This is a genomic window from Legionella worsleiensis (genome assembly GCF_001467535.1).
Lineage (GTDB): Bacteria > Pseudomonadota > Gammaproteobacteria > Legionellales > Legionellaceae > Legionella > Legionella worsleiensis.
In genome coordinates this window covers 140546-255888 of sequence record NZ_LNZC01000012.1, presented here as the reverse complement: position 1 = coordinate 255888, position 115343 = coordinate 140546, and the positions used below count along the sequence as shown (strand labels likewise).

Genomic DNA, 115343 nt, shown 5'->3' with positions numbered 1-115343 from the left:
GACAATAGCGCCAAACAATTTATACTCGACTTTAGCCATTTTTAATGTTTTTATCCCCGAGCTCCGTTCGCCCCGAGGAGGCGCAACCACTGATCTTAATCATTAAACGCTGAAGTTCAGTGCGCCGTCTCGAGGGGCTGGGTAAAGCGTTTTTTTTCAACTCAAAGCCATTTTTTTCTTTCGTTTAGCATGAAGAGATAATTCATTCCAATCACCTTTAATCAAAGCCTCTTTCTTTTTGCGACTCCATCCCTGGATTTGTTTTTCGGCACGCAATGCTTCTATTCTGCTGGGAAATGGGGCTGAGTACAAAAGCTCAAAAGGTAATCTTGTCGCAGTATAACAACTCGGAAAAATTCTATTATGGTGCTGTTGCAGACGTATCTCTAGGTTATCAGTATGGCCAGTATAATAGCTGTTATCATTACATCGAAGAATGTATACCCAAAACATGTGGACTTGTTCCTTTGATTCCATTACAAAGCAGTTGCCAATGCTGGGAAACAGCGTATCTTTAGGTTCGCAAAAATCTAAGGTACAAGGATATACCAGCATGACGACAGAGATTATAACAACAGTAGCTGCATTTGCATCTGAATTTTCACGACCAACTCTAAAAAACATTCAAACTCTTTTAATTGGAGCAACACTTTGTAGCGGTGTAAGGCGTGTCAGCAGTGTGCTGCGCATTATGGGTCTTGCATCGATACGTAATTTCTCTAAGTATCATTGCGTACTAAACCGAGCAGAGTGGAATGGTTTAGCATTGGCTAAAATTTTGCTTGGATTGTTAATCAAACTTGTCAGTGTAGAAATAGCCTCTTGGTACGATAAAAAAGGTGAACTAACTTTTTCGGATATCTTATTAATCGCTCGGCGTTCCATTGGGTCAGAAAAGTATTTTTCGAAGTCTGACCTTAAACCTGATTTAGATAAATGCATTGATGAAAAAACTCTCGCTTTGATCTATCAGCTGTCTTCGGCGGCCTAATTCAGGAATAACCCCTCGAGACGGCGCACTGAGCTTCAGTGTTTAATGATTAAGATCAGTGGTTGCGCCTCCTCGGGGCGAACGGAGCTCGGGGGTAAAAACATTAAAAATGGCTAAAGTCGAGTTATAACGAATTGCTGCGCTGATGAGTCGGAGATCGTCCAATAGACTCATTGTCATGGCGTGCCGTTGAAATTGTTGTTATCTTTGCATCAGAAGGTATCTCTTTAAAAAACCTGGTTTGTACACGTTGATGATCAGATGAGCCTTGTACTATTATTTGACTGGATGACGAGGTACTTGAAGCAGGCTCACTTGAACATTCCGCCTGGCTAAAAAATCCAATTTCTAACGGCTTACGACCTTGAGGTACATCAGGTAAAAAGTCAAAAATAATACGCTCTGATTTGGGATATTTATTGGCGTAATAAAACACGTCACAACCAAAATCATCCTTTTCCTTTAAATGGTTATGGATTAATTCTGGAGGGCATGAATTCAATATGATTTTTAATGACCTGGGATTTGAAGTGGCAATATGAAATGCGGTTTGACCAAATGCATTTTTTATTTCTAACAGTTTTTGACAAGAAGCAGGATCCTGAATCGCTCTTAAAATAAAAGCTAAAGATTTAGGATGGGGAATTAACCGATGAAAAATAATATCAAGAGCGAATTCCCGTTTGATGATAGAAAATGATCTTAATTTTTTTAAAAGATCTGTTAATTTTTTTTCTTCTGGGTACAAGTCCCAGATAACGGCCAAGGCCTTGGCATTTGCACATGCCCGACCAAACAAATTATCACCATCTTGAGCTACTTGCATCACGGCAATAACACCATCCGGTTTTGACAGTAAGGCAAGAAGGTCACAAAAATACCTACTCCTAGCCATATGGAGAATCAAGTTACTTTTATTATAGGAACAACTGGTAGTTAACATGGCATTAAGTCGTTGCTCCTGGGGAGTCAACTGCAAAATGTATAGAACTGCAGCATCCAATAAATTGCCCAGAGCATAGCTCAATGCCGTTCTACCTGAATTATCTTGTTCATATAAAATTTCCAACCCTGTTTTTTTAGAGAAATGTCCCAAAAGAAACTTTAATGATTCAAGACACCTTCCCGCAGCAAAATGAAAGATGGTTGTTCCATCAGCATATTTTCGTCTTAACACAACAACGGGGTCAGATTCAGGATGTTTGTGCAAAACCAAACGCAGATTTTCATAATTATATGCGACATGACATAACAAATCATGCCCGTTACTGTCTTCCTTGGTGATGGCTGTATGGCACTCATAAGGTGACAATAATTCAAAAATGGAGCTTAAAGATACGTCTGCTTCCCATGCAGCTCTATGCAACACGAACCAATGACTATCTGAGGCTGTGAATAAAGCTTGCAGCCTGTTTTGCGGCAATGTCAGTTGTAATATACGTCGCATCGATGGTGCATACCGTGCTGCAATGTGATAAGTGTTAAAACCAAATCTTTCTTCTGCAACCAGCAAAGCCGAAAACCTGTCTTCTGTTGGTAAGGTGTCGAGAAGCATTTCAATTAAATCAGGATTACAGTAGGCTGCAAACGCCAATAAAGTATGTATACCGCCCAATCGTTCACTATTAGCCACTACAGCCGTATTAAAAGCATGCAGCCTTTCTGGATTAAATATCTCGTGACGTATCATCTCTGCAAGCGCTACTTCATGAGAAAAGATTGTTAAATTAATGTGTGCATACTGCAACAATGTGGAATAAGAACTTAAGGGACTCGACAGTAATAGAGTTAACAAATCACGTGCTTTTAAAATATTTAAACGAGATAAAGCCCTAATACTAAAAAAATAAACAGGCAAGGGTAAACTAGTCTTCTCTCTGCACGAAGACAGCGGGGTATGCTGGTCATACTGTGAATTGAGCATGCGCAAGTATCGTTGGGAGCACGATGGTAACTGAGTTAAAAGATCCTGATTAGCCGGCGTTGCTATCACGTCTTCCAATAAGGCACAGCCAAGACTAGTCCATTTTTTACCTTCCAAATAATCAACAATAATCGAAGACAATGTATAACGAGATCCGTAGTATGTTAAAGCCAATAGCTTATTTTTCTGTTCATCCTCGATAACGGTGTCCAGGTAAAATAGCAAATCAGTATAAACAGGTTTTTTTTGTGTGTCGGGAGATAAATTTATATTTTTGAAAAGGTCCTGTTTGACGTATTCGAGGTTGCATTTTTTTATAACCATTAACGGCGTATCCCCTTTACCATTTACCCTTAGGATATGCTCTTCCAGTTTACTCAGATCACTATTATGTTGTTGGTAGATTTTAATAGCCAGATCGGGATAATCCAATGTTAGCTCGTGGTGCAGACGTTGATGTAATGAGAATGAAAACTCGCTGAGGCACCGAACATCAAACAGATAAGGCCCTGCCACAGCGAAATACATTAACTCAGTTGTGGTAGGGGCTTGGGTGAGGGTTTGAACCGAGTGCTTCATCAACTGAATGTGCTCACCTGTTGGGTGCTCATCAAGAGAGGTAGCCGTAGCATAGCGCACAGGAGTGATTAATGTTGTAATGCCTGGCTCCAGATAATGAAGTAGTGCTGCCAAAGTTTGGGGCTGAAACAGAATCTCAACGAGATTGATGTACAATTGATTGCATTCACCCTCGGGATCTGCAAATAGACTGAAACAACTGTCTGCATTTCGAATTGATCGCATTTTGCAGCGCTGTATAAAATAATCAGGAAAGGTATCCGCCCCCTGATTTAGCGCATCTATGAGTGCGTTTATTTCTTCATCAATTTCCTGATTGATCGCACATTTTTTTAAATCGTCATAACTGAATGAATTGGCAGACTGCGATGAAATCACCACGCCTTTTTTCTCCAAACCAGAAGACTGCGAAAAACGCATGGTGCGTTTACTAAGCAGAAGGCTTTCCAGCGTATATAGTATTTCAGGTTTCATATCTTACTCCGAGTTACGTACTGTGTGTTCCACAAGATAAAAATGATACAACCGCCGCACCTAAATAGCATTCAGCCCTTGCATATACACACCAGAAATTTGAAGTAGCCTGGTAACAAGACTGTGTTTTACTTCCATGCTTGTCGGATAACCTGGAGATATGCTCGAATATGATGTGTGGGGAAAAATAAATTAGGTAGGGTATTCTGTTGATTGTTCGGCAAGAACATAATCAACAAAAGGAACTACGCCATGCAGGATTGTAATCTGAAAGAGGCCATTATACCAGTTGAAAAAATCTGATGCCTGGATTTCAATTTTGAACGTGAAGAAAAATAGGCGCATCTTTATTCTAAGGAGCTGTGTTTCTGATGGAGCAAAAGAGCAAGATGAGCGTCGGGTTGGATGAAAAATACGCCAAAGATCAAGTCAGCATGTTTTTTAAACCAGCCAAATGCGATTTGGCGATGTGTTTCGATTTTTCTTCACAGCGTTCGCCGCTTTTCCCAAACCACTCCAGATTATCTTGCGGCAACTCATCCAGAAAGCGACTGGGAATGCAGTCTTGCAGCTCACCAGCTCGACGCCTTTGTTTCGCCAGAGTAAAACAAAGACCCTTTTGTGCCCTGGTGATCCCCACGTAAGCCAAACGCCGCTCTTCTTCTATCTGATCATCGTCTATGCTGACTCTATGCGGTAATAATTCTTCTTCCATACCGACCAGATAAACATAGGGAAATTCCAAACCTTTGGACGCATGGAGAGTCATTAATTGCAGCGTATCGCTGTCTTGTTCATCGGATTGCTCCAGAATATCAATTAAGATCAATTTATTTACGACATCAGCAAGAGTCTGTCCCGGATCTTTGGTTAATAATCGGTCTACCCATTCCAGCAACTCCCATACATTATCCATTCGTTTTTGTGCTTTTGCTGGCGTATCACATTGCTCATAAACATGAGCCTCATAACCACTGTCCTCAACCATTTGTCTCAAATGCTCAAGAATGGAGCCAGAAGACAGCCTTCCCTTAATCTGCTCCATCCAGCCTTTAAACGTCTGTAGCGCAGCCCTTGGTTTTTCTGCAAGAAATTCACTTAATGCCAGATGATCTGCGCCAGCGTATAAACTTAAACCTCGTGATTGAGCATAACGACCCAAAGCATCAAGAGTCGTATCACCTATACCTCGCTTGGGCGTATTAATCACTCGTACAAATGCCGCATCATCCGCTTCATTACACAACAGTTTTAAGTAAGCAAATACATCTTTTACCTCTGCCTTGGCAAACCAGGATTGTCCGCCACTAATGTGATATGGAATTCCATAATGTCTTAACACTTTTTCAAAGATTCGTGATTGATGGTTGCCTCTATACAAGATGGCATAATCACCATAATTCGTTCGTAAACGCATTTTATGGCTTATCAAATCGGTAACTACATGCTCTGCTTCATCCTGTTCATCGCGACAGCTGATCACCCGAAGTAATTCCCCATGCCCCAGCTCGCTCCACAATTTCTTTTCGAACAGATGTTGATTATGGGCAATCAAGTGGTTTGCGGTATGCAAAATACGACTGGTAGAACGATAATTTTGCTCCAGTTTAATGATTTTAAGCTGCGGGTAATCGTGTTGTAATTGCGCCAGATTTTCAGGCTTGGCGCCACGCCAGGCATAGATAGACTGATCGTCATCACCAACCACAGTAAAATGAGCCCTGACACCAACAAGTTTTTTAACCAGTAAATATTGGCTGGTATTTGAATCCTGATACTCATCCACGAGTAAGTGGCGAATTTTATTTTGCCAGTATTCCAATACTTCCGGATGATCGCTTAACAGGCCAACCGGTAATCGAATCAAATCATCAAAATCCACAGCGTTATACGATTTTAATGCCTGCTGATAACGTGGATAAATTAAAGACGCTTCTGCTTGAATGGGGTTGTGCAGATGTTGCTTTAATACAGTTTCAGGACTTAATAAATCATTTTTCCAACGGGAAATTTGTTGTTGAATCTGCAAAATGTAATCGCGTTCGTTGGCTTTGTTAACCGTCAAAAAATGCCGTAAAACCTGCAAACAATCTTCACTGTCAAAAATAGAAAATCCTTTTTTTAAGTCACACAACTGCGCATGGCGTTTGATAATGCTTAACCCCAGGGTATGAAAGGTAGCTACTTTTAACCCACGCCTGTTTGCAGCTGGAAGAACCGTAGCCACTCGAGCACGCATTTCGTTAGCCGCTTTGTTAGTAAATGTTACAGCGCATACCGATTTAGCAGAGTAACCACAGGTATTAATCAGATACCCAATTTTTTGGGTTATAACTCGTGTTTTACCACTTCCAGCCCCAGCAAGAACCAACAATGGCCCATCAATATAGTGTACCGCAGCCATTTGTTGGCTATTCAACATACATTAATCTCGATCAAAAAGAGGGCATTATCACCTACCCTGTCTTTCGTAATCAACCTTTAATTCATGGAACGCACTACATCAAACTCTTCGTCATTATCCGATTCAATGAATTCATCCTTTTTTTCGATTTCATTGATCTCGGAAATACCAAACAGTATTTTATCCAGTGTTCTGTATAACGGCATGAGTATGCTGTTCGTGTTCATAATAACTCCTTGAGTTCATTTAAGGGATGATACAAGAATAGAACAAGATGGCTAAAATTCCAGGAAATAATCAAAAAAAATGTAACCCCCCATCCCGTGCGCAGCGAGGGATGGGGGGTTACAATAAAATTAATGACGCAGTTTTCCTTTGCCACCAGCAAAAGTGTGTTTCTCCATTGGTTTAAAGCGCCCTCATCCGCCTGTGGGCATGAGTCATTTCTATTCTATGGTGCAAGACTCAAGTGTGAGTTCTATGCTCATATTGTGATATACTGGGCAAAATTGTGAAACGAGCTTTTTGAATGAAAGAATCAGATACACTGCAACGATTTATTTTCGAACACGCGAATATTCGTGGTGAAATTGTCCATATTGAAAAAACCTTTCAAACACTAATGAATCAACGCAGCTACCCGCCAATGGTTAAAAATTTATTGGGGGAAGCGATTGTTTCCTGCCTGCTATTAGCCAGCAGTATTAAATTTGAAGGCAGTTTAAATTTACAGTTTCAAGGCGACAGACGATTGCCTTTATTACTTGTGCAATGCGATCATGACTTGAATATCAGAGCTTTTGCCAAATACGCTGAAGATCTGGAAATCATCGACTACGCAACCGCATTCCTGCAAGGTCAAATGGTATTGACTATTTCGCAACACAATCAAACACAGGTTTATCAAAGTGTCGTCCCACTGCAATCAACATCCATGAGTGAAAATTTGATGGGCTATTTTGCTCATTCAGAACAAATAGCAACCCGAGTCTGGTTGGCCGTTAATCATGAAATGGCAGCCGGAATGATCCTGCAGCTGATGCCAGGACAAGACAGCCTGCAAAAAGAACAATTTTGGGAATATGCTGTACAACTGGGTGAAACAGTTAGCGAAGAAGAATTATTAACACTGGACAATCAAACCCTGCTCTACCGACTTTATAACGAAACGGAACTGCGATTATTTGAACCTCGTGCCACTCGCTTTCAATGCCGATGTTCTCATGAAAAAATGAAACAGGTCATTACCACCTTGGGCAAAGATGATGCTGAGGCCTTATTAAAAGAACAAGGTGTTATCGAAATAGGCTGCGATTTCTGTAATCAGAAATACACTTTCGATTCTATAGACGTTACCATGTTGTTTCATCGCTAGATGAAACAACACCCTGACCAGATAAATACTTCGCTCAAAAAAGAGATACAACAGCGCAGAGTTGGTTTTATTGCCCCTACTGCAGTGTTAAATCTTGGGCGGATAAGATGCCCTTATCTATCAAGCTTAACTGCACGTACTCTCCCCTCATTGCCTGCAGAATTTGCTGCAGTGTCATAAATTGCGCACTTAACTGGAAATACAAATCAGCAGATTCACGATCGTGCAACTCACCAGCCGTTAAATATGCTGCTTGACCCATATCAGAAAAATAGCTGAGACTAACATGGCGTTTTTTAGCAATTCCCGGAAAAAGACCACAAAATAATAAACTTTTATCGCCTACGTCGCGTAATAACTCCAGTTGCAACTGACGAGGTTTACGCATGGACTCGAGAAAGTCCAAAGCCACAATAGACTCAATCAATTTAGGCCCCTGGGAGAAACGCATCAATAAGAAAACAAGATAACTTTCAGTATTTTCATTTAAAATTAAACGAGTAGCGGCCTGTGCCTCATTCACTAAAGCATGCCATTGACTGATGTCGGTGGGATGTAAAATTAGTTGTTTCATAAACGCCCCCTTTTTTTACTTCCTATGTTTAGTTTAGCAAAGCTCATACCAAAAGATCAGATAAATCATAGAATTTAATCAGAAAAGTACCGATGATAAGGTGAAAAAAAAGTGGCGCAGCGTAAAATCGATGAGAAAAGATAAGACGCAACAACTAATGTGCAAGCCGGTAGGCCTAGGTAACCGAGCAATGCTGAAAAAATGACACTAACCGCCTCGATTTTGACGAGACATACGGCGAAGTGAATAACCTCATTCGCCATATGAAAGAAATGCTCATTTAATACGACGAGGTTAAGGCTGTCCACTCAGTCCAGGTTCCAGAGTAACCCAACAAAGACTGACGAGAAAACTCATAAAATCGCTTCAGAAATGCGATTCTCTCCAAATAATAAGGAGTAAGCTCTGGGTCGCTGCGCTCCATAGTTAACAAGTTATAATAGGGCGAAATAGATGCCTGACGTTCAATTATTTCGTCAAAACTGACCTTATCGGCATTATGCAACATATCAAACATGGCCAGAATGGTTGACGTTCGCCCCTTACCACCTCGGCAATGAACATGAAACCATGTCTTTTTTGGTTTACTGCGAATCAAACTCAAAAAGGCATCTACCTCAGAATCACGAGGCGCACGATGATCGGTAATGAACAGACGATGATATTCAAAACCCCATTTGGTAACGTAATATTCTTCATTTCTAACAGTACCCACAGCTATTGATTTACCGTTTACGTATTCTTTTTGTCTGTATTGAGGTACTGTTAAAATTCCAGGAATGGATTTTCTTAAACGCAGTGTCGCCAACCAATTTTCTTGATCCTGCAGGCTTTGATCGTTGGTCTTGCCAAGATTTAACCAGTTATGATCACTGACCAGAGTAATCGCTTTTCCGTTCAGATAGCCATGGCTTTCCTGTCTCAAGTCCAAAACCACCACAGGACTTCCACTTTTAGGTCGGTGCGAGAAAATATATTCAGCAATACTGCGCCATCCTTTTTCACTGGGCTCTTCACTTCCTGATAGATACAAATCGTGAATGCCCGAAACATTACCAGCATACGCATCAGCAATTGCAGCGACATCACGCATCCATTCCACAGGCGAATGCTGACTTTTACTGTCTTGAACGATGCAAGGATTTTCTATAGTGGAGTCACAAACAGCAGGCAATGAGGCAGAAAAAACAGATCCGTGCATTAGCGCAAACATCATCAGTACAACTTTAGATCCCTTAAAGTTATTCATGTTAAAACCTTAAAAAAACAACACACCATTCTCCAGAAAAAACCCATTCAAACACGGATAACACTGCCCCAAACAAAAACGAATTGTTTCGAACGAGCGTTTTAGGGTGTTTAAAATGGCGGACTTCTCCTGGATACAGGGTGATTACGTCCTGAGTAAGCCTTCATTCTATTTAAATGTTTTTATCTCTTCAACATAAATTTATAAACCAGAAAGACACTGCTCCTGATACAATTAACCCTTGGTCTCGGATAGGATTTAATCAGTAATTCGTGTATAATGTTGAAACTATGAACAAATGCCTTGCATTGACCATACACATTAATTCCAGCTATTCCCAACTAAAGGTTATTTATGATTGAACAGATTCGCAACATCGCCATTATCGCTCACGTTGACCATGGCAAAACCACTCTTGTAGACAAACTGCTCCAGCAAACAGGAACATTAAACGAAAGAGCACCCAAGGTAGAACGAGTAATGGACTCCAATGCGCTTGAAAAAGAACGAGGCATTACCATTCTTGCTAAAAATACCTGTGTTTACTGGAACGGATATCAAATCAATATTGTCGATACCCCGGGACATGCGGATTTTGGTGGTGAAGTAGAGCGTATTCTGTCTATGGTTGACTGTGTACTTTTGCTTGTTGATGCAGTTGACGGGCCTATGCCTCAAACCCGATTCGTAACTCAGAAAGCCTTTGCCAGAGGTTTAAATCCCATAGTTGTTATTAATAAAATTGACAGACCAGGAGCAAGACCTGATTGGGTAATGGATCAAGTGTTCGATTTATTCGATAATCTTGGAGCCAATGATACGCAACTGGATTTTCCTGTAGTTTACGCATCTGCTCTTAACGGCTTTGCTAAACTTAATCTGGAAGATGAAGCTACCGATATGACGGCTTTACTGCAAACGATCGTAGACAAAGTTGCGCCACCAGATGTTGATCCTAATGGCCCATTTCAAATGCAAATCAGTTCACTGGCCTATTCTACCTACGTCGGAACCATAGGCATAGGACGAATTACCCGAGGACAAATTAAAGCGAAATCCCCGGTCAAAATCATTGATAAAGACGGCAATATGCGCAGTGGCCGTTTGTTACAGTTACTTGGCTTTAAAGGCCTGGAACGGGTTGAAATTGAAGAGGCAGGAGCCGGAAACATCATTGCGATCACCGGAATAGAGAGCCTAAACATCTCTGATACAATATGTGATCCGAATACAGTTGAGGCATTGCCTGCCCTCATGGTCGATGAACCAACAATCAGCATGACTTTTCAGGTTAATGACTCACCTTTTGCTGGTCAGGAAGGTAAATTCGTTACTTCGCGAAAAATTCGTGAACGACTGGATACTGAATTATTACACAATGTGGCATTACGTGTTGAAGACTGTGAAGATCCCGACAAATTCAGGGTTTCTGGTCGAGGCGAGTTGCATTTATCCATTTTAATCGAAAACATGCGCCGTGAAGGATATGAGCTAGCCATCAGTAAGCCGGAAGTTATTATTCGGGAAATTGACGGTGAGTTACAAGAACCTTATGAGCGCTTGACAGTAGACGTCGAAGAAGGCCACCAGGGCACCATTATGGAAAAATTGGGTGAACGTCGAGGCGATATGCAAAATATGGTTCCCGATGGCAAGGGACGAGTTCGACTTGACTACGTGATTCCTACTCGTGGATTAATAGGATTCCACAATGAATTTTTATCGTGCACCTCAGGTACGGGATTAATGTATCACGTCTACGATCATTACGGCCCTGCCATTAAAGGTCGCATAGGAAAACGTACCAATGGGGTTCTGATTGCCAATTGCCAGGGAACTGCCCGGGGCTTTGCCTTATTCAACCTGCAAGAACGTGGCCGTTTGTTTATAGACCCTCAGGCGACATGTTATGAAGGAATGATTGTAGGAATTCATGCCAGAGATAATGATTTGGTGGTCAATGTAACCAAAGAAAAGCAACTAACCAACATGCGTGCTTCAGGAAGTGATGAGAACATCATTTTGACTCCGCCAATCAAGCTAACCCTTGAGCAGGCATTGGAGTTCATTGATGATGATGAACTGGTTGAAGTTACCCCTGTTTCTATTCGTTTGCGTAAAAAATCATTAAAAGAGCACGATAGAAAAAAGGCATCTCGCACAGCCAATAGTGAAGAATAAAAACCAAATGAAACAAAAATTTAAACGAGCGATTCTCTATGCTCGTCAACACAGAGCCAATCAGGGTGTAAACGAAAGTTTACACCGCCTGGTTGATTTTTTAACAAATCAACAGATAGAAATTTATCAGGATCAGGACACAACCACTGGTTTTATGATGAATATACCCGTACTTGCCAGAGAAGATATGGGAAAAAAAAACGATCTGATTATTGTTGTAGGTGGTGATGGCAGCCTGCTTTCAGCAGCCCGAATGGCCATACAGGTCAACACCCCCGTAATTGGAATCAATAGAGGTCGTCTTGGCTTTTTGACCGATATTCTGCCTCAGGATATAGAAACGCAACTGGGTGCGGTATTGCACGGTGAATATACAGAAGAACGAAGATTTTTACTGCATACCCGGATTTATGATCAAAATAAAACCTATTTTTCAGGCGATGCGTTAAACGATGTTGTTTTGGGAAGAGGTAATGAAACCCATCTGATCGAATTTGATGTTTATGTAAATGACCAACTGGTCAGTCATTATCGTTCTGATGGCATGATTTTATCGACTCCTACTGGCTCCACTGCTTATGCTTTATCTGCTGGTGGCCCCATCATGCACCCTCAGCTCAATGCCATTGTTCTGGTTCCCATGTTTTCCCATAGCTTAAGTTCCCGGCCACTTGTGGTTGATGGGGAAGCAAAAATTGAACTCCACATCTCCGAGTTTAATGAAACGGAATTACGCATCAGTTGCGATGGTCATGAATCCAGAATGGTAAAGCCAGGCCAAAAGGTGTCCATCCACAAAAACAACAACCAGTTACGCTTGTTACATCCACTTGATTACCATTATTATGATACATTACGCAGTAAACTTGGGTGGGAATCAAAACATCAGGGATAAATCATGCTCACAACCTTGCGCATTGAACATTTCGCTATTGTTAAACAACTGGAACTGGATTTTTCTCAGGGCATGACCGCCTTCACCGGTGAAACTGGAGCCGGTAAATCCATCATGATAGACGCCTTGATGTTGGCTTTAGGTGGACGAGGCGATTCTTCAGTAATACGGCCTGGTGAGGAAAAATGCGACATTACCGCTGGTTTTATTTTTGATAAATTATCTGAACCTGCGCAATGGATGATGGAACATGACATTTCCTGTGATGAAGGAGAGATCCTGCTCAGGCGGGTTATTTATGCAGAAGGACGCTCAAAATCCTATATTAATGGCCAGCCATTTCCTTTACAAAAAGTAAAAGAACTAAGCGACAAACTGGTTCATATTCATGGACAGCATCAAAACCAAACGCTCATGCAGCATCCAACGCACCGACAGCAGTTGGACAGATATGCGAATCATCCGCATTTACTGGATGAAGTATCCCGCTTGCATAAAGAATGTCTGCACATACAGCAACAAATAGATCATTTGCGCAATCAAGAACAACAAGCCGACAAAATTAAGCTGTTACAATTTCAAATAGAAGAACTGGCCGCTTTGAACTTGCACGACGGCGAGATAGAAGCATTACATCAAGAACATCAGATGCTGCATCACGCCCGGGAATATCTGGAACACAGTCACTACATCAATACTTTATTAAATGGTGATGATCAAACCAATATCTGCTCTGGACTTAATCAGGTTCTGCAATTAATTAATCAACTTCCTCAAGAGCAAATCCAAGTAAAAAACGCATTTGAACTGGTGAACGGCGCACTGATTCAATGCGAAGAAGCGCTCGATGAAATGCAGCAGTTCAGTGAGCGTGTTCAACTCGATCCCCAACGTCTGCAAGAGGTCGAGGAAAGAATGAGCGCCATCCATCATCTGGCCCGCAAATATCATATAGACAGTCACGCTATTAGAGAACAGATCAGCATCATGCAAACTGAATTGGATGCGTTACACAATGCAGAATCGCAACTGACTCAACTAAACATCCAACTACAGCAATTAACTAAAGCATATGATGCTGCGGCGCTCAAACTCACTGAATCCAGACAGAAACACGCAAAAAAATTAGCCCAGGAAATCACCGCAAGTATTCAACAACTGGGTATGCCAAAAGGCTGGATTCAAATAGACATATCCCCCTTGGATAAAATGCAAGCTCATGGCCGAGATAAGGTGGAATACAAAGTGTGCACCAATCCGGGAATGCAACCTGATGTACTGAGCAAAGTTGCCTCTGGTGGCGAGCTGTCTCGTATTGGCCTGGCGATTCAAATGATCACCGCACAAAGAGGCTCAACGCCAACACTGCTATTTGATGAAGTTGACGTAGGAATTGGTGGTGCAACTGCGGCATTGGTCGGAAAAATGTTGCGTAAATTAGGAGAGCGGTTGCAAGTTTTTTGTGTAACTCACCAACCTCAAGTTGCTGCCTCTGCTCATAATCACTTTATGGTAGAGAAACAAAGTGACAACAAACAAACACTCACCCACATTATGCTTTTACAGTCTGATGATAAAATCGACGAAATTGCACGTATGCTGGGTGGATTAACCATCACCGAACAAACTCGATCGCACGCTAAAGAGCTCATAGTCCAAAGTTGGGACTAAAATTTACTACAAAATTAGCTCAATATTGACAATTAATGAACAATTAAGTTTAAATTTTAAAAATATTAAAAAAAAATCATAAAAAAACGGCACAAGTAATAAAATAATGCTACAATGGAGGGGTAACAATTTAGGAAAATAACATGTCAGATAAAATTCGCGGTACAGTAAAATGGTTTAATGAGTCCAAAGGTTTCGGTTTCTTAGAAAGTGGCGGTAAAGATTATTTTGTGCATTTCAGCGCAATCCAAAGCAGTGGTTTCAAAACACTTGCTGAAGGTGCAACTGTTATGTTCAAAGCTAGCAACGGACAAAAAGGTCCTCAAGCTGAAGAAGTTGAAGTAGTCTAATTCATTTTATTTTTCGCCTTGCTCGTTTGCAGATATTCTTATCTATAAATGAACAAGGCGTTTTTTTTGCCCAAGTAAAACATATCTAAAACCTCGTACACCTCTCTTGCCAATAAAAAATGGATATTAATTCAATAAAACTACAGCTCACAAACAGTGCATGAAGTGTCTTTTTATTTTATATTATACGGTTAAGATTCTTCCCAATTACTATTCAAAGACATCACTACATTAAAGGATTTAATATGCACACGCCATGCTCAACGGTTTTAATGGTACCGCCTCAGGGCTTTCAATTTAATACCGAAACAGCGGCCAGCAACAGATTTCAATCCCAAAAGCATTCTGTCAGTACAAAGAATAACGCCATGGTTGAATTTAATACCATGGTACTGCATTTAAGAGAACTAGGAATTCACGTATTAATCTTAAACCAAAATCACGAGTTACCAGATGCTGTTTTTCCTAATAACTGGTTTTCTACCCATACAGATGCTGCGGGACGTAATCTTCTTATCGTTTATCCCATGCTGACTCCAAATCGTCAGGCGGAGGTTAATATAGACGGCTTGTGTCACGTATTGGATGAAGCTCACTTCACAGTAAATAAACTGATTGATTTAAGAAATAAAGAATCGCTTGTTCTGGAGGGGACGGGAAGTTTGGTTTTAGACCGTGCCAATCAATTAATTTATGCAGCATTATCCCCCAGAACATCGCCGGTGATGGTTCATCGATTAGCAGAAATACTCCATTATAAGCCCATTATTTTTAACAGTATTGATGCACATGGTCATCCTGTTTATCATACTAACGTCATATTAAGCATTACGGAACATTACGCTATTATCTGTCTGGATTCGGTAAAAGATCCCCTAGAAAAATCCGCCCTGCTGTACAGTTTTACAATAACTGGGAAACAAATAATCGATATAACCTATGAGCAAACCCAACATATGTGCGCTAATGTGTTAGAACTATTTAATAAAAAGGGAAGGAGCATCCTCGTCATGTCTGCGCAAGCTAAAAATCACTTTACCGAAAGCCAGTTAGAACTCATCCAGAACTTTTCCCAATTAGCTATTATGGATATAAAAACCATTGAACACGTTGGTGGTGGCAGTGTACGATGCATGATGGCCGAAATTGTATACCAAAGATAAACATCCCAGGTTATCCCGACCTCGAGCGCAGTGAGGCTGCAGAATGGGGACACCAGTGTCAACTCTTTATTTTTTAGAACTCAACTGATAATATCACCGCCATATTGCTCCCTTAATTCGAGATATATAATTTTGACTCGTGATTTGAATAAATTCGTTACCACTCATTTAGAGCAACAGCACCAAGCAACACCTGAAAAAGTCATTATCATTATTCCTACATATAATGAAGCCGCTGTTATTGAGGAAACGATAACTCAGGTATTTGATTCCGTAGCGTCTCAAAAAAATTATGACATCCACATATTGGTTTTTGACAGTGCGTCTAGGGATAATACTCAATATCTGGTTAAAAATTTACAAAAAAAATACCCCAATCTTCATTTACATGGTGAACCCCAAAAATCAGGTTTAGGGTCTGCCTATTTACAAGCAATAAATTATGCTTTATCTACTCTGGATGCGGATATAGTATTTGAGTTTGATGCTGATTTGTCGCACCAACCCAAATACATTAATGGCATGTTGGAGAGAATTAAAAAATGTGACTGCGTTGTAGGCAGCCGTTATATTAAAGGGGGAAGTATTCCTGCAAACTGGGCTTTCCATCGAAAACTGTTCTCTGTGTTTGGCAACTACATCACTCGCTTGGTACTCACCCCTAAATATAAAGATTTCACCAGCGGTTTTCGTGCTACAAGACGGCATATTCTCCAAAAAATATTACCCAAAAAGTTTCTTTCAAATCATTATGCTTATAAAGTTCAGCTTCTTTGGTTATTACATAAAAACCACGCCAGGATAAGTGAATATCCTATAGATTTTATAGACAGAGAAAAAGGCGTTAGTAAATTACCCAAAAACTGCATCAGCGATACACTCAAAGTTATTTTTACGCTGCGCTATTATGAGTTAAAACAGTTTTTTAGTATGTGTCTTGTTGGTTCTATGGGCATGCTTGTCCAGTTTTTTGTATATAATCTGCTACGTGACTATTTAACGCCATACAACGCATCACAAATTGCAGTAATAACAGCAATTATCAACAATTTTATCCTAAACAACCGCTTTACTTTTCGAAGTAAATCATTAGTTGGGCGAGCGTTCAAAATGAAAAAACTTGCCGGTTTTATTCTCTACTCTCTGGTCATGATTTATGTTCAAAGTTTTTGGGTTAAACTGGGGGTCAATTATCTTGGCAGCGGAGCTTTGCAGGAAAATATTTTATTAGCCACAGGAATTGGGCTTGGTTCATTATTAAACTATTTTACTTACACACGCCATATATGGACTGAGCGAATAACACATCATAACCAGTTAAAACATTAGAGCTCAGTTACCCAAGTGTAAAATAGTGATGGAAGCATGTGGCAGCTCAAATTATTGGTTGCATAAATAATCAAGTGGGGAGTGTTCATCTAACTGTGTCACCTCAATGACTATCTAAGTCTCAGGTTCATACGGTCTTCAAAATAATTAACGCAGAGGCTGAATTAACTACCAGGATGTGCGTAAATAACTGAAACAAGATCTAAATTAACATACTGCTTGGCCTTCCATAATTCAAAATTTGATTGCATCTGCATCCAACTTTCAGGGGTTCTTCCGAAAGCTTTACTTAATCTTAATGCCATTTGAGGCGAAATATCGGCCTCTCCTTTAACAAGCCTCGAAAAAGTTGAAGGACTTACATTTAACTTAAATGCAGCAGTTCTCAAACTTATATTCAGTGGTTCAAGGTAAGTTTCTTTAATAAACTCCCCTGGATGTGGTGGGTTATTCATAGTCATTAGTGATAATCCTCATAATTAACGATATAAGCATCGCCATTTTCAAATTCAAAAGTTATACGCCAATTACCATTAACGACTATTGACCAACAATCCTTTCTTTGCCCTTTTAACTGATGTAAGTTGTATCCTGGTAAATCCATATCTTCAATAACTGTTGCAGTATCTAGCGCTGCTAATTGTAGTCTTATTTTCTTTTCATGTTTCGATTGAATACCAGAGCAATCCCCTTTTTCGAAGAATTTTTTAAGACCTTTATGTTTAAATGATTTAATCATAACTAAATATAGCGCGTTGCGCATCAAACATCAAGTTAAATAATACATAAGTAAAGATAACAGGGGTTTTGTTAACCACCCAGCCCTACTCTCATGCCTAATGAATAATCAAGCCAAAACAGGTTAATAAATCTCGTCAATATTTCATATAGACGTAAAATACGTTCATTTATTCTTCCTTGTTATCGAGTTTTGGGTCACTTGAATCACATTATTCAAATTGAGCTGAGGACATAGGAAGCCAAATAGATAAACATGCTATTGCCAACATTTGAACTGATGATAAATTGAATTTCAGCATCCAAATTCTGCTAGTAGGTCTCGCCAAGGGCAACCAGCTCGCATCCGGTATAACATCGCTTCAACGATTAAACGAAGAGTAGGCTTGTCATAAATCCTATGTTGTAGCATGATACCCTTTAGCTTAGCCCAAAGCGCATCATTGAGCATAAATCTAGCCATTGCAAACTCGTTTTATACTTGGTGTTAGAGCCGTTATATTAAGAGTTCGCTCCTTTTAATCAACGGATTAATGCGTTTAATTTAGCTGTATTTTTAATTTGAGCATCTCTTGAATGCCTCGGACAAGCCAAGGCACGTAGGCAGGGGGGGCAAATGTCAACCCGCCCTAATGCTTTTTCATTTGGTATTTTTGATAAAACACTGGAAAAACACCAAATTACCATACATACACATAAGTACTGCACGTACATTAAGGATGGGTTGTGATCAATAAAAACAGTATTTTGTTCTCTGCATATTGTGCATTATTACTCGTTACCGCTCCCTTTAATTTGGCTTCTTTTGATACCTATTATTATTGGGATTGGAGTCGTCATTTGGATTTATCCTATTATGACGGTTCGCCTATGATAGCCTATCTCATTAAATTATCCACTTTGCTTTTTGGTAATACTTTATTTTCACTTACCTTGGTTGGTATATGCGTTACTGCAGCCACCAGCTGGATTATTTATCGTACAGCACGCCAGTTTATTTCAATAAAAGCCAGTTACATTGCCATGTTTCTCTGGCTCTTTTCACCTTTGGTTACTGTAGATTTATTGCAGCAAACAACTTATGACACTCCCTTATGTTTATTTTGGGCGCTAAGTGTTTATTATGTTGTTCGCTACATCAAGACTCAGGAAACTCGAATTTTATACTGCATTAGCCTCAGTATTGGCTTGATGTTATTGTCTAAATATTCAGGCATTGTTTTGGTTTTATCTTTATTTATTTTTCTGATATCAACCCAATACCGCAATTTATTTAAGTCCTTTCATTTTTATTTGGCTGTATTGCTTGCGATACTTTGTTTTAGCCCCGTTATTATTTGGAACTACCAACATGAGTGGCAATCATTTCTTTATCAATTAACCGTTCATCAACACACCAAAGATATTCATCCCTTATCCAGCATGGCTTATGCTTTTTTTGGAACCTTGCTGCCATTATTAAACTTTATGCTTGTTCCTTCCTTACTGTGTAAAATGCACATAACAGCAGTAACACCCTCTCGTTTTTTACAAAATACAAAGCACCAGATTGTTACTTTATGTTGGGTAATCAGCGCAACCTTTTTCTTTTTTTATTTACTAACGGCGGCTAAGGCAGAACTAAGAGGCGGCTGGCTGACACCATACCTGATTACTGCCGCATTATTAGGCGGATATTGTTATCAATACTTGCACTACAGAAAATCCGCTATAGGATTAATTGCGGTTTATGCCGTCATCAGTGTCTTAATCGTTCTCAATAACGGCTACCAACATACCTTGATTCCTGCCAAGAAAAAAATCTATTATCGTTTAATGCAACAGGTAAATAATCAACTAACAGATATTCCAGACAAGGTATTTACCTCAGGATGGTTTGAGGCACGAATGCTATTCTTTTTAAAAAACAAGCCGTTGATCTACACGCTGGATTGCGGTTCTTTACAAAATCAATACGCCCTGTGGAGTGAGAACATCAACAAACAAATTACTCATAAAACAGAACGAGAGATTCTCTATATCGATTTGATAAACAGGAGTCAATGTTTAAGCAACTATTTTGATAAGTGTGTGCAATTAACTGTGCAAACAATCACGACGCCCAAAGACGTCTATTCGGTATATGCCTACAGATGTGTTAATGATGCGCCCCTGAATCATCATTCCTGACTTAGGTGCGTTCGTCTGTCTTGCATGGTTTCTACGCTGTTAATGACCGTTTGATGACAAATTTCTCTCATTACCGGTATGTCTTTAAGCGGCCTTCCCTCATGTATGGTGTAAGCTATCAAAAAACTATCTTGCCATATTTTTTCATTTTTTCGGGATTTGGCTTTAACCCACAAAGCAATCCAGAGAAAATGAAATTGCCATTTTTCGCGATGCAGTTCCATTTCTTCAACAAAAACAGCGTCCATAGCATCGGCTAACCGACAAACTTTAACACCATCTACAAAACTACTGTTATGATTTACAATTTTATCGATTAATGGATTTTCTATATACCATGACTCTGTAAATTGTTTACTTTTAAGCCAAGATTTAGAGCGCTGCAAGGACTCCTCTATCACTTCTTCGGTAAAGGGAGTAATTTGCACACTAAGCTTATCAAAAAGATAGGTTAAATCTAATTTATTGGGTCTTAAACGAAGACCGGATAATTCTTGAATTTCCAGAAAATGCAAATATGGAATTTCGCCCTTTTCAATCGTTATGGCAAGAAAATGTTCAACCATTTGTTGTAAATAGGACGTATCGACCTCACGCAGGGTCACATTTTCTGCAAAAGCCTGTTTATAGTAATCGGTTACTTCTTGAGAAGGAATAAACGGAGTAATCCAGGAGTCTTTAATACCCATCTCGTATTTTAATAACAAACCACAAAGCCTATTTTTTCTGTTTTTACGGATATGCACAAAAATGCCCTGTGAACCAGTTCCATCAACTTCGGTTGCTTTGATTACCATCTGTACTGGTTCAGGTTCTGCTGCAAATACTACCCCCTTTTTTCGTTGAATCTTTATCCAACGATCAAAAAATGTGTGATAACGATCGGGATACCAATATTTAATGACCTGTAAGCGAGATAATGATTCGGAGGTCAAAGTCACTTGATCCATCAACTGATCCAAAGTTAAAACAGCAATCTCGCGTACGTCGGCCTTAGGGTGGAGTAGCGTTAACAGAGCAATGTCATGTCCTTCATCAATGTTGTATAAATCAATGATTAAATCTGCAAAAAAGTCGGCAGGCATCGCATAACTTTGGGCAAAAAAATTCTCTGCAATATCAAAAATGGAAAGATCGGATAATTCATGGATTAAATCACGGATAGAATCCAGATGAGAGACAGGATCGCTATCATAATCCTGGTCGTCTTCCTGACTGGCTAAATCAAAATAGGCGTCTTTTAACTTCTGGGTAAGCTCGACATGCACTTCGTAGAACGCATTTAAAACCGGTAACCAAAAACTTAAACTGTGCTTTTGAGTTTGAATCACATCTGCAAGATGGTTCATCAATTGATTCAAAGGTTTTGATGTCGCTTTATTATGTGCATCTAAGGCAGCCTGCAATTGAGCCACGCAAATATCCAAAGCAAACACACATGCAGAATAGACCGAAGGGCCTTGATGAACATGTTCCTCATCCAGATTATTTAATAAATCAATCAGATCAAGAGCATATTCAGGATGTTGAAAAAACAAGGCATATAATTGCGGATCCGGATCATCATCACGCTCGATTAATGTTGCCATCTCTGCGATCAGGCGATGCAAAAGTTCGGGTTGCTTTGTCATGTATGCTTTGGCACCTGTCTTGGTTTACCGTGCTCATCAATTGCAACGAAAACAAAAGTACCCTCGGTTACTTGATATCTTTCATTCTGATCTGCAGAAAGCGCCCATACCTCAACAGCTATAGTCATTGAAGTCGTTCCCTGTTTTAGCAGTTCAACATGACAACTGACCACATCACCTACATGAACCGGTCGCAAAAAAGACATGGAATTAATGGCTACGGTCGCAACCCGCCCGTGCGCCATTTTTTTTGCCAGTACTCCTGCAGCCAAATCCATCTGAGAAACTATCCATCCGCCAAATATATCGCCATTGGCATTGGTACTCATAGGCATAGCCAGAGTCTGGATAGTCAGCTCACCTTTAGGTAATCGAGTCATTATTCACCGCCACGTTTTAATTTTGCTAAAGCATCTGCCATAGCCGTATTAAAGACTGTTTTCTTGACCGGCTCAGCTTTTTTCACCGCTTCCGGTTTTTTCTTATGATCTACTTTTTTCAATTCCGGATGTTTTTTAGGCGGCGGGGTTTTAACCGACTTTTTGGTTACAGCAGCAGTCTCTTCGCCTAATTTCATGCTTAAACCAATACGTCTACGTTCTTTATCTACCTCAACCACTTTAACGGTGACTATATCACCGGCTTTTACCACCGCTCGTGGATCGGTAATAAACTTATTGGTCATGGCAGAAATATGAACCAATCCATCCTGATGTACGCCTATGTCAACGAACGCACCAAAATTGGTTACATTACTGACTACACCTTCAAGAATCATTCCCTCGTGCAAGTGATTAATGTCTTCAACGCCCTCTTTAAACTGAGCGGTTTTAAATTCCGGTCGGGGATCACGTCCTGGCTTTTCCAACTCGCGTAAAACGTCTCTGATCGTGGGTAAGCCATAAGTGTCATCAACGTATTTTTCGGCATTCACACTGAGCAATACGTCCCTATTACCAATAAGTTGTGGGATATCCAGATGTTGATCAGCAATAATACGCTCAACCAGTGGATAGGCTTCTGGATGAACACAAGAGGCATCAAGTGGATTGTCACCGTTCATAATACGCAAAAAACCAGCCGCTTGCTGGAATGCTTTATCCCCCATGCGGCTGATATTTTTTAATTGCTCTCTATTTACAAATGCTCCGTGTGCATCACGGTATTGCACGATATTCTTTGCCAAAGTATCGTTTAGTCCTGAGACGTGAGCGAGCAGTGCAGCAGAAGCTGTATTAACATCAACACCTACAGCATTCACGCAATCCTCAACCACCCCATCAAGACAACGAGCAAGCCTTGCTTGATTGACGTCATGTTGATACTGCCCAACACCTATGGATTTCGCCTCTATCTTAACCAGTTCTGCCAAAGGATCCTGAACACGTCGGGCTATTGAAACAGCACCTCTTAACGTGACATCCAGATCTGGAAATTCCTGAGCGGCTAATTCTGAAGCAGAATACACCGATGCACCTGCTTCACTGACGATAATTTTCGTCAGTTTTAGATCGGGGTACATTTTTATCAAATCAGCAACCAGACGCTCGGTTTCTCTTGAGCCAGTTCCATTACCAATACTGATTAAATTGACGTGATGTTTTGCTGCTAATTTTGCCAAATCGGCTATGGATTGATGCCATTCATTTTGAGGGGCAAAGGGAAAAATGACTGAGTAATCGAGTAATTTACCAGTGGCATCTACCACAACTACTTTTACACCGGTACGAATACCAGGATCCAAACCTATAGTTATTTGTGGTCCTGCAGGAGCAGCAAGTAATAAATCACGCAAATTTCTGGCAAATACCTTGATTGCTTCCTCATCAGCAAGTTCACGCAGACGAGTTAATAACTCCAGTTCCAATTTAGTAAATAATTTGACCTTCCAGGTCATGCGCACTGTTTCTAAAAGCCAGGCATCTGCATTTCTGTGCTGATCTGCAATGTTGAAGCGAGCTGCAACACGATTTTCTCCATAGTTCTGCTCTTGTTCTGGTAAAGTCAAACTTACCTGCAATACACTCTCCCGTCTGCCTCGAAATAAAGCCAGAGCTCGATGCGAGGGAATTTTCTTAATAGGTTCCGCATAGTCAAAATAATCAGAAAATTTATTTACTGTTTCTTTTTTCTTGGAACTGCCTACTGATTTAACGATTCCATGTTGCCATAAATACTCACGCAACTCGTTGATCAAATCGGCATCTTCAGCGAAGTGCTCCATTAAAATATGACGAGCACCTTCAAGCGCTGCGTTCACATCGTCAACACCTGTTTCGGAGTTAATGTATTGAACCGCTTGTTCTTGGGGATTAAGAGTGGGATCCGTCCACAAGGAACGGGCTAAAGGTTCTAAACCAGCCTCAACGGCAATCTGAGCCTTAGTGCGTCTTTTAGGCCTGAAGGGCAAATACAAATCTTCCAGTCGCGTTTTAGTATCTGCTGCAAGAATACTCTGCTCCAATTCAGGAGTTAATTTGTCTTGTTCTTTTATTGATTGCAAGACTACCGCACGACGCTCATTCAATTCACGCAAGTAGAACAATCGCTCTTCTAAAAAACGCAATTGCGTGTCATCAAGTCCTTCAGTCGCTTCTTTTCTGTAGCGAGCTATGAAAGGAACGGTTGCTCCCTCATCCAGCAAGCGAATAGCAGTTTCAACCTGCGATACTTTTACTTTAAGTTCTTGCGCTATAATCGCAGCTGACGCCAACATCTCTTGAGCCATTCATATCCCCGTAAAACATGATAAAAAATCGACACATTATATACTCAACAGGTTCTGTTGCGATATAAAAACCATCCAATAATCATCTCAAAATCCACTCTCGCCCTCTGGCCATAACCAGGTTGCGAGAGTGCCATCCCCAAATCACTCTACAGTCACCGATTTCGCAAGATTTCGGGGTTGATCCACATCGGTACCCTTTGCAACCGCCACATGATATGCCAGTAACTGTAAGGGTAAAGTATAGGCTATGGGCGCAGTCCAGGAGCCGCATGCAGGAACTTTGATCAACCGTGCGCCATTTCCTTTCCAGTCTTGAGAAGCATCTACAAAAACAAACAATTGCCCTCCCCGGGCGCTAACTTCATGCAAGTTGGATTTTAATTTATCCAATAGCTCATCATTTGGTGCTACGGCAACTACAGGCATATCGTTATCGACCAATGCCAAAGGACCGTGTTTTAATTCACCGGCTGGATATGCCTCAGCATGAATGTATGAAATTTCTTTGAGTTTCAAAGCCCCCTCCAATGCAACCGGATACTGAACCCCACGCCCCAGGAATAACGCATGCGCTTTATTAACAAACAAAGAAGACAATGCCTCAATTTCTTCATTCATTTGCAAAATGCGCTCACAGCACACGGGCAGTTCCTGCAACTGGTTTAAAACGTCTTGTGACCTGCTGTCATGACACAGTGCAGCAGCTAACATCAAAAATGCAGCCAACTGCGTTGTAAATGCTTTAGTAGAAGCAACACCAATTTCAATTCCAGCACGAGTTAAAAAGATGCAATCAGCCTCACGCACCATGGTACTGGTAGCTACATTACAAATGGCCAAACTGGCTAAATAATCCATTTTTTTAGCTTTGTTCAAGGCAGCCAAAGTATCCGCAGTTTCACCCGATTGAGATACCGTGATAAACAAAGTATTTTCTGGAACAACGACGTCCCTATAGCGAAATTCACTGGCAATTTCTACTTGAGTTGGAATTGCAGCCAGAGACTCCAACCAGTATTTGGCAATTAAACCGGCATGATAGCTCGTACCACAGGCAACAATATGAATTTGTTTTACTTTTGGAAAGATATGAGACGCACGTTCGCCAAAGCTTGCTCTCAGCACTTCTATACTGCTAATACGGCCTTCAATGGTATCAGCAAGTACTTTTGTCTGTTCAAATATCTCCTTCAGCATAAAATGCCTGTAAGGGCCTTTACTGGCTATTTCTGCATCACTGGTAAGAGGGTGGGCTGTTCGCTCAACCAACTCTCTTGCGAGATTATAAATCTGCACCTGATGAGCAGTGACGCATGCGCTGTCCCCTTCTTCCAGATAGAGAACCGATTGTGCAAAAGACCTTAAGGCCAAAGCATCTGATGCAATAAAATTCTCACCAATTCCAAGACCAACAACCAACGGGCTACCCTTACGAATAGCGACTAATTCGAGTGGCCTTTGCTGATGAATTACACCCAGAGCGAAAGCCCCATGCATTTCTGCTGCGGCAGTTTGGACGGCCAATAATAAATTTTCATGTTGTGCGTAATAAAAATGAATTAAATGTGCAGCAACTTCAGTATCAGTTTCGGAAGTAAATTGATATCCCTCAGTAATAAGCCGTTGTCTTAACTCATCGTGATTTTCAATAATCCCGTTATGAACCAAGGCAATTTGACCATGAGACAAGTGTGGGTGCGCATTTTGCTCGGAGGGTTTGCCGTGAGTAGCCCAACGAGTATGTGCAATGCCCGTATTACCAGAAATTGCCGTCTCTTGCATGGCATCTGCCAAATTCTGTACTTTACCTTTTATTCTGACTCGTTTTAATCGCGAGTTATTGTCTATTACTGCGATACCTGCAGAGTCGTATCCTCTGTACTCCAGACGTCGCAATCCTTCCAGCAAAACCTTACTGATGTCCCTTTCTGAAACAACTCCCATAATCCCACACATAACCCGCTCCTCGTTTCCGAAACCGCTTTTATAGATGCTCTATACAACTGATTAACAGTACCTAAATATAATTGATGATTCATGTTCAGTGACACGTCATAACTCAATTTAGATTGCGAAAAAAACTCATCCTTGAAGATGAGCTCTTTTAATTAAAAAGAGGAATTATGCCATAAAGATAAGAAAATCACTAAATCAATTGCCTGAACAATACCGCAATTTTTGTTCAGGCACTCTGTTAATCATACTTGAGGGATGTGTTACTTCTTACAAGTTACAGCATAGCCATGATCTTTCATCGCGGCACACACTTCAAAAGCCAAATGACGATGAGCTTTAGTACTCGGATGAATCTCATCCCAGAACAAGTAGCCTTCGGGTTTATCGCACATATGATAATTCGTCTCGCCTGGAGCAAAACTCTTATCAACGTACTGCAGCGTCTGCGCATATCTTAGAACAAAGTTTTTAGCAAAAACGGAATGCTCAAGCCCCTGGAACATAGGGAATTTAACGTCTATGCAGGCATCATTCACATTAGCAAATCCATAATCATCAGGATTAGTTACCGCTCGCTCCATGTACTCCTGAGTATTGATAAAAAGAAAATCGGCATCAGGATATTGCTCTTTCCATTCATCTACTCGAGCCGCCAGCCGCTCATTGTGTACCTCTGAGGCATAGTTCAACAAATCCCGGTCGGCTGAGTTAACAAATTTGGGCGTATCGCCAATATGGGGCACCCCTAAAACAACGACCCGTCTGGCTCCAGCCTGGGTCAGTTTAAGCACAGAGTAACTGACTCCATCCACAATGTTGTCTATATAGGCGCTCATCACATCAGGATCGTATTTATCCTCATACTGCAACGCATTAATATAATCATTACCACCAGAAAAAACAAAATAAACGGTTTGATTACTTAATTTTTGATGCTCCAGCAAATAAGCGTGAACAGTTAATCCGAGGCTTGGGGGTACCAATTTTCCAACGATTAACGTTTTAATAATGCCTAAAGGATGGCGTATCATATTCCATACGGTTAATTGAGTATCGTAAGTTGCAGCCCAACTTCCACCAAACGCTCTGTTCAAATAAGACTCTTCATCGTCTTTTTGAATGGACAACATTTCTGCCAGATATTCATTCCAGACACGACCATTTGAAAATCGTGCATTCCAATAGGGCTTACCTGGCAATACAGGTACCAATTTAATCTGTGCAATCAAATTGACTATATAAGGTGCCAAATCGTTATCAAAAAAATCAGTTACGGTGTAGATACCCGCATCAAGAATGACTTGAGGAACGTAATAATCATTAGCGAATTCAATCATCTTGTTGATAACAAAATTTTTGAAAGGGGCAACAATATAAGCAGGATTTTCTTCATTCCGCAGACTTTTTAGCAGATGAGTAGTATTGCCTGTATCAGATAAACTGTCGCCAAAGACAACCATAGATTTAACAGGAATGGATGCGACGCTAAAAAATGGGAAAAAAAACAGCACAACAAACAGCCAGCGACACATTCTATTGTGTTTCAACATACAAATCTCCTTATAAGAGCCAGCAAACTCAATTTAACCCTATTGCTCCGTCACCATGAACCAGATGAGTTCCGGTCTGTATTGCATTCCGATTTACGGTAAAATCACACCAAGATGAATGCAAAGTATTCCAGCAAACTCGCTCATTCATTTTTAAAGGAACAGTGGTTCCATACTAAGGGTACAATCGGTATGAAATTTTTGTCAACGCATTAGGAATTTTTACGCTATACGAGAATAAAAAAACAGCCATGTCCAGAAAAATTTTTAGACCTATTGTGTTCAAATAATGCATTGAATTCATCCCTATTGATTAAATTGTGAGTAAATGTTAATTTTTACCATATTTTTTTGTTATTTTTAGGTAATACTGTGAAAGAAATTGTCATTGCTTCGTTTTATAAATTTATTTCTCTGCCCGATTTTGAAACGCTAAGAGAGCCAATGTTGGCTAAAATGCATGAACTGGGCATCAAAGGAACCATTATCCTTGCTCATGAAGGCATTAATGGTGGATTTGCAGGCAACAGGGAGCAAATGGATAATTTTTACCACTACATGCGTAGCGACCCTCGTTTTTCTGCCCTGAACTTTAAAGAAACATTTGACCAAGCCAATCCTTTTGAAAAAGCCAAAGTCAAACTTCGCAAAGAAATCGTTACTATGGGCGTCCAAAATGTTAATCCGGAGCAAAACGCAGGAACCTATTTAAGCCCGGAACAATGGCATGAACTCATTCAAGATCCCGAGGTCATTTTATTAGATACTCGTAATGATTATGAATATGAGCTGGGAGCATTCAAAAATGCGATAAATCCAGATATTGAAAATTTCCGGGAATTTCCAGAATACGTTGCCCAACATCTAAGCGACAAAAAAGATAAAAAAATAGCAATGTACTGTACCGGTGGAATTCGTTGTGAAAAAACAACGGCGTTCATGAAAGAACAAGGATTTCAGCAGGTATACCAACTGCATGACGGCATACTCAATTACATAGAAAAAATTCCCGAAGCGAATTCTTTATGGGAAGGCAAATGTTTTGTTTTTGATGACCGAGTCGCTGTAGATCAAAAATTGGAGCGAGTATATCCTCAGCTGCCTCAAGATTACAAAGAAGAAAGATACCCTAAATAAACGGAAGCGATATCGTTTGTCCCGAATGAATGGAGGGGTTTTGTTCTGTTCCTGCCAAGACCCAATGAACAAAACCTCCATTTGCAGCGTTTTTTTCTTAAAACTCTATAAAGTGTGCCACACTAAAGATTGGTTAAGACGCAGCATGAACACAGCGTGCATGTTACTCATTATCTCTTTCGGTTATACTATCTTTTTTTTATTGTTCAGGCGTTTTATGACTACCAAAAAACCATTCGATTCCAGCATAGCACTGAATAGAAAAGCCGGTTTTGACTACTTTATTGAAGATCAATATGAAGCGGGTCTTGTTCTTGAGGGTTGGGAAGTAAAAAGTCTCAGAGCAGGAAAAATCAATCTCTCGGATGCACATGTTATTGTTAAGTATGGCGAAGCCTATTTGTTAGGTGCTCAGATTCAACCCCTGAAAACGGTATCAACCCACTTTATACCCGATCCTATACGCACACGAAAATTATTATTGAACCGTAAAGAGTTAAATCACTTAATTGGTAGTGTTGAACGTCAAGGATACACCATAGTTCCGCTGTCCTTATATTGGAAAAAAAATAAAATCAAAATTAAAATAGCGTTGGCTAAAGGTAAAAAAGAACACGACAAAAGAGATACGATTAAAAATAGAGAGTGGCAACGTGATAAATCCCGCCTCATGAAAAAAAATAAATAAGGAGAAATGCAATGCGCATAGGTGAGGAAATACCCAATTTTGAATTTCATGCAACAAATCAGATTCATGCTCGTCTTCATGATTACAAAGGGCAAACGGTCGTTCTTTATTTTTACCCAAAAGATGCAACACCCGGGTGTACAAATGAAGGTCAGGATTTTAGCAACGCCTATTCACAATTTCAGGCGTTGAATACGATCGTATTGGGTGTTTCTCGAGACAGCCTGAAATCACATGAGAATTTTAAAAGCAAATACAATTTTCCTTTTGAATTAATCAGTGATAAAGACGAAGAGTTATGTCTCTTGTTTGATGTCATTAAAATGAAATCCATGTATGGCAAACAAGTCCGTGGTATTGAGCGCAGTACGTTCATCATTGACAAGGACAGCGCATTACGCCACGAATGGCGCAAAGTTTCAGTCAAGGGACATGTTGAAGAGGTCTTGAATTATCTAAAATCATGCTGATTCGAAGATATCAACTGCTTATCGTTATTGCTGCATCAATACTTACCTTGATAGCGACTGATATTCTGTTGCCCAGTCTGCCTCAAATTGCCGACACTTTTGCCGTATCATCACACAAGGTAAAAATGCTTCTTTCCATTTTTATGGCAGGGGAGCTATCTACCGTTCTTATTTGGGGCGTCATTGCAGATTTGCTTGGCAGAAGGCAAACCTTATTCCTTGGTATGCTAATTTTTTGTATAGGCTCCATAATGAGTCTTTATGCTGATTCAATCAATTTACTTTTGGTTTGTCGTTTCCTGCAAGGTGCGGGCTCTGTTGTTGTTCCAGTTGCAGGATGGGCTCTGATTCAGGATCTTTATCCCAAAGACGAAGGGGCTCGAATGATGTCCTTTGTTGGCACGCTGGTAGCGGTTCTTCCTCTTTTTGCACCGGCAATAGGTGGGAAAATAGACGTACTTTACGGTTGGCATATGAATTTATATGGCATTGCGTTCTACGCTGCGATTTTGTGTCTAGCCATGCTTTTGTTACCACAAACATTAAGTATGAAAAATACCAGAGTGAGTATCCCTGATTTGAATAAAAGGTTGCGTATTTACGGTACCATCCTAAAAAACAAAACCTTTATTTCCTATATTGCTCTTTTTGGTTTGTTGAACTGCGGTCAGTGGTGTTTCCTTACCGTAGCGCCATTTTATTACGCACATGCTCATATTTCACCAGATAAAATGGGACTTTTACTGATGATTACATCTATGGGATTTCTTTTAGGTGCCATGACGGCATCAAGATTATTCAAAAAATTTGGCGTGGACAATACTATGGCACTTGGGATACTCATTGCGCTCGTCAGTAGTTTATTACTCTTGGCAAGCAGTTATAACGGTCGGAGTAATCAACCAATTTTCAGCGCACTGGTCATTAGCTTGTATGTATTTAGTTCTGCGCTGCTATGGGGTGCCAGTACGTCCAGAGCCTTACAGTGTTTTGATGATTTTCGTGGCTCTGCCTCGGCCGTTCGCAGTTTGATTCTCATCGGCTTTTCTGCACTGGGAACCTTTGCAGGAAAATTACTGCACCATGAGAGTTTATTTGCTACCGGAATAATTCTCTTTGCCTTGGCTTTGACTGCATTATGGGTATTTAACACTAAGGGACTTAGGGCAGAACGAATGACTGCCGAAGTCGCATATTAATTATAGAACATGATTCTTAACTCATTGTTCCCAAACAAAAAAAATATAGTTCTTGACTGAACTGTCACCTATACGGACAATAAAGATAGGGCCAAACGTTCAAGTTCCATACGCCGTAAAGGGGCACTCAGGCGACATGGTGCAACTTGAACTAAAAGCCATACTACTTTTAGCTGAAAGGGTGAACCTATGGATACTATCAAAAATGGATTAAAGCTATTCGTGCTGGATACCAATATACTAATGCACGATCCCACGGCTATTTATCAATTTGACGAACACGATATTTATCTGCCTATGGTCGTTCTCGAGGAACTGGACAGTCACAAAACAGGAACTTCAGAACTGGCTCGAAATGTTCGACAAACAAACCGTATGCTGGTTGAGTTAATGAGTAACGCATCTCATGAACAAATTGTATCAGGACTGCCTATACCCAGCTTTATTCGTTCTAATAAAAAAAATGGCAGCGGTAAATTATTTTTTCAAACCGATGAATTTGATCAGGTCGTTCCCTCCACTCTACCTGGCCATAAAGTAGACAATACCATCCTGGCTACCGCTTTGGGCTTACAAAAAAAATACGCAGGTAAAAAACAGGTCATTATTATTTCCAAAGACATTAATTTACGAATTAAAGCAGGAATACTGGGAATACCTGCGGAAGACTACTACAACGATCAGGTACTCGATGATGTTAATCTTCTGCATACAGGATTACATATTTTAGATAATAACTTTTGGGATACTCATGCCAAAGATATGAGCTCCTGGCAAGAAAGCGGGAAAACATTTTATCAGGTTAGCGGCCCCTTGATTACTGAATGGAATCCTAATGACTGCATCAGTACAGAAGATAATGAATTCCAGGGTCTGGTAAAAAAAATAGACGGTAAACAGGCTATTGTTCAGTTGGTGCGTGATTACACACAGGCTAAAAACTCTGTTTGGGGAATTACCGCCCGTAACCGAGAGCAAAATTTTTCCTTAAACTTACTGCTCGATCCCGACATCGATTTCGTCACTTTGCAAGGTTCTGCAGGCACTGGTAAAACATTACTCACTATTGCGGCTGGACTCACCCAAGTTATGGATCTCAACAGGTATAGTGAAATTTTAATGACTCGGGTTACCATTCCCGTTGGTGAAGACATAGGCTTTTTACCCGGAACCGAAGAAGAGAAAATGACACCCTGGATGGGTGCGTTAATGGATAACCTTGAAGTACTTCACGGTTCTCAGGTGGGCGGCAGCTTTGGTCGGGGAGCAACCCAGGATTTATTACAAAATAAAATCAAAATTCGTTCCTTAAACTTCATGCGTGGACGCACTTTTTTAAACCGATACATCATCATAGATGAAGCGCAAAACCTGACTTCAAAACAAATTAAAACACTGGTCACTCGTGCAGGACCTGGAAGCAAGATCATCTGTTTAGGCGATATCAAACAGATAGATACGCCCTATTTAACTGAAACTACATCAGGACTGACGTTTGCAGTAGATCGCTTCAAACATTGGGAACACAGCGCACATATGACCCTAACCCGAGGCGAGCGTTCAAGACTTGCATTTTATGCTGCCGAACATTTATAGTACCTGTTTAAACGAGGATTAACCATGACCGATCAGGCCATCACTTTTGATGATGTATTACTTGTTCCTTCATACAACCACCACGAATCCAGGCGGGTAGTTGAAACCACGAACACCGATCGCCTGGGTAAACTCTCCTTAAACCTTCCAGTAATCAGTTCAAACATGGATACAATTACTGAAAGTACTATGGCTAATTTCATGCACAGTAAAGGTGCTATGGGCGCACTGCATCGTTTTATGTCCATAGAAGAAAATATTCAGGACTTCAAAAAATGTCAGGGCGCTGTTTTTGTCTCCATAGGCTGTAATGATGCCGAACTGCAAAGAGCCGAAGCGCTACGTGATGCAGGTGCTGAGTATTTTTGTGTGGATGTCGCTCATGCACATGCCAAATACGTCGGTAAAACGCTCAAAAGTTTACGTAAATTACTGGGTGATCGCTGCATCATGGCAGGGAATGTTGCCACTTATGCAGGTGCGGACTACCTGGCTTCCTGTGGTGCCGATATTATCAAAGCAGGAATTGGTGGCGGCTCAGTATGCAGTACCCGAATCAAAACAGGCTTTGGTGTTCCCATGCTTACGTGCATCCAGGATTGCTCACGTGCAGACCGCTCTATAGTCGCAGATGGGGGAATTAAAACCTCTGGGGATATAGTCAAGGCTTTAGCCTTTGGAGCCGATTTTGTCATGATAGGCGGGATGCTGGCAGGATCTACCCCTACTCCCGGTGATATCATTCAGAAAGAAGACGGTTCAAAATTCAAACGCTATAGAGGCATGGCTTCAAGAGAAGCACAGGAGGCATTTCTTGGACAAATGCACGAATGGAAAACCGCTGAAGGAGTGGCAACAGAAGTGCCTTTAAAAGAAGATCCTGATGCAATCATCGCTGATATAGTTGGCGGCTTACGCTCAGGGCTAACTTATGCGGGTGCCGATACCATTAGCGAATTACAACGCAAATTAAATTATGTACTGGTTACTCAGGCAGGCAGAATAGAAAGCTTACCCCACAAGCTTTTAGAGCGTTAAATTATAACCTTGTAAAACACTGCCCCTAACTTTGTTATATAATACACTTTAGGGGCGTAATTCATCGTGCAGAGAGAGTACTCACTTTAATGCTCTCGCTACTAACCCTTCATCGCATTATTCATACCATTATCATAATCGATATTAGCGTCTGTACCCGAGGGTTGTGGCGGCTTACTTTGCGTCTTGGTGTCATAACTCGCCGTGTTTGACTCCTTCAAAGAGTCTTCGGGACTTTTTTTAGTATCAGGCACAGGCTCCATTTTCCCAGAAAAACCTGGACTTACCTCAGCCTTAACCTGGTTAGATGTTTTGGCATCGGCATTTTGTTTAAGCGATGCATTATCCTCTGAATTTTTGACCTGAGATTCTTGATTTTCAGGCTCTTCGTCAGATGATAAGGCACTTTTAATTTTATCAACGCCTTTTTGTGCCAGATTTCCAGCAATATTTCTCACCGGATCGAATATTGCACCATTTAATTCAAAAATGGATTTTAACAGCTCATTATATAGCTGTATTAAGGGATTCTCATCTTTACTGGATTGTTGTTCTTCTTCAATTTGTTTTCGTTTTTTCTCATTTTCAGCAAATTGGTCAGGCGAGGCTTGAGCGAGCTTGCTTATACCTTCTTTGGCTTTAGAGGCCATTGCAACACCCTTTTTGGCCAAATCAGCCGCTTTATTTAAAAAACCTGGACCAGAGGAACCCGGCTCAGGTGATGGTGTAGGATTAGATTCAGCGTTTTGAGAGATTTCTTCTGCCATGTTAAATTACCTGTTAGAACTAACTAATAGATATATTATAGTCATTTGGTATTATTTTGCACTTTTAAAGGACATTTTGGAAACATACAAAAATAATATAAAGAAAAATCATCATGTTGAAATACGTTCTATAATAAATTGAGGGACTTAAAAAGCTGTAGTACATTTTTCACAACAGGTAGATTATGAATAATAATGACTTTCGCTACATGCGCCGAGGTAAACAGCTCTCGGGATTAACCCCAAATGAGCTTAAACTGCTTGAACCTGTAAATCAGCGTGGTTTAGGTCGAGAACGTGCGTTATTGGTCTTGCATGGTTTTTCTTCCTCACCAGCGGTCTATCGCAACATTATTCCTCAATTAACCCACTACGATGCCATTGTTTGCCCGGCTCTTGCGGGTCATGCACAGAGTATAGAAGCATTTTCTCAGTCCACAGCAGCTGAATGGTTATCAACAGCACAACATGCCTGTGACCAGTTAAGTAAAGAATACACGAAACTCGATGTGTTGGGTTTATCACTGGGAGGATTATTGGCTTGCGAACTCAGTCAACATTTTAACCTGAATCACCTTTTTCTACTGGCTCCAGCGCTCAAACTGCACATGAACGTAAACTCCATGCTTAAATTAGCGCAACTGCTTCACTATTTTGGATTTAGGCAGTTACGTAATGCTGCAGGGAATCTTAAAACCAACGAACATGCTGAAATTGCCTACAGAACACTTCCCATTACAGCAATCATAGAGATGCTGACCCTTGCCCAACAATATGAATGGGTTCCGCCAACCTGTCCTGTAGATTTATTTTTAGGTGCCTATGACGAAGTTGTTGCTTCCCAGGAAGTAGAGCGATTATTCCTTCCTTTGCCTAATGTGACCATACACTGGCTTAAAAATTCTGCGCATGTATTGCCTTTAGATAACGATTTTCAAGAAATAATCCAATGCATTAATCAGGCACCATGAAGCAAACCTTGATGCATTGCAGCGTCATTTTAGGAGATCACCGTCTTCTGTCGGCTGCAAACCGGCTAACTGACCAAGAACAAAGCTCATCCCATCTTTGTTCAATGACATTTATGGCTTTGGGGTGCTTGTTGCAAAAACATACATTCACTTGCCCAAGCTGCGATAGCAAATTGTTCTCTACTTACCATTAAAAAATCAGGTCACCATTTTGAGTCGGCTGGCAGGGGAATACTGGTGGCAGCTTGGGATGTTGCTTCTGTATTGAACTGCCCCGCAATGGAACAAACAAGATTCACAATGGTCATTTAATTGACAAAAACCACGGTTATTCATACAATAATTACCAAAACAGGTTTTATCCATAAGGTCATTATGTCTTCGTCTGAAATAAACATAGCCCAAGAAATTCTCATCACAAAACTGATGAAATTTTTTAAATTGGTACACGATCAGCGCAAAGATGGATTTGTTGCGCCATTACAAAACCTGGAAGGGCATTGCAGCGCCTTTACGTCTCTAGCGCTTCTTGGAATGGAACTGGCAGAAGAACCGCATCGCCTGGATGAACACGGCAAACCACACCCTAGAGATGATTGGCAGTGGCTCGAGCAAACCTATATAAAAATATCCCTATGGAATGAGGATCTAAATTCTTTATCAGCGGAAGATACAGCAGACATCGAACGTTTATATTCTCATTTGGAATACTTTCAAAATCCGTTCAAATACAACCCTATTAGTCAAGGTGATCTGCATTTGCTGGCTCACTACGATGATCCAAAAAAAATTGAACTGAAGTATTCACTTGCGGGTCTTTTTACTGCCAATGATTTTACCAAACCCATACACATTGATGATAGAAGCACAACGCTGTTTCACGAGCTTTTCAAAGAGGATACTGATGTAATATTAGGCTCCCATAATCATGCGATGGGGTTACGAATTCGCAATGATCGCTATTATTTTTATGATTCAAATCATCAAAAGCACTGGAGATCTTATGAGCCACACCAAAAAAATCAATTAATAGATGATATTTTTACCGCATCCATCACTTACCTGCCCGATCAACCATCGCCATTTGAGTTTCGTGTATTTACTATCAACAAATCTGTTCATGCATCCTATACCGAACAGGCAACCCTTTTGGCTGCTGTTAACAGTGCATTTGTACCCTTATTATCAGACTATGCAGATAATACCACTGCTCTTCATATGGCGGCCGATATTGGCTGTGAAAAATCTCTTGCCTATTATATAGAAAAAAAATCTGATCTTAATCTTGTTACCTCAGATGGTTCAACACCTCTTTACAAAGCCGCTCACAACGGGCGCATCAACGCCGTCAGACTCCTTCTGGCAGCTGGTGCTGCAATTAACGGTGATGAGAGAAAAGGGACGACGCCTTTATTTATTGCAGCGCAATTTGGGTATAGAAAAATTGTCAGTTTACTTGCAGACGCTGGTGCTGACTTATATAAAAAAAACAACTGGGGTCTGGGAATTTCACCTTTAAGCATTGCTGCTGACCGGGAGCATATCAAGACCGTTAAGTTATTAATAGAAAAACTAAAAGAGTCATCCAGTTTTAACCCATCAATTTTTCAAAACTCAATCAAAGAAACACTGGCACACACCATCTTAAAAAACAGCTCTATTCAACTTATTGAACTACTTTTAGATCAGTGTGATGAGAGTATTGATGACATCATATTCACCCGATTTGATAAAGTAACGCTGCTGCAGTTTGCGATACAAGTTGCCAATCTCAAATTAATTAATTATTTCATTAGCCGAGGGGCAAATGTGAATTATTCATTAACTAATGAAACACCTCTTCATGCTGCCATTTTACGGGGTGAATTAGCACTGGTTGATGTCCTTGTTAAAAATGGGGCTTTGATTAATGCAAGAAACCCTAATAATCCTACATCAGGCCAACCACCGATTGCCTATGCAATTTACAGAGAAAATCTCGAAATTATCAAATTATTAGTCAATAACGGCGCAGACATCGAAAGTAATTTTATAAATTATTATGGCAATGTTACAACACCACTAAATTTGGCTGCACAAAGAGCCATGATCCCTGCTCTTGTTATCATGTTTGAAAAAAATAATAACCTGAATATGACGCATTTACTGAGCGTTTTAACGACATTGCATAGCGCAGCTGGAATCGACGTGTGTCATGATTTTCTTGGCAATTTATCAACCTCTTGTTTGCATAATCTGTACATCAAAGATCAGGTGTTACAAATGGATTGTCTTGACGATTATGCCAGCAGCAAAGACTGTGAAAATGTGTTATCCAAAATGCTGCTAATATCTGCGATTAAAGCCTGGTGCCATCATGAATTAAAAAACCGCCAGGGTTCTGTCTCATTTTTTTTACGAAAAGACTTACCGAGCATAGCTGCCGCACTTGACCTGATTGGAGTTATTCAAGAACAGCTTGATATAAACGAATTTCGGCAACTGCATGCAGAAGAATTAAAAAATGAGCCACTTGCAACACTTTTTAAACACGTGGAACAGATTAACCGATATGATAGCGAAGGGCCTGTTGCGGATTCTCACATCAGGCCTTGAGTAGTTATGCATCTCAATACGCTTCATTGGTATATTTGCAATCAAAATACACTTGAAACAAGCTGAATTGAACAATGAAAGAAAATGCTCTACTGCTTTTGAAGCTACATACCTGTCCCTGGAATTGAACCCGTTGAGCTTTACGTTGATTTAGCTAACCGTTGTTCAAATATCACTTTTTTAGCGTCTTTTAAAAGGAGTAATAATTGATTCTCCCTTATTGGAGAAGGTTCAAATCCAAATCGTTTATAAAAAGTTTCGGCTTTTTTATCTATAGCATGAACTAATAAAGCTCTTACGCCGCCTTGTTCTGCAATGTGCAAGGTTTTTAATATTGCATCTTTAAGCATTGCCCTTCCAATGCCTTTTCCTTGATATGTATCAAGAACAGCTAATCTTGCTAATATGACAACAGGAATAGGATATTTGCCCATTCCCTTTTTTATGCGTTCAGATGCCTCATCAGCGTCCACCTGCCCAACCGTAAGACTGTAATAACCAACCACCAGATTATCATCAGCAACTATGAAAGTAGTAGCGGAACCGGACATTTTTGCTTGAAAAGCATGTTTTTTTAACCATTCATCTAATTCTGGGTAATTACTATTAAAATCTGTTACATTATGATCTTTATTTAAAGGTTCAGGTTTTTTTAACGTCATTTAAATCCCATGGAGATGATGAAGAAAATAAATCCTTTAGCCCTTCATTATCTTGCTCTGGGCGGTCTAGAATTTCAGAAAATTGATTAAAGATATCGCCAGAAACCATAAATAATCTCTGGTCTAAAATAATTTTTTCAGCAGCTTGATACGCACTATCCGTTATAAATTCAGTCAATGACTTATGACTTATATCAGAGGCCATTCGGATTACTTTAACTTGCGATTCAGATGCACGAAAACCCAGTCTGGAAGTTTTAGCACGCACAGTCTTTGATTGCGGTCCTGTCACCTTTCTTGGATCTTTAGCCTTAGGTGTTTTTCTATTGTCCACCTTGCTTGCATTTGTCATGATATTTCTCAAAACAATCTCTATTAATTAAATGTTAGTACAATTGACGCACATTATCAATGCGGAATGAACAAGAAATCCATTAATAAATGCAGTTGATACTTCCAAGGAACCATCATTCGAAGAGTCATTTCTTCACCAATCTAATCCACAGATCATTTTATTCTCTATACAAAACCAAGGGCAAAGAAGATGATATTTGAGGCTTATCGGTTTAATACTAAACTAAAAATGGCTGTCACTGCCATGTTTGGGCTGGATATGCGAGAAAACCGTTAATCCCTGAAAAAAATCAGTTCACAGAACCTATGGAAACTGTTTGTTATACTGATTATAGTCTTTCCAATCAGACTCACTCCATGGGCGCATATCAAGTACTGAACCGTTAAATGCCATAAAATCAGCTCGAGTTGTCGGTAGATTAAAATAATAAATGTCGCTGGCGTCTTTGGCCAAATCACTTTGATGACGTACCGCAGAAATTTCAGCCATGGCTTTATCGTGTGTCTTTACAAAACTGCGTTGCGCTCTTAAATATCGGCCTTTAAACTGTGCAACACCCCATAACTCAACATCCAGTTTATTGACTATGCCGGCCAGTTGTATTTTTGCGCCGTGTTTTGCTCTGATAGTTAAGTCTTTGCTTTTTATCCAATACATACTCAACCACGCATCGCCATCAATATTCAGTTTGGCCAGGTTGGCAAATCCAGTTAATTGAACCTTGGGGTTACCTTTTAAATCAATCTGCAGGTTGCGGCTGGAGATCCCATCAATTTGAGTAGAGCCACTGCCTGTTACCTCTAATCGTTGTAACCCTATAGAGCCAGCCAATCGGGTCGTTCCAGGGTTTTCTATAGATGCGTTTAAATAACTGGTGTGCAGCCGACTCCCTCGCACAGATCCTGCGCCTTTATAGCGGATGCTGTTTAAAAATTTGCTGCGTATATCCGCCTGAACTGCACCAAAACGAGGAAATCCCTTGCCTAATGCCACAAACAGTGTTCCCTGTGATACAGTGACGCTCACTTGCGCCAAATCTCTGGGATCTCCGATTAATACTACCGCTGGTTTTTTGTATCCGGTGTGCAAATTAACGTTTATTTGCCCTTGAACGTCAACCTGATTAAATGCGGAAACCGGTCTGTTCTGCGTGACTTTGCTGCTTGGTTGATGCGTCATTGGCACCGATGGCTTTTGTTGATTATGAGCGCAACCAGCTACAAAAAAGACAAGTAGAATCAATGAATAACATCGCTTAAGCATAATCTTCATTCCTGTTTCACAATTCTCTCTACATTAGAGCAAGTTATTGTAATGTGCAAGGTAGTATACCCATTAGTCATTCGCCTGATAAACATTCAGGCACCCTCAACCTAAAACCACGAGTCTTTATTAAAATCTGAAACAGTTACATCAACAGAGCAGGAATCATGGTACTGATTATCAGGAGCTTTATTAATTAACGAGACTAAAGACTCGTTAAAGGAAATCAAGGCCGGTAATTGAATAAAAACATCCACCAGGTAACCGTCTTTGCATCCCAAATAAATTTTACCGGCGTTATTTGCTCCAAAAGATTGATCAATGATGGCACGTAAAACCGATTTTTTCACTGTTCTGCCCTTATGCTCTGTTAAAAACAGCCCAAAATCAGATTCATTGACTTCACGAGCCAACTTCATCGCCAGGGAGAAATAATCATCGGGATTCAGTGCCTGACAGCTGCCGTGCTTATTCCATTCGTGTCGCTCCAGGCAACTGCCGTACCGATAACTGGGCATTAGCGTTTTAAGATGCTCACCAACTGCAGACGATAAATTCAAGGGCTCATAATCACAATGATTGGCTCGTGGTTTAACCGTACAAAAACCATAGCGTAGCCCACAATTGTCCTGGTTTGGCCATAAACCGTGCAAAGTGAGATGATTAGCCTGAAAAGAATTCTGGGTCAGTTTCCTGCATTCAGGCTTGCCTGCCTCATAGCCGTAGGTTTCACAAAATCCAGCTTGAGAACTAAGCGCCAGAACGTGAGAATCAGCCATACCTGGTCGCAAATCACATCGTTCCGTATTACGCTCGGCATATTCAGCAAGCCCACAATCTGCGCTTACCCAGCGCAGCGAATTACGCTGTTCTGGAATAACAATACGCAGCCAGTCGGGTGGATTTTTATTAATTTCTTTTATTACATACTGCTGGTGAATGCGCACCATTAAATTATCAGGATTTGTTTTGTTATTTTTGGAAACATATGCAGGACATACTTTCGTTGCTTCGAAAGTACCATTAACAGCACCTAAGGCATTTACGTTAACAGATAAAGCAAGGAATAACAGCGTGATGAAGGGAATCATTAGGCATCCTGACCATGGTGAGATGAGCACATTATACCCGAGTCCTTTTTGAAAGCCAGCTTTTGACTTTTTTAAGAATCAACCAAATACAGTAATTTTAATGTTATCGCTTCAGACGCATCTGACAAAATACCTCTCTCCTGCAAGAGCACTTATACTCGAAGCAGGAGTGAGATAATTTTAGAATAAGCGCTTTTATAAAGCTGTTACTTCTTCAGCTTGCAGTCCTTTAGCGCCTTTAGTAACCAGGAACTCAACTCGTTGTCCTTCTACTAAAGTTTTACGTCCTGCACCACTGATAATGGATCTGAAGTGAACAAATACATCATCTTGGCCATTATCACGACTAATGAAGCCATAACCTTTATCATCATTAAACCACTTAACGTGACCAGTTTCTTTCACAGACATTTCGAATTTCCAAATAAAATTAAACAAGAACCCGTGATGGAATTTTTGGATAACTTCTGATAAGAACTCAAGATGCAATCATGTGAACACAGAAAATCAACCAAAAATTATTCATCTACAAGCAATTAAATTATAATATGATAAAAAACAAATTGCGAGAAACAGGTACAAATTCTGTAACTCCCATGGTATTGAATCAATCTCACTGCGTGCAACCGGTTTTAGAGTGTTACCAGTCTTTACGGTTTATGCCTAAGATCACCCTTTCCCATAAACCCTCTCCCCCTCGCTACGCTCCCACTAAAAAGGATTTATGGGTGGTAAAGCGTTTGTATTCCTCTTTTTCGCAGTACTCGATCGTTTAAAAGCCATCACGGCACGCAATAACTCATCGCCTCGCCATAAGGTGCGTTCACTACTTTGATACAATACCTGGGATAATAGATGGATTTGTTTTTTTAAATGGGGATCACTGATCAGTTTCGTCAAATCAGAGAGATTTAACATTGGTGCATCAGGCCATTGCAAACGGCCCCATTTCAATAAAGCATCGCGGGCTTTTTTGGGATTACATTCCACGCAGGCTTTATCCAATTGAGTTAAGGCATGCTTCATATGCTTTTTAGTGGAAAATGGGTAATTTTTTTGCCATAGCCATAATCCTAAAGTAACCATCCAGGCGCATGCGAAAAGTGCGGCAATGCCCCATGCCCAGTTTATTGAAGAGGATAAATTGGAATCCGGGACTGGTTGAGTCAAAGGCTTAACCTGCTTTACCTCGTTATTTCGGGGTGGTGTTTTTTCGGTGCTGGTAGATAAGGAAGGAGTTATTTCCAGGCTTCGAGGGGCCAAGACCGCCACCTCATCTTTTTTAGTTGTGGTGTTAAACCAGTGAAGACGTAATTCAGGAATGGTAGTTTTACCTGCTTTATTAAATAAATATGTTACCTTAAATTCCGTACTGCCTACTAACTCGCCTTGTTTGACCTGATTTTTATCAGCACCCTTCTCAGGGTAAACACTAAATTCATCCGTTTCTTTAAAATCAAGGGTAGGAAGTAACTGAGCGGGTATGGCCACACCCTCAAGTCTCACAGTTCGGGTTAATGTACTGCCTTGCTCCAGGATCTGGCTGGTATTTTCATAGTCTTCGGTTAATTTAACCTGTTTTGCGGGCAGCCATAATTTCCCTTTGTACTGTGCAGGAACTGGCTGCACATTTAATTCAATTGGCTTATCGCGAACCTTCACTCGCTGAGAATTGAAATCGTAAACCAGGGCGGTAAAGGTTGGTGAAGAAATTTTTAAAGTACCGCTTTTTTGCGGAAAGACAGCGTAATTCTGTTCTTCTACCACATAATTAATAGTGTTTTGTATGGTCTGGTATCTTTTTGCGTCACCAAGGGGAATTAACAAAGCATTATCCACTTGCGGCCCTTGATATTGGGCATCTAATAATCTTTTACTGTTGTATAACTTAACCGTGTAGGTAATTTGCTGGTTAACAAAAGGGGTCTTTTCATTAACATCCGCAGTCAATACAACATCTTGTTGCTGTCCTGTATTCTGAGGGAAGTCCTGGTTGGATTGATTATCGTCTACGTTAATGGTTATGGGATTGCTTTTGTTCATGCCAAGCTTAATTGCCGGAATCGTCAGTATCCCAGGTTTTAGCGGCTTTAACGAAATAATCCACTGACTTGCTGTTTGAGCCTGACCATTAATCAGCGTGTAATTTACATGCCGTTCTGTGCCGTAGATACTGAACTCTTTTTGTAATGCCGTTAAATCAGGAACACCCCCATTTTGCGGATTATCATCAGTAATAATTAATTTAAAAACGTCCCCCATGGCAACCTGCGACGGTTGTACCTCAACCTGAATTTCAGCACATGAAATCAGTGCATAAGACCATAATATGAGTAATGTTATTATTTTTTTCATTGATACCACCCACGTGCTCTCCGCAAATGATCGCGTAAAAATTTTTCTCTCATCAAGCCACCCGGGTCATCCGGAATTAAGCGTAACCATTGCTGTTTTGCTTGTTGTTTTTCCTGCTCTGCTTCAGACTGAGCGTCATTTTCCTGTAGTTGATTGTCTTTCCCTTTATTCTGTTTGTTTTTTTGCTGCTCTTTACTCTGTTGATCTTTGTTTTGTTGATCTTTGTTTTGCTGATCTTTGTTTTGCTGATCTTTGTTCTGCTGATCTTTGTTCTGCTGATCTTTGTTCTGCTGATCTTTGTTCTGCTGATCTTTGTTTTGCTGATCTTTGTTTTGCTGATCTTTGTTCTGTTGATCTTTGTTCTGTTGATCTTTGTTCTGTTGATCTTTGTTTTGCTGATCTTTGTTTTGTTTTTGTTCTTTATCTTTTTTAAGCAGTTCTTCAATCAATTTTCGATTGTGTAACGCATCCTGATTATCAGGATTTAGGCTTAAGGCTTTGTTATAAGCCTCTACAGCCTGTTCGTATTGTCCCATATGAGCTAATGCATTTCCTTGATTATAATAACCCTGTTCATTATTTAGCTCTTTAAATAATTCAGCCGCACGTTCGTAATCTCCGGAGCGATATGCAGCTGATGCAATCCAGTCATTACGTGCGAACGTTTCTTTTGCCTTCTTGAACTGCCCCCTATCCATCAAATGCTGTGCTTTTTGATCTGGTGTATACCACAGATCAGTCCAATCAAAAGCGTGTGCTTGTGAGGCAGTAAAGACCAAAGCCATCACTATCAAACTACGGTTCATAAAGCCATCCTCTGCAACCAGCCTCTTCGAAACACAGGTAACAATAAAAGCAAAGCAGGAATTAAAAACCATCGCCCCTCATCTCGCCAAAGAGGGATATCATCATCCTGACTTAAAACATATTCTTCTGTTCCAGACCGACTCAACCAATCATTCAAATCCTGTGAATTAGAGGAATACTTGAGTAACTGACCATTACCGGCATTAGCAAAATTTTGAAATAATGGATTGATTTTTTGATCAGCTCGAACCGGTAAAATGGATGAACTAATACCTGACTGAGCCAGTTTTTTTGCTTCATCAATATCAATAGTCGCAGGTGTATCAGCAGTTAATACTAAAATCTCTCCACGTTGATATCCTGCCTGATGAATTAATTTGCCTGCCTCATTCAAGGCTGTTGCAAGATTACGCCCGCCTACAGGCATAACGTCCTGGGTTAAGGTAGACAACAATGAAGAAATAGTTTGTCCATCATCGGTCAAAGGAGAGACCACGAAAGATTCGCCAGTAAAAACAATCAAGCCAAACTGACCAACATCCTTACGAGAAAAAAGATCATGCAATTTAAATTTAGCCCTGCTCAGTCTATTCGGTGTTAAATCATCTGCCATCATGTTATCGGACATATCCAAAAGAATGACTCTGGGTTCCACAGGTTTAAAGACAGGCAGAGGTAATTTAAACCAACTCGGCCCTGCACTACTGATGATCATGAACAAAACACTTGCTAATAAAGAAAGCAAAGACAAGATTCGCCTTCCTTGTCGTTTAGTCTGAATCAAATGATTAAGTAAATGGCTATCGCATACCTCACCCCATGCATGGAGTTGAGGGGTTTGCCGCCATAAAATGGCCGCTAAACCAATTAAGGGAATGATTAATAAAAGCCACCATGGCCTTAAAAAATGAAAATCAGCCATCATGAATTCAATTGCTCCGTGAATTGTTCTTTAATTTTCATCTTGAAATTTGCACCGGCTTTTCTGCTCAGCCAATAAAAAGCAAATAACAATGCCAATCCGACAAACCAAGGATAATAGTCTTTTTGCGGACGAACAGAAGTCATGTCGTGTTTTACGGTTTCAAGTTGATTAATGGTTTGATAGATGGACTGTAAGGACTCCGTATCAGTTGCTCTGAAGTATTGCCCACCAGTCATATCGGCCATTTTCTTCAAGGTATCTTCATCTAAATCAGCAGTGATATTCTGATTAAAAAAGTCCATATTCAATGCCCGTGGATCTGCCTCAGCACCTAAGCCTATGGTGTAAATCTTGATTCCGTCATCATGAGCCAGTTCTGCAGCTTTTAATGGCGCAAGAACTCCTGAATTATTCGCACCATCGGTTAAAAGAATAATAACCCTGCCTTCTTTAGGCACATCATCCAGGCGTTTCACTGCCAGCCCTACAGCATCCCCTATTGATGTTGTTTTTCCAGCTAACCCGGCTGTAGCATCATCTATACGCATTAATACACTGTGTTTGTCATAGGTAAGGGGCGTTTGCAGATAGGCACGAGTACCAAACAAAATCAAGCCTATCCTGTCCCCCATTCGGTCTTGAACAAATTGTTTTGCTGCCTTTTTGACTACTAATAAACGACTAACCGGACGACCATGTAACATCATGTCATTGATTTCCATACTGGCCGATAAATCAAGAACCATCATAATATTGTAACCTTCTCTGGTTATGGGTTTAGGTTCACCAACCCATCGAGGACCGGACAAAGCCAAAACGAGTAATAACCAAATCAAAGAAGGAATAATCAATGTTTTTTGAGCGGTAACAGAGCGTTTTTCTTGTTCGACTATTCCTGCTATTGCCTCAAAGAACGGAATTTTTAACGCACTGGGTAAGGTAGCTTTAGTTCTGGGTACAAGATACCAAATTAAAAAAGGCAGTGGTAATGCAACGAACACCCATGGATTGACTATTTCAAACATGGCGCTCCCCTTTGCTTAATCCATTGTTCCGCACAAATAAATAAAGGCTCCAGATTAACTGACTCTGCCGTTTTAAATGGTGCATCAAGAAGCATGGCCTTAACCGGTTGAAAATCGATTTTTTTACTGGTTTTATTTAAAAAATTTATCCAGTCATTACCATGAATGCTGGCAACCTCCATGCGAGGATAGTAGACCAAAGCAACTCTTTTTAATAATTCTGATATTCGAGCACTGGCTACTTGAGCATTTTTATCTTTTAGATAGTGTTCTTTATAAACAGCTAATAAACCCAGAGCTTTACGTTTTGCCAAGCCGTTAACATGGCGTTGATGCATCCAATAAACCATGCAGCTAAGCAACAAAACCATTATTACCATAACCGCATACCAACCTGGAGCCAAAGGCCACCACCCTACAGGATCTGGTAAGTGTATGTCTTTTAATTGAGCCAAAGGATCGGTCTTAGCCACGTGTCCTCCTTGGAAACGTCTGCCTTACCAGTTGGGTCAGATCAGTCTCAGAGGTAGCTTGCACGTATTGAATGTGCAAGCGTTTAAACTGCTCACTTAATTGTTCTATTCTTTGTCGGCAGTAGTCCTCATAAGCAGTGCTCACGGCTGATAAACGAGTATCAAGAACCAGTTCATGCTGTCCATTGGTTATTGCATACTGTTCTGGTTTGGGTGGCGTCAATTCAATGCGATCACAGATATGATAGGCCAATACATCATTATGGCCTCGCAAGCGATTCAAATGCTTTTCACATTCTGCATCCATAGTGTAAAAATCACTAATCAGCACGACAATACTGCCAGGCCTTACAACCCGACGCAATCGTGTCAGCGCATCACTGAGCATTCTCGATTTTTCTTGTTTTTGCGCCTCGGTCTGCATGGTGTATTGACTCAGTGATGCCAATAAGGGAAGAACACCTGAATCACGACTGCGAGGAATAAACTCACTGTGTTCGGTAGCCGAAAAAAAGAAGCCCCCGACCCGGTCTCCTTGTTTCATCACAGTCCATGCCAATAACGCTGCAAGCCGAGCTGCAATTACCGATTTAAACGCAACTCGGGTACCAAAAATCATGGTTGGATTAAAATCAGCAAGAATGACAACAGGCCGTTCACGCTCTTCCTGATAAATTTTTACATGAGGTCTACCGGTTCGGGCAGTTACTCGCCACTCCATATGTCGGATTTCATCTCCGGCCTGATAATTGCGCACCTCCGCAAAATCCATTCCCCGGCCTCGCACTTTAGATAAATGAGCACCCGAGCGAAGTGCTCTGCCTTCGGGTTGATAAGAAACGGTCTGGGCATATCGCCTCAACTCGATTAATTCATTCAGCTCAGCAACAACACCTTTTGCCATAGACAACCTCTAGGGAACAGCAACCATACGCAATAAAGAATCAATAAAATCATCGCTGCTTACGCCTTCAGCTTCTGCTTCATAACTCAACAGTATTCTGTGGCGCAAAACATCATGAGCGATAACATGAATATCATCAGGAATTACATAATCTCGTCCAGCAAGCCAGGCATGCGCTTTGGAACATCTATCCAGAGCTATAGTGGCACGAGGACTTGCGCCATAACGCAACCAGCGCCCCAATTCTTCGCTGTACACACCAGGATTACGAGTGGCGATTACTAACTGCACCAAATAATTTTCCAAAGCGTCACTGGTATGAACTTTTAATACTTGCTTTCGTGCTTCAAAGAGGGTGCTTTGTTGCAATTTTGGAAATTGATTCGGCTGCACACGCCCCATGCCTAGCGCCTCTTTGCGAGTAAGGGCAAGAATATCGTGCTCGACCTGAGCATCTGGATAACCTATCTTGACGTACATTAAAAATCTATCCAACTGAGCCTCAGGAAGAGGATAGGTACCTTCTTGCTCTATGGGATTTTGGGTTGCCATGACTAAAAACAATTCGGGCAGAGGATAAGTTTTTCCACCAATGGTCACTTGCCGCTCAGCCATAGCCTCAAGCAATGCAGATTGTACTTTGGCAGGAGCTCGGTTAATTTCATCAGCCAAAATAAGATGATGAAATATTGGACCGGGTTGAAAGACAAAAGAACCATTTTGCGGATGATAGACGTCCGTACCGGTTAAGTCGCCCGGCAACAGATCGGGAGTAAACTGAATGCGATGAAAATCACCCTCAACCCCATCAGAGAGTTCTTTTACCGCTCGTGTTTTAGCAAGACCCGGTGCACCTTCAACCAATAAATGCCCATCGGCCAGCAAAGCGATCATCAGCCTGGAGATTAACCCCTTTTGGCCTAAAATTCGTGAGTTGAGATGATCACTTAACTGCAATATCTGATTCTGCACCGTATTTATACGTTTATCGTCCAGTTGCTCCATGATAATCACCTTACGAAAAAAATCCTATCCTAACGTGATTCAAGCCAGATGCCAAGAGCAGAATAGCACGAACAGCAGGATCTGCATTAAGGCAGGCAGGTCATTGAAATCAAACGCTTGTTTACGACTCACTAAAAGATATTATGAAGGGCTTAACTACTGGTAATCACTATGCAGCTCCAACGGCATCATTTCTTGAAGTCGCTCATAAAGCGAGAGTATTTTTTCGCAAAAAACATGAAGCTGTTGCTGGTTATCCCACAAATCGTAATCAATGCCTTTATTGAACACCTGCTGTCTTGCTAACGTTTTTAACAAGATAATTTCTTGTGAAGAAAAGCCCAGATGAATATTGAGCTCAACCAGTTCCATCAAATTTTTATATTCCTTGACTGGTCTGTGCTCATGGGAACAATACGCTTTAAGCGTTAATTGAAAAGCCTGATACATAAGAGACGTTATCGGTGCAAAAGAACTGAGGGACTCTCCATTTCGGATAATTCCCTGTGCCATCTGTTCCAATAAATAATCGGCGCAATAAGCATGTTGGGTTGCAATGCTGAGTAATTCCAAAGGCGATAAATAACGCTTGTCCATCTGGAGTTTCTCCTGTTTCATAAGACAGGGAGTTATTAAATCCCCGTGATGTTGATGACAACTACTGTAACATGCCGGATCTGTGGTAAAATTCATTGGAATTATACCCTTTTAAACCAGTGCATGCACCCTATTATTACTCGTCCATTCAAAATCGGCAGTCTGGAACTGCCACATCGGCTCATTCAAGGGCCTTTAGCTGGCTACAGTTGCGCACCGTTCAGAACCTTATTTCATCGCTACGTTAAACCCGCTTACTGTGTCACCGAAATGTGTTCTGCCGTTGATGTATTACACAAACATTCACCACACTCTCGCTATCTGTTTCGCTCCCCTGCAGAAAAAATACTCGCTTATCAAATTTCAGGAACTGATCCTGAGATCATGGCTCAGGCGGCTGTAAAACTTCAAGGTTTAGGTGCCGATTTGATTGACATTAATTGTGGATGTCCCAAAACCAAGATACGTAAAAAAGGGGCAGGCAGCGCCTTACTCGATACCCCTGAGTTGCTGGTTAAAATCATTCAAAAAATACGTGACGTGCTGTCCATACCACTGACAGTAAAAATTCGCATTCAAGGTAACGAACACGATGTGATGTTGGCTCAACAAATTGAACAAGCAGGTGCTGATGCGCTCATAGTCCACGGGAGGCGCTGGGTCGATGACTACGATATTGCCTGCAATATGAATCAAATTGCACAAATAAAACAAAACATCAAAATTCCAGTTATAGCCAATGGCGACATCAGCTCGCCAGACAGCGTGGAGCACGCATTGACTGTTAGTGGCTGTGACGGCTTGATGATTGCCCGTGCCGGTACCGGGCGTCCCTGGTTGTTTAAGGAACTTCTTGAACAATGCGATTTAGTGATTGATTTTGCTGAACGCCTGGAGATTTTTATGGAACACGTGCACGGCTTAAAAACTCTGGAGGATGAATTCAAAGCCGTTTTACAAAGTAAATCCTTAATACGCTATTACTTTAAGGATAGGCTGACCCCCTCGCTGCTCAATCAATTTTATCAGTTAAATTCGCTGGAAAAAATTAATGATTTTTTAGTTCGCACCGAACAGAAGTGCATTTAAGTGTTCAGACTTCGCCCCCCATCAACATTGACGATCTGCCCCGTGATAAACGGGTTATCCGCCAAGGCTAACACAGCCTGTGCTATGAATTCAGGATCTCCATGACACCGCAGAGGCGTTTTATCGATAATCTTTTGTTGTTGTTCGACACTTAAACTGTTTAATTCTTCTGGCCAGGCAATTGCTCCTGGAGCTACGGCATTGACTCTGATTAACGGAGCAAATTCACGAGCCAGACTTCGTGTTTGCATTTCCAGAGCAGCTTTACTCTGACAATAGACAGAATATCCCTTCAGAGGTCTTTGTGCATGAATATCTGTAATGTTAATAATTGCACCGGAATGCTGACTCAGTAAAGGCTGAGCCGCCAGGCTCAATAAAAAAGGCGCTTTAACATGGATATCAAACAAGGTTTGCCAGTCCGCTTCGTTGAATGAATCTGCATCATTGCGAATAAAAACGGACGCATTATTCACCAATAAATCCAGGCGCCCGCTCCATTGGGTTATGGCATTAACGAGCTCAGCAGCTGCGTTATGTTCAGTCAATTCTCTTTGCAAAACAAAAGCACTATTCGCACGTTTATTATTTAAATCAACAGCTAATGCATGCGCCTCGCTTAAAGAAAAACGGCAATGGATGACAACCTTATATTCTGCTGCGTGCAATATTCTAACTATGGCTGCGCCAATGCGCCTTGCACCCCCAGTAACCAATGCGACCTTTGCTTCTTGTTTGTTGTTCTGATTCACGGTATGGTTCCCTTTTTTTTAGCTAGTGTAATCGATTATGAGCTTAATACATACATTACGTACTCAACTTGAAGAGCAAAAAGAACTGCCATTTATGGAGTTCATGCAACTGGCTTTATATGCTCCAGGAGAAGGATACTACAGTTCTGGATTACCCAAACTGGGACAACAGGGTGACTTTATTACGGCGCCAGAACTAACGCCCCTTTTTGGCCAAACGCTGGCTAATCAATGCCAGCAAATTCTGGCGTCCCTGGAACAACCCGTATTATTTGAATTTGGTGCAGGCACTGGAGCTCTGTGTGTCGCACTTTTAGAACAACTGGAACATCTAAACTGTTTACCCCAAACCTATTATATTTTGGAAGTAAGCTCAGACTTAAGAGGCCGCCAGCAGGATTTAATTCAGCAAAAAATTCCTCACCTGGCAGACCGGATTTCCTGGCTGGATCGTTGGCCTGAGATTCCGTTTAACGGTGTCGTCATTGCTAATGAAGTACTGGATGCCATGCCCGTCAACCGATTCATGATCAAAGATCAGGAAGTACTCGAAAGTTATGTTGTTTTGCTACCTGATGGGAATTTATCAGAACAATTTAAACCGTGTCAAAACCAAAGATTGTGCGCTTACGTTAAAAACAACCTGCCTCACTTGGCAACGGATTACGTCTCTGAAGTGAATTTGTTTATTGACGATTGGCTGGCCAATATTTATAAAATGTTAAATCATGGTGCCGTATTTTTAATCGATTATGGCTTCCCAAGGCACGAATATTATCACCCCGATCGCAGTCAAGGCACCATCATGTGTCACTACCAGCATCGGACTCATCCCAACCCCTTGCTGCATCCCGGAGAACAAGACATCACGGCGCATGTGGATTTCACCCACGTTGCCGAAGCCGGACAGCAGGCCGGATTTCATATTGCAGGTTACACCAATCAAGCCTCTTTTTTGCTGGCTAATGGTCTGTTAAGCTTGATTCAGTCTGTGGATGATGAAAAAGAGCTTTTTCGTGCCAAACAAGCAATAAAACAATTAACCGATCCAAGCGAGATGGGCGAGTTATTTAAAGTTATAGCCTTAACCAAAAATCTCGATATTGATTTGGCAGGTTTTCTATTGATCGACAAGCGAGTGAGTTTATAAAAATGAAAAAATACCTGACAACTGTAGAATTACAAAAAGAATCCATGAAATTTTCTGCAGGTCATACCACGATTTTCTCTGCAACCGAAAGAGAACCTCTGCATGGACACATGTATGGCGTTTATCTGGCCTTATCCACCTGGGTTGAAGAAAACGGGATGACTTTTGATTACCGTTACTATAAAGAACGTATTCATAAATTATGCCGCCAGTTGAACCAAACCTTTCTTATGCCCCAATTCTCACCATTTTTACAGTATGCTGAGGATGAGGAATATTATTATTTCACCTTCAACGGAAAAAAAATTCCCTTCCTGAAAGAGGACGTAACGCTCATGCCTCTTACCAACATTACGGTTGAAGAGCTGTCTCGCTGGTTTGTTAATGAATTAATCAAGGAACACGAAGAACTGGATAAACATCGTATTGATAAAGTTGTGGTCAAAGTCTTCTCGGCTCCTGGACAATCAGCCAGCCATGAATGGCATAGAGATTAGATGAAGGTTGTTTATCAGGTATGCATCCCTCATACCAGCCGTGATTTTTTTGACTACACTGGCGATGATGTTACACCCTGCGTAGGCTCAAGAGTTTGGGTTCCATTTCGTAACCAAACCAAATTAGGAATCGTTGTTGGCATCAACACGATAGAACAGGCTGCAACATCCTTAAAAAGCATTACCGAAGTGATAGACGAGCATCCTGTAATAGATCAGGAACTACTAAGTCTGTGCTTGTGGATGGCTGGCTATTATCAATCGCCTCTTTCCGAAGTTTTGCCTTTGGCTTTACCAAAAAAATACAGATTAGGACAGGCCTGCAGTCTGCCTACCGGGGATTTTTACCAATTAGCGGTACCTGTTGAAATAGCACGCAGCACTATTTCAACTCGCTCTCGGAAACAACTGGAATTAATTGAGTTACTCAGCGCACATCACAAACCCGTCGCAAAACACGATTTAACCCGTAAAGGCTTCAATTCCAGTCAACTCTTGGCTTTGGCCACTGCAAAAATTATTACTCTGTCGCAACAGGTGCTTCTACCCCAAAACGATGCGGATAGGTGTTCCCCACCACTGAATCTCAATCCCGAACAAGCCGTTGCTGTGTCTGTGTTGTCAGAACATCTGCATTATTTTCACTGTTTTTTATTACAGGGGATCACCGGAAGCGGCAAAACCGAAGTCTATTTACACGTCATAGAAAAAGTTCTGGCACAAGACAAACAGGTTCTTATTCTGGTTCCTGAAATCGGTTTGACGCCTCAACTATTAGCCCGATTTAGTGCCCGATTTAGAGAGCCCATGGCGGTAATTCATTCCAATTTGAATGAAACAGAACGCCAAATTGCCTGGCAATTGGCCAAAGAAAATCAGGTAAAAATAATTATTGGCACAAGAGCCGCAGTATTTACTCCTATGCCCAAACTTGGATTAATCGTTATCGATGAAGAACACGACAGCTCTTTGAAACAAATGGAAGGTGTGCGTTATTCGGCACGGGATACCGCATTGATGCGCGCTCACCTGGCCAATGTTCCTATTATTCTCGGTTCTGCCACTCCCAGCCTGGAAAGCGTGCATAATTGCAAGCAAAACAAATACACCTTATTGCGGTTAAATCATAAAGCCTTGTCAACCACTCCTCTTCACTATCAACTCATCGATATGCGTTCCCAGCCCCTCCAGCATGGCTTGGCAGCGCCTACACTAAAAATCATTGCTGAACATTTAAATAAAAACAACCAGGTGTTGGTATTTATCAATCGCCGAGGATTTGCTCCTGTATTATTGTGTCATGAATGTGGGTGGATGGCCGATTGCAAAGCCTGTGACAGTCATTTGACTTTGCATAAACACTCAGGGCAATTGCTCTGTCATCATTGCGGATTAGCACAAAGGATGCCTGTTGCGTGTAAAAAATGTCGCAGTAAGGAATTAATCCCTGTTGGCGCAGGCACTCAAAGAGTTCATGAATTTTTAAGTGCGCACTTTCCGCAGGTAAATACCCTGCGCATAGACCGAGACGCCATTCGCAAAAAAAATGCACTGAACGAGCATCTGGATAAAATTTCCAAAGGCGAGGTGCAACTAATTGTTGGCACCCAGATGCTTGCCAAAGGTCATCACTTTCCAAGATTATCACTAGTAGTCATTCTTGATGCCGATGCAGGATTGTATAATCAGGATTTCAGAGCTATGGAACATTTGGGACAATTATTGACCCAGGTTTCTGGGCGGGCAGGACGGGCTGAGCACCCAGGCCAGGTAGTGATTCAAACTCATGTACCCAATCATCCTTTGCTTAATTTACTCATCAAACAAGGGTACAATGAGTTTGCTGATGCGTTGTTGACCTCTCGTAAAGAAGCAGAATTACCGCCTTTTCATTATTTGGCGGTCATTAGAGCGCAGAGTAAAACCATCAGCAACGTATTAACCTTTTTGCATACTGCTAAAGAGCAGATTCAGCTTAACCCAGTGACGGTCATGGGTCCAGCTCCGGCCCCGCTTCCTCGTAAAGCCAATCAGTATCGCATGCAATTACTCATCAAATCCTCTTCAAGAAAAGCGCTGAAAAGTTCATTGACGCAACTTCGCAACTGGTTAACAATAAATAAACCAAGCAATGGTGTTCGCTGGAATGTGGACGTTGATCCTATGGACTTATCATGACCAACACAAAAATTACTGTGCATAAAAAAACGTTTAATATAGCCTGGGGAGATATGGATGCATTAGGGCATGTCAATAATGCACGTTATTTTGACTATTTTCAGGAAGCACGCATTGAATGGCTAAGCGAGCTGAACATTACCATGACAGAACAAACTGGCCCAGTAGTCATTCATGTAGCCTGTACCTTTTTAAAACCGGTGATATATCCTGCTGCAGTGACTATTATCAGCGCCATACACAGCCTCGGCAATTCCAGTATGATCATGGATCACGATCTGTATCAAAACGAGGTTCTCATGGCTCAAGGTGTCAGTAAAATTGTCTGGGTTGATTATACCCAAAACAAATCCATACCCTTACCAGAGCGCTTGCGCACTCTGTTTTCATAATGACGTGCCCAGTCGCTTTAATCCCAATTTAAGTCAACAAAATAATAAAACGCCTAAACCGCAATAGGCGCTTTAATTGCCGGATGACATTGATAATTTACAAAATCAAAATCATCAAAATGGTAATCAAATAAAGACGCCGGAGTTCTTTTGATATTTAATGATGGAAGAGGAAATGGCTCGCGAGCCAGCTGCGTCTTTGCTTGCTCCAAATGATTGAGATATAAATGACAATCTCCGCCTGTCCACACAAAATCACCGACTTCAAGACGACATTGTTGCGCAATCATATGCGTTAATAAGGCATAAGAGGCGATATTAAAAGGAACCCCCAAAAACACATCGGCGGAACGCTGATACAACTGGCAAGATAATTTATTATCGGCGACATAAAACTGAAATAGAGCATGACAAGGCATTAATGCCATTTTATCCAGTTCGCCAACATTCCAGGCACTAACCAGTAGACGACGAGAATCAGGATTGGTTTTTATTTGGTGCACCACATCACTTAACTGATCGATGGTCCGCCCATCAGCAGTTGGCCAACTTCGCCATTGTCTCCCATACACAGGCCCTAAATCTCCATGTGCATCAGCCCATTCATCCCAGATGGTCACACCGTTCTGATTTAAATAAGCAATATTTGTATCACCCTGTAAAAACCATAATAATTCATGCACTATGCTGCGCATATGCAGTTTTTTTGTAGTGACCAACGGAAAGCCTTGTTGCAAATCAAAACGCATTTGATAACCAAAAACCGACAGAGTACCCGTACCTGTTCTGTCCATTTTTTCATGACCATGCTGTAAAATATGCTCCAGCAATTGTAAATAAGTTTTCATCGTTTAGCCCACCACCATAACCAAAACCCTAATAATAGCATGGGAATAGATAAAATCTGCCCCATAGTTAACCAACCAAAAGCGACAAAACCCAATTGAGGATCGGGTTGGCGAAATGATTCCGCTATCAGCCGGCATCCTGCATAACCGATTAAAAACAAAGCGGATACCCGACCAGTTGGTCGTGGTTTGGACGCATAGCACCAGATCAAGATAAAAAGCGCCACGCCTTCCAGACCAAACTCATAGAGCTGCGAAGGATGGCGTGGCTGATTATCCACATGACTAAACACTACAGCCCAGGGAACCTCTGTTGTGCGCCCCCACAGCTCCCCATTGATAAAATTACCTATTCGTCCAGCAGCTAATCCTACTGGAACCAAAGGCGCAACAAAATCGCCAACCGCCAAAAAAGTCTTGTTTGACTTTCGAGCAAATACCCAAACAGCGATCAATACGCCAAGCAAGCCCCCGTGAAAAGACATGCCTCCTTCCCAAATTTTAAATAACATCCAAGGTTGATGCAGCAGTTCCTGAATGTTATAAAAAAGCATATAACCAATACGTCCCCCAAGAATAACCCCAAGAGCAGCATAAAAAATTAAATCACCAAGCTGTTCCGGGGTCCAATCCAGAGAATAGTGTTTTATGCGCCAACTACCCAGTAACCAGGCGCTAACAAAACCTATCAAATACATCAAACCATACCAATGCACTTTTACAGCACCCAAAGAAAAAGCAACAGGATCAATATTTGGAAAGATGAACATGGTTTATAAAATTCCTAATGACACAACATTTTAGTTGCCGTTAAAATTAAAATAACGATGAATGCGTATCTTAATTGATTCACTGGCAGAATATAATTTAATTTAGCACCAAAAGGAGCAATCAGGCTACTGCTTAGACCTACTAAAAAAACAGCCGGCCAATAAATATAGCCCGTTGTATAAGGTACAGCGGCCATTTCATTATATCCGGTAAACACGGATATCAGTGATCCTATCACACCAACAACAAGGGTACATAAATTGGAAACCGGTGATATTTTACGAATAACGACCCCACAATACTCCAGATAAGGAACAATTAAAACGCCGCCGCCAACGCCCAAAAGCCCGGAAATAATGCCTATAACGTAGGTAATACAGCCGTGTATCCAAAAACCTGGAAATCGATCTGAACTTGTCAAATACTTGATAAAAAGCATCCGCATCGCAACCAAAAGTAAAAAAATACCAAACACCGTTTTTAATCCGCTGGTTGAAACAAAATCGGAAGTAATGACCCCACTAATAACGCCCATAACCAGCCAGGGCCAAAGGGTATGAAACAAGGGCCAAAGGATGTCACCCATTTTAGAATGCACCCGGAGTGAAGATAAAGAACTGAAAATCATCACAGCCATGGAACAACTGGCGGCAACACGCATAATACTGTCTGCGGGCAGCAAATGATTGTACTGAAAAACAAAAACAAGTCCTGGAACGACAATTATTCCACCACCTATGCCTAAGGCCCCCGACATTAAACCGGCAAAAGCGCCAATTAAAAGATAAACCGCTTGTTCTATGAGGAGATGCGACACCATCATGACTTTCCTGCCCGGATCAAACCACCCAAGCCCTCTTCTTCCAGAGCTTTCTGCAAATGCAAACGTATTTCAGCCGGGTGCTCAAACTCCAAAACTTCGGCAAGGATCTTACGGGCATTGGCAATTGCAAAATTCCTGATCACCCATTTCACTCGAGGTAAACTTGCAGAATTCATACTTAACGTATCAAAACCCATGGCAATCAATAAAATTACGGCCAATGGATCGCTGGCCATTTCGCCACAAATGCTGACCTCAACTCCGGCAGCATGACCACCTTCAACAACCTTGAGCAAGACACGCAACATAGCAGGATGTAGTGCGTCATAAAGACCTGCGACTCGGGCATTATTTCTGTCCACTGCCAATAAATATTGGGTCAGATCATTACTGCCAACCGAAATGAAATCAACTCGTTTGGCCATTTCTCTGGCAAGATAAGCAGCTGCAGGAACCTCTATCATTACCCCCAGTTTCGGTTTTTCTATAACGCAACCTTCTTCCAGCAACTCCTCAAACGCCTGTTCGATTAAATAGGTCGCTTCTTCAACCTCACTTAAATTGGTAACCATAGGCAGCATAATGCGCAGATTATTCAACTCTTCACTGGCGCGCATCATGGCACGAACCTGAACAAGAAAAACATCAGGGTGATCCAGGGTAATGCGAATACCACGCCAGCCAAGGTAAGGGTTTTCCTCTTCAACAGGAAAATAAGGAAGCACCTTATCGCCCCCTATATCCAGGGTGCGCATGGTTACAGAACGAGGGGCAAAAGCCTTGAGTGTTTGGCGGTAAATGATGGTTTGCTCATCTTCTGATGGAAAACGATCCCGACTCATAAAAGGAACTTCTGAGCGATATAGCCCAACCCCCTCTGCGCCAACGCTCATGGATAAACCGGCATCCATAGCCAACCCTGTATTGACTTGCAGAGAAACACGATAGCTGTCTGTAGTTTCTGCTGGCTTGTCTCGCAAACTGATAAGACTTTGATTTAATTCCTGCTCTTCCTGAGCTAACTGCTTAAATTCAGCCAAAGTTGCTTTAGAAGGAGAAACATACACATGGCCATAATAACCATCAACGATTAAAGCTCGACGAGAAACCAGTTCAACCTTTAACCCACGAAGCCCCATTACGGTCGGCACACCTAAGGCTCTGGCAAGAATTGCGACGTGTGAATTGTTTGAACCTTTTGCAGAAACAACCCCGGCAAGCTGCCCCTCAGGGACCTCGGCAAGTGCTGCTGCAGTGACTTCTTCACCAATCAGAATAGTGCGTTTAGGATAGACGATTTCCTCTCTTTGCGACCATTGTAATGCCGCCAGTACTCTTCTGCCCAAATCACGAAAATCGCTGGCACGTTCACGCAGATAATCATCTTCCATGCTTTCAAACTGGGATACGTGTTTTTTAATTACCGTAGCCAATGCCGCCTGAGCGCTGATTTTTTCCTCACGAATAACATGTTCCACTTCAGCGCCAAGACTGTCATTATCCAAAATACGCAAATAAACATCGAATAAGGCATGTTCTTCTTCAGCTACTGTAGCCTTCATGCGCTTGCTTAAACGACGCATATCGTCTCTGGCAGATTCCAGAGCTTGATAAAAAGAACGTACTTCATCATCCAGTTCTTCAACAGGATTTCGAGGTACCGCATCAATATCCGCCTGCGGGTAAACAACTACAGCAGTACCAATACCTATTCCGGGGACACTGCCAATTCCCGTGAGCGCAGTCTGGGTGACCTCAACCTTGCTTACGGCCCCCAAAGGCTTGGGCTGAGTCAACTCAGCTAATTCACCAGTTGCTTCAGCATGGGCTATAATGCCGCCTAGCTGAGCTGCCAGGGTAATTAAAAAGGATTCTTCAGCATCATCAAAACAGCGTTGTTCCACTTGCTGTACAATTAAAACACCATAAAGTTTGCGATGCTGAATAATTGGAACGCCAAGAAAGGCATTCAAATGCTCTTCACCCAATAAGGGGTTATGATAAAAATCGGGATGCGTGGGCGCATCTTTCATGTTAATTGGCTCTTCGCGGCGACCAATCTGACCAATTAGTCCGCTATCAAGAGCGATACGTACCCGAAATTCAGCCTCTTTGTTTAATCCTTCGGTGGCAATTAAAACGTATTCAGCGTTTTTATTATCAATAAGGTAAACGGAGACGGCCTCTGCATTAATGGCTTTATGTATATGTTGCACCAATATACCGAGAGCCTCGGTTAAATGATCGGCGGTGGTGACGTCCTGAACTATCCGTTTAAGTACTTTTAGCATCTATGGCCTATGATTACCTCTTTTCCGTTTCATACCGTAGGGTGTACGGCGAATTTTTAATAAGGGTTCCAATTCCTTTAAAGCCTGTACATACACTTGTCTTTTAAAAAAAATCACCTGTTGCTCTGGCTCATGAAAATCTATCCAGCGCCAGCTATCAAACTCGGGTGAATCACTTAAATCCAATCGCACCTTTTGCTCACTGGAAACAAGCTTTAATAAATACCATTTTTGCTTTTGACCAATCACCAAAGGTTCACTGCCATGCCGCAAATATTGCTTGGGAAGCCGATATTTAAGCCAACGTTTGGTAGAACCCAAAACCTCCACGTCATGCTTGTCCAAGCCCACTTCTTCATGCAACTCTCGAAACATCGCCTGGAGCGACGTTTCGCCCGCAGCCAATCCACCTTGTGGAAATTGCCAGGCATCATGCCCACTGCGTCTACCCCAAAATACTCTATTCGAACTGTTGACGAGGATAATTCCCACATTCAACCTGTAACCGGCACGATCAATCACCATGATGTCACTGCTTAGACTAAACCGTTAATATCCTGATTTTTTCACAAAGTACAAGACCTTGGCAATTAATTCTGAAAATATTATTGAAATCCATGGTCAGAGCATACATATTGCACCGCAGAGTACCTTCTTTGTGCATCCTGACCAACTGAGGCGGAGTAAAATAAATGCATATTGTGGCCAGCATAAACACCCTCTTGTGCTTTAGGAGCCAAATCGATTTGAAACAAAGCCGCTTGACCTTGAATGTGTCGAATCAAGTCACCTAACTCAATATCAGCATCGTCTAACAGAGCAAGCTTCAAATGCTCCATCTGATCTTGCATAGTGAGCGAAAAATTGGACAATTCAGAAGATAAAACGACGCAATACTCAAGATTCAAAGACAATTCTCCGCCAATCACATAAGAATAACTGTAATAACGGTTAACCAGTACACTGAGCAACCCCGTTACCAAAGAACGCCAACCATCACCAAGCCATGTTTTATCGGGGAAAGCCGTTCGTGCTGCAATTAATTTTGAACCAGTACTTTTAATCGCCTGACAAATTGAGGCTAAAGCGCGTTGCAATTGTTCTGCAAAAGATTCTTTCCATGCATTCACTTTGATGTGCTGCTCATTCAATCGGGACTGAATGAACAAAGCCTGCTGATAATGGGATCTTAAATAACTTTTGTCAGCAAAACCTGATGATAATCCGGCATAATATTTTTGCTTTAATTCTTTAGCCTCATCGCCAAAATGTTGGTATTCATCGGTTTTAAGATGAGGGCTGTTGAGGATGGTGGCATAAATTTGCTCTATACCAATACAAACTCGACATGCGCTCAGGACTATTGCCATTTTATTCATTAATTCAACCGCATCAGGGTTTAAGCCCTCTGAATGCCTGAATTCAAAAAAATCACTGTCTTGGTCTATTTCCAGGCCTAGCCCTGATTCCAGGATGGTTTGCGTAAAATCGTCCAGACTGGCAAATCGCTTTTGTAAAAAACCTTGGTTAACCGGCGCCTTATCTGGGTTATTCGCCACAAATTGCGTCACTTCCAGGATTTTGTCTTTATTCATTTCGTTGAAAAAATGACTGATTACACTGGTTAACATTGTTGTCGTAGCACTTTTATAATGCTCATGTCTGGTCAAAAGCGGATCGGCAACCGCTTTTATCCGTTGTTGCAACTCGACCACACGTGTTGAATCCCATTTACTCAGCATCATCATCTCCCTGACATCCATCCTGGCTTTAATTTCTACATGAGCCCTTCCATAACTGTCAAGTAGTATCAGGGGAAAAAAGCGGATTGATTCCAGGCAAACCCGATAAAGATGCTTCTTTCGCTATACCGGAAAAAGCAGGATATAATAAACAAAAATAACTTTAATAGATTTTCATGAACAAACGCATATTAATTATTAATACCGGTGGAACCATCAGTAGTATCAAAACACCGCATGGCTATGAACCCTCTGCGCATTACGTCGCTCAAGCCATGGCGCAAATCCCTGCGTTAAGACATCAGGACATGCCTGAATACGTGATTAAGGAATATTGCCCGCTGCTGGATTCCTCCAATATGACCGTTCATGAGTGGAATCGCATCGCAAGTGACATTGCCAACGAGTATGATCATTTCGATGGGTTTGTTGTTTTTCATGGCACCGACACCATGGCGTATACGGCTTCTGCTTTATCTTTTATGTTGGAACACTTGGGCAAGCCCGTAATCGTCACCGGATCGCAAATTCCATTATCTGAAGTGCGTAACGATGCCCTGGATAACGTCATCACCTCTCTCTGGTTATGCGCCCATCAACCCATTAACGAAGTGTGTATTTATTTCAATCAACGCTTATTACGTGGCAATCGCTCCCAAAAAATCAGTGCGCAACGATTTAATGCCTTTGACTCTCCGAATTTTCCTCATCTGGCAACCGTGGGGATAGACATTGAACTGCATCAGCATTTATTACAAAAACCACCGCAAAAGCCATTTCATTTGCAAACCATAACGCCGCAATTTATCGCTAATTTTCGCTTATTCCCTGGTTTTGCAACCGACGTTTTAGCCTATATCCTCAACCAACCCCTAAAAGGATTAATCCTGGAAACATACGGTGCCGGAAATGCTCAGAATAACGATCCTCGTTTTTTACAACTCCTTACTGATGCCTGCAAGAGAGGGGTCATCATTGTAAACTGCACCCAATGCCAACAAGGCCATGTTGAAATGAGTCACTATGCAACAGGACATACGCTAAAAGAGGCTGGCCTAATCAGCGGCCACGATATGACCCCTGAGGCAGCTCATTGTAAACTCTTGTATTTATTAAGCAAAAACACAGACATCTCCCAAATTAAGGTATTAATGGATACCGATTTGTGTGGGGAATTGCATCACTCCCTGACTCCATAAATAAAATGTACTTTTTGCGAAAATGGATCGTTTTACGCAAGCGTCACAATAACGGGACATTGTGACGTTTGGTAATGAAACAACATCATACCATCTTAATAAGGGTTCAACACCCCATACTCATAATCAACTAAAACTCTATAGTCTTTGTTCACAACGACCGGATATGATGCCGAGTTACCCATACGGGTAATGCTTATAGCGTTGACGAAGCCGCAACGTTATCTTCATGCACCTCAGGCTGAAAATTACTTTCTGTCATGTGCATTACCTCGATTTTAGCCAAACCAAACACTCTCGCCAAACGCCCCTCACCGGGATCAAAAAATGTAGTTGGTACTCGAATTTTTATCAAAGAGGCGATGTCAAAAAATGGAATCCCTATGCTGGAAGTTGATTTTGGAGTGACGATATCATGATTGTCTCTCAATAAATCATTAAGCTCTTTTAAAACCTGTTCTTTCCTGGCCTCCAAGCTAAACTGTGATTGAATTTTGAGACTGATAGATTGAATTCGATCAATTACAGCTTTTTCTTTGAGATCTCGAATATCGGGTTTAGCCCAATCATGGGGCTGAAAAATTTCTTCCCCTAGATATATTGCAGCATAATAATAAACAATATGTTCTGGTGTTTGGCGGTAGGGATGATTAATTAATTGCAATCTCGCCGGGCATGCCGAACTTGCAGCATTTGATTCAGTCGCATGGTTGCAGGTGTCTATTTTTTCAAAAAAACGGCGAATTTGAAATGCCAAATCAGCAATCAATTTTAGAGTATCACCATCGCTAGATTTAGAATGTTTTACTTGCGCTGCCAAGATGTGTTGGTGACTCTCATTTACCCAATCAATGATAGTCTTATAATCATTCTGATCATGACCAGTTCCAGTAAAATCTAATAGTTTCTTATCTAAAACAGCAACAATGCTCTTTTTCTCTAAAGATAATGTCATATTATACAATCCAGGATGACTTGCTTGATAATCCAGTCTAGCCGACAGAGCATTTAATTTATCTCTGATCAGTTGAATTAACGCTTTTAGAAATATTGTCATTGCCCTACTCCTTTAACTGCAACTTGTTTATTATACTTGTCTTTAAGTCAGTAACTTTGAACCAGACTGCTTATTTTCAACGCCCGTTTATGTAACCTAACCAAGGAAATCACAAATCTTATGAATTTACAAATTATTATTTTAGCGGCAGGCCAAGGAAAAAGAATGTATTCCAATACACCTAAGGTTCTGCATCAGCTGGCTGGTAAAACAATGCTTACCCGTGTAGTAGAAACTGCGTTACAACTCAACCCCGATGTAATCCATGTTATTTATGGCCATGGTGGTGAACTAATAAAAAAATCCCTCCCTGATTTACCAGTTCACTGGGTTCATCAAGCAGAGCAACTGGGCACCGGTCATGCTGTAATGCAGGCTTTGCCCCATATTCCACCTGATGCACAGGTTATTGTATTGTCTGCTGACGTGCCACTCATTCAGACGAATACCCTCCAAGCACTGCTTGAATGCAGCAAATCAGCCCAGGCACATCAATCCGTTCTTGCGCTTTTGGTTGCCCACCTAGAAGACCCTAGTGGTCTAGGACGTATTATCAGAAACAACAAGGGTGAAATCGAGGCCATTGTAGAAGAAAAAGATGCTAACGAGCAAGAAAAGAAAATAAAAGAAATTTACACTGGCATCTGTTGCGCAAAAGCTGCTGATTTGGCTCTATGGCTGCCCAAATTAGGCAACAACAATGCTCAGGGTGAATACTACCTAACCGAGATTATTGCTCTGGCAGTAGAAAATCAAACACCCATTACCTCATTAACTACCCACAATCATTATGAAATCCAGGGAGTTAATAACCGCCTGCAATTGCAGCAGCTTGAAAGGATATGGCAACAACGTATGGCCGAGCAATTTTTGGAACAAGGCGTGGGATTGGCAGATGCCAGTCGCTTTGATCTGCGTGGAGATCTTGTCTGTGGTAAAGACGTATTCATAGACGTTAACTGCGTCTTTTCCGGCACTGTAGTGTTAGGGGATGGCTGCAATATAGGTCCTAACTGCTGCTTAAAAGATGTCACTTTGGGGGCTGGATGTACTGTCTACGCAAACAGCGTACTGGAAGGATGTCAGATAGGCAATCATTGCGACATTGGCCCCTTTGCCCGACTCAGAACAGGTACACAACTGGCTGCTGAATGTAAAATTGGTAATTTTGTTGAAACCAAAAAAGCGGTCTTTGATGCAGGCAGTAAAGCCAGTCATTTAAGTTATTTGGGTGATGTCACCATAGGCAAAAAAGTGAATATTGGTGCCGGTACGATTACCTGTAATTACGATGGCGTCAATAAGCATCAAACGGTTATTGAAGATGGGGTTTTTGTTGGTTCGGATACGCAATTGGTTGCGCCAGTAACCCTAGGAAAAAACGCCACTATAGGAGCAGGAAGCACCATCCGCAAAAATGTTCCGCCCGAAGAACTGACCTTAACCGAATCAAGACAAAAAACCCTTTACGGATGGAAAAGACCGGAAAAACAAGAAAAATAACACGAACCTATCGCTGGCAGAGCTGTACGACTGAGCCACATACTGCTCGTCTTACAACTCTGCGTAGTACTGAGGAGTGACTTTATCTTATCAGCAGCCAGTGTTTTTAAATACTTCAGCGCCCTCGCATCGGTTCTTGTTTGTGGTATTTTGGACTGCTCTTTTTTTGTTGCAGGTCAATGAATCTGATTTTGTAATGCACAATAAACTGGCGCACTATTTTTTCTTAGCCTGTGACATAACCAAAGAATAAAAGGTAAAGAAATAACGGTCATCAACAGCTTATATTGCCAGACATTAATGACCAAAATCATGATGTGCTCGTAAGAATAAATGCCACCGAACAGCACGCTGTAATCAACAAGACATAAAAGAGAATTGGCAAAAATATTAGCAATCAGGATACGTACAGCAGTGCTTGGCTGCCATCTCAAACGCTTTAAATAATGCAGCAACATGGCATTACTTAAAAAAGTAACAAATAAAGACAAAGAAGCAGCCGGTACTCTTCGGGGTAAAATATAATTGTAAAAAGGATTCAAATCATAAAAATTGGGAGAGGGAAGAGCAACTATCCCCATAAGCAAGACATCAAAAACCAACTGTGCCGCAATCAAGGTCAGAGCCAATCTTAAATGGGCTTTATAGCCCCACAACTCACCAATTACCGTACTCACGGTCATGGTAATTGGAAAAAAAATACAACTGGCTGCAAGAACACAATTTTTGGTCAAAGACACAATGCGATATTCGCAAGCCAGGCACATAAACAAGACCGCAAGTGCACAACACAGCAGATAGTGATAAAGAGGCAGAGGCTCATTTGAATGCCCATTCATCTGTTTTGAGACGGGTTGTTTTTTATGCCAGGTAAAGGATAAATAGCTCACGCCAATAATCAATAATACGGCAGAGGCTATCATGAATGAATCTATAAAAATCTGTTTAAAACTATGAGCATGAGGGTTAGAGAAGAGTAAATAAAAATCAATCGTAAAAAAACAAACCCCACCTAAAATCGCTAAAGTCACACTTTGTTGCGGCGCAGACAATAATGTACCTTTTGTGGTACACCAAAATAAATGGGGCAAATAAAAACTTAATAAAAAAGAAAGAGTCGTTGCAAAAAATTTTTTAGGAATGTCTTCAAATACAATTTCATACACTGGATTATCGTGCATGAATTCAGCAGCAGGTAAATTCACCAAAACATAAACCCCAATGCAATAAATATATAATGCCATCAAGGAAATATTCAGAATGTGACGCTGTTCTCTTAAGGTACAATGTCTGAGTATGAATAAATATATTCCTGCAATTAAAGGACAAAGCAAAGAACTTATGGAGCAGACCAACCCCTGAACAATTATTATTTTAAACGATACATTGATTAATAAAAGCAAGCAGGTAATAACGCTAATCGCCAAAAACAAGAACCCTGAAGTGTGATGTACTGGCAAGGATTGCTTCATTCTCAGAGTTTGTTCCATTAAATAACTCACGACCCTATCTTAACGATCTTGGTTCGCCAGACTGCATTTGCTCAACACAAAGCGATGGTGCTGTCGTGTTCTCTAAAATAAATGCGCTTTATTAGGCTAGTAAGATTGCAAATATAACATCATAGTCTTTGATGAAGCAAGTAGAGCAAATTAAGCGATTTTTAACGCCTGCATAATCTGGTCGACTGCACCCTAAAAATCCTGCTAAGCTAATCATTAATTACATAAAACCAGAGTAAGCCAAGGATTTTTGTTACTTTGTATACCGGGTAGGCTATTTAATTTCAGACACCCTATCCAGTTGGAATATCCTTTGAATTTACCCAACCGGGATTATTATATGAGTCATCACAAAAAACATGCGTCTTCAAAAACAGGATTATTACCAGGAACTGCTGTTTACGTTGGCGAAAATCCACCTAAACCTACTCATATTTATGTTCACATTTACGATACCCAGAGCTATAAAATGCTTAATACGTTTCATATTGAGGCAATTAATGCGGCTCTGCGAGAAGGAAAACACATCTGGATTGATGTTGCAGGGCTTGAAGACAGCAACAAAATTACCCACATATGTAATGAGTACGCAATTCACCCCCTGGTAATTGAAGATTTGCTCAATACCAGGCAAAGACCGAAGATCGATATCATTGAAGATTATTTGTTCATTGTTTTTAAGTTATTAGAAACACCTGTAGACCAATTTACCTATTCTACGGAGCAATTCAGTTTAATCATTAAACAAAACCTGCTCATCACCTTTAGAGAATCAGATAGCTATGATTTATCCCCTATCTATAAAAGGCTCAGTGCCGAGCACTCTTTGGTAAGGGAGCACGGAAGTGATTATCTCACCTATCTTGTCATGGATTATATTGTGGACGATTACTTTAATTTTGTTGAGGAAACATCCGTTTTATTAGAAAAAATAGAAGATCAATTAATCAAAAAACCCGAATTCGTGGAACTCCAATCACTTTATACCATCAAAAGACGTACCATCACGCTAAGAAAAACCATAGCACCCCTGCGAGATATTGTTCATCTTTTATTGACCGATGACGGTGGATTTATAAAAAATCGCTACAATCTTTACTTTAGAGATCTCTATGATCATTGCATTCGCCTGGTAGAGTCTATAGATTTGCATCGAGAGATGTCTTCCAGCATGCTGGATATTTATCTTTCAACGTTAAATAACCGAATGAATGAGACCATGAAGATTCTTACCATGTTTGCCAGTATTTTCATTCCTTTAACATTCATCGTGGGTGTTTATGGAATGAATTTTGAGTTCATGCCCGAACTCAGATGGCGTTATGGTTATCCGCTAGTCCTAACAGGAATGGTAGCGCTGGCAGTATCAATGCTGTTTTACTTTAAACGTAAAAAGCTATTCTGAAACAGGCTGCATGATGCAGACTGTTTCAGCAGCCATACCCATTGCAATCTTACACAAAATAGCCAACAGCTTGGCCTTTAACCGGCTCGCTATCTGGAAGTTCCCTTCTTCGGGCAAATAAACTTGCAGCAGAAATGATGTCATTATCGTGCTCTAATGGTTGTGCTCTAGTGAAAAATTGCTCCACTGGGATGGCGTCTTGTTCTGCCCGGGTCGAAATCAATTGCTCTGGAGCCTCTACGGGTTGTTGATTCAGCTCTACAGGCACAGCCGCCAGCTTTCTCTCTCCTGGTAAATCAATACCACTATGAGGAAGCAGTACTACTTCACCCTTGACGCCATTTCGTTCCAGCCAGGATTTTAACGCCTCTAAAAAATCCCAAAAATCGCCTTCTTTACTTAACATAATCAAAAACTGAGTCAGTTTTTTCGGTATGCCAAACTTAAGATTAATTGCAACCGCAACTGCTTTAGGAGGAATCCATCTTAAAGTCGATGAAGTTTTGCTTTCTTTGTAACTAAGTATAATCTGAACCGTATTTAAACTGCCTTTCTGGATTTCATGCCAATAGGTCGCAATGATAGGATCATTAATAAAATCTCGCCAACTCTGAAAAACAGGAGGAACTATCCAGGGAATAACCCTGTGCACTGCCTTATTAAAAAACCCTGGCGCCTTTTTAATTTCCCGCTCTTTATCATTATTTAACAATGCGGTACCAAATTTTAATGCCGGAGATAATGGGATTAAAGGAGGGGCACCTTTTATCGGTTTAAAATCAATAGGTATTCTTTTCATTAATCCAGCAAAAATCACATCAGCAATAAAGCGACAGACTCGTTCATAAAGATCTAAAGGATCAATTACCGATGCTGTATCTCTATTCTCAACCAAAGGAATATTCATATGAGCGGCCATGTTAACATGCATTAGCAAAATCAAATGCTTCAAAGTTCTATGAAATAGAAAAGGAGGAATTCCAACCGTCGCTTCCAACAAATAGTCCATGATGAAGGTTGATGCTTCATAGGTTAATCCTAAGGCAAAAACAGACTCCTGCATCATCGCCTTGTGTCGCTCACAACGCTCAGGAGTAACCAGCCGAGTAATATAGCGACCGTTAAAAAATATCCGCATAATCTGAGATGCTGCTTGACCACCATAAGGAACAGTACTTATAGCCCAGGTCATTAAATCATTGGCAGCCAAGATAAAAGGCTCACGCAACATGCCTTTGGATATCCTCTTGAAATTACAATCCAGTTCCTTACACAAAGAAGGAGGGGGCGTTATTTTATTGGCATTAAATGCCGCAGGACCTACCGCATCAAGAGTGGTTATATGAATTAATGATTGCACACCTTGCCTGTAGGTATAAGCCTCAACTCCATAATCCACCAAAGACAAACCGGCCAAAAAAACAGAATATGGCTCAAGCCAGGAATCGGCTTCGTGGCCTTCACGAAAGTAATTTTGTACGGAATTATTCGCACAATTCAAAGCAAGGATGGGCATTACACCCTTTACGACAACATAGGCCATGCCATTAACCACTTCTCTTGCGGCAGGATTATTTCTTAAGTTTGGAATTGCTTGACGCAAGGCTTTGCCTTGTTGAACTATCTGTGACAATGTATTTTTCGTGTAATCGTATAAGGTTGTTTTAATTTTTGCTATTGAGGCATTATTCCAAACCCATAGTGCGCTATTTTTCAACTTCGCACCCACAGCCACAACTCGATCAACTACTGACCACCAACTCATAAAGCTCTCCTTGCTCGCACAGAATTACGTTCCAGGATAATAAATCACAAATATTGGTGTTTTAAAAGAACAATTTAATGAAAATTATTAAAAAGAATGCTCAGGAACAAAACGCACTATAAAAATTGACTGCACATTTAACGTGTTCTAACGACCTAAAATCAAATTCACTGTCTATTCATCATCCATTGATGAATGATTAATGGATGTATTTTTACTTTTGTATTCACACAAATCGCTCACAGGACAAACGGTACACTTTGGATTTCGGGCGGTGCATATATAGCGGCCATGCAATATCAACCAATGATGGGCATCATGTAAAAACTCAGGTTCAATTCTTTTTAGCAACGCCAATTCAACAGCCAAGGGAGTTTTACCTTTTGCTAATCCTGTTCGGTTTGCCACTCGGAATATGTGGGTATCCACTGCCATAGTGGGCTGCCCAAAAGCCGTATTCAGAACGACATTGGCCGTTTTTCGGCCCACTCCAGGTAAAGACTCCAAAGCGTCTCGTTGATTAGGTACTTCCCCCTGATATTGCTTTATCAAAATCTCGCAGGTTTTAAGAATATTAAGCGCTTTACTGTTATACAATCCTATGGTTTTAATATAACTTTTCAGCCGCTCCAATCCTAAATCAAGAATACTTTGTGGCGTATTCGCTACAGAATAGAGTTGTTCTGTAGCCTTATTCACGCTCACATCGGTCGCCTGGGCAGAGAGAATCACCGCAATTAATAACTCAAAAGAAGAGCGGTAATTTAACTCCGTTGTTGGATGAGGATTGTGATTGCGAAAACGCTCAAACAGTTCTCGTCGTTTTTGTTTATTCATCATCTTTTTTTTGCTTGAACCCGAGCCAACGCCTGTTGAATGTAATTTTGTTTTGCTTTTTTATCATCCAGCAGATCTTGTGACTGCTGTGCCAATTGACTCTTTTCCCGATAAAGCTGTTGTTTTTCATGCTCTTCTCGCAACAAACGTGCTTCTCGAGCATGGTATCGTTGGCGCGCCCTGTCTTTGTTGTATTGTGCCTGTTCCAAAGTGACCATTTCGATACAATCTACAGGACATGGTTCAACACATAACCCGCATCCAGTACATTCATGAGTAATGACGGCATGCATTAGTTTACCGCTACCGATAATGGCATCTACAGGACAAGCCTTAATGCATTTGGTGCAGCCAATACATTCAGCTTCGCGAATCACGGCAACAGAGGGTTGACGTGTTCGTTTAAGGGCTTCATCCAGATAAGGTACAGGATCAACATGCAACAAAGCACCCAAGGCCTTAACTGTTTCAACGCCACCCGGTGGACATTGATTAATTAAGGCAGTGCCCTGAACCAGGGCTTCGGCGTAAGGCATGCAACCGGAAAAATGACACTCGCCGCATTGCGTTTGTGGCAAAAGCGCATCAACCTCTTTTACTGTTGCCATTATTTCACCTTCATGCCCGGAAGCGCTCCAGAATCAGGTTGCAGCAGATAAATGCCTTTACCATCACCTGCAGCCAGAACCATTCCCTCTGAAACACCAAAGCGCATGGTTCGTGGCGCCAGATTTGCGACCATTACTGTTAATCGTCCAATTAAATCTTCAGGAGCATACGCACTTTTAATTCCGGCAAAAACCTGTTTTTGACAATCGCCCAAATCCAGGGTCAGGCGCAATAGTTTATCTGCGCCCTCAACCGGTGATGCGGAAATGATTTTAGCTATACGCAAATCGACCTTGGCAAAATCATCAATGCTGATGGTCTGTTCTATCGAGTCTTGTTTTTTTTCTACTGCTGCTGTTGTCATGGACGATTCCCTGATTTGTGCAAACATCGCATCAATTTTTTCTTTTTCTACCCTAACCATCAAAGGCTTAAACGTATTGATACGATGATTTAATAATGGTTGATTCACCGAATCCCAGGTCAACGCATCACAAGCCAAAAACTGCTCTGCAGCCTGAGCCATCATGGGTATAACCGGTTTTAAATAAGTCATTAAAATACGAAACAGATTAATTCCCATGGTGCAAATTGCATGAACTTCCGCCAGCCTGGTGTCGTCTTTTGCCAAAACCCAGGGTTTATTTGCATCGATGTATTGATTGACTTTATCAGCACAGTCCATAATCTGCCTGATGGCTCGGGCGTAGTCTCGGGAAACGAAAGAATCAATTACCGATTCTCTAACGGCAAGCAAATCGGCATACAACTGCGGTTCAGCCAAAGAAGAACTCAAACAGTTATCAAAGCGTTTGTTGATAAAACCCGCACAACGACTTGCAATATTCACCACTTTACCCACTAAATCGGCATTAACCCTATTGGTAAAATCATCAAAATTCAAATCCAGATCGTCAACTCGTCCATTTAATTTAGCAGCAAAATAATAACGCAAATATTCAGGATGCAAATGCTCGAGATAGGTACGGGCTTCGAGAAATGTTCCCCGTGATTTAGACATTTTCTGCCCGTCAACCGTCAAAAACCCGTGGGTATAAACGGCTGTGGGCATACGATGATCGCTGGCTGCCAACATGGCTGGCCAAAATAGGGCATGGAAATACACGATGTCTTTGCCAACAAAATGATAAAGCTCTGTTTTGGAATCCTTATTCCAGAATTCATCAAAGGAAATACCTTGCTCATCGCAATATTTTTTAAAACTGGCCATATAACCTATAGGCGCATCCAGCCAAACATAGAAGTATTTATCTTTCGTCCCCGGAATAGGGAATCCGAAATAAGGCGCATCACGAGAAATATCCCATTGTTTTAATCCGGCAGCAAACCACTCCTCCAGTTTATTGGCAACTTCTGTTTGTAAATGCCCGCTGGCAGTCCATTCTTTTAATAATGCTTCGTATTTTGGCAAATCAAAGAAATAATGTTCCGAATCTTTTTCTATTGGTTTTGCTCCGGAAATAGCCGATACGGCATCAATCAATTCTGTTGGGGAGTAGGTTGCCCCACACACTTCGCAGTTATCACCGTATTGATCCAGTGCGCTGCATTTGGGACAAGTACCTTTAACATAACGGTCAGGCAAAAACATCTTTTTTTCAGGATCAAATGCCTGCCTAATGGTTTTTTTTACGATATCACCGCCGGCTTGTAACCGTTCATAAATGGCGGAAGCCAAAACCTGATTTTCAGGGGAATGTGTGGTGTGGTAACAATCATAGTCTATAGCGAAGGCTTTAAAATCCTGCTCATGACTTAATTTGATCTGGGCAGTCAACTCTTCAGGGGTAATGCCCATTTGCTCGGCTTTAAGCATTATAGGAGTTCCATGCGCATCATCACCACAGACACTGAGGCACATAATGCCCAGCATTTTGTGGGTACGTACCCAAATATCGGTTTGAATGTGTTCCACCAGATGCCCCAGATGGAGATGCCCATTGGCGTAAGGAAGAGCGCTGGTTACCAGCATTTTACGTTCAGTCAACATAGATCTCTAAAACTCGTTAGTAGAAAAACACTCTATTATAACGTAAAGACACATTAATTGCTGCAACACAAACGATTATGTTCAGGCCGGATTGTATTTACTTTTTTTTTCTGCTAGGTTATCCAATGATGCTTCTTTTAACTGCCTGATTTTAGTACCTTTATTTTATATTTGACTGTTGTAATAACATTTAACGTTCCTGTCTTAATAAAATTAAAATGTAGGCATTTTGATGAAGTTTTGGTAAATGTTGTCACTTGAAAAAATTTATATTGGAGAATAAATTATGGATAATATGGGGCTTATAGGGTATAACCTACTTTATAATGTTTTTTCATTTACATTTGCTTTAATGATGGCGGCAACGCTATTTTTCTGGTTGAACCTGGGACGTGTTTCTGCCCAATATCGTCTGGCCATCTCAATCACCGGTCTGGTTACCTTTATTGCAGCTTATCATTACCTTCAAATCTTTTTCTCATTTGAACATGCTTATAATGTCATGGGTGAGACCGTTACTTTATCGGGTAAACCGTTTAACGATGCCTACCGTTATGTAGACTGGTTGTTAACTGTGCCACTACTGCTTGTAGAGCTTATTCTGGTGATGAAGTTATCACACGAAGAGACAAGCTCTCGTTCAATCAAATTAGGATTGGCAGCTGCGGTAATGGTGATGCTGGGTTACCCTGGTGAGATTTCAACTGATATGACCACTCGCTTAATGTGGTGGGTATTGTCTATGATTCCTTTCCTGTATATCGTTTACGAGCTCTTCTTTGGTCTGCGTGCATCCATCTCCAAACAGCCTCATAAAACACAACCACTCGTTCGCAAGGCGTGTTATTTGACTGTCTTCGCCTGGTGTTTTTACCCTATTGTTTATTTGCTGCCAAACTTAGGGTTTGCAGGTGGTGATGGTTATGTAGCGCTACAAGTAGGCTACTCTATCGCTGACATCGTTGCCAAAGCGGGTTTCGGAATACTCATTTTTCTTATTGCCCGAAGCAAGTCAGCGGAAGAAGGGTACGCTGAAGCTTAATTTGTTCTATACCCAGTGCTGCTAAAGGCATTGGGTATATCTCTCACCGTCTTGACTCAAGGTTACATACCAATGTTTGATTCACATGGATTTATGACTCAATTCAAACAGCTGATAGAAAACGACCTGGATGAAGAGATGCTGCAAATAAGTCGTTTTCACTTTCAACAACCCGGTAGCCTAACCAGAGCACGACTCACCTTTAACTGTTCCATAGCCATGCAACTTCCCTTTGAGACAGCCATTCATTGTGCAGCTCTTGTTGAAATGCTTCATAATGCCTCTTTGATACACGATGACATCCAGGATAATGCCGTTTTTCGCCGTGGTCAAAAGTCTTTGTGTCAACAATTTGGTCTTGCTAAAGCGCTAGCATACGGTGATCTGCTTATTTCCATGGCTTATCATACAACATCTCTTCTACCCTATAGCTGTATCGGTAGCTCTGTGCGACTCATTCATCACTGTGTCACAAAGACAATCACAGGCCAAGTTCGAGATATTAACGCAATAACACTTAAGAAACCTCAGCTACCCCATTATGAGAATATTTGCTGGCTCAAGTCTGGCCAGTTAATGATGCTGGGCATTAAGCTTGCGACACTTATCAGCGAGCACCTCACTGAGTGCTCATTATTCGAAGCAATCATTCGTCACTTAGTGATTAGTTATCAAATTGTTGATGACATAACGGACATGGAAGAAGACAAAAACCAGCTTAATTTTTCTATTTTTAACGTATTTAATCAGGATAACCCCATATTGCTGTCTCAAGCACAGGAGTTGGCAAGTAATCACTTACATCAAGCTCAGGCAATCATTCACCAATTACCCCAGGATATACGGCAACCTTTTTTGCAACTGTACCATAATATTCAGCCTCGACTGATTAAGGATGTTGTGTGAACAAAAAATTATCGGTTATAGGCGGGGGGTTAGGAGGTATAGCTGCCGCACTACGCGCCAGAGCAAAAGGGTATGAAGTGGATCTGTATTGTCAATGCCCCATGCTGGGAGGTCGAGCGCAAGTCTATGTTAAAGAGGGTTATACTTTTGATGCTGGGCCGACCGTAATAACGGCGCCTTTTCTTTTAGAGGAATTGTTTGCTTTATTCGATCGTCAACTGAAAGACTACGTCACCTTGGTTCCTATAGAACCTTGGTATCGTTTTTTATATCCGGATGGGATGATATTTAATTATGGTGGTTCACTAGAAGAACTGCTGACTGAAATTGGTCGTATTTCACCGGAAGATAAAGACAACTACCTTAAATTATTAGCTCATTCCAAAGAGATTTATGAAATCGGATTTGAGCAGCTTGCCGACCATCCTTTTCATCAGTTTACGCAAATGGCAAAGCTGATACCAAGCTTGATTCGATTAAAATCTTACAAAAGTGTATGGCAGTGGGTATGTGACTTTATCAAGCATCCAGTCCTCAGACAAGCCTTCTCAGTACAGCCTTTGCTCGTGGGTGGCAACCCTATGGAAACAACCTCTATTTACAGCCTCATTCACTATTTAGAGCGCAAGTGGGGGGTTCACTATGTGATGGGTGGCACAGGACAGCTGATTAAAGCCTTAGCAGTATTGATGAACGAGGTGGGTATCGGGGTTCACTTGAATTGCCCGGTAGAACACATTGAAATAGTGGATAAAAAAGTCCAGTCAATAATCCTACAGAACGGTGAGCGTGTTGCTTGTGATGTGGTTATTTCTAATGCTGATCCCCTGCATTTATACCGTTACATGATCGATGCCCGGCATCAGCCTTTAGTATCTAAATGGAAAACGGCTTTAAGTAAGCCATCTATGGGGCTTTTTGTTTGGTACTTTGGTACGAAAAAACAATATACCGAGGTGCCCCATCACACCATCATTATGGGCGATGACTATCAAAGTCTGCTGGCTGATATTTTTCATAAGAAAGTCCTGTCAAACGATATGGCGATTTATTTGCATCGCCCCACAGCAACTGATTCGACTATGGCACCGGATGGTCACGATGCGTTCTATTGCCTGTGCCCTGTGCCCAATCTCAGCAGTGACATTGACTGGCAAAAACAAACAGATCCTTTTATCAAGCGAATGATAAGAAAACTGGAGCAGACCTGTTTACCTGGTTTGTCTGAAGTCCTGACGGTCAGCATCAGCAAAACCCCTATGGACTTTAAGACAGATTATCATGCGTTCCAGGGAAGCGGATTTTCTGTAGCGCCCTTATTTTATCAATCAGCCTGGTTCCGCCACCACAATCAGGCTGAAGGAATTAATGGGCTGTATCTGGTTGGGGCAGGTACACATCCGGGTGCCGGAATACCCGGGGTATTATCATCTGCCAAGCTGGTAGAGAAATTACTTCCTCAAGCAGCAATTTAGGAGCACTACATGGATGCCAAGACTGTCTTTAAGGAGCACGCTAAAACATTTAGTTTTGCGGCCACGTTATTGCCACAAACGACACATGCTCATGCTTCAGAACTGTACGCTTTTTGCCGCTATTGTGATGATTTGGCAGATAATGCTGTAGATGATAAGCAAAAAACTGATGCACTATTAAAGTTAGATGCCATTTCTGGCGCATTATCTGTAAACCGCTCTGATGATGTAATGCTTCAAGGTATGATTAAACTCATTAATCACCAAAACGTTCCATTAAACTCAGCCTTAAATTTGCTGGAAGGAATAAAACAGGATCTGGGAACAGTGAGAATTCGCAATCAACCTGATCTTATTCAATATGCTTATCAGGTCGCAGGAACAGTTGGAGAGATGATGTGTCCCATATTGGGCTGTGTTGACGCTCAGGCAACTCAATATGCCTGTCACTTAGGTGTTGCCATGCAATTAACCAATATTGTTCGTGATGTAATGGAAGATGCCAAGCTGAATCGCTTGTACCTACCGGTGGAATGGCTGGGATTTGATGACCCAGGCTGCGTGCTAAAAAAAGAGTATCGGTTACCCACTCAGTTGGCAATGAAAAAAACCCTAAATTTGGCCGAAACTTATTACCAAAGCGCATGCCACGGCTTAAAGTTCATACCGATGCGCTCTCGTTTTACTGTCTTTATTGCCATGAGACTCTACCGGCATATTGGACTAAGTGTTGCAAAAGGGGAATATGAATACTGGAGTGGCCGTTTATCCATACCAAATTTCAAAAAAATAACCCTGGCCAGTTGGGCTGGTTTTAATTTTGTTTTTGGAAAATACCATCATGCCCTCGCACCACTGTGATGTATTAATTCTTGGTGGAGGCTGTGCTGGTTTGGCGACTGCTTTTTTTTACAGTCAAACACCGGGAGCACAGACCATTCATATTCTGGAACAACGTGAATCTTATGTTGATGATCGCAGTTGGTGTTTTTGGTTGAGCATGCCCCAATTTCCCCATAAAGACATCATTTTTCATCAATGGCCCAGGTGGAGCTTAAGTTGCGGCTCAAAAACTGTTGAACACACTGATTATGACAGCCCTTATGCCATCATCAAGAGCAAAGATTACTACGATAAAGTATGCGCAGCTATCAAAAATGATCCAAGGCAACAGTTACACTTGAACACCAAAGTGTTCGCTATAAACAAAGAAAAAAATTGCTTCGTGGTGGATACCTCTATTGGTCAATTTGTTGCTCGTCAGGTGATCGATACAAGACCCAATCAATCCATCCTTAGAAACAAAGCAAAGCTGCATCAAATCTTTTATGGTGTTGAGATAAAAACCCAAAAACCTGTTTTTGATCCTTCATCAGCTCATCTGATGAATAATCTTGTTGCTAACGATATTTATTGCCAATTTGATTATGTCTTACCATTCAGTCCTTATCATGCATTGCTCGAAGTAACACGATTTAGTTCAACGTATCATGAACCCAAACAACTGATGCAAGAATGTCTTAAACTCACTCATCACTATGCGACTGAATTTGATACCCTACGGGAAGAGGCCGCCGTTTTGCCTATGGGCATTACGCAAGGTGCTCAAGATCCCAAGTCATGCCATGTTTTTGCCCAGCACCAAGGGTCATTAAGAGCATCAAGCGGCTATGGTTTTTTACGCATCCAACAGCGAGCCTGGCATCATGCTCAGCAAATTGCAATGAATAAACCGTTAAAGGAGCCGGTATTAGACTTGGCTATAGACAGATGGATGGATCTGTGTTTTTGTCGTGTTCTTTTACGTCAAATGCCTCTTTCGCCTAAGCTATTCATGCTATTGGCCTCAAGATTAAATCCATCTCAGTTTGCTCGCTTTATGAATGGAACACTCGAATGGTCTTTACGCTGGAGTGTGATAAGAGCAATGCCAAGTTGGCCATTTATCAAGGCAGTATTATGAAGTCTATTGTCTTAATTACACATTTCATGATGATGTCTTTATTGACCGTATTGTTTCCCTCATTGGCGATGATCGTTTTTTTAGTAATGGTGTTTCTTATTGGTATCCCTCATGGTGCCTTAGACTTGTGGATTTTAAGAAAACGATTTGCAATTAGCCGTTTTAAAACAACTGGGTTATTCATTGCCTATTTGTCATTGGCGATTGGGGTTTTTCTTGGTTTTTACTGGTTTTCTTCTTTCTTTTTTGGTTTTTTTTTAGTGTATTCTGCCTATCATTTTGGTATGGATTACTATGATTCAAGTTTTTTTCAGGCAAAATTCTACCGTTATTTTTTAGCTTTAGTTATTGGTTTATCTATTATCTGTCTGCCTGCATTACTTCATACTCAACAAATAGGTGTCTTGTTTTCCTACCTAATCGGTTCAGAACACGCCGTGTTATATGCTCATTTTTTGCAGTCGGCTGCATGTGGTTTATTGCCAGTAACTAGTCTCGGGCTTTTTACTTTAAAAAAAGATAGTGCTCATGAGGTTATTATCGTGCTTGTGGCTGCACTTTTAGTACCGCCATTGGCTTTTTTAACCGTTTATTTTGTGGGTATTCATTCATGTAAATATTTTGCTATGCTCTATAAAAATATGGGGTATTCATCCTATCGAGCATTCGTTAAAGATTTATTGCCAATGACTTTGCTAACCTACATCTTTTCAATAACAGCATATGCTTTTTTACCAAGTAGCCTGGATTGGCAGGGCGCTGGTTTTTTTTTAACGGTATACCTGTTGGCAGCACTTACTTTACCTCACATGATACTGGTAGAGGTGTTTAAAAAAAAGGGCGTTTAATATTAGGATCCCAGTTCTAATGCAGCATCTTTCCCAGCTGATCTAAAATCATTTTTTTATCTATACCCCATGAAGGGTAATAAAATTTTTCAAACTAATGAACCTGCATTTAGTCAAAGGCTCTTGGTACGCAAACACCAAGAGCCCGAATACCTGAGCCCTGCAAATACCTCAAGGAATCAGTTCCATAGGAATGATGGCAAATCTCAAAAATGGTACGTTATTTAACCTGGTGAAGGCACCACCAGCGTAGACGGTGCTACTGCTGACCGCAAGGGCAGAGACGGTGTTGTTGGCGTTGGGATCCCAAGCGGTAGCGTTGCCACTGGTGACGTCCAGAGCGGCAATGTTATTGCGTGTTTGACCGCCTATGAAGGAGAAGGATCCGCCAACGTAGACACTGGTACCACTGACCGCAAGGGCAAAAACGCTGCCGTTAGCATTGGGATCCCAGGCGGTGGCGTTACCACTGGTGGCGTCCAGGGCGGCTATGCGATTGCGTGCTTGGCCACCTATAGAGGTGAAACTGCCGCCAGCGTAGACGGTGGTACCGCTGACCGCAAGGGCAGAGACGGTATTGTTGGCATTAGGGTCCCAAGCGGTAGCGTTGCCACTGGTGTTATCCAGGGCGGCTATGCGATTACGTGCTTGACCACCTATGGAAGTAAAGGCGCCGCCAGCGTAAACGGTACTGCCGCTGACAGCAAGGGCACCGACGCTGCCGTTAGCATTGGGGTCCCAGACGGTGGCGTTGCCGCTGGCGGCGTCCAGGGCGGCAATGTTATTGCGTGCTTGACCACCTATAGAGGTGAAACTACCGCCAGCGTAGATGGAGGTGCCACTGACAGCAAGAGCAGAGACCGTGTTGTTGGCGTTAGGATTCCAGGCGGTGGCATTACCGCTGGTAACGTCCAGGGCGGCTATACGATTGCGTGCTTGACCACCTATGGAGGTAAAGGCCCCTCCGGCGTAGACCGTGGCGCCACTGACAGCAAGGGCAGAGACGGTACCGTTGGCATTGGGGTTCCAGGAGGTGACTTTGCCACTAGTGGCGTCCAGAACGGCAATGTTATTACGTGTATCACCGCCCATGAAAGTGAATACTCCACCAACATAGACAGTGGAGCCGCTGACCCCAATAGCGCCGATTCCACTATTGGGATTGGGATTCCAAGCAGTGGCGTTGCCACTGGTAGCGTCCAAAGCGGCAATGAAATTGCGTGCTTGGCCGCCAATAGAGGTGAAGAGCCCACCAGCGTAGACGGTGCTGCCGTCGACAGCAAGTTCTAACACGCTGTTATTGGCATTGGGGTTCCAAGCTGTGGCATTGCCGCTGGTGGCATCAAGGGCGGCTATGCGGTTGCGTCCCTGGCCACCTATACTAGTGAAATTCCCGCCAGCGTAGACAGTGCTGCCACTGACAGCAAGAGCAGAAACGGTAGTGCTGGCGCTAGGATTCCAGGCGGTGGCGTTGCCAGTACTGGCGTCCAGAGCGGCTATGCGACTGCGGGCCTGACCGCCTATAGAGGTGAAACTACCGCCAGCGTAAACGGTAGAGCCGCTGACGGCAAGGGCATCGACGCTGTTGTTGGCGTTAGGGTTCCAGGCGGTGGCGTTGCCAGTGCTGGCGTCCAGGGCGGCAATGCGATTGCGAGCCTGACCGCCTATAGTAGTGAAGGTCCCACTGGCGTAAACCGTGGCACCACTGACAGCAAGGGCAGTGACACTGCTACTGGCGTTGGGATTCCAGGCGGTGACATTGCCTGTGGTGATATCCACGGCGGCAATGTTACTGCGTGCTTGGCCGCCTACGGAGGTGAATACCCCGCCAGCGTAGACAGTGGTGCTGCTGACAGCCAAGGCTAAGACGGTGCCGCCGACGTTGACGTTAGGATTCCAGGTGAGATCCACAGAACCATCGCCTAAAATATGGGCAAGACTATTGCGGGGTTCACCACCCACGTTGGTAAAAGACCCACCTATATACCAACCACCATTGCCATCAGCCACCACCGCATGAATAACCGCATTCACGAGTGGATAAGTGGCCACCGGTAAGCCTGTACTGTTGTCAAGAGGGACTCCGTTGCCAACGTTAGGGCCTACTAAAGAAAAAGCCCCTCCTATATAGATGAAGTTATTAGCCGCATCCAATACAACTGCATTCACAGTCCCATTAGTCACATAAGGCAAGGTCAGGGTTATCGTTGCCCCAACTGTATTGGTATTGGTGCCCGCAATAGTAATTGCCGTTGGCGGATGGGATTGCGCATTGACAGTAAAGTGAAGGTTGCAGCTCTCCCCTGCTATTAATATGGCGCAATTGCTGGCATCTTGAGTGACGTCGCTCATTAAAGCAGGAGGCAGACTTGCCATTACATTCAGTGCAGTATTACTGCCCGTATTGGTCACAATTAATGACCCTGTCGTATTTGGAATTAATAACAGAGGCGACCCACTAACGGAAATCGTTGCACTGGGTGCTGGTGGCGTCGGGGGTGCCGTACTTAAGGTGATGTTGAGCTGATTACCCGGGCTTGGCTGATTACATTGATTGCGATTAGGGCTGCCGTCAGGATTGGTTTGACATAAGACCGGGCCGCCATGAACACCGTTTTGAGGCAAAGCGCTGCCAGTAATGATAAGATTTAACGTACAACTGCTGCCCGCTTGTCCTTTGGGGGCTAATACGCAAAGAGTGGTTTGGGTCACACCTGGTAACGCCAAAATGGCCAACCGTTTGGATTTATGGGATTGATTCTCGATGATATACTGTACTGTGGCACTGCCGTTTGCCGGTACCACCTGGGTAGGATTAGAGCCTACTGCCGGAGTAAACGTCCATAAGGGTTTAGCTGCGTGCACCATGGACATGGCCGAAAACAATAAAAATAATCCAACCAAGACCTGGTAAATGTAAAATATTCGGTTTTTTATAAACATACTGGTATCCTTACCTCAGATAAGTGAGATTCCATAGCACCCCATCAGTATAGAGGTGATTGAGCTTAAGACCTGTATTGGATATTTGACTATAAGCTCGTCCAAGAAAGACTATTCCCAATGATGATACTTTGTTAATGATGGATAATCAAAAAAATTCCTCCAGTTTTTATTCCTCAAACCTTGCCCCAATCATTTCCAGACAGCGACTCAGTTGTTATGAAATTTGATGAGTGAAATTCCATATCATACAGAATTCACTGATGGCATAATTAAATTTTTCGTTACGTAATGATCCTGGCTCCAAAGAAATAAATCAAAACACGTTTTATGCCCAATAATTTGGTAAAATCTCATCTTCTAATATCCAAAGTGACATAACATGACCAACAAACCACGTCTTATTATAGGAATTAGCGGTTCTTCAGGAATCATTTACGGCATCAGGCTACTGCAAGTGTTACGAAAATTAGCCATAGAAACCCACTTGGTGGTCAGTAAAGCAGGCCAGTTAACTCGTGCTTATGAAACAGAACTCAGTTTACCCGAACTGAAAGCCCTGGCTGATGTCTATCATCCTTGTTCTGATATTAGCGCCAGTATTGCGAGCGGCTCATACAAAACCATGGGCATGATAATTGCGCCATGTTCTATGAAAACTCTTGGAGAAATTGCCCACGGTGTGGGCAGCTCTTTACTCTCCCGGGCAGCTGATGTTGTGTTGAAAGAACGCAGAAAACTGGTCTTGATTCCTCGTGAAGCACCGCTGCATCTCGGTCATTTGAACAATATGGTTAGCATCACTCAAATGGGCGGCATTATTTACCCACCTGTGCCTGCTTTTTATACCAAACCACAAACTATTGCCGATATAGTCGATGAAACGGTTGGCAGGGTATTGGATATGTTTGATTTGGAAAGTGGCCTGATTAAACGGTGGGGAGAAGATTAAAAAAAATGCGGCCTCAGCCGCATTTTTTATACGAAACCTGCTTAGCGCATTAGCTTCTGGTAGGGCTTGGCGCAGCGTCCAGGTCACTCGTAGCAGCGGGTTGATCTGCAACTTGAGCAGCCGCCTGAAAGATGGGTTGAGAGTGTTGAGGCTCTGCATCACCTGCATGAAAATCGTCGGATGCTTTAGGTTCTAAAATTTCCATAGCGTTTTGCATAGCCTTTTGCATACGTTGGGTACTTGAAAAGTCTGCATCTAAATTCGAATGAGCATCGTAAGCAGAGTGATCGTCCAGGCCACGAGATGATCTTGGCTTGGTGAAGAAATCTCTTATACCGTTGATAGTATTGACCACCGCAGCAACCACATAGACTGATGCACTTGTCGCCAAATATGCCAAGCCACCAACAGCAAGAAGTTGTGGCACATAGCCTGCACCAACCAGAGAAGCGATGGAAACACCAGCAACAGTGAAATTAACAACCGCAGCAAGAGCAGCAGGCCAAAACGCAACAGACAATACGGCAAGACCAGCAACAGCCAATGAAGTCCAAAATGCGACGGATATTGCTTTAGCATGATTGGCTATCAACCCAGAAAAACCCCTTGCGACGTAGTCAACAGCAGCAATAACTCCTTGAGCAAGAATGTCTAAACCAGCAGTCACAATGCTAAACAAACCAGTCCCTTTTTTTTCTTGACCGTCTTTATCGAGGTAGGTGTAACCCAGGATGAGTTTGAATATACCGGAAAGAATCCAGGCGGGAGCATAAGCTACGCCTTTTACAAAATCCTTAAATGTCATAATGTTACTCCAAAGTTATAAATTCAAGCGGATTGTAACAACCATGTACCTGATTGAGAATAAAAAAGACGCAAGATGTTGTAACAAAAGTGTAAATTAAATTGGTTTTTCTTTGATCGAATGTGAACTATATTTATCTAACCAGCGACATTAGCTGCACATAAATCTTTTTTATTGCCCAAATTATTGCGCTAGCGTCTTTTTAAAAGACATCTTGCAGAATGGTGAAATGAACAAAAAAAATCAATAAAAATAGGTGGTTACGATTTGACCTAAGGGGGAATAAGGTCTTTGGTCTCATACCTGAATTTGAGCATTGCCTGCTCTTAAAATTTCCTGTTAGAATGCTGGCCAATAATGCCGCAATCTGGATTGTGATGACGACTACTCTTTTTCCTGTAATTCTTGCCGGAGGTTCAGGCACTCGCCTATGGCCTTTGTCTCGCCAGAATTTTCCAAAACAATTTCTCACGTTAAATGGTGAATGTTCTTTGTTGCAACAAACCATGGCAAGAGCCATGACCTTGCACAGTGAGGGCTTAATCATAGTCAGCAACGATGCTCATTATTTCCTTTGCCAGGAGCAATTGCAGGATTTTGCCAATCAGACGACCTATTTGCTTGAGCCTTGTGTTCGTAATACGGCACCGGCAATCGCCTGCGCTGCCCATCACCTGGTTCAAAGTGCCGGAAGAGATGCGGTAATGCTGGTGTTGCCCTCAGATCACTGGATAGCCGATGACCGTGCCTGGAAAAACGCTATGGTTACCGGGATTCAGTACGCTCTGGAGCATAAAAAAATAGTGACCTTTGGTATTGAGCCGGACAGCCCCAAAACAGGCTATGGCTACATAGAATCCGGTTTGCAATTAACGCCAAATGTAAAGCAGGTATTAAGCTTTAGAGAAAAACCAGATGCACAACGTGCTGCTGAATTTATTGCTGAGGGTAATTATTTTTGGAACAGTGGCATGTTTGTCTGCACCGCAGGCGTTTATCTGGATGAATTAAAGCGATTTGAACCCAGTATTCATCAACACAGTGAGCAAGCCTTGATTCACGCCCAACATCATCATGATTTTATTCGTCTCGAACCGGATGTGTTTGCGCAATGCAAGGATGAGTCTATAGATTATGCCATTATGGAAAAAACGGATAAAGCAGTTGTTATTCCCGTTGCCATGCAGTGGAGTGATCTGGGCTGTTGGACTGCTGTTGCGGATGCCAATGAACAAGACGAGAACGGCAATACCCTCAACGGCAAAGTCATCGCACAAGACAGCCATAATTGCCTGATAAACAGTGAACATCTGTTGGTCACTACCGTAGGGATTCAAAATCAAATTATTGTAGCAACCAGCGACGCCGTTCTGGTTGCCGATAAACGGTATTCGCAGCAAGTTAAGGAGCTGGTTAATTCATTACGTAAAGATCACCACCATCTGACTCAGGATCACCAAAGAGTAAACCGGCCATGGGGATACTACGAAATTTTAGCAGAAGGCTCAGCCTTTAAAGTGAAGCGCCTTATGGTGAAGCCGGGGGCTAAATTATCCTTGCAAATGCACCAGCACCGAGCGGAACACTGGGTTGTCGTGGAAGGACAGGCAGAAATCATCAACGGAACACAAAAAATTAACTTATCAGTGAATCAATCCACCTATATTCCCCAAAAAACCCTGCACCGGTTAAGTAATCCAGGTGATACCCCGCTGTATGTTATTGAAGTGCAAAGTGGCAACTATCTCGGTGAGGATGATATCAGACGCTTTGATGACGTTTATTCAAGAAGGACAGTTGAACCCGAACCGGCTTAAGCGAAGCTTTGCATTTAAAACAATAGAAACAAAATCTCTGGTTAAAAAAATCGCTTGTTAACAAACGTTCATTGCAAAATCACATTCGCTATGAGGCCTGCGCAAGAATATTTAACGGTATTCTTGCAGGTCATTATGAATTGGCCTGGCAAATTCCACCGAACAAAACCAGGCTACAGTGCGCACTCAAAGAGTACCAGTCTATTTCCTGAAATTTTTGAAAACTTTGGTATCAATTCTGTAAATCTGCAAATAATCAGCTTGTTTTTAAATTAAATGCTATGTTATAAAAAAATACACTTCTGTTCTTTTCCTTGTATAATTAACAGGTAGTCACCATAAAAACCCTTCAACCTAGAGGTGATCGTATGCCAACAAGCAGCTTAATTCGCAAATCCTACAGTCTAACAATAGATAGGGATATGATGAATGAGCTTCGCTGTGAAGACATGGTGGCTGATCTGATAGCGTATAACCAAAATCTGGGCGGTGTTGGTTTTCTCACCCCTCTTGGTTATTATCTCGACTTACTTAAAAATACGCAAAAAGTCATGTTTGCCTTCATGACAGAAGAAAAGAAAGAAGAGCTTCTGCGCCAACTTCAAGTAACCTGTTTACTGCTTCTTGCGCAGAAAAGACATGAATCCACTCACCAAAAAACAGAAAACATTCAATTCTACGAATATTACATCGCTAAATGTCAAAAACTCATCGATGCCTTGGGATACCAAAAATATTGCAAAGAAGAACAGATAATACCAGTAGAGACTAACGAATGTGCAACCGATGGCTATCCAATAAAATACCTCTTCATCGAATTAGGAATTTGGTTTGGTGAAAAAATAGAAGAAATGGCCAGCCGTAAAACTAAAACCATCAAAGAAGCTATGGGTTGGTTTAATGAAAAAAGACTATACTGGGTGTGGGAAAGCGGCTTACTCATCAAGGCACTTGAACTCGTTCCCGCCGATTTTTTTAATGTGGGCAATGCAGCAAAAGCAGTGCAAGCGCCTGCGCCTTATACTGGTGCCATCAGCTGGGGATTGTATTATTTTCGTGGCTCCTTAAATTTGTTTTTATTACTGAAGCACACCATCAAAGGTTCATGGATGAGCGAAGAAGAGAGCAACATTCCGTGGACTGAACGATTTTTAACCCAATGGAATCAAAGAAAGTTTACCCTACTCAATGATTTTGTCTGGGCGACAGGAAACTGCCTGTGCTACTTTATTCTCACCGGAAGCGGGGCATTGGGAACCTGGGGCGACGTGCTGACCCTGGCTCTTCTGGCTTTTGATATTGGGCTCGCCGTTTGGGAATATGAAGAGAATAAAACCCAATTCTTGAATGAAATGCTTCATTACGAAGAAGACATCAAAGCCATTAAACAACGTATAAAACAAATAAATAACGATCCAGACGCTACTGAAACAGAAAAAAAGAAATTAAAAGAATATCGTCTGCAATTGCAATGCCTTGAAAAAGCCCAAAAGCAGTGTCAGAAAGACTGGGATTATCAGAATATAAGCCTTAGAATTAATATAGGATATGCTGTAGGTTTAATGTTGGCATTCGCTTTAGTTGCACTACCTTTTCTCCCCATTACAGGTGCGGCACTTGTTACTTTAAGCGTCACAGGAACCGTTATCTGTTTTGTCTTAACAGTACTCAATAACGCCGCAAAGGGAGGAATGGAGCTGTACAAATCCTACCAATCCAAAAAAGAAGCCCAACTCGAGTATGAAGCGAAAGTGGCCGAGTTCCATGATTTAGTACTGACTAATCCTGATCTGGAAGACAATCAGAAGAAAATGCTGTTTCTTGAGATCAAAAAAACCTTGGCAGAAACCGATTATCAGATGCAAATTGTCGTTTTTCAATCCTTGCATCTTGTCAGGTCGTTAATCATAGAGACCTTAATGCCCGCTCTTATTTTTACCAGCCTGGTATTTTTACCTCTAAGTACTGGCCTTGTTGTATTGGGCGCAGCACTTGTTCTGGCTATTTATACTAATTCGCTGATTGACGATCTGTATAATCCAGAACAAGCCAAGATCAAACATTTTGACGAAGAAGAATATAAAACTTTTTGCACTGATCCGGATAATTGGGGGAAAAAATCAGTACCAAAAGCACCACAATTCTTCAAACCGGAACCCAAGCCAGAGGACTTGTCAGCAGAATCAAAATACGATATTGAAGAAGAAAATCACTCATTTCTGGAACCCAAACCAGGGCCATGCGCTGGCCTTGCCTGAATAAATTGTCCCGGTTAAACCGGATTTTGGTTGGGACAATTGCTAAAAAAGTGTATAATTGCTCTTTTTGTTACACAATAAATGGTCAGACATGAATCTTCAACAAGTATATGACGTCATTGTAGTGGGTGGGGGGCACGCAGGAACCGAGGCAGCCCTTGCAGCAGCTCGAATGGGTATGCAAACCCTGCTGCTTACCCACAATATGGACTTGCTCGGCCAAATGTCATGTAATCCAGCCATAGGCGGAATAGGCAAAGGGCATCTGGTAAAAGAAATTGATGCCCTGGATGGTGCTATGGCTCGAGCAGCAGACAAAGCCGGAATTCAATTTCGCATACTTAATGCGTCCAAAGGGCCAGCGGTTCGGGCAACACGAGCGCAAGCAGACAGAGTACTGTACAGAAAAGCGATAAGAGAGCAATTACAAAATCAACCGAATCTGGTTTTGTTCCAACAAGCTGTAGATGATTTATTAATCGAAAATGGTAACGTTGCCGGTGTGATAACCCAAATGGGCTTTACTCTGCGTGCTCGTGCAGTAGTACTCACTGTAGGAACTTTTTTGGGTGGAACAATTCACGTTGGAATGAATCAATATGCCGGTGGACGAGCGGGCGATCCCCCAGCGATTAAATTAGCAAAGGGCCTGCGGGATCTGGAATTGCCGGTTGGCCGTTTAAAAACCGGAACCCCACCGCGAATAGACCGTCGCTCCCTTGATTTCAGCCAAATGACGGTACAACCAGGCGACACACCGTTACCGGTATTTTCTTATATGGGTTCAGTCAGTGATCATCCACTGCAGGTGCCTTGTCATATCACCCATACCACAGAAGCAACCCATGACATCATTCGTAACAATCTGCATCAATCACCTATGTATGCAGGTGTTATAGAAGGAGTAGGACCACGGTATTGCCCGTCCATAGAAGATAAAGTGGTCCGTTTTGCTGACAAAATATCGCATCAGATTTTTGTTGAGCCGGAAGGACTGACTACCGAGGAAATCTATCCGAATGGTATATCCACCAGTTTGCCCCTGGAAGTTCAGGTCCAATTCATCAGAACCATCAAAGGATTTGAAAACGCCCACATCACCAGGCCTGGATATGCTATAGAATACGATTATTTTGATCCACGAGGATTAACCTCTTTTCTCCAGACCAAAGCCATACCTAATTTATTTTTTGCGGGTCAAATCAACGGAACTACCGGCTATGAGGAAGCGGCGGCCCAAGGGATTATTGCCGGAATGAATGCAGCCTTACAAGTGCAAGGTAAAGACTTATGGTGTCCTCGCCGTGATGAAGCGTATATCGGCGTGCTCATAGATGATTTGGTAACCTGCGGCACTCAAGAACCCTACCGAATGTTTACCTCAAGAGCAGAATACAGGCTGCTGCTGCGTGAAGACAATGCCGATCTGCGCCTGACGACAAAAGGGCGAGAGTTGGGATTAGTGGGAGATGCCCGCTGGGAACGCTTTAGTAATAAAAAAGAAGCCATAGAAAAAACCCAGACTTTACTGCACAATACCTGGGTGCGAGTGGGTCATAATGATGCCTTGCAACACGTACTTGAAAAACCCATGCAGCATGATAATAGAGCAGCTGAATTTTTAAAGCGCCCGGAAATTAATTACCAGCATTTATTAATGCTCGAAGAACTGAATTTACCTGAGCTACCCCAGGACGTTACCGAGCAAATTGAAATTCAAAACAAATATGCCGGATACATAGAGCGACAAGAACAGGATATTGAGAAATTACGTAAGTACGAACACACCATTCTTCCGGAGCATCTCGATTACTCCAAGGTAACTGGCCTTTCCAGTGAAGTGATGCAAAAACTGGCTCAAATAAAACCCAAATCGCTAGCACAGGCAGGCCGTATTTCCGGGGTTACTCCCGCAGCGTTGTCACTGTTGCTGGTTCATTTGAAAAAGAATCGGCTTAGCGCATGAATAATGATGAAATCCTTAGAGATATACTGGACAGTGGGCTGCAACAATGTCACTTAAACTCCGTTGGTGATTCGTTATGGCAGTATCTGCTTTTATTAAAAAAATGGAATACTGCCTACAATCTGACTGCTGTCCGTAAGCCTGAGGAGATGATAAGCAAGCATCTTTTAGATAGCCTTGCAGTCATACCCTGGCTCAAAGGAACACGGATTTTGGATGTTGGCACTGGAGCCGGTTTGCCTGGCGTTCCTTTGGCCATAGCCCAACCGGATAAACAGTTCGTACTTTTAGACAGCAATGGAAAAAAAATTCGTTTTTTAAATGAAGTAAAACGACAACTTGACTTGGAAAATCTTGAAATTGTACAATCTCGAGTCGAAAACTACCACCCGGCTCGAGGTTTTGATACAGTAACAAGTAGAGCATTCAGCAGCCTGGATCAAATGATTTATTGGACTCAACATCTTATTGCCGACAACGGAATTTGGTTGGCAATGAAAGGACGCTACCCGGATACGGAATTATCGATGATTCACCAAAATTATCATGTTGAACAATACACTGTTGCCGGTGTTGAGGGTGAGCGCTGCTGCGTCATTATTGAAAACACAACCAAGGAATAATTATGGCGAAAGTCATTGCCATTGCGAATCAAAAAGGAGGAGTGGGCAAAACCACTACCGCCATTAATTTAGCGGCTTCTTTAGCTGCAAACCGCCAACAGATATTGCTTATTGATCTGGATCCTCAGGGTAATGCAACCATGGGAAGTGGAGTGGATAAAAATCAATTGGTACACACAACCAATGACGTCTTGTTGCGTGATTGTCTGGCAGAACAGGCGTGCCTGTCTACCAGCTGCGGCTATGATTTAATTCCGGGAAATGGTGATTTAACTGTAGCTGAGGTCAGCCTCATGGACCGCAATCATCGTGAGACCTTCTTGTTTAAAGCGCTGCAACCCATAAAAAATAATTACGATTTTATTCTTATTGATTGTCCACCTGCGTTAAATACATTAACGATTAATGCGTTTGTAGCCGCAGATTCTGTCTTAATACCCATGCAATGTGAATACTATGCTCTGGAAGGCTTGGCCGCATTATTAACCACTATAGAGCAAGTAAAATCGACGGTAAATCCTCGATTGCATATTGAAGGGGTTCTCAGGACTATGTACGATGCACGCAACCGACTGTGCGCTGAAGTATCCAAACAATTATTGGAGCATTTTGCAAGTAAAGTGTACAGGACAGTCGTTCCGCGCAATGTCCGGCTGGCAGAAGCACCAAGCCATGGCTTACCGGCCTTACATTATGACAAATCATCTCCAGGAGCCGCAGCTTATATGGTACTTGCCTCTGAAGTGATAAGCAAACAAACCGTAGCAGGTTAATTTGAGGTAATTTATGACAGTAAAACGCAGCAGCCTGGGACGTAATCTATCCGCTTTGTTAAGCACATCTGGAAGTACGCTACTCCATGAGAAACCAAAAACAGATAACCTTAAATTAGCACTAAACTGCCTGCAACCAGGAAAATATCAACCTCGTGGCGAAATGGAGCAAGCTCCTTTAAACGAGTTGGCCGAATCCATCAAAAAACAAGGCGTGTTGCAACCTCTTTTGGTACGTGAAATAAACGATGGTCGGTATGAAATCATTGCCGGAGAACGACGTTGGCGAGCATGCCAAATTGCAGGTCTTGACGAAGTACCGGTGATAGTCAAGCAAGTTGATGATGAAACTGCTATGGCTATGGCTTTAGTGGAAAATTTGCAACGTGAGGATTTAAATGCAATGGATCAAGCTCGCGCCATGCACAGGCTCACCAGCGAATTTGCCCTGACACATCAGCAAGTTGCTGATCTGCTCTGTAAATCAAGAACCGCCGTAAGTAATTTCCTAAGATTACTCTCCCTGTCATCTTCGGTTAAAAAGCTGTTAGAACACGGTGATATAGATATGGGACACGCTCGTGCCTTACTGATGCTGGATGAAGAACAACAAACCCAGGTGGCACAAATCGTTATCGCCAAAAATTTATCCGTACGAGAAACCGAAAAACTGGTTGAACGAGTAAAAGCGGGCATAATTGAACAAAAAGTAGAACAAGAACCAACACCATTGTATAAAGACAAGTTGAGTGATTTGGCACAACGTCTGCAAACGCAAATTAAACTTAAGCCTGGAAAAGCGGGCAAAGGCTCTCTGGTTATTCATTATGAAAATGCGAGTGTCTTGCAAAATATTATTGAGCAGTTAATGAATTGATTTGATGTAATTATCCGTGCTTACAAAAAAAAGCGCTTCAAGCGCTGCCTCATCAACTACTGACCCGAACAACGTGTCTAAAACGGAACATGAATTGGACCGTATTTTTAAAGCGCAAGCGATGCGAGTCATGACTCTGAGCGCTGGTTTTTCGGCCTTGGGGAAATGCAAAATGGAATTGCCCAAGGAGCTATCAATTGCGGATATTCCTCCGGCATCCTTCGCTAGGGGATCTGCAAAACTACTGTATCAAATGGTTGATACAGGTCGAGCCAATTCAGGAATACCCCAATACAAAAAACATGGAATATCACTCTTTCACGATGCCTACCATCGTGAAGCTTTTTTTGAGACAAATGCAGTTTTAAGTCTTACTCAATCAAGCTGCATTATTGCTACACCAGATTCGACAAAGAAACTGATTCCAGTAGTGCGTTTCCTATTACCGCTCATTTATCGCTATTTATTAATGAAAAGTGGTGGACAAGGTATTTATACGTTTATTCGCCATCTTTTACCAATAAAACACCTGAAATGTACAGAGCACGTTGTGCTAATACAAATACCTGGTGAGGAAACAAACAATATCCTGCATCATTTAGGCATGTTAGGTGCCTTACCGAACCGGGACTGGCAGCTTAAATATTTTGCAGAACGATACGACAGTGTCACAGAGATGCGTGATCGTTATTTATACCTCATGTCCATTCTGTATATCGATCAAATTCCCCAAATGGATCAAGCACTACGCATCAAAAATACACACGGTTCTTATGAAGAGCAAAAAAACACCCTCTTAATGCATTTAAATCATCACAATCAATGCTATCGTACTGGCATGGAAAAAGAACAGAGATTATTTTACAGCCAATTTTTAACGAAATTAATTCATGCCATTTCCTTTGACGAAGCCACTTCTGATTTACAACTTCAGCTGCACTCGTTGTTTTCATTACAGCGAATAAAAAAAATGCTAAAAAACAGTACGGCACTATCCTATCCCGCCTTCTTACGTACCATAGAGGCGTGTATTGATGAAATTACGATTTTATTGACACTACTACACTATAACCAAGAAGCAGAAGCTGCTTCGCAAACATCTGAAATAGCCAAACAATTTATTACAGATACAGTAGGCATTACCCCACAAATGATGACTCTTAGGTCATCTGCAATGCAAGCCATCTGGTCTTCTTTTGATATGGCACTTGCTTATTTTAGAGACAAAGAACCGGATAAACCCATTACGGTTTTTATACCGCACACCATTTATTTTGAAGTGGTTAATATACTGAAAAAACTGTTTCATCTGCCTTTATACCAGCATGAACAGGATTTAAGCACTGCAATATCTTCGAATATCTTTTCAACAGATTTTATTGGTGAAGAAATACCCTATTCTTCCGACGTTATGTACGATTTGATCATCACCAATTTTGAGTCCAATATTCAGTTTAATAGTAATGGAATTGAATTTACAGACATTAATGCATTGGTAGAAAATCAATTTCGTTTGCGAAGAGTGAAACAAGAACATGACAAACCATTAATCGTGATAATCGATAATACCATGAGTGATTTTGATGATGTTTATCTTCCGTTTTTTTTAATGGAATTTAACGAAGAAATTAACTCAGGGACATTATGCGTGTTGATTTCTCACAGTGGCAATAAATACGTACACTTAGGCACAGACAAAGCGTTAGCCGCCCTCATGTATGGTTACTACAACCCATATTATTTTACCCAGATGGATGCCTTAATTAATGAGGAACTTAGATGGGGGCCTGGTGATTTCGATTACAGCTCGCCTACAGTGTTATTAACAAAGGCTTTTTTAAAACATGGAAAAGAAGAAATTCTGGCCTATTCTTCTCTGATTCGCCAACGAACCTGGCATGTATTTAATTCTATTCCTAAAGAACTGGTGAATAATTCAGGCTATTTTACTATCGATAATCCTGTTTCAAATGCAACATACAAACATTTGGCCCCCTCTTGCACCACCCTGCAAAATAGTTGTGGATTTATTATTATAAAATGCAATAAAAACGCATTTTTTGCAGGCAACATTCACAATCATATCTTTACCAGTGTAAATAGGGTTTTAATGGAATCAGGCATTGAAGGAAGAGATGGATTTGGATTCAGTCAAACAACGAAAGTATATATCAGAATGCCCGGATCTGCTGATGCCATAAGAATTAGTATTGGCACCGAATCCTTAGATGACATTGTTGCCTCTATACGCCTTGTATGTGATTATCTCATCGAAATTAATAAAATCATGGAGGGTTATCGTAATAACACCACAAAAAGCAAAATCTACATTAACACAGGTAATCCCTATTTTACTCATCTATTCGCTGCAGTTGATGCCATCTATCAGCAAGCAATCAAACAATTATCCATATTAAAAGACGACTCAAAGAGTCATGCTCAGTGCTCAATGTAATCACGATTTATGTATTTAGCTCCCTTAGATTAATGTTCCGTTTTCATCTCACAATGGATACCCTTGCTCGCAACTGATGAACAGGCTTGAACCAGCCCACAAAAGACGTTCACCTGCGAAAATTATGCGATACCCAGTGCGCTTAAAACCTTGATTGCGCTGCGCTGCATTAAGGCTACTCAGGCTGAATTTACAAAAATTACAGCATAGACACATTGGATATGACTCAGAGACCACACCAGAATATGTGCTATATTATTACAAAGTGAAAATAATTTATAAATCAGGGGATAATAATGCCCGATAAAGCCTATATTCAAACAGATTTTGTGGTCGATTTACAAACTGAAATTCATGTTGATCAGGAAGCAAATGTAACAGACGATTCTGCCTTTCTGCTGATTGTTGACCGTATCAATTTTGAACGATTATTCAAAAAAACTTATCCCGACAGCACCAATGACCCTAACCTTATATGGGATGCTTTATTCGGTAATTATCCCGCTAAAGCCTCTAGGAGGTTTGAAGGGGAAAATGAATCAGTCCGTTATCTAACGGGTGACTCTTGTGAAAAAATATTACAACATTACAAACTTTTTCTCAGTGGCATAGACTTTGATCACTTGCCCTCAGGTTTTTTTCTCACCAAAAATCCTGTAGGAGGTGGGGTTCGTGACGTATTACACTACAGCGCTTTTTTAGCAGAACAAAATCCGCAAACCAACCCTCTGGCTGTTGTTCTGTCAGAAAAAAAACCTGTTGACGCACTCCAACAACACCATTTCCAACCCCCTCAATCCCTATGGTATGACTATTTACGCACAAAAATACAGTCAGAAACGACAACCTATTGTTCAGAAGAGGAATTAAAAAAAGCATTTATTGCTTTTTCCAATACAGTCAAACGGCTGGGTTTAGCGTTTTATGAACCTGATTTTAAAACCTTTGCCAAAGAATTTAATCCTATAGTCCTGTTAAGCCGCTGGAATACTGTATTAACCCAACCCAATCTAAAAAATGAAGACATCAACAGTCAATTCAACTGCTTGTTACAATTGCATTTAACTTCAGGCTATGGCGCTTTACGTGCAATAAGTGACTATGAAGGCACCGATAACCCATGCGGCTTTTTAGTGCCTGAGTTGTTTGAGCCGAAAAAATATCAAAACGGCCAATGGATTACTACAAATAAAAAATATCACAATATTCCTTACCTAAATTTTTCAAAATATTATGATAGATTAAAAATTAAACATATAAACCATAATGATGAATTTTGGCGTTATCTTGCTTACCAGCCTCAGCGTAATTCGCTGGATTATTACCAAAAAGGACTAGCAAAAATTGCCGCTATGAATTTGTCTAAAAAAGCCAAAAATGAAATGAGATCTTTGCTTCTGGCAAGCTCCACAGGTCAAGCTCATCAAGCGCAAAATCTGGAAGAAGAACAAAAAGAACTTGAATACTGGTATCAGTTTTGTGAATTGGTTAATAACAGCTCATCAGTTACATTTGCCATAGCAACGGCCTCAAAACTCCTTGGGAATAAACATTTTCATGGGGTTTTTGCACATTATATATTTGAGCTGAAACGACTACCTAATGTTAATTTTTTAAACAGCGTTGCCCTTAGAATGACAGAGCTTCTAAAAGAAATAGGCACTAACGAGCTATTAGTTGGAATCGCAAAGGGAGAAAACCCTTTTAAAAAACTGGAGAAATTTAATAAGAAGCTGGACGTTCTTTTAAATCAACACAAATCTGCTTTTTACCAAGGCGCTCGCTTTTACTTCATCGATCAGAATTGGCGGCAGCTTGATTTGCAAAAATACATAGACTTACAATGGCGTATTCACAAAATCTCATCACCTCATCGTTCCCGTGGAATACCTGAACAATTCTGGTCTACTATTGTTCCCCTCTTAAGCACTTTTAATATATTAAAACTCAGTGATGTCAATGAACTGGTTGAACGCCTTGAGAAAGCAGGTAAAAAAGATTACAAGGATTTGACATTTTGTCTCTCCTTGTTTAATGACGTGACACGCCCCCTTGCCAAACACGATTTGTTTAAAATCATTGATGAAGTTCATAACCGAACGACTCCGTTTGATTCAATGGATTCTACTTTAGAATATGTCGAAACCCATTTTTCAGAGGCTTTTGAGCAAGGCCATCTGGCAAAGAAAAAGGAAGCCTTAGTCAATGCACAGTATGGAGTTAATGAAGAACAAATTCGTGCAATCCAGGAACTGAAACTTTCTTCAGAACAAACGCAGATGCTGATTCGTATTGAGTCGGCAATACTGCGCCAAAATCCTGCGACCACCGATGAGCAACTGCGTGCGCTCAATGATCACATGGTGAGGCTAAGCCGTCTGATAACTGCTGCAGATTTCACCTTCTTGTTGGAAAAACTCCCTTCAACTCCTAAAGAAGCCCCCCGGAACATTGCAGAGATGAGCTACCTCATTCAACTGTTGAGTAATAAACGCTCCATAGAATCATTCAGACAAATTTATTACCGCAATCAAATCGAGCAGTGTACCAATAACTCATTAATTCCCAAATACATCTATTTTATTGAACATTTGGTAACCAAAGCAAAGAATATTGGCTCTATCCCTGTTCCTGTTGTCCAGGAGTTAATGGCAAGCCTTGTTTTAAATAGTGATTTGGCAACCGTTCACCAAGACGGTTTTATTGCAAAAATGGAAGAACAACTCGCTTCTTTAAGTGCCATTATTGCAAAAAATCCGCACTTGCAACTCCATCTCCTGGATGCATTGAATCATATTCCCGAAAAACAAAGTAATCACTACTTCGGCCATGTGATCGATTTTGTCGCATGTATAGAGCAAATTACTGCTGTTTTACCTGCAGGCGAGGACGAAGAAGCACAAAAAAACATGCTCACTGTCTATGCTTTACTGGCTCATTTCCATAAAAATCCTATGGAGCTCCTTGTGCTTTGGAACAAAATAACCCAGTTAACAGAACCAAAACAGCGAAAATTCATTCTGGAATTAGCCAACAATTTAATAGAAAATAATCAAGAGGTATCCGATCTGGGGGCATTAATTGAAACCATTAAGTCGCAACCGCAAAAATTCGATATACTGGTTAATCAATGCACCAAACCGCCTTACCCCAGCATACACCAGATTAACTCCTGGCTACAAACCGATGACTTCCAAACACACTATCAGCAATTTTGCATGCTGCCCTATGGTGAACGCAGGCTTGATTTTGCCTTTGACCGCACCCATTTTGATGAGCAAAAATCACTGTTCCAAGGCACAGAAGATAACTTCTTCACTGATGAACGGGCAAACGAGCTTAATCGCCAATTAGAAACGAATAGAACTGCCAGCATTCACGATTTAAGAGAACAGGTGCACACACTAAGATCGGGGCCAATGCCGCTGAATAATGAGCAAAAAATGCAACTCTTGTGTGCCTGTATTGAAATGCTCGCCCGCACCACTGCACAGTTAGACGACAAAATTCCTCCCAAAGCCATCAGTCAGGAATTAAACACAACTCAGGTCATGGCATTATATGCCATGCTGACTAATCCCAGCACCCGGTTAATCAGTGAAATAGGAACGGGTGAGGGGAAATCCCGTATCACCATGATTCTTGCGGCTTGTCAGGTAGCTCAAGGAAAAACCGTTGATTTTATGACCAGCGATATGGCCTTGGCCGAACGTGATTTTTTAACGTATAACGCCTTCTTTAGTTCTTTAGATATAAGAACCAGTTTAATTTCTCTAAACACACCCAAGCAATTATACCAGCGAGGAGGCGTTAATTTTACTGATAACAGCCAGTTGCTGTTACTGCGCAATCGCAGTGATATTGTTCAAGAACCGTTTGCCTTCCTGGAAGAGGAGCCTGAAAGACGTTGTCTGCTCATAGATGAGGCCGATAAATTCATTCACGATAAAGCAAAAGACTCTTATAACTACGCCTCCCCATCCAAAGAATTAAAAGGATACGCCTGGATTTATCCACACCTGGTTAATTTTGTCCGCGAACAAAGAGGAGCAAATCCCAAGGATGCATTTAATGCAGCCGCATTAACGGAGCAATTCGTTGAGTATGTTGGCATTCACGATATTGATGAATTGCATCAATCCAGCGTACATCATTTAAATTCACATAATCCAAAACAATTAATCACCTGGTTGAATTCAGCCCACACTGCATTGCATATGAAAGAAGACCATGATTACAAAGTTACTGCAGATGTAGACGATCAACTCAAACGGGTTCGTGACGCAGAGGGCTACACCCGCTACACCCGCCAGATATTGGTTCTCGATTCAGGACGTCCAGTGGAGGGGGCTACCTTTGCTTTGGGCGTACACCAATGTTTGTGTGCTATTGAAAATCAAAAAGCAGACAAAGAAGCCTTTGTGATATTACCGGAAAATGAAACACAACGCTCTTCGTTCCCTGTCACGTTTATGGCACGGTATGATAAAGGCGCTATTTATGGCGTTAGTGGCACCGCACGGCATGAAGCACCCTCTGCACATAAAGACATTAATTACGAACAGTACACTTATCTGATTGTACCACGCCACAAAACTGTTCGCCGCAAAGAACGTAACATTTGGCTGGCTAAAGACGAACAGCAACAAATAGAATTCATGAAACACAGTGTTCGAGAACAACTCAATAAAAGACCCCAACGTCCCGTTTTGCTTATTTGTAAAAACGACAAACAAAGCAAACGCATTCATGATGCCCTAGTGGCCGATAAAGAACTCATGACTTTGGTTAAAGCATGCACTCGTGTACATGGCTTAACCGAAAAAAATGATGAAGTGAAGGCAATTAAAGAAGCAGGAAATCCCGGTACGATTACCATTTCTACCGTAGGAATGTTCGGTCGGGGCGTCGACATCAATGCGGATAATTTATTTGTTTCTTCCCTGTACGTTCCTACTTTTGAAGATGAAAAACAAATTAAAGGACGTACTGCCCGGGCAGGAAAAAAGGGACAATACCGCATGATACCCAACATGTCCGACCCAGACTGCCCTATAAACGGAAACACCCACAACATAGATAATGAAATAGACAGAATACAAAAATCAATGGCAATTAATGCGGTGAATCAGGAAGAAATTGCCAAATTATACGCCGAATTCCTGGAGCACGTGCATCAACAGTTCCTAACCAGCTTAACAAATACTCCAAATGCTGAGCATTTAGAATTGCTGCAACATTGGCAAAACTATTTAAGTGAGGTGCAAAAAGATTGGGATATCAAGAGAGTAGGACTGTTGGATTTGATTGAACACAACAAGCAAGATGACTTTATTGCCGCATTCAGCGCTTTTACCCAGGAATGGGAAGGCAAACTTACTTTTGTGAACAAAGAAAAATCGTTCACTACTGAAAAAGCACCTATAGTTTATGCTGCTTTATTACAGCATAAAGGATTTTTTAAAGAAACCAGAAAACCCATCAAAGAGCAACGCAAATACGATGTAGGCGACGACGGTCAGGCACGAATTTATTCAACGTTGTTTGCCAAGGAAATTGCCACCTTAAAAGGAGAAAGAGCCTGGTTTGCTGATTTTCGTGCATGGAAAGAAGGACGAGGCGATCTGTTTCCAGATGTGATGGCGACTCTACGTGGTGAACGGCCTTTGTTTGCTAACCTGCGTGCCACAATCAGTCGCTTAATCGAAGAACTTAAAGTGTGGTTAACAGCAAAACCTGAAGCCGCAAAAGAACCCGAGGTATCTCCTCAGGAAGCCATGGAACCCAAAGATCCACCTGCAAACGATGCGGAGACAAACCCAACACTGTCTTAATTAATTTGAATAATTTGATCTTGGAAAAACTCGGCTTGATTATTAGCGGGATGGTACTTTGGATAGCATTACTCAAATTGAGCGCCTTAGGGTCTGTTGACATATCTGGACCCTAGTACATCGTAAAATCGATGAATTAGAGAAAATCGATGACCTTGCCTTATATCCCCAAAGAGGTCGTTCTGAGAAATTCATTTCCGTACTGAAATGCTAGAATAAATGTATATATATTGTATAATTATACTATGTATATACATATTTGGGGTTGTCATGTCTAAAGTTATTCTAACGAAATGGGGAAACTCAATCGGAATTCGAATTCCTGCAGTTATCATTAAAGAAGCTCATTTACATCCTGGAGAAGAATTGGAAATTAGAGCCGATGAAAAGGGCGTGCTTACATTAATCCCAATCAAAAATCGGCAGGAAGGATGGTTAGAGCAATTCAATGCTGTTGTAGACAACAGTAGCGATGAAGCTCATTTAAATCTAAACAATGATTTCGATATGGATGAATGGACATGGTAAAAATAAAAAGGTTTGATATTTTTTTAGTAAACCTCGATCCAACAATTGGTTCTGAAATAAAAAAAACACGTCCAGCAGTGATTATATCGCCAGACTCAATGAATTTAAGCAGGCTAAAAACAGTTATAATTGCACCGATGACCAGTACAATCAAAGACAATTTTCCAACAAGAATATTGACAGAATTTAAAGATAAGAAGGGGCAGATAGCGCTAGATCAACTGAGATCAATTGATCGAACTCGTATTGTAAAAAAAATAGGCGTAATTGAAAAGGAAACCCAAATTAAGGTATTAGATCTTTTATCCATAATATTTCAAAAATAATTTTCATGTAACTCCCTACCTTATCCCGAGCGCAGGGAGATATCCCCCTGCAGTGGCACATACTAAAATAGTGTAAAAAACACTAGAAAAATTATGAGGTTATGAGCAAATAAATGATGAAAGACTACGAACAAATTATCACAACGCTTTTGGCAAAGAGTACTGAACTGGAAAAACATCTGAACACGAAGAGCAGCAACAGCTCAAAGCCACCATCCAGTGATGGGTTAGACAAACCACCCCGTACAATATCGTTTCATATAGCTCGTTATGTTAGAGAGTGTGCCACAGCAGGGAGATCCCTCAATGCGCTCGGGATGGGGATTTACGATTAAATATCTTATCTATTTAAAATGCTCTTCAACCTATTATTCCAAGACATTCATTTCCGTCCCGAATCGAGTCAAATTACGTTACTAAATTCTTTTTATACGCTGCTTGATAAAGTTACGAGACTAGAATTTGACAATAAATGAACTTATGTTGTATTTTCGCTAACTTACACTGTAGGAGCTCATTGTGATAAGATTTTTTTCAGATAGAACTACCGTAGGTATGTATACAAAATACTGTGCATTTAACGGTGTATTATCTGCGGCATATTATTATCCTCTAGCTTTTCATTCGCATCTCCTCATTGCACTCGATGCAACTGAAACAGTAAAGAATTTATCATTTAGTTTTTTTACAAAACAAAGTTCTTATGAAACAGAATCAATGTTTTCACTAAATATTAATCAAGCATCGAGAGCAGTTGATATCTCTTTTAATTCAGGTCCTGTACATTACACCATTAGCGTAGAAATAACAGAGGCGAGCCTCGAAAATTTAAATCAAAAAATATTGCAGTTGTACAAGCATCCCAAGTGTCAAATTGATTCTAAAATAACTATCAATCCAGAAGAATTATTAAGACAGTTTGCTCGATGTGCCACTTTTAATGAGGATGTAATAAAAGCAGCTCGCAGAACAATGGAAAGTGTTCGGGAAAATGCTCCTATATTTATTGAATTACTGGCAAGTAAAATTAATGAAGAATTAATAAAATTGGATGTGGGTGAGGAAACTCCAACGTCATCCTCATTTAATGAATCCCCAATCTTTTAGCAGCTTTTGTGCAGCCATAGCACTGCTCTGATACCAGACACACTGCGTGAAGTTTAAATTCTTTAGAATATTGCTTTCCTGCTGCCATTTTTTTCAGTTAAGTACATTATCTCTTAACTGGGATGTTAAAATCCATTAGACCAAGTCAATTAATCCCCTGTCCTAGTATTCAGTTGATTAGACTGTAATAAAACGCTAACTCTTGGTGATTGTTTTAGGTCAGAACACTGAATGTAATATCATTTCAACCCAGGAGATTAGATCATCATTTCTGAGGATTTTGGCAAGGTCTTTTAATTCGGTTTAGGCTTTTTTGATGGAGTCATGCCTGGTCAGAGTTGATTTGAAATAGTGCTTTAGGAATGATGTGCAAATATCCTAACGAATATGCTTTTTCAATGAGTTCTGATTTAGTCGTACAATTAAGTTTATTTTTTATATTTTCCAAATAAGATTCGACCGTCCTAACCGACAGGTTCAATTTGGTGCTGACGGATTTTGCTGAATGTCCTCTTAGTAGATAAAAAAAGCATTCTGTTTCCCGTTCAGAAAGGCTTATTTCAGGATAATTATCTTCGATGATAAAACTTTGTTGCCCCAATGATTTGTTTGATTTCGAATCAAATTCGCACAGAATCATTAAATTAAATACATTGGTGTGAGTGACATCATAAAAATGTTGGGCAATGGAAGATAACTGGTTGTCTTCATTTTTTAGTATGAATTTTTCGCCGTATACTATTCGCCAATTATCATCGTGGTAACAATAACGACCAAGAATTCTTAGCGTCTTTTTTTGCTGAATAACCAGCCTATCTTGACGAAAAAACTCGCTATGTTGCTCTGAGGCCTTGCATTTCATATCGCAATAAGAGCGACCCTGCATTTTATCTAAGGTTCTAAAACCCGATACCTTGAGAGAAAAGGCGTTACCGAATAAAAAGTTGGAATTTGCATCTAATATTGAAAAATAACCTGGAATTTGATCGAGCAAAAGGTGTGTATGCATTTTATTCGTATTTCGGTTGGTCCGTGAATTTTTATATATCATTTTGATTTAATATTATGCATAAAATTGCAGGGAATTGCAAGATATAGCTTAGTAAATGAGCAAGTAAAGTGAGATTGAGGATGTATCAATGAGTTAAAAAGCGGTTATTTCCAGCAATCCTATGCGTATGTCTTTATTTCTTGATAGAACCCCGTATTTTATACGGTTATAAAATCCACCTGGTTACCTGTTAAAATGTTAATTTGGCAAGCCAAGGGAAACACAAACGGCTCATTCAATTATAATTTGTTAAAAAATCACTTATAACAGATTTGAATTATTAGTTGAGACAAGTAGTGAATTCGATAACATCTAACCCCCATGATTGTAGACCTGGTTTTCCAAATTTCGTTGTCAACCCCGTAATGTCAACACACTGGCAGAAAATTTAAATTTCTGGAATGTGAGTTTATTACACTTATTGAGGCAGTTTTTTATGTGCGGTGATGCTCTTTTTATGTTCGGTATTCATGCAAAATTTGCTCAAATTAAAAAATCCCCGTTCAGTAAAAAAGTTGAAACGCATTACTATGACGATCAATCGAAAAGAACACTATGTGGAACTTCTGTTAGAAGTGCTGTAGAAAAAAAGTTACTTGCTGGGATATCAACCGAGTTTCGTACTACCTATTTCGATCATACTGGAGCTCAATGCGGCACATCAATAAGTACTTTTTCGGATGGATATGTCCCTAAATATAAAACAGTTTATTATAATATCAATGGAAAAAAAGTGGGTAGCTCGAGTTCATCATTACTTAAAGACGATTCGGAAATTTGCACGACTACCTATGAAGATGACGAACACAGAATTTTTGCTAACTCAAAAACCTCTAGCGCCGGTTCCCATTCCTACCAAACATCCTATAGAGTAGATGCTCGAAATAAGGTACTCCCCATGCGGGAGCAGGTAGCAACAACGTCTTATGGATCTTTTTATCAACAACCAAAACCGAAAAGGAAAATTCCCACGCCTCCTCCCCGCCCAACTCCAAGTATTTATATCCCAACTCGTAGTTATGTTCGCCCATTAGATTATCCAAGTCTGTTGGCTTGTTATAGCCGATACAGTAACAATCCAAGGGCGATAAATGCAATTTTTCACCCCACAGTTAACATAGAAGAAACGATACTCATGTTGCACAACCGGGCAAGCAGATCTCCCAATGGACCAGCTGCTAATGTAATGAAAGATTTTAAGATCAGAATTAAAACCCAACGTCATACTGACCAATATTTCTTCATACAAATCTTTTCAGATGAAAAATTATTTTCTGGAGCGAGATTACCTGTTCAAGTCTTACATAATACAAAAATTCCCCAAGCCAGAAGAGCACCTCCTTCTGAGGAATGCTGTGGCTGTATTTCAAGGCTTTCCAGTCTGTTTAGTTAAGGAAGCTAGTACTTTGGCTTTATAATGCTCCGTTTGTACGCATGATATTTAAAAAGTTTATTTAGTTTGCCCCCTTCAATTAATATTCAGTTTTCACCTCACAATGCAAACCCTTGCTCTTCTGGTGAACAGGTTTAAACCAGCTCACAGAAGGCTTTCACCTGCGAGAATAGCGCTATGGCCAGTGCACTTAAAACCTTGATTGCGCTGCGCTGCATCAACTACTATCACTCCGTTATCATAGCGAACAGTACTTGGTCATCTAAAAGATTCTGACATAAACCAACACACAAGCTAAACTAAATCGTACATCATCGAATTCAGGGATGTTTTATAATCAGGAGGAAAGGAATCATGTCAAGTCAGGAAGACAATGTCCAAAAAGGCTTTCTTGAAGAGTGGATACTTAATTGCACGGAGTATTCAAATAGAAATTTGCAAAATCTGTTGAAACGACTGCCCTACACCGACACGAAAAGACTCGCATTAATTCATATTAACCCTAAAAAAACCTCTTTCTGGAAAAAAACATCAGCCAATACGCAACAGGTATTTGATGCCATCAAAAATAACCCCTTTATTGAAACTCTGGAGCTTAGCAATGACTTTGTTAAATCAATTCCCAAACCTCTAAACAAACAAGGCAGCTATATCAAAGCCACCCAATTAGAAAACATGCGTTCATTAAAACATTTAATAGTACACAATCAGAATTGGGATGAACGCTTCTTCAGCAGTCTCCTCACATTTCTTAGTAGCGATACGTGTCAACTGGAAAGCCTGGAATTAAAGCAGCCTTTGTCAGAAGAAGAACAGCACCGGATTAATGATCACATTAATGAATCGACATTGTTAAAAACTAGTCAAGGAAGTAATTTACTTAATCTATAAATATAGACTAAACTTATACATATGAACATTAATTATTTAAATTGTTTTAAAAAGAACAATAATAGGAGGATAAGACTTTTTTCTATTCTGTTAAAGAATAGGCTAAAGGTACAGTAGTTTGAATACCTGATGGAGATTACCGTGTTGATACAACCGGTACAACCAGTAAACGTGACCATCAAAACTGGCGATATCGTTCATGAATGCCACATGATAAGCCTTTCTGATACAGAATTGACTTTAACAGGCCATGATTATCTCGAAAAAGACTTAAGGGTTTTGTTTACAGCGCATTACTTTAGGGGTATTGGGACTGTACGTGAAATAGAATTCATCAAATACTATTTCACGTTTAAATTAGAAGTTGAGCACATTCAGTTCAAACCGGGCTTACTAATCGACACCCGGTTGTAACCTGCTCTATGCGTATCTAACTCACAGCCAATAAACAAAGAGGAAGAGAAACAGCCATACCACATCCACGAAATGCCAGTACCATGCTACACCCTCAAAAGCAAAATGGCGTTCAGGTGTGAAATGTCCTCGTTTGCAGCGAATTAATATGACAATCAGCATGATGGTTCCAAGGGTCACGTGTAAACCGTGAAAACCAGTCAGCATGAAAAAGGTTGTTCCGTAGATTCCTGATGCCAATGTCAGATTCATTTCTTCATAAGCTTCATGATATTCATAAGCCTGTAACATCAAGAAGAGAATACCAAGAGCAATAGTCAAAGACATGCCAACCAGTAACTGGGTACGTTTATTTAACTTCAATGCCCAATGAGCCCAGGTTATGGTTACCCCTGATGTCAAAAGAATTAAAGTGTTAATAGCAGCCAGACCCCATGCCCCCATGGCTTCATGAGCACCTGCAAAAATCTGATTATTCGGGTTATCCAGTAAAGGCCATGACGCTTTAAAATCAGACCATAAAGTGAAGTGAGTGATGGGATGAACCTCACCTCCTAGTAAAGGTATTACCCAAAAACGTGCAAAAAACAACGCACCAAAAAACGCTCCGAAGAAACACACCTCGGAAAAAATAAACCAACACATTCCCCAGCGGAAACTGCGATCAACTTGCAGATCATAAAGTCCCTTGCCATTTTCATATATTACCTGACCAAACCAGCCAAACATCATAAAGATCATAATACAAAGTCCAGCTGTAAATATGTACGGACCATACCAATCAACATGAAGCCAGGATGCCGCTCCAACGAGGGTAGTCAGTAATCCAATTGAGCCCACCAAAGGCCAGTGACTGGGCTTGGGGACATAATAAGTACCGTGCGCTCCCATTGTATTTTAATCTCCTGTGTCAATAAATCAGTCTACAAATGCTGATTCCCGGGTCTGTTTATATTTCATGACATTCTGTTCATTTGCAATTAGAGAGCTTTAGAACTCCATCTTGCACTTTATGAATAAAACGCCATGTTCTAATTCATCATACGTTCTGATACATCAAATAATGTATAAGACAAGGTTACTGTATTAATCTGTTCTGGCAAGTCCGCATCCAAATGAAATAACAAAGGCATATCCATCGCTTCATGGCCGTTCAGAGTTTGTTGTGTAAAACAAAAACATTCAGTCTTTTTTAAATATTTAGCTGCAATACCGGGTGTAACACTTGGAATTGCTTGCACGGTCATTCTATGATCTGTTTTATTTTCAGCATAAAAAGACAGCTTGGCTATCTCTCCCGGATGCACTTTAATTTTGGAGATTTTTGGGTAAAAATCCCACGGTATGCCGCTGTTGTTCGTTGCAACGAACTCAACTAAAACCACTCTGTCTTTAGTGATTTTTGCTTTAGTTACATCATAGGCTATGGCTTGCGGGTTTGTTTTACCGTTAATGCCCAATGTACGACACAGGGTATTGTATATGGGCACCAGTGCAAAACCAAAAGCAAACATACCTAAAACAACAAGAGTCAGTACAATCAGTAATTTTCGTTGCTTCTTTGCATTACTCATACAACTCCACCTTTAGTGAATCTCAGGTGGAGTAGAAAAAGTATGGTAAGGCGGCGGAGACGGTAAAGTCCATTCTAAACCATGCGACCCCTCCCAAACACGATCTGTGACCACGTCTTTTTTAGTGCCTTTTTTGCGTATAGTAAGGATGACGTTGGCTAAAAACAATAATTGCGACAGGCCAAAAATGAAAGCCCCGACAGTTGCAATAATATTAAAATTAGTAAATTGCAAGGCATAATCAGGAATCCTTCTCGGCATACCGGCTAAGCCAAGGAAATGCATGGGGAAGAATGTCAGGTTAACCGAAATAACGGATAACCAGAAATGCCATTTGCCCATACACTCATTGTACATGTGCCCCGTCCATTTTGGCAGCCAGTAGTACGTTGCGGCAAATAGGGAAAATATAACGCCAGGAACCAAAACATAGTGGAAATGTGCGACTACGAAATAACTGTCCTGATATTGGTAATCAGCAGGCACTAAAGCAAGCATTAAACCGGTGAACCCGCCTATGGTAAACAGAAATACGAAACCCAGTGCGAAAAGCATAGGCGTTTCAAACGTCATTGCTCCTTTGAACATGGTACTCACCCAGTTAAATACTTTAATCCCCGTTGGAACGGCAATCAGCATGGTGGTATACATGAAAAAGAGTTCGGCACCAAGAGGAACACCAGTGGTAAACATATGATGCACCCAAACTATGAAGGACAACAACGCAATACTCACTGTTGCATAAACCATAAAATGGTAGCCAAACAGAGGCTTACGGCTAAATGTTGGTATAATTTCTGAAATTACGCCAAATGCAGGGAGTACCAATACATACACTTCAGGGTGACCAAAAAACCAGAAAATATGCTGAAACAGAATAGGATCCCCACCGCCTGCGGCATTAAAAAAACTGGTTCCAAAATGTCTGTCAGCCAACATCATGGTTACCGCACCAGCCAGTACCGGCATAATCGCTATCAATAAAAACGCAGTAATCAGCCAAGTCCACACAAACATGGGCATTTTCATCAAAGTCATACCAGGAGCCCGCAAGTTCAAAATCGTTGCGATGATATTGATAGATCCCATGATCGATGAAAGCCCCATCATGTGAATGGCAAAGATCATAAAATCGGTGCTTGGCGGTGCGTATTTGGTGGATAAAGGTGCGTACATAGTCCAACCAAAGTTAGGACCGCCACCCGCATGGAACATAGTTGAAAACAACAGACAAAAAGCAAAAGGCAATATCCAGAAGCTCCAGTTATTTAGTCGTGGAAGAGCCATATCGGGAGCACCAATCATCAATGGTATCTGCCAGTTTGCCATCCCTGTAAAAGCAGGCATTACAACACCAAATAGCATAATCAGCCCGTGCATGGTGGTCATTTGATTGTAAAAATTAGGATCGACAAACCTATGACCTGGCTGAAAAAGTTCAGCCCTGATAATCAACGCCATACCGCCTGCGACAAAAAAACTTATCATAGCCAACCATAAATACAAGCTGCCTATGTCTTTATGGTTTGTGGTGAACAACCAGCGTTTTACAAATCCCATCAATCCTTTACCCTGTTCTGGACCATGATCCTCATGGGAATCTTCTGTATGTGCTAATGCCTTGCTCATTGTAAACCTCCTGCTTTAGCTTTATTAACCATGGTAGGTTTTTTAATTGTACTTTGCCGTAATTTAGCGACCTCTGACGGTTGTATTTCATCATCAGTATTATTACCCCAAGCATTACGTTCGTAAGTAGTAATTGCGGCGATTTCTTCATCGGTCAACTGATCTCTGTAAGGCATCATGCCGGCTGATCCGGGAATACCATCGAGAATCAAATTGATATGACGTGCTATTGGTCTTCCTACTGCTACAGAACTGCCTTTTAATGCAGGATACATGGGTGGAAGCCCGGTTCCATCTGCTTTATGACAAGCAGAACAAAATTGTTCGTATTTTTGCTTACCTAAAGTCATTAATTGAGTTCGGGTCATCGTTGCTTGCTTGCCAGGCTCATCTTCTGTTTTTGCATACTGATCAGCGACTTTTTCCTGATTGGCGACCCATTCCTTAAATTCGTTCTCTGTTACAGCCTTAACCACTATAGGCATAAAACCATGGTTAATACCGCACAATTCAGCACACTGGCCTCTGTATACCCCTGGTTTTTCAATTCTGGCCCATGCCTCATACATAAAACCAGGAATAGCATCTCGCTTAATACCCAGTTCAGGAACCCACCAGGAATGGATTACATCGTTAGAAGTAACAAGAAAACGAATTTTCTGATTTATGGGTAAAACCAATGGCTTATCCACTTCCAAAAGATACCACTGACCTTTTTTCTCTTTGTTTTGTATTTGATCGTAAGGTGTCGATAAATTACTGTAATAACTGATACCCTGATCAAGATACTGGTATTGCCATCTCCATTGATATCCAACAACCTTAATCGTAACATCGGACTGACTGGAATCATCCATACGAATTAGTACTCGAGTAGCAGGCACCGCCAAACCAACAAGGATTAAAAAAGGAATAATGGACCAGACGATTTCAAGGCGAGGATTGTCATGGAATGATGCGGGTTTATACCCCTTGGATTTTCTGTGATGAATAAGAGAGTAAATCATTACTCCAAATACAACGACACCAATAACAGCACATACGGCCATACATACCATATGCAAATAATACATATCATGGCTTAAAGGTGTTACCCCTTTGTACATGTTTAACTGCCAGTTATCCGCAGCCGCCCAAACTGCTTGAGCCGATACAAAACTGCACAGCATTACCACCAATCTACAGATCTTTAACCTGTTTAACATCACAATCCCTCATCTCTTCAAGTTGCCGGGTTGACCCGGCTCGTTTTTAATCGATTAAACTACTATAACCAGTCTGTATCTCTACCACAGAGAATAATTTCCCTCAGTTTTAGATTGACTGATGATGTATTTGATTGCCTCTATCACTTCGTCTGTAGTGCATTTTTTACAACCACCGTTTTTAACATGGCCTTTACCATTAACCGTATTTTCGATCAAAACATCCATATTTTTAGCGATTAAAGGAGCCCATGCTTGTTTGTCGCCAATTTTAGGAGCACCTAATTTACCTTCATTGTGACAAACGGCACAATTTTCGTTGTATGTATTTTCTCCATTCGCTGGATATTTTTCTGCTCCGCCTGTTTTCAAGTCTAGCCACTGAGCTCGTGTCAAGGATTTATTCAGGATATAGTCCACAGAGGCGATGATGTCGTTATCAGAACAAGTAACACAAGCCCCTTTAACGGGCATGGAGTTGTAGCCGTTGATGACATGCCGATACAGACCAGTTAGGCCACTACCTTTCAAACGAGCATACCAGTTAGCGGGATCGCCTATCACAGGTGCACTCATTTGACTGTCCTGATGGCAAATAATACAGGCCTTCAAATAAACCTGTTTTCCACGGGCTAATGTTGGGGGCATATCCGAAGGCGACACACCATAGCGTTCTTCACTCACCACAGTCTTAAGGTATGCAGCAATAGCCAACTGATCAGCTTCTGTTAAGTATTGTAAGCTGTTGTGATTTACCTCAGACATAGGGCCTGCAACCGGACCTGCATTATTTATGAGCTCATTTTTTCTGAACACATCAGCTACCTCAGCCGTTGAAGCCGATTCCAACCCGTATTTGGTAATGTTAGGAGCCCAATACCCATCGATGAAACTGCCGGTTAAGTAGTATCGATTCTTGGGAGCGCCAAATACGTTTAATGGGGTATGGCACATACTGCAATGCCCCAAAGTATCAACTATATACCGGCCACGATTCCACTCAGGAGACTTATCCGCTTCATATTCAATGGCATTGTCCTCAGGAAAGAAAAACAAAATATTCCAACCCCAAAGGGAAAATCGTGCCCCGGGAACGCCAAAGGGGAAAGGCAAATCCTTATTCTTCTGATTCACCGCAGGAATGCTCATAAAATAAGCATATAAAGCCCGAGCGTCATCATCAGTCATTTTCGAAAAATAAATATAGGGGAAGACTGGAAAATAATTTCGTCCTTGAGGATCTCTACCTTCTTTAAGCGCACGAATAAAATCCTGCTCAGTCCAGTTACCTATCCCAGTTTCCTTATCCGGGGTGATATTGGGGCTATAAAATGTTCCAAAAGGAGTTTCCAGGGGTAAGCCACCCGCATAAGCTGGTGTACCGCCTTTGACGTCAGTATGACACGCAATACAGTCGCCCATTTTTGCCAAATATTCACCACGCTGAATCAACTCCTGTTGCACACCAGATGCGGGAGTTGTCGGAGGATAGGCCGGGTAATAACCATCGATTAGGGGTTCAATAGGCTTACTTGTCACTTCTTCAGCATAAACGGGTTGACCCATAACACCGAGTATCGCTAATGATACAGCAGCCATAAACATTTTTCTAAACAAAGAGCCCACGCTCCCTCCTATTTGTTCTTATTTTGTATGCTTCTCTAGTGGAGATAGAATAAATGACGCATTTTATACTTCTCTCTAGTTAAGATGCAATGTATTCAGGTTTTTAAATAACCCTTTTATTCATATGCTGTCTTGATATTATGTGTTCAGCACATCTTCACTTAACCAATATGCAAAAAATCAATGCAAATGGTGCCGCAACTGCTTATTTTTTACTAACAGAATAAGCATATCACTGTTATAATGTACAACTTTTAATACCAGGAATCGAATCATGGCGTTTAAACCGGCAATGGAACTGAAACAATTACAACAAGAAAAGCGGCACGTGATGACAATTGACGACCAGAAAATACTGTTTATCTGGCATAAAGAGCAAGTTCATGCAATCCAGTCACAATGTCCGCATCTGAAACTGCCTTTGGTAAAAGGCGTTATCACTGATGATTGTGCCATAGTTTGTCCCTTTCATAAAAGTGAATTTGATTTAAATACCGGAGAAACCAAATGTTGGTCTGCATGGCCTCCTGTAGTCGGACCTCTATTGGGCAAAATAACCACAAAAAAGGACTTAAGAGTCTATCCAACCCACATTGAAGATGGGCAAATCATGATAGACCTATAAAAGGGTCTCTTAACCAAATTATAATAACGAGGCGTTAGGTGTGAAAATTATCAATGCGATGTTCTCCAAAGTGAACGGGGGACTGGAACAAGTATTTTTAAACTACACTAAAGCGCTTACCCTGCAAGGTAATCATGTTATTCCCGTTATTCATCCCAGGGCAGAAATAAAAAACAGCTGCCCTCAAAATCACTTGAAAACAATTCATAACTTTAACCAATACGATTACCTCGCCATATACCGCCTTAGGCAACTGATACAAAAGGAGCAACCAGACTGTGTGATCACCCACAGCTACAGAGCGGCTTACCTGTTAAACAAAACCAAAACCAATGTCCCTAAAATTGCCGTATGTCATGTTCGTGGTCACTACAATTTCGGCACAGACGCAATTATTGCGATAACCGACCAGATGCGGCAAGACATCATTAATTCGGGTATAGCCGCTGATCGGGTTTTTACCGTTCCCAATATGGTTCACATCCCCGAAGAATTAACCTTCAAAGAACCCGCACAATTTAAGGTACCCATTATAGGTGTATGTGCTCGGCTGGCGAAAATTAAAGGGGTAGATGTATTCATCAACGCTTTAGCTGAATTGAAGAAACGAAACATTGCATTCAAAGCACAAATTGCTGGCGATGGAAGTGAAAAAGAACACTGCATTGCATTAATCCAAGACCTTGATCTGAATGAAAACGTCCAATTATTAGGATGGATAGAGGACAGACATTCTTTTTACAAAAATCTGGATATTTTTTGTCTTCCCTCCCGAGAAGAAGCTTTTGGTCTGGTCGTCCTGGAAGCAATGATGCACTCTTTACCCATGGTCTTGAGTCAATTATCAGGGCCTGTGGAAATTGTAGGCGACACCCAAAGTGCGCTTTTGGTACAACCTGAAGATCCGATCAGTATGGCTGATGCTCTCGAACAAATCATTACCGATCAGCAATTAGCCAAAAAACTGGCATTTAACGCATTTCAACGAGTACAACATTATTCCAGCATCAATACAGCACCCGTTTTACATAGGGTTTTAGAAACCGTTTGTCAAAACTATCGGTTTATTAAAAACTAGGGGCTGTTGACAATTCAGCAACGCCAACGTGCCGTGGCTTGTCCACGGCATCCAGTAGATGGTCCAATTAAAATATGAACT

General features: G+C 41.3%; 98 protein-coding genes and 1 pseudogene. 50 read left to right on the top strand and 49 right to left on the bottom strand.

What is annotated here, in order from left to right:
• Window positions 1–156: 156 nt before the first annotated feature.
• Window positions 157–453, bottom strand: coding sequence for a GIY-YIG nuclease family protein (locus Lwor_RS06965; protein ID WP_058493375.1), 297 nt, complete (start codon window positions 451–453; stop codon window positions 157–159).
• Window positions 454–553: 100 nt separating this feature from the next.
• Between Lwor_RS06965 and Lwor_RS06960 the strand changes: the two genes are divergently transcribed.
• Entirely contained in the window at window positions 554–991 is a 438-nt protein-coding gene (locus Lwor_RS06960) for a hypothetical protein (RefSeq protein ID WP_147279863.1), read from the top strand.
• A gap of 124 nt (window positions 992–1115) precedes the next feature.
• On the opposite strand, the gene Lwor_RS06955 is transcribed toward Lwor_RS06960, so the two are convergent.
• From Lwor_RS06955 to Lwor_RS13910, 4 genes are all read right to left on the bottom strand, one after another.
• Window positions 1116–3968 carry a hypothetical protein gene (locus Lwor_RS06955; protein ID WP_058493171.1) on the bottom strand — a complete coding sequence of 951 codons (2853 nt, stop codon included), beginning with the start codon at window positions 3966–3968 and terminating at the stop codon, window positions 1116–1118.
• A gap of 192 nt (window positions 3969–4160) precedes the next feature.
• Complete coding sequence (locus Lwor_RS14105; protein WP_157063134.1) at window positions 4161–4313, bottom strand: hypothetical protein; 153 nt, start codon at window positions 4311–4313, stop codon at window positions 4161–4163.
• A gap of 79 nt (window positions 4314–4392) precedes the next feature.
• On the bottom strand, window positions 4393–6390 hold the full coding sequence (locus Lwor_RS06950; protein ID WP_058493170.1) for a UvrD-helicase domain-containing protein: 1998 nt from the start codon (window positions 6388–6390) through the stop codon (window positions 4393–4395).
• 59 nt (window positions 6391–6449) lie between these two features.
• Window positions 6450–6599: a hypothetical protein gene (locus Lwor_RS13910; protein ID WP_169792189.1), complete on the bottom strand. Its 150-nt coding sequence runs from the start codon at window positions 6597–6599 to the stop codon at window positions 6450–6452.
• Between the two features lie 302 nt (window positions 6600–6901).
• Here Lwor_RS13910 and hslO point away from each other — a divergent pair, with 302 nt between their 5' ends.
• Window positions 6902–7747, top strand: a complete 846-nt coding sequence (gene hslO / locus Lwor_RS06945) for an Hsp33 family molecular chaperone HslO (RefSeq protein WP_058493169.1) — start codon at window positions 6902–6904, stop codon at window positions 7745–7747.
• A 76-nt stretch (window positions 7748–7823) separates the two neighbouring features.
• Here hslO and Lwor_RS06940 read toward each other — a convergent pair whose 3' ends face one another.
• Together Lwor_RS06940 and Lwor_RS06935 are read right to left on the bottom strand one after the other, a co-directional pair.
• Window positions 7824–8321, bottom strand: coding sequence for a hypothetical protein (locus tag Lwor_RS06940; protein WP_058493168.1), 498 nt, complete (start codon window positions 8319–8321; stop codon window positions 7824–7826).
• Between the two features lie 280 nt (window positions 8322–8601).
• Window positions 8602–9570, bottom strand: coding sequence for a phosphatase domain-containing protein (locus Lwor_RS06935; RefSeq protein WP_058493167.1), 969 nt, complete (start codon window positions 9568–9570; stop codon window positions 8602–8604).
• Window positions 9571–9924: 354 nt separating this feature from the next.
• Here Lwor_RS06935 and typA point away from each other — a divergent pair, with 354 nt between their 5' ends.
• The 6 genes from typA (at window position 9925) to Lwor_RS06905 (ending at window position 17159) form a co-directional block, all read left to right on the top strand.
• Window positions 9925–11751: a translational GTPase TypA gene (gene typA, locus Lwor_RS06930; RefSeq protein ID WP_058493166.1), complete on the top strand. Its 1827-nt coding sequence runs from the start codon at window positions 9925–9927 to the stop codon at window positions 11749–11751.
• Between the two features lie 7 nt (window positions 11752–11758).
• A complete protein-coding gene (locus Lwor_RS06925; RefSeq protein WP_058493374.1) occupies window positions 11759–12646 on the top strand; it encodes an NAD(+) kinase in 888 nt (295 codons plus the stop codon).
• 3 nt (window positions 12647–12649) lie between these two features.
• On the top strand, window positions 12650–14317 hold the full coding sequence (recN, locus tag Lwor_RS06920; RefSeq protein WP_058493165.1) for a DNA repair protein RecN: 1668 nt from the start codon (window positions 12650–12652) through the stop codon (window positions 14315–14317).
• Window positions 14318–14460: 143 nt separating this feature from the next.
• Window positions 14461–14667: a cold-shock protein gene (locus Lwor_RS06915; RefSeq protein WP_028382754.1), complete on the top strand. Its 207-nt coding sequence runs from the start codon at window positions 14461–14463 to the stop codon at window positions 14665–14667.
• A 245-nt stretch (window positions 14668–14912) separates the two neighbouring features.
• Window positions 14913–15830, top strand: a complete 918-nt coding sequence (locus Lwor_RS06910; protein ID WP_238584632.1) for an arginine deiminase-related protein — start codon at window positions 14913–14915, stop codon at window positions 15828–15830.
• A gap of 144 nt (window positions 15831–15974) precedes the next feature.
• Complete coding sequence (locus Lwor_RS06905; protein WP_058493372.1) at window positions 15975–17159, top strand: glycosyltransferase; 1185 nt, start codon at window positions 15975–15977, stop codon at window positions 17157–17159.
• A gap of 164 nt (window positions 17160–17323) precedes the next feature.
• Here the strand turns inward: Lwor_RS06905 and Lwor_RS06900 are convergent, their stop codons facing one another.
• The 3 genes and pseudogenes from Lwor_RS06900 to Lwor_RS06890 all read right to left on the bottom strand — a co-directional run.
• Window positions 17324–17620 (bottom strand): HigA family addiction module antitoxin, encoded by a 297-nt coding sequence (locus Lwor_RS06900; RefSeq protein WP_058493164.1) that lies wholly within the window; start codon window positions 17618–17620, stop codon window positions 17324–17326.
• A complete protein-coding gene (locus Lwor_RS06895) occupies window positions 17620–17922 on the bottom strand; it encodes a type II toxin-antitoxin system RelE/ParE family toxin (RefSeq protein WP_274519227.1) in 303 nt (100 codons plus the stop codon). Before Lwor_RS06895 ends, Lwor_RS06900 begins: the two co-directional genes overlap by 1 nt.
• A 273-nt stretch (window positions 17923–18195) precedes the next feature.
• Window positions 18196–18360, bottom strand: a pseudogene (locus tag Lwor_RS06890) (transposase); the annotation flags it as partial.
• Between the two features lie 263 nt (window positions 18361–18623).
• Here Lwor_RS06890 and Lwor_RS06885 point away from each other — a divergent pair.
• Window positions 18624–20066, top strand: coding sequence for a glycosyltransferase family 39 protein (locus Lwor_RS06885; protein WP_058493163.1), 1443 nt, complete (start codon window positions 18624–18626; stop codon window positions 20064–20066).
• Here the strand turns inward: Lwor_RS06885 and Lwor_RS06880 are convergent.
• The 5 genes from Lwor_RS06880 to plaC form a co-directional block, all read right to left on the bottom strand.
• A complete protein-coding gene (locus Lwor_RS06880) occupies window positions 20057–21697 on the bottom strand; it encodes a hypothetical protein (protein ID WP_058493162.1) in 1641 nt (546 codons plus the stop codon). The genes Lwor_RS06885 and Lwor_RS06880 overlap by 10 nt on opposite strands.
• Complete coding sequence (locus tag Lwor_RS06875) at window positions 21694–22077, bottom strand: acyl-CoA thioesterase (protein ID WP_058493161.1); 384 nt, start codon at window positions 22075–22077, stop codon at window positions 21694–21696. The genes Lwor_RS06880 and Lwor_RS06875 overlap by 4 nt, the downstream gene beginning before the upstream one ends.
• On the bottom strand, window positions 22077–24425 hold the full coding sequence (locus Lwor_RS06870) for a Tex family protein (RefSeq protein ID WP_058493160.1): 2349 nt from the start codon (window positions 24423–24425) through the stop codon (window positions 22077–22079). The genes Lwor_RS06875 and Lwor_RS06870 overlap by 1 nt, the downstream gene beginning before the upstream one ends.
• A gap of 144 nt (window positions 24426–24569) precedes the next feature.
• Entirely contained in the window at window positions 24570–26384 is a 1815-nt protein-coding gene (glmS, locus tag Lwor_RS06865) for a glutamine--fructose-6-phosphate transaminase (isomerizing) (protein WP_058493159.1), read from the bottom strand.
• A gap of 260 nt (window positions 26385–26644) precedes the next feature.
• Entirely contained in the window at window positions 26645–27934 is a 1290-nt protein-coding gene (gene plaC / locus Lwor_RS06860; protein WP_058493158.1) for a lysophospholipase/glycerophospholipid:cholesterol acyltransferase PlaC, read from the bottom strand.
• A gap of 372 nt (window positions 27935–28306) precedes the next feature.
• Between plaC and trhO the strand changes: the two genes are divergently transcribed.
• From trhO to Lwor_RS06830, 6 genes are all read left to right on the top strand, one after another.
• The gene (gene trhO / locus Lwor_RS06855) at window positions 28307–29071 is read left to right on the top strand and encodes an oxygen-dependent tRNA uridine(34) hydroxylase TrhO (RefSeq protein WP_058493157.1); all 765 of its coding nucleotides are present in this window, start codon (window positions 28307–28309) and stop codon (window positions 29069–29071) included.
• A gap of 217 nt (window positions 29072–29288) precedes the next feature.
• Window positions 29289–29759 carry an SsrA-binding protein SmpB gene (gene smpB, locus Lwor_RS06850; RefSeq protein WP_058493156.1) on the top strand — a complete coding sequence of 157 codons (471 nt, stop codon included), beginning with the start codon at window positions 29289–29291 and terminating at the stop codon, window positions 29757–29759.
• 11 nt (window positions 29760–29770) lie between these two features.
• A complete protein-coding gene (locus Lwor_RS06845) occupies window positions 29771–30229 on the top strand; it encodes a peroxiredoxin (protein ID WP_058493155.1) in 459 nt (152 codons plus the stop codon).
• Window positions 30223–31428 carry an MFS transporter gene (locus tag Lwor_RS06840; RefSeq protein WP_058493154.1) on the top strand — a complete coding sequence of 402 codons (1206 nt, stop codon included), beginning with the start codon at window positions 30223–30225 and terminating at the stop codon, window positions 31426–31428. The genes Lwor_RS06845 and Lwor_RS06840 overlap by 7 nt, the downstream gene beginning before the upstream one ends.
• A gap of 189 nt (window positions 31429–31617) precedes the next feature.
• Complete coding sequence (locus Lwor_RS06835; RefSeq protein WP_058493153.1) at window positions 31618–33024, top strand: PhoH family protein; 1407 nt, start codon at window positions 31618–31620, stop codon at window positions 33022–33024.
• Between the two features lie 24 nt (window positions 33025–33048).
• Entirely contained in the window at window positions 33049–34062 is a 1014-nt protein-coding gene (locus Lwor_RS06830; RefSeq protein WP_058493152.1) for a guanosine monophosphate reductase, read from the top strand.
• A 101-nt stretch (window positions 34063–34163) separates the two neighbouring features.
• On the opposite strand, the gene Lwor_RS06825 is transcribed toward Lwor_RS06830, so the two are convergent.
• Window positions 34164–34829 carry a hypothetical protein gene (locus Lwor_RS06825; RefSeq protein WP_058493151.1) on the bottom strand — a complete coding sequence of 222 codons (666 nt, stop codon included), beginning with the start codon at window positions 34827–34829 and terminating at the stop codon, window positions 34164–34166.
• 185 nt (window positions 34830–35014) lie between these two features.
• On the opposite strand from Lwor_RS06825, the gene Lwor_RS06820 reads away from it, so the two are divergent.
• Together Lwor_RS06820 and Lwor_RS06815 are read left to right on the top strand one after the other, a co-directional pair.
• Window positions 35015–35800 (top strand): alpha/beta hydrolase, encoded by a 786-nt coding sequence (locus tag Lwor_RS06820; RefSeq protein ID WP_058493150.1) that lies wholly within the window; start codon window positions 35015–35017, stop codon window positions 35798–35800.
• A 312-nt stretch (window positions 35801–36112) separates the two neighbouring features.
• On the top strand, window positions 36113–38395 hold the full coding sequence (locus Lwor_RS06815; RefSeq protein WP_058493149.1) for an ankyrin repeat domain-containing protein: 2283 nt from the start codon (window positions 36113–36115) through the stop codon (window positions 38393–38395).
• 140 nt (window positions 38396–38535) lie between these two features.
• On the opposite strand, the gene Lwor_RS06810 is transcribed toward Lwor_RS06815, so the two are convergent.
• The 6 genes from Lwor_RS06810 to Lwor_RS06785 form a co-directional block, all read right to left on the bottom strand.
• The gene (locus Lwor_RS06810; protein WP_058493148.1) at window positions 38536–39057 is read right to left on the bottom strand and encodes a GNAT family N-acetyltransferase; all 522 of its coding nucleotides are present in this window, start codon (window positions 39055–39057) and stop codon (window positions 38536–38538) included.
• The gene (locus Lwor_RS06805; protein ID WP_083501586.1) at window positions 39038–39409 is read right to left on the bottom strand and encodes a type II toxin-antitoxin system TacA family antitoxin; all 372 of its coding nucleotides are present in this window, start codon (window positions 39407–39409) and stop codon (window positions 39038–39040) included. The genes Lwor_RS06810 and Lwor_RS06805 overlap by 20 nt, the downstream gene beginning before the upstream one ends.
• A 306-nt stretch (window positions 39410–39715) precedes the next feature.
• On the bottom strand, window positions 39716–40675 hold the full coding sequence (locus Lwor_RS06800; protein WP_058493147.1) for a GIN domain-containing protein: 960 nt from the start codon (window positions 40673–40675) through the stop codon (window positions 39716–39718).
• A gap of 110 nt (window positions 40676–40785) precedes the next feature.
• A complete protein-coding gene (locus Lwor_RS06795; protein WP_058493146.1) occupies window positions 40786–41766 on the bottom strand; it encodes a ribonuclease T2 family protein in 981 nt (326 codons plus the stop codon).
• 195 nt (window positions 41767–41961) lie between these two features.
• Window positions 41962–42177, bottom strand: coding sequence for a cold-shock protein (locus tag Lwor_RS06790; RefSeq protein ID WP_058493145.1), 216 nt, complete (start codon window positions 42175–42177; stop codon window positions 41962–41964).
• A gap of 300 nt (window positions 42178–42477) precedes the next feature.
• Window positions 42478–44121, bottom strand: coding sequence for a BatD family protein (locus Lwor_RS06785; protein ID WP_058493144.1), 1644 nt, complete (start codon window positions 44119–44121; stop codon window positions 42478–42480).
• On the opposite strand from Lwor_RS06785, the gene Lwor_RS14320 reads away from it, so the two are divergent.
• Window positions 44096–44554, top strand: a complete 459-nt coding sequence (locus tag Lwor_RS14320) for a Cys-every-fifth RiPP peptide CefA (RefSeq protein WP_420798141.1) — start codon at window positions 44096–44098, stop codon at window positions 44552–44554. The two genes, Lwor_RS06785 and Lwor_RS14320, sit on opposite strands and share 26 nt — an antisense overlap.
• Before the next feature lie 369 nt (window positions 44555–44923).
• On the opposite strand, the gene Lwor_RS06775 is transcribed toward Lwor_RS14320, so the two are convergent.
• The 6 genes from Lwor_RS06775 to Lwor_RS06750 form a co-directional block, all read right to left on the bottom strand.
• On the bottom strand, window positions 44924–45853 hold the full coding sequence (locus Lwor_RS06775; protein WP_058493142.1) for a vWA domain-containing protein: 930 nt from the start codon (window positions 45851–45853) through the stop codon (window positions 44924–44926).
• Window positions 45850–46878, bottom strand: a complete 1029-nt coding sequence (locus Lwor_RS06770) for a VWA domain-containing protein (protein ID WP_058493141.1) — start codon at window positions 46876–46878, stop codon at window positions 45850–45852. Before Lwor_RS06770 ends, Lwor_RS06775 begins: the two co-directional genes overlap by 4 nt.
• On the bottom strand, window positions 46866–47351 hold the full coding sequence (locus Lwor_RS06765) for a DUF4381 domain-containing protein (protein ID WP_058493369.1): 486 nt from the start codon (window positions 47349–47351) through the stop codon (window positions 46866–46868). The genes Lwor_RS06770 and Lwor_RS06765 overlap by 13 nt, the downstream gene beginning before the upstream one ends.
• The gene (locus Lwor_RS06760; protein WP_058493140.1) at window positions 47344–48255 is read right to left on the bottom strand and encodes a DUF58 domain-containing protein; all 912 of its coding nucleotides are present in this window, start codon (window positions 48253–48255) and stop codon (window positions 47344–47346) included. Before Lwor_RS06760 ends, Lwor_RS06765 begins: the two co-directional genes overlap by 8 nt.
• 9 nt (window positions 48256–48264) lie before the next feature.
• Window positions 48265–49260, bottom strand: coding sequence for an AAA family ATPase (locus Lwor_RS06755; RefSeq protein ID WP_058493139.1), 996 nt, complete (start codon window positions 49258–49260; stop codon window positions 48265–48267).
• A 156-nt stretch (window positions 49261–49416) separates the two neighbouring features.
• Entirely contained in the window at window positions 49417–49857 is a 441-nt protein-coding gene (locus Lwor_RS06750) for a hypothetical protein (RefSeq protein ID WP_058493138.1), read from the bottom strand.
• 123 nt (window positions 49858–49980) lie between these two features.
• Between Lwor_RS06750 and Lwor_RS06745 the strand changes: the two genes are divergently transcribed.
• Entirely contained in the window at window positions 49981–50946 is a 966-nt protein-coding gene (locus tag Lwor_RS06745) for a tRNA dihydrouridine synthase (protein ID WP_058493137.1), read from the top strand.
• On the opposite strand, the gene Lwor_RS06740 is transcribed toward Lwor_RS06745, so the two are convergent.
• Window positions 50943–51698: a pteridine reductase gene (locus tag Lwor_RS06740; protein WP_058493136.1), complete on the bottom strand. Its 756-nt coding sequence runs from the start codon at window positions 51696–51698 to the stop codon at window positions 50943–50945. The genes Lwor_RS06745 and Lwor_RS06740 overlap by 4 nt on opposite strands.
• A gap of 37 nt (window positions 51699–51735) precedes the next feature.
• On the opposite strand from Lwor_RS06740, the gene Lwor_RS06735 reads away from it, so the two are divergent.
• The 4 genes from Lwor_RS06735 to Lwor_RS06720 are packed head-to-tail and all read left to right on the top strand — an operon-like array spanning window position 51736 to window position 55915.
• Complete coding sequence (locus Lwor_RS06735) at window positions 51736–52848, top strand: class I SAM-dependent methyltransferase (RefSeq protein ID WP_058493135.1); 1113 nt, start codon at window positions 51736–51738, stop codon at window positions 52846–52848.
• A gap of 2 nt (window positions 52849–52850) precedes the next feature.
• Window positions 52851–53345, top strand: coding sequence for a 6-pyruvoyl trahydropterin synthase family protein (locus Lwor_RS06730; protein ID WP_058493134.1), 495 nt, complete (start codon window positions 52851–52853; stop codon window positions 53343–53345).
• Window positions 53346–55523 carry a primosomal protein N' gene (locus Lwor_RS06725; protein ID WP_058493133.1) on the top strand — a complete coding sequence of 726 codons (2178 nt, stop codon included), beginning with the start codon at window positions 53346–53348 and terminating at the stop codon, window positions 55521–55523.
• Window positions 55520–55915, top strand: a complete 396-nt coding sequence (locus Lwor_RS06720) for an acyl-CoA thioesterase (protein ID WP_058493132.1) — start codon at window positions 55520–55522, stop codon at window positions 55913–55915. The genes Lwor_RS06725 and Lwor_RS06720 overlap by 4 nt, the downstream gene beginning before the upstream one ends.
• Window positions 55916–55968: 53 nt before the next feature.
• Here the strand turns inward: Lwor_RS06720 and thyA are convergent, their stop codons facing one another.
• From thyA to Lwor_RS06690, 6 genes are all read right to left on the bottom strand, one after another.
• The gene (gene thyA, locus Lwor_RS06715; RefSeq protein WP_058493131.1) at window positions 55969–56763 is read right to left on the bottom strand and encodes a thymidylate synthase; all 795 of its coding nucleotides are present in this window, start codon (window positions 56761–56763) and stop codon (window positions 55969–55971) included.
• The gene (lgt, locus tag Lwor_RS06710; protein WP_058493130.1) at window positions 56760–57533 is read right to left on the bottom strand and encodes a prolipoprotein diacylglyceryl transferase; all 774 of its coding nucleotides are present in this window, start codon (window positions 57531–57533) and stop codon (window positions 56760–56762) included. The genes thyA and lgt overlap by 4 nt, the downstream gene beginning before the upstream one ends.
• A gap of 14 nt (window positions 57534–57547) precedes the next feature.
• Window positions 57548–58357 carry a sulfite exporter TauE/SafE family protein gene (locus Lwor_RS06705; RefSeq protein WP_058493129.1) on the bottom strand — a complete coding sequence of 270 codons (810 nt, stop codon included), beginning with the start codon at window positions 58355–58357 and terminating at the stop codon, window positions 57548–57550.
• Window positions 58354–60648, bottom strand: coding sequence for a phosphoenolpyruvate--protein phosphotransferase (gene ptsP / locus Lwor_RS06700; RefSeq protein WP_058493128.1), 2295 nt, complete (start codon window positions 60646–60648; stop codon window positions 58354–58356). Before ptsP ends, Lwor_RS06705 begins: the two co-directional genes overlap by 4 nt.
• Window positions 60649–61173 carry an RNA pyrophosphohydrolase gene (locus tag Lwor_RS06695; RefSeq protein ID WP_058493127.1) on the bottom strand — a complete coding sequence of 175 codons (525 nt, stop codon included), beginning with the start codon at window positions 61171–61173 and terminating at the stop codon, window positions 60649–60651. It lies immediately after the preceding gene.
• A gap of 80 nt (window positions 61174–61253) precedes the next feature.
• Complete coding sequence (locus Lwor_RS06690) at window positions 61254–62390, bottom strand: hypothetical protein (protein WP_058493126.1); 1137 nt, start codon at window positions 62388–62390, stop codon at window positions 61254–61256.
• 176 nt (window positions 62391–62566) lie between these two features.
• Here Lwor_RS06690 and ansA point away from each other — a divergent pair, with 176 nt between their 5' ends.
• Window positions 62567–63589 (top strand): asparaginase, encoded by a 1023-nt coding sequence (gene ansA, locus Lwor_RS06685; protein ID WP_058493125.1) that lies wholly within the window; start codon window positions 62567–62569, stop codon window positions 63587–63589.
• A gap of 196 nt (window positions 63590–63785) precedes the next feature.
• Here ansA and Lwor_RS06680 read toward each other — a convergent pair whose 3' ends face one another.
• Window positions 63786–64646: a hypothetical protein gene (locus Lwor_RS06680; RefSeq protein ID WP_058493124.1), complete on the bottom strand. Its 861-nt coding sequence runs from the start codon at window positions 64644–64646 to the stop codon at window positions 63786–63788.
• 120 nt (window positions 64647–64766) lie between these two features.
• Between Lwor_RS06680 and glmU the strand changes: the two genes are divergently transcribed.
• Window positions 64767–66149: a bifunctional UDP-N-acetylglucosamine diphosphorylase/glucosamine-1-phosphate N-acetyltransferase GlmU gene (gene glmU / locus Lwor_RS06675; protein ID WP_058493123.1), complete on the top strand. Its 1383-nt coding sequence runs from the start codon at window positions 64767–64769 to the stop codon at window positions 66147–66149.
• A gap of 176 nt (window positions 66150–66325) precedes the next feature.
• Here the strand turns inward: glmU and Lwor_RS06670 are convergent, their stop codons facing one another.
• On the bottom strand, window positions 66326–67621 hold the full coding sequence (locus tag Lwor_RS06670; protein WP_058493368.1) for a VUT family protein: 1296 nt from the start codon (window positions 67619–67621) through the stop codon (window positions 66326–66328).
• 370 nt (window positions 67622–67991) lie between these two features.
• Here Lwor_RS06670 and corA point away from each other — a divergent pair, with 370 nt between their 5' ends.
• Window positions 67992–69056 carry a magnesium/cobalt transporter CorA gene (gene corA / locus Lwor_RS06665; RefSeq protein WP_058493122.1) on the top strand — a complete coding sequence of 355 codons (1065 nt, stop codon included), beginning with the start codon at window positions 67992–67994 and terminating at the stop codon, window positions 69054–69056.
• A gap of 49 nt (window positions 69057–69105) precedes the next feature.
• On the opposite strand, the gene Lwor_RS06660 is transcribed toward corA, so the two are convergent.
• From Lwor_RS06660 to metG, 4 genes are all read right to left on the bottom strand, one after another.
• Window positions 69106–70821, bottom strand: coding sequence for a hypothetical protein (locus Lwor_RS06660; protein ID WP_058493121.1), 1716 nt, complete (start codon window positions 70819–70821; stop codon window positions 69106–69108).
• Window positions 70822–70995: 174 nt separating this feature from the next.
• Window positions 70996–71658 carry an endonuclease III gene (gene nth / locus Lwor_RS06655; protein WP_058493120.1) on the bottom strand — a complete coding sequence of 221 codons (663 nt, stop codon included), beginning with the start codon at window positions 71656–71658 and terminating at the stop codon, window positions 70996–70998.
• A complete protein-coding gene (locus Lwor_RS06650; RefSeq protein ID WP_058493119.1) occupies window positions 71658–72266 on the bottom strand; it encodes an RnfABCDGE type electron transport complex subunit B in 609 nt (202 codons plus the stop codon). The genes nth and Lwor_RS06650 overlap by 1 nt, the downstream gene beginning before the upstream one ends.
• Window positions 72266–74278 carry a methionine--tRNA ligase gene (gene metG / locus Lwor_RS06645; RefSeq protein WP_058493118.1) on the bottom strand — a complete coding sequence of 671 codons (2013 nt, stop codon included), beginning with the start codon at window positions 74276–74278 and terminating at the stop codon, window positions 72266–72268. Before metG ends, Lwor_RS06650 begins: the two co-directional genes overlap by 1 nt.
• 286 nt (window positions 74279–74564) lie before the next feature.
• Between metG and Lwor_RS06640 the strand changes: the two genes are divergently transcribed.
• The 6 genes from Lwor_RS06640 to Lwor_RS06615 all read left to right on the top strand — a co-directional run bounded on the left by Lwor_RS06640 (window position 74565) and on the right by Lwor_RS06615 (window position 80512).
• Window positions 74565–75320 (top strand): bacteriorhodopsin-like, encoded by a 756-nt coding sequence (locus tag Lwor_RS06640; RefSeq protein ID WP_058493117.1) that lies wholly within the window; start codon window positions 74565–74567, stop codon window positions 75318–75320.
• Window positions 75321–75392: 72 nt separating this feature from the next.
• Window positions 75393–76226 carry a polyprenyl synthetase family protein gene (locus Lwor_RS06635; RefSeq protein WP_058493116.1) on the top strand — a complete coding sequence of 278 codons (834 nt, stop codon included), beginning with the start codon at window positions 75393–75395 and terminating at the stop codon, window positions 76224–76226.
• A complete protein-coding gene (gene crtI, locus Lwor_RS06630) occupies window positions 76223–77701 on the top strand; it encodes a phytoene desaturase family protein (RefSeq protein WP_058493115.1) in 1479 nt (492 codons plus the stop codon). Before Lwor_RS06635 ends, crtI begins: the two co-directional genes overlap by 4 nt.
• Window positions 77702–77710: 9 nt before the next feature.
• On the top strand, window positions 77711–78562 hold the full coding sequence (locus tag Lwor_RS06625; RefSeq protein WP_058493114.1) for a phytoene/squalene synthase family protein: 852 nt from the start codon (window positions 77711–77713) through the stop codon (window positions 78560–78562).
• The gene (locus Lwor_RS06620) at window positions 78543–79664 is read left to right on the top strand and encodes a lycopene cyclase family protein (protein WP_058493113.1); all 1122 of its coding nucleotides are present in this window, start codon (window positions 78543–78545) and stop codon (window positions 79662–79664) included. Before Lwor_RS06625 ends, Lwor_RS06620 begins: the two co-directional genes overlap by 20 nt.
• Window positions 79661–80512, top strand: a complete 852-nt coding sequence (locus Lwor_RS06615; protein ID WP_058493112.1) for a Brp/Blh family beta-carotene 15,15'-dioxygenase — start codon at window positions 79661–79663, stop codon at window positions 80510–80512. The genes Lwor_RS06620 and Lwor_RS06615 overlap by 4 nt, the downstream gene beginning before the upstream one ends.
• A 171-nt stretch (window positions 80513–80683) precedes the next feature.
• Here the strand turns inward: Lwor_RS06615 and Lwor_RS06610 are convergent, their stop codons facing one another.
• Window positions 80684–83455 (bottom strand): beta strand repeat-containing protein, encoded by a 2772-nt coding sequence (locus Lwor_RS06610; protein ID WP_058493111.1) that lies wholly within the window; start codon window positions 83453–83455, stop codon window positions 80684–80686.
• A 382-nt stretch (window positions 83456–83837) separates the two neighbouring features.
• On the opposite strand from Lwor_RS06610, the gene Lwor_RS06605 reads away from it, so the two are divergent.
• The gene (locus Lwor_RS06605; RefSeq protein ID WP_058493110.1) at window positions 83838–84407 is read left to right on the top strand and encodes a UbiX family flavin prenyltransferase; all 570 of its coding nucleotides are present in this window, start codon (window positions 83838–83840) and stop codon (window positions 84405–84407) included.
• A gap of 49 nt (window positions 84408–84456) precedes the next feature.
• On the opposite strand, the gene Lwor_RS06600 is transcribed toward Lwor_RS06605, so the two are convergent.
• Window positions 84457–85212, bottom strand: coding sequence for a hypothetical protein (locus tag Lwor_RS06600; RefSeq protein ID WP_058493109.1), 756 nt, complete (start codon window positions 85210–85212; stop codon window positions 84457–84459).
• A 377-nt stretch (window positions 85213–85589) separates the two neighbouring features.
• Between Lwor_RS06600 and Lwor_RS06595 the strand changes: the two genes are divergently transcribed.
• The 12 genes from Lwor_RS06595 (at window position 85590) to Lwor_RS06540 (ending at window position 103776) form a co-directional block, all read left to right on the top strand.
• Window positions 85590–87029 carry a mannose-1-phosphate guanylyltransferase/mannose-6-phosphate isomerase gene (locus Lwor_RS06595; protein WP_058493367.1) on the top strand — a complete coding sequence of 480 codons (1440 nt, stop codon included), beginning with the start codon at window positions 85590–85592 and terminating at the stop codon, window positions 87027–87029.
• Between the two features lie 368 nt (window positions 87030–87397).
• Entirely contained in the window at window positions 87398–89287 is a 1890-nt protein-coding gene (locus tag Lwor_RS06590; protein WP_147279862.1) for a DUF1542 domain-containing protein, read from the top strand.
• A gap of 91 nt (window positions 89288–89378) precedes the next feature.
• Window positions 89379–91253 (top strand): tRNA uridine-5-carboxymethylaminomethyl(34) synthesis enzyme MnmG, encoded by a 1875-nt coding sequence (gene mnmG, locus Lwor_RS06585; protein ID WP_058493107.1) that lies wholly within the window; start codon window positions 89379–89381, stop codon window positions 91251–91253.
• Window positions 91250–91876: a 16S rRNA (guanine(527)-N(7))-methyltransferase RsmG gene (gene rsmG, locus Lwor_RS06580; RefSeq protein ID WP_058493106.1), complete on the top strand. Its 627-nt coding sequence runs from the start codon at window positions 91250–91252 to the stop codon at window positions 91874–91876. The genes mnmG and rsmG overlap by 4 nt, the downstream gene beginning before the upstream one ends.
• 2 nt (window positions 91877–91878) lie before the next feature.
• Complete coding sequence (locus Lwor_RS06575; RefSeq protein WP_058493105.1) at window positions 91879–92649, top strand: ParA family protein; 771 nt, start codon at window positions 91879–91881, stop codon at window positions 92647–92649.
• A 13-nt stretch (window positions 92650–92662) separates the two neighbouring features.
• Window positions 92663–93526 (top strand): ParB/RepB/Spo0J family partition protein, encoded by an 864-nt coding sequence (locus tag Lwor_RS06570; RefSeq protein ID WP_058493104.1) that lies wholly within the window; start codon window positions 92663–92665, stop codon window positions 93524–93526.
• A gap of 16 nt (window positions 93527–93542) precedes the next feature.
• A complete protein-coding gene (locus tag Lwor_RS06565) occupies window positions 93543–95981 on the top strand; it encodes a hypothetical protein (protein WP_058493103.1) in 2439 nt (812 codons plus the stop codon).
• A 296-nt stretch (window positions 95982–96277) separates the two neighbouring features.
• Window positions 96278–101815, top strand: a complete 5538-nt coding sequence (locus Lwor_RS06560) for a helicase-related protein (protein ID WP_058493102.1) — start codon at window positions 96278–96280, stop codon at window positions 101813–101815.
• A 270-nt stretch (window positions 101816–102085) separates the two neighbouring features.
• Window positions 102086–102343, top strand: coding sequence for an AbrB/MazE/SpoVT family DNA-binding domain-containing protein (locus Lwor_RS06555; RefSeq protein WP_058493101.1), 258 nt, complete (start codon window positions 102086–102088; stop codon window positions 102341–102343).
• The gene (locus Lwor_RS06550) at window positions 102337–102669 is read left to right on the top strand and encodes a type II toxin-antitoxin system PemK/MazF family toxin (RefSeq protein WP_172458829.1); all 333 of its coding nucleotides are present in this window, start codon (window positions 102337–102339) and stop codon (window positions 102667–102669) included. The genes Lwor_RS06555 and Lwor_RS06550 overlap by 7 nt, the downstream gene beginning before the upstream one ends.
• Before the next feature lie 113 nt (window positions 102670–102782).
• On the top strand, window positions 102783–103004 hold the full coding sequence (locus Lwor_RS14210) for a DUF6444 domain-containing protein (protein WP_058493099.1): 222 nt from the start codon (window positions 102783–102785) through the stop codon (window positions 103002–103004).
• Between the two features lie 184 nt (window positions 103005–103188).
• Window positions 103189–103776: a hypothetical protein gene (locus Lwor_RS06540; RefSeq protein ID WP_058493098.1), complete on the top strand. Its 588-nt coding sequence runs from the start codon at window positions 103189–103191 to the stop codon at window positions 103774–103776.
• Between the two features lie 322 nt (window positions 103777–104098).
• Here Lwor_RS06540 and Lwor_RS06535 read toward each other — a convergent pair whose 3' ends face one another.
• Window positions 104099–104785 carry a PAS and helix-turn-helix domain-containing protein gene (locus Lwor_RS06535; RefSeq protein ID WP_058493097.1) on the bottom strand — a complete coding sequence of 229 codons (687 nt, stop codon included), beginning with the start codon at window positions 104783–104785 and terminating at the stop codon, window positions 104099–104101.
• Window positions 104786–105263: 478 nt separating this feature from the next.
• On the opposite strand from Lwor_RS06535, the gene Lwor_RS06530 reads away from it, so the two are divergent.
• The 3 genes from Lwor_RS06530 to Lwor_RS06520 all read left to right on the top strand — a co-directional run bounded on the left by Lwor_RS06530 (window position 105264) and on the right by Lwor_RS06520 (window position 107525).
• Window positions 105264–106220, top strand: coding sequence for a hypothetical protein (locus Lwor_RS06530; RefSeq protein WP_058493096.1), 957 nt, complete (start codon window positions 105264–105266; stop codon window positions 106218–106220).
• Between the two features lie 354 nt (window positions 106221–106574).
• The gene (locus tag Lwor_RS06525) at window positions 106575–107111 is read left to right on the top strand and encodes a hypothetical protein (protein WP_058493095.1); all 537 of its coding nucleotides are present in this window, start codon (window positions 106575–106577) and stop codon (window positions 107109–107111) included.
• Between the two features lie 141 nt (window positions 107112–107252).
• Window positions 107253–107525, top strand: coding sequence for a hypothetical protein (locus tag Lwor_RS06520; protein ID WP_058493094.1), 273 nt, complete (start codon window positions 107253–107255; stop codon window positions 107523–107525).
• 21 nt (window positions 107526–107546) lie between these two features.
• Here the strand turns inward: Lwor_RS06520 and Lwor_RS06515 are convergent, their stop codons facing one another.
• From Lwor_RS06515 to Lwor_RS06495, 5 genes are all read right to left on the bottom strand, one after another.
• Window positions 107547–108416 (bottom strand): cytochrome c oxidase subunit 3, encoded by an 870-nt coding sequence (locus Lwor_RS06515; protein WP_058493093.1) that lies wholly within the window; start codon window positions 108414–108416, stop codon window positions 107547–107549.
• Window positions 108417–108556: 140 nt separating this feature from the next.
• Window positions 108557–109099: a cytochrome c oxidase assembly protein gene (locus Lwor_RS06510; protein ID WP_058493092.1), complete on the bottom strand. Its 543-nt coding sequence runs from the start codon at window positions 109097–109099 to the stop codon at window positions 108557–108559.
• A gap of 12 nt (window positions 109100–109111) precedes the next feature.
• Window positions 109112–110728, bottom strand: coding sequence for a cytochrome c oxidase subunit I (ctaD, locus tag Lwor_RS06505; RefSeq protein ID WP_058493091.1), 1617 nt, complete (start codon window positions 110726–110728; stop codon window positions 109112–109114).
• On the bottom strand, window positions 110725–111933 hold the full coding sequence (gene coxB / locus Lwor_RS06500; RefSeq protein ID WP_058493090.1) for a cytochrome c oxidase subunit II: 1209 nt from the start codon (window positions 111931–111933) through the stop codon (window positions 110725–110727). The genes ctaD and coxB overlap by 4 nt, the downstream gene beginning before the upstream one ends.
• A gap of 81 nt (window positions 111934–112014) precedes the next feature.
• The gene (locus tag Lwor_RS06495) at window positions 112015–113559 is read right to left on the bottom strand and encodes a c-type cytochrome (protein ID WP_058493089.1); all 1545 of its coding nucleotides are present in this window, start codon (window positions 113557–113559) and stop codon (window positions 112015–112017) included.
• A 274-nt stretch (window positions 113560–113833) separates the two neighbouring features.
• Between Lwor_RS06495 and Lwor_RS06490 the strand changes: the two genes are divergently transcribed.
• Window positions 113834–114184 carry a Rieske (2Fe-2S) protein gene (locus tag Lwor_RS06490; protein WP_058493088.1) on the top strand — a complete coding sequence of 117 codons (351 nt, stop codon included), beginning with the start codon at window positions 113834–113836 and terminating at the stop codon, window positions 114182–114184.
• 40 nt (window positions 114185–114224) lie between these two features.
• The gene (locus tag Lwor_RS06485; protein WP_058493087.1) at window positions 114225–115262 is read left to right on the top strand and encodes a glycosyltransferase family 4 protein; all 1038 of its coding nucleotides are present in this window, start codon (window positions 114225–114227) and stop codon (window positions 115260–115262) included.
• Window positions 115263–115343: the final 81 nt, after the last annotated feature.

Bases quoted from the DNA above. Each gene is read 5' to 3' on its own strand.
- Lwor_RS06610 (WP_058493111.1), bottom strand. From the start codon at position 83,455: ATGTTTATAAAAAACCGAATATTTTACATTTACCAGGTCTTGGTTGGA.
- Lwor_RS06805 (WP_083501586.1), bottom strand. From the start codon at position 39,409: ATGACAAATGCAAGCAAGGTGGACAATAGAAAAACACCTAAGGCTAAA.
- Lwor_RS06680 (WP_058493124.1), bottom strand. From the start codon at position 64,646: ATGACAATATTTCTAAAAGCGTTAATTCAACTGATCAGAGATAAATTA.
- mnmG (WP_058493107.1), top strand. From the start codon at position 89,379: ATGAATCTTCAACAAGTATATGACGTCATTGTAGTGGGTGGGGGGCAC.
- Lwor_RS06635 (WP_058493116.1), top strand. From the start codon at position 75,393: ATGTTTGATTCACATGGATTTATGACTCAATTCAAACAGCTGATAGAA.
- recN (WP_058493165.1), top strand. From the start codon at position 12,650: ATGCTCACAACCTTGCGCATTGAACATTTCGCTATTGTTAAACAACTG.
- Lwor_RS06915 (WP_028382754.1), top strand. From the start codon at position 14,461: ATGTCAGATAAAATTCGCGGTACAGTAAAATGGTTTAATGAGTCCAAA.
- Lwor_RS06720 (WP_058493132.1), top strand. From the start codon at position 55,520: ATGACCAACACAAAAATTACTGTGCATAAAAAAACGTTTAATATAGCC.
- lgt (WP_058493130.1), bottom strand. From the start codon at position 57,533: ATGTTCATCTTTCCAAATATTGATCCTGTTGCTTTTTCTTTGGGTGCT.
- Lwor_RS06770 (WP_058493141.1), bottom strand. From the start codon at position 46,878: ATGTTTGAAATAGTCAATCCATGGGTGTTCGTTGCATTACCACTGCCT.
- Lwor_RS06845 (WP_058493155.1), top strand. From the start codon at position 29,771: ATGCGCATAGGTGAGGAAATACCCAATTTTGAATTTCATGCAACAAAT.
- Lwor_RS14105 (WP_157063134.1), bottom strand. From the start codon at position 4,313: ATGCGCCTATTTTTCTTCACGTTCAAAATTGAAATCCAGGCATCAGAT.
- Lwor_RS06640 (WP_058493117.1), top strand. From the start codon at position 74,565: ATGGATAATATGGGGCTTATAGGGTATAACCTACTTTATAATGTTTTT.
- Lwor_RS14210 (WP_058493099.1), top strand. From the start codon at position 102,783: ATGATGAAAGACTACGAACAAATTATCACAACGCTTTTGGCAAAGAGT.
- Lwor_RS06940 (WP_058493168.1), bottom strand. From the start codon at position 8,321: ATGAAACAACTAATTTTACATCCCACCGACATCAGTCAATGGCATGCT.
- smpB (WP_058493156.1), top strand. From the start codon at position 29,289: ATGACTACCAAAAAACCATTCGATTCCAGCATAGCACTGAATAGAAAA.
- Lwor_RS06705 (WP_058493129.1), bottom strand. From the start codon at position 58,357: ATGATGGTGTCGCATCTCCTCATAGAACAAGCGGTTTATCTTTTAATT.
- Lwor_RS06830 (WP_058493152.1), top strand. From the start codon at position 33,049: ATGACCGATCAGGCCATCACTTTTGATGATGTATTACTTGTTCCTTCA.
- Lwor_RS06960 (WP_147279863.1), top strand. From the start codon at position 554: ATGACGACAGAGATTATAACAACAGTAGCTGCATTTGCATCTGAATTT.
- Lwor_RS06670 (WP_058493368.1), bottom strand. From the start codon at position 67,621: ATGAAGCAATCCTTGCCAGTACATCACACTTCAGGGTTCTTGTTTTTG.
- nth (WP_058493120.1), bottom strand. From the start codon at position 71,658: ATGAATAAACAAAAACGACGAGAACTGTTTGAGCGTTTTCGCAATCAC.
- Lwor_RS06825 (WP_058493151.1), bottom strand. From the start codon at position 34,829: ATGGCAGAAGAAATCTCTCAAAACGCTGAATCTAATCCTACACCATCA.
- coxB (WP_058493090.1), bottom strand. From the start codon at position 111,933: ATGTTAAACAGGTTAAAGATCTGTAGATTGGTGGTAATGCTGTGCAGT.
- Lwor_RS06590 (WP_147279862.1), top strand. From the start codon at position 87,398: ATGCCAACAAGCAGCTTAATTCGCAAATCCTACAGTCTAACAATAGAT.
- Lwor_RS06625 (WP_058493114.1), top strand. From the start codon at position 77,711: ATGGATGCCAAGACTGTCTTTAAGGAGCACGCTAAAACATTTAGTTTT.
- hslO (WP_058493169.1), top strand. From the start codon at position 6,902: ATGAAAGAATCAGATACACTGCAACGATTTATTTTCGAACACGCGAAT.
- Lwor_RS06530 (WP_058493096.1), top strand. From the start codon at position 105,264: ATGTGCGGTGATGCTCTTTTTATGTTCGGTATTCATGCAAAATTTGCT.
- Lwor_RS06695 (WP_058493127.1), bottom strand. From the start codon at position 61,173: ATGGTGATTGATCGTGCCGGTTACAGGTTGAATGTGGGAATTATCCTC.
- Lwor_RS06965 (WP_058493375.1), bottom strand. From the start codon at position 453: ATGTTTTGGGTATACATTCTTCGATGTAATGATAACAGCTATTATACT.
- Lwor_RS06615 (WP_058493112.1), top strand. From the start codon at position 79,661: ATGAAGTCTATTGTCTTAATTACACATTTCATGATGATGTCTTTATTG.
- Lwor_RS13910 (WP_169792189.1), bottom strand. From the start codon at position 6,599: ATGAACACGAACAGCATACTCATGCCGTTATACAGAACACTGGATAAA.
- Lwor_RS06900 (WP_058493164.1), bottom strand. From the start codon at position 17,620: ATGACTATGAATAACCCACCACATCCAGGGGAGTTTATTAAAGAAACT.
- Lwor_RS06895 (WP_274519227.1), bottom strand. From the start codon at position 17,922: ATGCGCAACGCGCTATATTTAGTTATGATTAAATCATTTAAACATAAA.
- plaC (WP_058493158.1), bottom strand. From the start codon at position 27,934: ATGTTGAAACACAATAGAATGTGTCGCTGGCTGTTTGTTGTGCTGTTT.
- ctaD (WP_058493091.1), bottom strand. From the start codon at position 110,728: ATGAGCAAGGCATTAGCACATACAGAAGATTCCCATGAGGATCATGGT.
- Lwor_RS06690 (WP_058493126.1), bottom strand. From the start codon at position 62,390: ATGCTGAGTAAATGGGATTCAACACGTGTGGTCGAGTTGCAACAACGG.
- Lwor_RS06760 (WP_058493140.1), bottom strand. From the start codon at position 48,255: ATGGCAAAAGGTGTTGTTGCTGAGCTGAATGAATTAATCGAGTTGAGG.
- Lwor_RS06880 (WP_058493162.1), bottom strand. From the start codon at position 21,697: ATGACAAAGCAACCCGAACTTTTGCATCGCCTGATCGCAGAGATGGCA.
- Lwor_RS06660 (WP_058493121.1), bottom strand. From the start codon at position 70,821: ATGAGTTGGTGGTCAGTAGTTGATCGAGTTGTGGCTGTGGGTGCGAAG.
- Lwor_RS06870 (WP_058493160.1), bottom strand. From the start codon at position 24,425: ATGGCTCAAGAGATGTTGGCGTCAGCTGCGATTATAGCGCAAGAACTT.
- ansA (WP_058493125.1), top strand. From the start codon at position 62,567: ATGAACAAACGCATATTAATTATTAATACCGGTGGAACCATCAGTAGT.
- glmS (WP_058493159.1), bottom strand. From the start codon at position 26,384: ATGTGTGGGATTATGGGAGTTGTTTCAGAAAGGGACATCAGTAAGGTT.
- Lwor_RS06935 (WP_058493167.1), bottom strand. From the start codon at position 9,570: ATGAATAACTTTAAGGGATCTAAAGTTGTACTGATGATGTTTGCGCTA.
- Lwor_RS06745 (WP_058493137.1), top strand. From the start codon at position 49,981: ATGCACCCTATTATTACTCGTCCATTCAAAATCGGCAGTCTGGAACTG.
- Lwor_RS06600 (WP_058493109.1), bottom strand. From the start codon at position 85,212: ATGACATTTAAGGATTTTGTAAAAGGCGTAGCTTATGCTCCCGCCTGG.
- Lwor_RS06605 (WP_058493110.1), top strand. From the start codon at position 83,838: ATGACCAACAAACCACGTCTTATTATAGGAATTAGCGGTTCTTCAGGA.
- Lwor_RS06750 (WP_058493138.1), bottom strand. From the start codon at position 49,857: ATGGACAAGCGTTATTTATCGCCTTTGGAATTACTCAGCATTGCAACC.
- glmU (WP_058493123.1), top strand. From the start codon at position 64,767: ATGAATTTACAAATTATTATTTTAGCGGCAGGCCAAGGAAAAAGAATG.
- Lwor_RS06790 (WP_058493145.1), bottom strand. From the start codon at position 42,177: ATGTCTGTGAAAGAAACTGGTCACGTTAAGTGGTTTAATGATGATAAA.
- Lwor_RS06730 (WP_058493134.1), top strand. From the start codon at position 52,851: ATGAAAAAATACCTGACAACTGTAGAATTACAAAAAGAATCCATGAAA.
- Lwor_RS06910 (WP_238584632.1), top strand. From the start codon at position 14,913: ATGCACACGCCATGCTCAACGGTTTTAATGGTACCGCCTCAGGGCTTT.
- Lwor_RS06755 (WP_058493139.1), bottom strand. From the start codon at position 49,260: ATGGAGCAACTGGACGATAAACGTATAAATACGGTGCAGAATCAGATA.
- Lwor_RS06725 (WP_058493133.1), top strand. From the start codon at position 53,346: ATGAAGGTTGTTTATCAGGTATGCATCCCTCATACCAGCCGTGATTTT.
- Lwor_RS14320 (WP_420798141.1), top strand. From the start codon at position 44,096: ATGAGTAATGTTATTATTTTTTTCATTGATACCACCCACGTGCTCTCC.
- Lwor_RS06515 (WP_058493093.1), bottom strand. From the start codon at position 108,416: ATGGGAGCGCACGGTACTTATTATGTCCCCAAGCCCAGTCACTGGCCT.
- Lwor_RS06795 (WP_058493146.1), bottom strand. From the start codon at position 41,766: ATGATTCCCTTCATCACGCTGTTATTCCTTGCTTTATCTGTTAACGTA.
- Lwor_RS06950 (WP_058493170.1), bottom strand. From the start codon at position 6,390: ATGTTGAATAGCCAACAAATGGCTGCGGTACACTATATTGATGGGCCA.
- Lwor_RS06925 (WP_058493374.1), top strand. From the start codon at position 11,759: ATGAAACAAAAATTTAAACGAGCGATTCTCTATGCTCGTCAACACAGA.
- Lwor_RS06820 (WP_058493150.1), top strand. From the start codon at position 35,015: ATGAATAATAATGACTTTCGCTACATGCGCCGAGGTAAACAGCTCTCG.
- Lwor_RS06550 (WP_172458829.1), top strand. From the start codon at position 102,337: ATGGTAAAAATAAAAAGGTTTGATATTTTTTTAGTAAACCTCGATCCA.
- Lwor_RS06835 (WP_058493153.1), top strand. From the start codon at position 31,618: ATGGATACTATCAAAAATGGATTAAAGCTATTCGTGCTGGATACCAAT.
- Lwor_RS06560 (WP_058493102.1), top strand. From the start codon at position 96,278: ATGCCCGATAAAGCCTATATTCAAACAGATTTTGTGGTCGATTTACAA.
- Lwor_RS06840 (WP_058493154.1), top strand. From the start codon at position 30,223: ATGCTGATTCGAAGATATCAACTGCTTATCGTTATTGCTGCATCAATA.
- Lwor_RS06535 (WP_058493097.1), bottom strand. From the start codon at position 104,785: ATGCATACACACCTTTTGCTCGATCAAATTCCAGGTTATTTTTCAATA.
- Lwor_RS06735 (WP_058493135.1), top strand. From the start codon at position 51,736: ATGAGCTTAATACATACATTACGTACTCAACTTGAAGAGCAAAAAGAA.
- Lwor_RS06775 (WP_058493142.1), bottom strand. From the start codon at position 45,853: ATGATGGCTGATTTTCATTTTTTAAGGCCATGGTGGCTTTTATTAATC.
- Lwor_RS06510 (WP_058493092.1), bottom strand. From the start codon at position 109,099: ATGAGTAATGCAAAGAAGCAACGAAAATTACTGATTGTACTGACTCTT.
- Lwor_RS06595 (WP_058493367.1), top strand. From the start codon at position 85,590: ATGACGACTACTCTTTTTCCTGTAATTCTTGCCGGAGGTTCAGGCACT.
- Lwor_RS06785 (WP_058493144.1), bottom strand. From the start codon at position 44,121: ATGAAAAAAATAATAACATTACTCATATTATGGTCTTATGCACTGATT.
- ptsP (WP_058493128.1), bottom strand. From the start codon at position 60,648: ATGCTAAAAGTACTTAAACGGATAGTTCAGGACGTCACCACCGCCGAT.
- Lwor_RS06800 (WP_058493147.1), bottom strand. From the start codon at position 40,675: ATGCTTAAGCGATGTTATTCATTGATTCTACTTGTCTTTTTTGTAGCT.
- Lwor_RS06620 (WP_058493113.1), top strand. From the start codon at position 78,543: ATGCCCTCGCACCACTGTGATGTATTAATTCTTGGTGGAGGCTGTGCT.
- Lwor_RS06575 (WP_058493105.1), top strand. From the start codon at position 91,879: ATGGCGAAAGTCATTGCCATTGCGAATCAAAAAGGAGGAGTGGGCAAA.
- rsmG (WP_058493106.1), top strand. From the start codon at position 91,250: ATGAATAATGATGAAATCCTTAGAGATATACTGGACAGTGGGCTGCAA.
- corA (WP_058493122.1), top strand. From the start codon at position 67,992: ATGAGTCATCACAAAAAACATGCGTCTTCAAAAACAGGATTATTACCA.
- Lwor_RS06650 (WP_058493119.1), bottom strand. From the start codon at position 72,266: ATGGCAACAGTAAAAGAGGTTGATGCGCTTTTGCCACAAACGCAATGC.
- typA (WP_058493166.1), top strand. From the start codon at position 9,925: ATGATTGAACAGATTCGCAACATCGCCATTATCGCTCACGTTGACCAT.
- metG (WP_058493118.1), bottom strand. From the start codon at position 74,278: ATGTTGACTGAACGTAAAATGCTGGTAACCAGCGCTCTTCCTTACGCC.
- Lwor_RS06525 (WP_058493095.1), top strand. From the start codon at position 106,575: ATGTCAAGTCAGGAAGACAATGTCCAAAAAGGCTTTCTTGAAGAGTGG.
- Lwor_RS06555 (WP_058493101.1), top strand. From the start codon at position 102,086: ATGTCTAAAGTTATTCTAACGAAATGGGGAAACTCAATCGGAATTCGA.
- Lwor_RS06570 (WP_058493104.1), top strand. From the start codon at position 92,663: ATGACAGTAAAACGCAGCAGCCTGGGACGTAATCTATCCGCTTTGTTA.
- Lwor_RS06810 (WP_058493148.1), bottom strand. From the start codon at position 39,057: ATGACGTTAAAAAAACCTGAACCTTTAAATAAAGATCATAATGTAACA.
- Lwor_RS06955 (WP_058493171.1), bottom strand. From the start codon at position 3,968: ATGAAACCTGAAATACTATATACGCTGGAAAGCCTTCTGCTTAGTAAA.
- thyA (WP_058493131.1), bottom strand. From the start codon at position 56,763: ATGAAAACTTATTTACAATTGCTGGAGCATATTTTACAGCATGGTCAT.
- Lwor_RS06875 (WP_058493161.1), bottom strand. From the start codon at position 22,077: ATGACTCGATTACCTAAAGGTGAGCTGACTATCCAGACTCTGGCTATG.
- Lwor_RS06490 (WP_058493088.1), top strand. From the start codon at position 113,834: ATGGCGTTTAAACCGGCAATGGAACTGAAACAATTACAACAAGAAAAG.